The organism is Rhodovarius crocodyli, from assembly GCF_004005855.1.
GTDB classification, from domain to species: Bacteria; Pseudomonadota; Alphaproteobacteria; order Acetobacterales; family Acetobacteraceae; genus Rhodovarius; species Rhodovarius crocodyli.
On record NZ_SACL01000009.1, the window covers coordinates 1 to 111,009 of the forward strand.

Consider the following 111,009-nt stretch of genomic DNA (forward strand, 5'->3'; position numbering starts at 1 on the left):
ACCGCGGACATGGTGCGCCAGGCCCGAACGGCAGGCGTGCCCGTGCGTGAGATCGGAGTCGCCCATGACCCAGAGTAACGCCGCCGCCGAGCGCAGCGCGCATGTCGTGCGGGAGCGGGAGCGCGGCGAGGACGAGCCAGACCCGCACGGCCCCGACGGCAGCCACCCCATCGTCCAGCTTCCAGACGGACGCTGGATGTGCCGCGCCGTGTGGAGGCTGATGCAGAAGATCGAAGGAGGCGCCGATGGGTGATGCGCTGCTGACGCTGGCCGACATGCTGGCCCGGCTGCATTGTGGCCGCACATGGCTCCTGGGCCACCTCAAGGACCACCCGCACTATGCGGGCGGACCTACCCATAGGCGTGCTGGGCGCCGTATCGTGGCCTCAGAGGCCGATTTTGCACGGCTGGTGGAGAGCCTGGAATGCCCCTTAAGGTCGTCGCGCGGGCCGGCACCGCCACCCTCTATGTCCGTGGCACTGTCCGAGGACAGAGCGTTTTCGAAAGCACGGGCACTTCTGACCCCGAAAAAGCCGAAGCCTACCGGTCGAAACGGGAAGCGGAACTCTGGGACCGTAGTGTCTATGGCGCCAAGGCCGTAGTCGGGTTCGCGCACGCCGTTGCTTCCTACCTGGAAGAACGCGAGCGCCGCCCCGCCGACAAGGCTCTCATATCCAAGCTGCTGGATCACTACGGGACGATCCAGCTCGGCAAGATCACCCAGGAGACGCTGCCCGCCGCCTATCGTGCGTGCCTGAAGAAGGGCACCGAGGCAGCGCCGGCAACGAAGCTCCGCAACGTGCTGGTCCCGCTGCGGGCCATCCTTGAGCATGCCGCCATCATGGGCTGGTGCGCGCGCCCGGCGTTCAAGGCGCCCGAGGTGCCCAAGCAGGTCACGCCCTACCTACGCCCGGCCGAAGCCACGGCCCTGGTCCAGGCCGCCGCACCGCACCTGCGGCCGCTGCTGGTGTTCCTGATCGGCACCGGGGTTCGGCTGTCCGAGGCTCTGGAACTGGATTGGAGCAAGGTGGACCTGCGAGGGGGAAGGGCGACTGTATGGCAGAAGCAGCAGGACGAGCGCGATGTGGAATTGCCCCCCGCCGTGCTGGCCGCGCTCTCCGCGCTCCCGCTGCGCAAGGGGCCGGTGTTCAGGCCGCCGGCGCGGGCCGGTCGCAAGATCGACAGCTACAGGGACAACGATAGGGAAGGGGGCGGCCAGATCAAGAGCGGATGGGCCGGCGCGCGGAAGCGGGCAGGGCTGTCGCCAGAGATCACGCCGCACGATTGCCGCCACACCTGGGCGACGTGGCATTACTGCATCCACAAGGATCTTCAGCGGCTGCGGGATGAGGGCGGCTGGGGCTCGGTGAAGATGGTGGAGCGGTATGCCAAGCGGATGCCGGACGCCTACCGGGAGGAAGCCACAGCGTGGCTGGACGGCCGTGCAAAATCCGTGCAGTCTGCGAAGCGCCAGAGGCGAAAGGCGCAGAATGCTTGACGTTGCGGCCGATTGTCCGCGCCCTTGGTAAGGGAGAGGTCGAGAGTTCAATCCTCTCTGGCAGCACCATCCGATCTCATTGATCGAGCAGGGTTTTCCGCAAAATCAGGTACTTGCCGCGTCTCTTGTGCTACAAAGAGGTGCTACAGCGTGGCCCTGAGCATGATCCGCCCGACCAAACATCCCCGCACCGGCATCTATCATGTGCGCAAAGCCGTACCTGCGGCGCTCCGCGGCGTCGTTGGGAAGCGCGAGTGGATCGAGAACCTCGGGACCAAGGACCCTGACGAGGCAAAGCGGCTCGCGCCTGCTGCTGTGACCCGGATCGAGGCGATGCATCGTGTCGCGCTGTCGGCAATCGGAACGCCCCGCCGCCTCACTCAGAAAGAACTGATGGCCTATGCTGGGGAATGGTATCGGGAGTTCATGGGCGCCTGGGAAGATGACCCCGGCGACGTGGAGGGCTGGGAGCGCTGGCAGGATATCCTGAGCGACAACCTAGACGAGGAGGATGACGGATCGCGGTCCTACCTCTATCGCCAGCCCGACATGGATGAGGCCGCCTCGTATCTGCGAGGGCGGGGCGTATCCCCAGACCGAGAGACAATCCGGACATTCTCCAGGGTCCTGAATTCGGTGAAGCACCGGGCGGCCCGCAAACTGGCCGAACGAGCGGGCGGTGACTACTCGCCTGATCCCAATCTCATCACCTTCCCGGCATTACGCTCCACCCCGCCTGCGGAGCCGACAACCCCGACGCTCACATGGGCAGCGCTGCTAGCTCTATGGGCAGCGGAAAGGCGTCCTGCTGCGGCCACCCAAAAGAAATACGGCGCGGTATCCCGTACCATCGTCCGTGTTCTGGGCTTCGATGACGTGCGGCGAGTTAGCCCGCAGGACGTAGTGACGTTCAAGCAGGCTCGATTGGCCGAGGGTACCTCTGTCAAAACCCTGAGTGACGACATCTTGGCGGCGGGCGCAGTGTCCGCTTGGGCAGTCAAGAACCGCATCCTGACAGACAACCCATTCAAGGGCCTTGCCCCGGCCCAGGTGAAGCGCGGCGAGGCATCCCGCCAGGGATACTCGGATGAGGAGGCGAGGCGTATCCTTGCGGCCTCGCGGGTAGAGACGAACCCGTTGCTGCGGTGGACGCCGTGGCTCATGGCCTTCACGGGAGCGCGGATTAGCGAGCTCGTGGAAATGAAGCGCGGGCACGTGAAGCAGGAGGCTGGCGTGGCCATCCTGGACATCCGACCCACAAAGGACCGCGAAGGGAAGAATGCGACCTTTCAGCGCATGTTACCCCTGCATCCGGCGGTGCTCTCCGAGGGCTTCCTCAGCTACGTCGCTGGACTTCCAAGCGACCCGAACGGCCCACTGTTCCCCTCCCTCCAGGTGAAGCGCGGAACGCTGGCCGCGAAGGCAGCAACCGACATCGGCCGGTGGATACGCAAGACGGTTGGCATCACAGATGCGGCGAAGGCGCCGAACCATTCGTGGCGGCACCGGATGGAGGACGAACTCCGCAAGGTCCGAGCCCTGCCAGAGGTGCAGGACGCCATCACCGGAAGGCACAACCCGAGGAACGCCGGGGCGGGCTATGGCAGGGGGTTTAGGGGAATGCCTGACGAGGTGCTTAAGGACCTCGCGAGGGTGCCTTCGCCGCTCCCTCCCAAATAAGTTGCGCCATCGAACAGACACCGCACCTCAGATGCAGCTCACTGCACTTATCCCCTTCATTCATCCCTAAGGGAGATGTGCGTGTGAAGCCTCCTGCACCTCGCGCTTGTCGTTCCTGTCCATCTCCGACCCTATCTCGCACCCTTCCAGGGGTGCGAGGCGGGACCTGGGAGGGAGGCGCAGCAGAGTGCGTTGGAGTTGCGGTAGCGGAGAAGGCTGAACCCTCTGGGATGGCCGATGTCGATTAGGACCCCCTACTGAAGGCCCGAACCGCAGTGCTCGGCTTCGCTGAAGTGGTTGCCCGATCAGGGTGGCCCTTCCCTAAAGAACCTCTGTGATGTCGCCCTTCAGAACAGGTGCAGTTCACTGCACTTATCCCCCTTATCCAATCATTCCTGAGGAGATGGGTGGGGGAAGCCCTGCCTAAACGAGCCTCTATGTGAACCCAGAGACCACCGATACCCATAACTGGAAACGGTTTCCTACCGGCCCGCCGGTACCAACACGTGATCCTGACCCTTCGGGCTTTGCCATACCCGAACCGGCGCTTTCGTCCGCCACCCTGGAGGCCAGCCGGGGTATCCATTGGCGACTTGCCCCGCACAGCCAGGCCGCCAGAGCATTCACCTTAGATGTGGAGCGTCTTGCGCTTGCGTCCGAGGAGCGCGGACGAGCACGCGGTGCCTTGGATGCTGAAGCGTTCCGCGTTGCTCTCGCTGCCATTGTGGGCTCCGCCCTTGAGGCATGGAGCCGAAACCCTCCATGGCCCGTCTCGCACTCGCTCAGTGCCTCTGCATTCACCTTGCTCCCCGTGGGTGCGCGTACTGCCCGTGCGGCATTCCAGGCCCTCGTGGCGGCCAACCTTCTCCACCTCGCGCCTGGCATTCGTGCCCAGCGGAGGAACGGCGCTTGGTCTGGCATGGTGTCGCGGTGGTGGCCCACGCTGCAACTAATCCGGCTCGCCGTCCGTCATGGCCTCACCCCTGCCACCCTCCTCTCAGGCGATGCATTCCGCTCCTCCGAACCCGTAAGCGCCCCCGCTACGGCCGCCCGGTCGGACATCGAATGCAAGCCGGTCGGATGGCGCGACGGGAACAATCGGACCTGGCGAGAGGAACCCTTCACCCTGCTATCTGCCGACACGCTGGAAGCCGCCCGCGCTTCGGTTCGTGAGCTTCAATCCAGGGTCGCGCAGTCCACTATCACCGGCTGCCCGCCCCCCACCTTCCACCGCATCCTCTACGGCTGCGAGGCGGGGCACGGACGGTACTACGTGCATGCCCCCGGCGGTGTGTCCTATCAGCAGATGCCGAAGGCTCAGCGGCTCGCCCGGATAGCCATCAATGGCGAGGCGGTGGCGGAGGTGGATGTTCGCGCCTCTCAGCTATCCATCATGCATGGGCTTCTCGGCATCCCGTTGCCTGATGGCGACCCCTACGCCGTTACCGGCATCCCTCGGATGGCCGTGAAGGCATTCATCACAGAGACCCTAGGTGTCGGGCAGGCAAAACAGCGGTGGAGTGCGGCCACTGCCGCGCGTGCAAAGGCGGAGTGTTGGCCGCCCATCCATATCGTCAGCGCAGCGGTACGCCTCCGCTACCCGTTCCTTCGTTCTCCCGCACTGGTGGTGTCTCCTAGCTTCCTACCCCATGTCCCCCCTGAGGTGGCCCTTTGCCACTACCTTTGCGGCATTGAGGCGGAGGCCATGACCACCGCCATGCGTCTCCTATGGCGGGACCATAAAGCCCTCGCCCTGCCTATCCACGACAGCCTGATGGTGCCGTGCTGGGCCGTCGATGCCGCGCAGGACGCCATAGATACTGCCTTCCTGACGTTCGCAAACGTCTCCCCCACCATCACCGCAGACCTCCCGCCCGCATTCGCAGCGGCGGCCTAAGGTCAGCGCCACAAACTCTCAAAACGACACCCTCCAGGCCGCCTCTAGGTCGCCCTCCCATCAGCGGACGGTGGCCCCTTTGGCATGCCCATAAGGACAACCCCATGACCCTCAGTTCTCCCGATGCGGCCAAGCCGCCGATGCCGGATAATGCCCCGCCGTCATCATCCCTCGTCACGCCCGCCGGACCCATCTCTGTTTGGATTGGTGGCGCATGCCAGCCCAATCCCGGTTGCGGTGCGTGGGCCGCTGTGACCCGCGATCCCGATGGCGATGTCACCGAGCTTTCAGGCCATCATATTCAGACCACGAACAACCGGATGGAGCTCTACGCCGCAATCCGTGCGCTGGAAGCACTCTCGCAACTGAGCGATGTCACGGTCCATAGCGACAGCGAATACGTCTCCACTGGTGCTCGGCTGTGGCTGCGTAAGTGGAAGGCATGCCGGTGGCGGAACGCCAAAGGCAAAGCGGTCCTCAATCGCGACCTGTGGCAGCGCCTTTCGTTCGCCATCGACCAGCACATTGTGACGTGGTGCCACGCTCCTCGCGGCGAGCATGATCCGATGGGTGAGCGAGTGTCCCGCCTGGTGTTCAAGGGGGTGCGGCGAGCGGATGCCATCAGGCGCCAGCGATCTTACCTCCTTCAGGATGAGGTGGAGTTTTGAGCGGTTCCATCTTTGAACGGGAGCGCCTGCGCCCCGCCACGACCCCTACCCAAGTCGTCGCGGTCTCCCCACACGGGTGCCTCGTGAGGTGTGGGACCAGCTGGGCAATGCCGTGCAGGGTCAAGCCAAGGAGGAATAGGTTCCTCTACTCTAGAGAACGACGGTTGGAGCGCTGCGCCTAGCAACTCCTCAAGGCTTCCTAACGAGGGCTTTTAGGAGGAGTGGGTGGCAGGGGACCGAGTGACGAAGTGTCTTGAGGAACCCAGAGGCCGTCGCTACCCGTAACTGGAAACGGTCTTTGACCCCCTTCCGCCTGCCCGCGCCCTGCCTAGCTGGAACACCGCATGCCTCCGAGATTTTGGCGAAAAAATCTGAGAGGGCACCCCCGGGACGGCCGATCCCACTTTCCCCCCGTGGGGGTGGCCTCGCGCCCCCGCGTTAGCCTTGATCGGGCGCGGGTGCGGGCGGGTTAGCTTTGATCGCGAGCATGCCCGGGCGGGTTAGCGTGGCACCTCCAGATAATGCGACCCGGGGCAGGCAGGCCATAGTGGTGCAGTCCCGGTAGGGTGTCGGGTTCCCCCCCCCGCTGCCACCGCGCCGTTGGGCCGCTCGGGGCAATGGCGCTGAGTGGGTGTCGGTGCAGCCGACTGCACCCTCCCGCTGCCTTCGGTTCGGTGATGCGGGCCGGGAACTTAAGGCGATGATGCCGCCCTACCATGGGGGGGTGTATTCCGGGCGGCCTAACCGCTCCTGCCCGCACGCCTGCCAACAAGATCACTAGGGCTTGGTCTTGTGATCCGGTTCCTGCATGGCTGCCATGTGGATCACACACGTTGCCATTTGGTTTTTGATCAGATCATGATCGGGCATCCACCCTTGTGATCGGGAACCCCCATGCTCATCGGATACGCCAGGACATCCACCGCCGATCAGGAAGCCGGGCTTGAGGCCCAGCAGCGCGACCTGACCACGGCCGGGTGCGAGCGCATCTTCGCGGAACGCATCTCATCCCTGGCCGCCGAACGCCCCCAGCTATCGGAAGCCCTGCGGTTCGTCCGCTCCGGTGACACGCTGGTGGTCGCCAAGCCTGACCGCCTGGCCCGCAGCACGGCCAACCTTCTCGCCATTGTGGACGAGCTACAGGGGCGGGGCGTGTCGCTGCTGGTGTTGTCCATGGGCGGCCAGCCCCTCGATACGCGCGGCGCCACCGGCAAGCTGATGCTGACCGTTCTCGGGGCCGTTGCCGAGTTTGAACGGGAACTGATGCTGGAACGCCAGCGCGAGGGGATCGCGAAGGCGAAGGATGAGGGGAAGTATCGTGGCAGGGCGCCCACGGCCCGTGCAAAGGGCGTGGAGGTGCTGCGGCTGCATGGGCAGGGGGTGGCCGGGGCTGAGATCGCCCGCCGCCTAAGCATCGGTGTAGCGTCGGTGTTCCGCATCCTGCGCGAGGCCCGTGAGGGAACCGCAGAGGCGGGCAGCGAAGCCCCATCCACGGCCCGCCAGGAGTCCACTGGAGGCGCCCGTAAGCGGGGTGGTAGGGTAGCCGCCTGATGGCCACTAATCGCCCCCAGCGGACTCCTGCGGGCCGTACTGGCATGGTGCCGTTGTGGCCTGTCAGGACCGTCACCAAGGCACTCTCACCCGGGCATCCGGACCCACCAGCCGGGAGGCTATGGCCACCCTTCTGGCGCCCCTGCCGCGCCCGTTGCGAGGGCTTCTCCTGCCCGTGCTGCTGCCTTGCTGGCTCCTCGCGTCGGTCGTGGCGGCCTTGGTCGGGGGCTTCCTCTTGAAGCCGCTGGAGACCACCGCCGGGCTGGCCGCATGGGGGGCCTTTGCGTGGCTGTTGCTGGCGTTCTTGGGGGGGGTGAGCGCCGCCCGATGTTTTCCTGATGGCATATTGTTTTCGCTTTAGGCCCCGCATCGCAGCAACGATGGTCCCGATATAGGAACCGTCTGTCCTCGGTCGAGCCGCAAATCACTGGAAATCAAGCGTGCTTTCGATAACGGAATAGTCCCGATTATAGGACTGATTTTGCTTGTATTTTCAGGGTTTCGAAGCGTTCAAATCGCCGTGTAGTCCTCCTTTCGGGAAACATAACGTCCCCCTGAAAGGTGCCACATGTCTTTGCCGAACAATCCCCCAACGGTCCCTTACTTCCCCGGCCTGGAGCTCGCCATCACGCTCGGTGCGATTACCCTTAGGGCCGGTCGTGTTGACCTGTATCTGCGCCGTCGGTCGCCACATGACCCTCGCTGGTCCTTCCTCCGGGAGCCTAACGATATCGAGCTGTTCGCCTTCGGGCTGGCCCTCACGGTTTCCTGGGGGCCTCGGCGGTCCGGGGAAGCGCAGTGAACGGAGTGGTGAATGGTTCCCCTATCAGCGTGCGGACGCGGCGCCAGGTGCGAAGCGCGGTCGAGTTGCTGGCCCTCGCGGCTAGCTATCCCCTGTTCGCTAGAGAGGCTGAGCTCCAGCACCCGGGAGACACCCTTAGCGAACTAGCGGGGCGCCATGGGCTGTCCTGGGCGGAACTCCTGGCGGCCTCCGCTGTCAAGAAGCCGCGCGTCAGGGTGAAAGCGATGGTTGCTCCGGTGTGAGCAAGGCCCCCGACAAGTCGCCGAAGGTGCAGTCGGCTGCACCCGCAGGGCTGACCGTCACGGACCCTCGCACCCGTTGCTGGGTGCAGGGCCTTTGGCGCATCGTCACGCTAGCCTACACCGACCCTCGATATGAGAGCTATGCGGGGCCGCCCGTGGCCACGGCGTGGATGCACTTAAGGCGGCTAGCGGCGGACCGGAAGGTGAGTGTTGAGGAACTGGTGGCGGCGTGTAAGCCGAAGCGAGCGCGGCGGCTAAGCGAGGCGTGGCGGCAGGGACCTAAGTGACCGGCGTACCATACTCGATCCCGTCGATCTCCCAGGTGTTCACTATGTAATCGAGAAAGGCTTCTGCGCCCTCGCGCTTTAGACGTGACCGGAGCGAGGCAATGACAGCGTCCTTTGTGATCGGTGCCCCATCTGCTGTGCGCGGCACCTCTGTGATCGCGGACATGGAGATCATCGCAATAGCGGGCAATGGCGGTTCATTGTCGTTAGTCATGCTCAACCTCACTAATGCCTTCACCAGGTATTGCTGACGCTATGGTGCCAGCAACAGCCCCACACAGGTCGCTCCGGGCCGCCGCAAGGGTGCCGCTGCGGTTCCCGTGGGCAGGCACCTACACCCGCAGGACTGACTTCCGCCAATTCAACCAGACGCCCCAAGAACTATGGGGTCTGCCTCAATATTAAAGTATCCGCACCACATAGCATGAACTGGCATGATGGATGCATGCAAGGGCAGCGGATGAGTTCTGATATGTGGCCCATCATCCACGGCCAATGACTTTTCCTGCATTATTGCAATTCCGACAAATGGTTTCCCGACCGTCATAGGTAGTCGATCCCCCATTCAGTTTCCTACGCGTCCCACTTGATCGTGCCTCGCCACAAACCTTGGGCTTCCTCGCTGGAGCACTGCGTGCTTGCTGGCGTTGCTTATCTCTCTGAGAAATTGAAAATTGGTCTCGACCCTGCTCAGATGGCCTAGATACTCCGCAACCGAGATAGCCTCGCGATAGCTGCTGGTATTTGGATCGAATACGCTAGGTCGCTGTCCATTTAAGTGGTGGTGCCAAACATACTCCGCTGTATGAACGAGAAGCATCGAAGCACAGCGGCCTTTCCATACGCAGCTGTAGTCAGCAAGAAAGCTTCGGACTGCCGGGTCAACTTCTTCACGGAAGAATTTCTCCGCTTTGCTACTAGGAAGCTTCATTAATGACACCACCCGCCGCGCAGCCCGCTCCCGTCATAGGCCCGTGCCAGGCCCTCCCGGATCAGCACATGGGCCACGTCGCGCCCCTGCCTGTCCGTCACCGGCGCGAGAAAGCGCCCGTAGCGGTCCCGTCCATGGGCTGATAGCCGGACCCCACCGGCCACAAGCTGGCCTAGACGGGCCTTTGCACGACGCGCTAACGCCTCTTCCCGTTGGCACTGGCCGTGCATCTCCGGGGCATCCAGGCCCATCACCCGCACCCGTTCCGAACCCATGCGTAATGTGTCGCCATCCACTACCGTGACACGCTCCGCTGCGGCCGGGGTGACCAAGGGGGGGGAGCCCGGGTAATCAAGGCCCTTAATACTGTTGCAGCAGCATACAGCGCGGTTGGAGCGTGCGCTCATACCGTTGCATCAGCGGTTGGGGGGGGCAGCGATCTACGCATATTATAGGCGAACCTCCTGATGCCGATACAATCTAGTATACGAAAGCCAGATCTGAACTTCAGAAAAATCGTGGATTGCACTGCAATCCACTAGTTCTCATCAATATCGATTTCGTCCTCAGAGCGAAGAGTACTGTCTCCCATTGTGAGGGCAAACTGCTGTAGAAATGTGTTCTCATGGTCCATCAGTGCCGCCTCTCGTGCGGCTACAAATGCATCGACGTCTCGGGAGCGAAGGGCGGCGAGAGCAGCATCATCTATCCCATGTGACAGCAGCGCTGCCTTGTTACCGGCACGGCCCGCAAGGAGGTCGCGAACAGCACTGCCGTGCGTTCTTGGAAGAAGAATCCGGTTAGCCGGGCTGCGAGCAGAGCGCGTTCCCGCAGGACGGAACACGTAGGGTAGGTCACGGCGATCCGGGTCCGACATCAGCTCGGAGCCATTAATCGCATCATCCGTGATGGGATCGACCAGGGGCGTGCGAGCCATTTGCACAAGGAGCATTGCGCGAATGCGGGCGGATCGGCGATCAAAGGTTTTAGGAAATGGTCGGAGTGGCCGGTCAATAAAGAACGCCTCAAAAGAGGCGGTTGAAGGGCCGTGACCTTCAGATCGGGCATACATTTCCATATTAGCTACTGCACCCTCGACTTCTGACGAATTCGCTGACGCAAACCAACCTTCAAATGATGTTGCCCAAAACCATCTTCTCAGATTCTTATCTATATCATCCGGCAAATTCTGAGGTGTGTGATTGTTTTGCCGGAAAAATATCCCGAGCAGAAGGAGTTGAAGTGCATAAGGGAGAAGGCGGCCAGTACTGAAGCCGATTGATTCATTGAGAAATACGCAGGCCTGTTGAAGTGAGCGCGACACTGATTCGACGGATTCTTTTAGTTTTTCGCGTGTGACTCGCTCTCGTAGGTTGTCAAAGTTTGGCTTGACGAAGTTCCGTCCTGCCGCATGAAGCAAGCTCTGCAATACGATAGTTCGGCTCACATCGCCGAAGCCGTATGGCTCAAGATCGCCCAAGATGCGGTCTAACGCCTCTTCGAGATTGAAGTCTTCATGATATGTCAGTGCAACTGCCATTTGGTCGGCCGTCATAGCGCGACCGCTGCGATTGATACGCGAAAAGATGCCTACAGCATCGTCGACGCTGCCGTCGCGCATGATCGTAAGAGCGATCCGGTAATCGCGAATGGCACGTTGGACACCATCAGCGCGGTCAAGCAAAAGCACCTTCTCTGGCGAGGAAAGGTTGCTCGCGTCCACCAAGCGGGCAAAACGGATGAATTCGGACGTCTTCAAGACGATACGAAAAGGGAGTATTGTCGGGTTTTCGAAATCGTCAGGAAACCGCATTTGCCGCGTCTCCTGAGCAATAAGATCGTATCCTAGCCACCAGTGCTGCTCTGCCGGCGTCGCGCTCCTCGGATCGGCGCTTTCTAATCGAAGCACACCATACAACGTGGCTAGACGTTGATGGCCATCGAGTACGAGGGATACGCTGTGGCCCCGCTTCGGTGCTGGCAGCGGACCAATTTTTGGCATCAGCCGGACATCAGTGTCCTTCGGCTCCCAGAAGAGCAGGGAGCCGATTGGGTATCCACTGAGAACGCTCTCGAAGAGCTCTCGCATCATCTGCGGCGTCCATACGTATGGACGCTGGAAACGCGGAATTTGGACCCGACCTTCGTCAACGTCCTTCAACAGGATATCGAGCGAAATGATATCAGGCCGCGCACTAGCCGCAGGCGCCTGGCCGCGAGGAGTCACCATGCGCTACAGATGCCGCAGTATATTTGTAAGCAACGTATTGATCTCCCGGCTAACGTCCTGAGGAAGTCGGGGTGCGTCGCTGGGTTCGCACCGGTAACGTGTTTCAGTGTAGACTGTTGCGAGGCGCTCCCCAAGACCGCCGACCAGGGCGCCCCAATCAACTGGTGCGACAGACCCGTAAAGATCCCGCAGAAGCCGTGGTCGCTCAGGGTCACTCACAAACTCAGAATGTGTTGGACGCGGGCCATTTTTGACTTTGGCTCGAAACCCGGTCTTGATCGGGAAAAAAAGTTGCTGATCGTGCAGCATTCTAAAGAATGCATCGGAAAAAGAGGAGAGCCCATCGGCTGCGAGCCGCTTCCTGAAATAACTTTCGGGGATGTAGTTCTCAATCGTTCGTCCTCGGAGGACGTGGACGAAGGCAACATGGCTTTCGGCGGCCGTGGCAATGTTTGCGTTCGGTGCGTGCCCCTCGTGGTCAGCGTCACTGTCCAGGACCGCCGCACTACGATGTTTAGCCAGCGAGATCGGTTGACCGGGCCGTGCCCAGACGCCAGCCGAAATAGCCTCTGCCGATTTTACTATTTGGCCTTTTCCTCCAGCGTGGTGAAAGACGAATCGTCCGGCCCTATAAGCCTTGATTATCTCATCTCTTCCTAAAAATCGTGCCATCCACAATATGAAACCGCCATCAGTTTGTTGATCTTCGACGATCAATTTGAATGGCTGCATTATCGTGGCCAAGCCAGCTATCGGATTAATTCTAATGGAACCGTCAGATTGTTCTTCGCCTTGATAAGGCCCATTGGCGTCGAAAATAAGGGTGGTGGCGTCGCTTGTTGTTCCTTTTGATTGAAATTTTACCATTCCAGTCAAGATGCCCCACGTTGTCGCCCTACTAGGCGGGGAGTTGGTGATCCACGCGCTCTGCCTTAAGCGAGAGAGGCTAGATATTTCAAGAATAATGCGACTTTCGGGCAGCAGCATTAGTTCAACGATAATATCCAATATTGGAAACCATCGTTGTTCGTTTATTATATTGCCATGTATTGATATTTGCAATGAATCCTCTGTCCATCAATTAATCAATGTTGGTGTGATTTTTTGGAGGCTGCCGATCTCAAATGTATAATGTCATCAAGGGCTTCGTCAAATACTCCAATTGGCCAACTTGTAGTATTTCCTAGATGGTCAAGATCAATGGATCGTATCGGGTCCTCGGAATCTTCTGCTGACGAACGATGTCCGATAGAGTAAATTCTAACTAAATCAGGAGATAATATTCCTTCGGCTACCCGTCTTCTTAGCCGCGTTATAATTTGTTCGCTGTGAGTCTCGATGATGTAAGGCGCGTCGGGAGCTTCCACTGCTCGCGAAATTAATAAATCCATCACCGCGCCGTGTGCGCCAGGGTGAAGGTGAAGTTCGGGCTGCTCGACGATGAGGATTGGGCTTGATAGTACTTTTTGCCTGTGAGCTAATGCTTGTACGACTATAGGCAGGACCTGAGCAAATCCGGCTCCAGTCTCTTGTAGGTCAACGTCTAGGTTGCGACTCGCATCGTGAACTAGCAGGCGCGGAACGCCACCATCTGTGCGAAGCACGGTCGCGCTTCCGCCTAAAGAGGCGGAGAACCAATCGCTGACTGCCTTCCCAAGGAGACCTTCTCTCCTGAGCGCATCGTCTCCAAGCACCTCTAGCGCCCCTTCGCCGCGCGGTCCCAAATGCCTAACTCCCTGCCTTGGGGTACGACCGAAATTGCCAGTCTCGGACCGAAAAGGACCTAGATAGGAGGGCTTTCCAAATGCGCTTATGAATTGTTCGCGAGCTACTTGAAGGATGCGAGAAATATCATCGTGTTCTGGTATTGAAAAAGGCAACAAGCCGTGCCAAATTATGCTTTCTGTATTAAATTTTTTATCCCCAAATATTATATCATAGCTGCCTTTTGGATTTCCTATGTCCTCCGGAGATGTGAGTGAGATTAGGATTTTTTCTCCGGTACTTCTGAGGAGCTCAAATCTCTCTATTCCTAGAGAATAATTTTCCACAATATGCCGCATAGTGGTGGTGAAAGATAGTATTTCACCATCTTTATTAATTCCTTCTGCTCCAATATTGAAGCTTTGGGCAGATCTTAGGTGAACGAGATCCTCATATCGATTTCCATGATTTATTCCTCCGGCAGCCAAGTCTACAGGATTATATTCATTACTTGTGAGTGCGCCTCCCAGAAGAACCGGCAAGCGTGTCAAAACGCTTTTCCCGCCGCCGTTTCGACCGATAATCACAGTCATGGGTTTCAACTCAAATCGCACCTCATCCTTGAAGGCGCGATAACGCGAAAATGAGATGGCTATAGGTTTCACCAGGCTATGCTAATCCGGATCTGATCTTTACCAAAGACGGAAATCGTGAGTCAGCTGCTGGATCGACGCATTTAGTGCGGTTTGCGTGCTCTACGGTTCCTAACGCCGGAGCCAGTTTCTCCCTCAGGTCAGTACATGGCACCCACTGTTGGCGTGCATTATCCCCTGGACAGCCTCAGCGCGGCGGCGGAAGGAACACGACCATCCTGGCAGGCCTGCACCCGAAGCCGAAACCGTAGCTAGGCGCTACAAAGGAGTGCTACAAACACCCCATCGCAATCGCCCGGAGATCGGCCTTTTACCTAGGTTTCAGCGGCAACTGTCAGAGTTCAATCCTCTCTGGCAGCACCATCTCCCTTCCCCGAAAAATCAGCCGCTTACCCCTGGTTCGTCTGGATCATCTCGCGCACGCGCGGATAGATCATCTGGGCGAAGCGCCGGCCGCTGAACACGCCGTAATGGCCCACACCGGTCTGCAGATGGTGGTGGCGCATCGTCACCGGCACGCTGCGGCACAGGTCCAGCGCGGCCATGGTCTGGCCGATTCCGCAGATGTCGTCGCGCTCGCCCTCCACCGTCATGATGGCAGTGCGGCGGATGGCCTCTGGCCGGACCGGACGGCCGCGCCAGTTCAGCGTGCCGCGGGCCAGCGCATGGTCCTGGAACACGGTCTGCACCGTCTCCAGGAAGAACTCGGCCGGCAGGTCCATCACCGCCAGATACTCGTCGTAGAAGCGCCGATGCTGGTCCGCGCGGGCCGCGTCGCCATCGAACAATGACCAGAACTGCTCGTGATGCGCCTTCACGTGCCGGCCAAGATTCATGGTCATGAAGGCAGAGAGCTGCACGGCGCCCGGATAGACCTTCCGGCCGCCGCCGCGATAGCGGAACGGCACCTCGGAAATCAGGTTGTTGCGGAACCAGCCGATGTCCTTGCCCTCGGCCAGGCGGTTCACCTCGGTGGGGTTCTGCCGGGCATCGATGGGGCCTGCCATCAGCGTCAGGCTGCGCGGCGAACAGCGGTCACGGTCCTCGGCCATGATCGCCACCGCCGCCAGCGCGGCCACCACCGGCTGGCACACCGCCAGCATGTGGGCGCCCGGGCCGATGGCGCGCTGGAAGTTCATGATGTGCTCGACATACTCGTCCAGCCCGAACTTCCCGGCCGACAGCGGCACGTCGCGCGCGTTGTGCCAGTCCGTGATGTAGACGTCGTGATCCTGCAGCAGCACCTGCACCGTGCCGCGCAGAAGCGTGGCGAAATGCCCCGACATCGGCGCCACCACCAGCACCTTGGGCAGCGGATGGGCGATGTCCTTGCGGAAGCGCAGCAGCGTGGCGAAGGGGGTGGAGGTGACGACCTCCTCCTCAATCTCCAGCACCCGGTTCCCGGCGCGCACGGGCGTGATGCCATAGGCCGGGCGGGCATTGCTCAGCCCTGCATGGCCGAACACCTCCAACGCGGCCCGGAGCGCCCGCAGCCCGCCGAACAGCGGGTGCGGATAGCCCCAGGGCTCCAGCAGCCGGCCGAAGGCACGGGCCTGCATCCGCCAGGGGGAAAGCAGGTCCTGCCCCGTCTGCAACACCGGATAGATCATTAGGCAACGCCCCGAAAACCTGCCCCATGTTGCCAGCGACGAGGCGTTTCGCAAAAGCGAATTGATTGTTAGCCTGGGTCCGCAGGAAATGGGGTGCCGCATGTCTGGATCGAAAACCCGGAAGAAGCCCGCCGCGCCGCCGGCACCGGCGGCACCGGCACAGCCGCCCGCTGCCCCTCGGGCGGTGCTGAACATCAGCACCCGCAACTATTCCTCCTGGTCCATGCGGGGCTGGCTGCTGGCCCGGCTCGCCGGGCTCGACTTCAGCGTCCATATCGTTTCGCCCGAGGATCCGCAGGCGAGGGCGGAGCTGCTGAACAACTCCTCCTCCATCCTGCTGCCCTGCCTGGAGCATGAGGGCGCGCGGGTCTGGGATACGCTCGGCATCGCCGAGTACCTGAACGAGCAGTTCCCCGAGGCGCGGCTGTTTCCGGGCGACCGCGTGGCGCGCGCCCGTTGCCGGTCCATCTGCGGCGAGATGCACGCGGGCTTCCAGGCGCTGCGGGCCTCTCTGCCCATGAACCTGCGGGCGCATGTGCCCAATTTTCCCGTCTGGTCCGCCGCGCGGGCCGATATCGCCCGCATCCAGAACCTGTGGCGCGACTGCCTGGCCCAATGGGGCGGCCCCTGGCTGTTCGGGGCGGAAAAGACCGTCGCCGATGCGATGTTCGCCCCCGTCGTCACCCGCTTCCGCAGCTATGACGTGAAGCTGGACGAGGTGTGCGAGGCCTATGCCCGCACCGTCGAGTCCTGGCCCGACTTCCAGGAATGGGTGCAGGCCGCGCGCGCGGAGCCCGAGGCCCGCATCACCGAGCTGGAGTTCGACGCCGAGTTCTGAGCGCCAACCGCCGCCCGCCCCGCGCGTTATCTTCCTGCCCGCAGGACAGGAGATTGCGATGATCCATGCCCGCCGCCAGATGATGCGCCTCGCCCTGCTGGGGTTGGCGGCGCCCGCCGTTGCGCGCGCCCAGCAGCACCCGCCCATCGACGAACTGCACGGCACCCTGACCAAGCGCAGCTTCCAGATGCTGGAGACGAGCGTGGTGCGCCACCTCGACAAGGTGCTGGCGCTGCGCGTCTCGGCAGCTCCTTCCTCGCCCGACAGCGGCTTCTTCTGCGGGGTGGAGAACGGGCTGTTCCTGGCCTATCTGGCGCCGCGCCCGCGCACCCAGGTGAGCGCCACCGGCGGATTTGCCGAGAAGGACGGCATGGTCGAGATCAACGGCGTGTTCCGCGCGACCAATGCCGGCATGAACCAGGGCATCCTGGCCTATGCGCTGGAGCCGGTGCCCGAGGCGGAACGCCCGCCCCAAGGCACCGAGTTCCGCCGCGTCGAGCTGAGCTAGACCTTGCCCAGCGCGCGGTCGACATACATGTCGGCCAGGGGCGCGTATTCGCCCCACATCCGGCGCAGCGCCGCCGCCGGGTCGGGGTCGCTGTCGGCGCGCAGGTCGACATAGGGAAAGCTCTCCCGGTCCACCACCATCAGGGCTGCCGATACCAGCTCCCTGATCTCGCCTCCTGCCGCGGTGCCCGCGTCCAGCGCCGCCAGCAGGCGTTCCGGCAGGGGCGCGCCGGGCTCCGCCTCGAAGGCCGCGACCATCGCCGCCGGCACCTGGTCATTCTTCAGGATATTGCCGACCGCCACGCTGTTCGGCCCCTGCGCGGCGCCGAGGATGGAGGTGATGCCCGCACCCGAGAAATGCGCGCTGGACCCGTCGCGCCCGAGGGCGGCCAATTGCCGGATGCCATGATGCGGCGTGCTGGCAACCAGGGCCGCGATCGCCTCGGCCGGCGTGCAGCCATCTTCCATCAGCATCAGGCCGCGCGGCCCGAGGCGCGGGTCGGTCAGGTTCTGCGTCAGCACCACGCCCACGCCCGCCCGGGCGAACAGGCAGCGGCTGCCGACCGCCGGTGAGGAGGTGGTGATCACGCCCCCCATCATCCCGGTCCGGGCGCAACGCCCCGCGAGCGAATAGGTCATTCGGCGTAGCCGGGGTTCACGCGGTCCAGCAGGCGCAGCATCGCCGGCCAGGCGCGGATGCCGGTTTCCTTGGGCTTGCGCTGGCTGCTGTATTGGCTCGCGGTATGGATCTGCACCTCACGCGCGGGGGTGATGATCTTCCCGCCGGAGGCCATCACGTCCATCTGCACGCGGGCCGCCTGTTCCAGGTAATAATACAGGTAGAAGGCGCCCGGCACGGTATAGCCGCCGGTCAGCAGCCCATGGTTGCGCAGCACCAGCGCGTTGTGATTGCCGAGATCGGCCACCAGCCGCTCACGCTCCGCCAGGTTCAGCGCGATGCCTTCGTAATCGTGGTAGCCGATGTGGTCCGCGAACTCGAGCGCGAACTGGTTGATCGGCAGCAGCCCTTCCGCGAGGCAGGACAGCGCAACACCCGCGCGGGTGTGGGTGTGGATCACGCAGTTCACGTCCGGCCGCGCGGCATGGATCGCGCTGTGGATCACGAAGCCCGCCGCGTTCACCGGCTTGCCGGATTCAAGCGACTTGCCCTCATGGTCGATCTTCACCAGCGAGGACGCCGTGATCTCGGAATACACCGCGCCGAACGGGTTGATCAGGAACTCGTTCGGGCTGCCCGGCACGCGCACCGTGGCGTGGCCGAAGATGGTGTCGTCCATCCCGAAATGGGCGATCAGGCGATAGCAGGCCGCGAGGTCCACCCGCGCCTGCCATTCGGTGTCGCAGACATAGGCCGGGGGGGCGCGATCCTGCACTTCGGTGTTGTGGCCGGAAGACGGCTTGTCGAGCATCGGGGTTCTCCTCAACCGGGGTTGCGCAGGTTTTCGCGCAGCGTGCGCCCGGCATATTCGCGGCGGAACACGCCGCGCTTTTGCAGTTCGGGCACGACCATGCGGCCGAAATCCTCATAGGTCAGCGGGAAGACGGCGGGCGGCAGCACGAAGCCGTCGCAGGCGCCGGAGCGGAACCAGTCCTCCATGATGTCGGCGATCATGGCGGGGGTGCCCGCGATCAGCCCGCGCGGCTTGCGGGCGGCCTGGGCGTAGCTGATGCCCTCGGCCTTCATGCGCTGGGCCATGCGGTCGCGTGAACCCTGCACGCCGGCGCTGCCGGCACCCTGGTCGGCGGCCTCGGGGCTTTCGACATCGGAGAGATCCACGCCCAATAGTGCCGAGTTCGAGGCGAGAACGAGTTCCGGGTCCACGATGGATTCCAGGAACTCCTTCTTCTCGATGGCGATGGATTCCGTCTCACCCACCACCACAGACAGCGAGGGCAGGATCACGCATTCCTCGGGCGCGCGGCCATGGGCGCGCAGGCGCTTCACCATGTCCTCGCGGAACTCCAGGCAGGCTTCCTTGGTCGCGGGGGAGCAGAACACCATCTCGGCCCATTTCGCCGCGAAATCCCGCCCGCGCGGCGAGGAGCCGGCCTGCAGGATCACCGGGCGCCCCTGCGGGCTGCGCGGCATGGACATCGGCCCGCGCGTGGAGACATAGGGCCCCTTGTAGTCGGCGTAGCGGATCTTCGAGGTATCGGCGTAGACCCCGCTTTCGCGGTCCAGCACCAGCGCGTCCTCATCCCAGCAATCCCACAGGGCGGCGCAGGCGGCCAGCACGTCCTCCGCCCGCTCATAGCGCATGTTCTTGTCGGGCATCGCGTCGAAGCCGTGGTTGCGCGCCTCGGCATTATGGCTGCCGGTGACCACGTTCCAGGCGACGCGCCCCTTGCTGAGGTGATCCAGCGAGGCAAGCCCGCGCGCCAGGTAATACGGGTTATGGAAGGTGGTCGCGAGCGTGGCGCCGAGGCCGAGGCGTGAAGTGACGCGCGCCATGATCGGCAGCACCGTCATGGGGTCGAGCAGGGAGACCTGCCCGCCGCGGCCCACATAATCGGCGAAGGTGTTGCGGTACACGTCGGGGATGCCGAGCCCGTCGGCGAAGAAGCCGGCGTCGAAGCGCGCGTCTTCCAGCAGCTTGGCCATGTATTCGAAGCGCGCGGGCTCGAACAGGTCATCCAGCGTGGCCGAAGGGTGGCGCCAGCCGCTGGCGAAGCTCGCGGTCGGGCCGGTCTTCAGATAGGCGACAAGGTGCATCTTGCTCATGGGGCGTATTCCTCAGCCATGGCGGATCAGTTTCTCGAGGCCGATCACCTTCTCGAGCACCAGCACGAGAACCAGTGCGACCAGTGTCAGCACCGTGGCCATGGCCGCCACGGTCGGGTCATCGAAATCGCGGATGTGTTCATAGGCCGCGATGGGAAGCGTCTTGGTGCGGGTGTCGGCCAGGAAGACGGCGATGGAGAAGTTATCCGTGGCCTCGACGAAGGCGAAGATGGCCCCCGCCAGCAGGCCGGCCTTCAACTGCGGCAGCGTGACATGCAGATAGGCGCGCAGCGGTGTCGCGCCCAGGTCGCGCGCCGCTTCCTCCGGCCGCCGGTCCAGCCCGGCGTAGCTGGCGTTCAGGGCGCGCAGCGAGAAGGGCAGGCAGAAGATCGACAGCGCGATCACCAGCCGCGTCAGCGCATCGCCGATGCCCAGCATGGTGAACAGCCCGAGGAAGGCGATGCCGGTGACGACACCGGGCACCACGACCGGCGCGGTCAGCGCCGCGCCCAGCCAAGCTTGCCCTTTTCCGCGCGCCATCAGATGCGCGGTCGGCAGGGCGACCAGCAGCGTGAAGGGCACGACGACCGCCGCGATCATCAGCGTGGCGCGCAGCGCCGGCTGGAACTGGTCGGAGGCGAAGAACTCCCGATACCAGCGCAGCGAATAGGCACGCACCGGCAGGCGGAACATGCTGGCGTCGTTGAAGCTGTAGAACACGACGAAGGCGACCGGGGCCAGTAGGAAGCCCATCACCAGCACCAGGTACAGCGCCCACAGGATGCGCCCGAGCGGACCGCGCCTCATGCCCCGATCCCCCCGGTCGCGAAGCGGCGCAGCAGCGCCTTCTGCAACGCCATCATCAGCATCAGCGCGCCGCAGGAACACACCAGGAAGCCCGCCGAGACGACCGCCGCGAAGGGGATGTCGAAGGCGACGAAGATCTGGTCGTAGATGTAGTTGGCCACCAGCCGCACGCGGCCCCCGCCCAGCATCAGCGGGAACAGGAAGGCGCTGAGCGCGAGTGCGAGCGACAGCGCCATGCCCTCCGCGATCGCGGGCAGCGACAGCGGCAGCGTGACCTTGGCGAAGGTGCGCACCGGGCCGCAGCCCAGGTCACGAGAGGCTTCCTCCAGCGCGCGCGGCACGTTGCGGATGCCGCCCACCACGGTCAGCACGAAGAAGGGCAGGATGAAATGCACCAGCGCGATGCCCACGCCCAATTGGCGATACAGGATGCGCAAGGGCGCCTCGATCAGCCCCATGTTCATCAGCATCGAGTTCAGCAACCCACGATTGCCCAGAATGACCATCCAGCCATAGGCGCGCGTCACGCTGCCCGACAGGAAGGTGGCGACCAGCACCGCGAGGAAGGCCACGCGCAGGAAGCGGCTCTCGGTCCGCGCGATGAAATAGGCGAGCGGGTAGCCGATGATGACCGTCGCCAGGGTGACGATGATCGAGAAGATGAAGGTGTCCGCGAACACCGGCAGCTGCCCGGCACCCGAGAAGAACTTCAGGTAGTTCTCGGCACTCGCGGGGCCCGCCACGCTGGCGGTACCGGGCACCTGCCGCAGCAGGCCGGTGGCGAAGAAGCTGCCATAGGCGCCGGCCAGCACGGCCAGCGCCAGCATCGCCGGCAGGGCGGTGAGGTTTCGCTTCATGCGGCCAGGACCACGGCCTCGTCGGGGTTCACCATCGCGACGCCGACCAGCGCGCCCGGGGCGGGCGGGCCGTCGCGGCGGGGCATGGCCACCTGCAGCGCGCCACCCGGGCAGGTGATCTCGCACAGGGCCTCGGCGCCGGTCATGGCGACGAAGGCGACCTCGCCGACGGCGCAGGCCGCGGGGTCCGCCGGGTCGACCAGGCGCAGCGCGCCGGGACGCAGGCCGAGCGCCGAGCCGGGCAGGGCGGGTGCCGCCACCGGAAAGCGGCCGATGCCCTCGGCAATGAAATGGGTGCCGTCGCCGTGTCCGGCCAGGATGTTCGTCATGCCGGTGAAGCCCGCGACGAAGCGCGTGGCGGGCCGGTCATACACGCCCGCCGGGCGGTCGAACTGGTGCAGGCGCCCCGCATTCATCACCGCCACCCAGTCGGACAGGATATAGGCTTCCTGCTGGTCATGGGTGACGACGACGGTGGTGATGCCCATGCGCTGCTGCAGCTTGCGCAGCTCCACCTGCATTTCCTCGCGCAGGTTGCGGTCGAGCGCCGAGAAGGGCTCATCCAGCAGCAGGATGCGCGGGCGCACCACCAGGCAGCGGGCCAGGGCCACGCGCTGCTGCTGGCCGCCCGAGAGCTGGCTGGGCATGCGTTCGGCCATGGCCGAAAGCTGCACGGCCGCGAGGGCATCGCGCACGCGCTCCGCGATCTCGCTTTTCAGCATGCCCTGGATCTTGAGGCCGTAGGCGACATTGGCCGCCACCGACATGTGCGGGAACAGCGCATAGCCCTGGAACACGGTGGCCGTCGGGCGGCGTTCCGGCGGCAGGGCGGAGATCTCCTGGCCCTCGACGCGGATCGTGCCGGAATCGGTGGCGACGAAGCCGCCGATGGAGCGCAGCAGCGTGGTCTTGCCGCAGCCCGACGGGCCGAGCAGCGTCAGCAGCGCACCGCGTTCCAGCCGGAAGCCGATATCCTGGATGGCGGCGTGGGCCCCGTAATGCTTCGTGAGGCCCGACACCTCAAGCCCGGCGACGGCATCGCCGCCGGGTTCGATACCATGGTTCAATTCGTGACCTCACGGTTGAAGCGCTCGTTCCAGGCCGCGATGTTGGCGTTGATCACGTCGTCATCGAAGCTCACGCGGTCCTGCGGGCGGGGCAGCACGGCGGCGATCTCGGGCAGGGTGGACGCCTGCGGGTGGACCGGGCCCATGCCCTGACCCTGGGCGATGAAATCCTGCATCTCCTTGGTCAGGCAGAAGTCGATGAACTTCGCGGCCGCTTCCTTCTTCGGCGTGTTCACCAGCATCAGCGCGTCATACATCATGGGCGAGGGCGGGGGGCTGATCATGCGGCCCGGCACGCCCGCATCCGACAGGCGCTTCAGGGCGGCCGGCGGCGCGACGAGGACCGAGAGCTCACCCTGCGCGAGGGCCTGGCGGGCGGTGGTGTCGGAGGAATACCAGGTCACGACATTGGGCTTCAGGCGCTTCAGCGCCTCGAAGCCGGGGTCGACATTGCTGATGCTGCCGCCGTTCAGCATGGCGGCCGTGATCAGCACCCGGCCCTGGTAGCTGTTCATCGTCGGCACGCCGAGCTTCTGCGCGAAGCGCGGCTGCCACAGATCCTGCCAGGACGTGATCGGTTCCCGCACCAGATCCGGGCGCCACACGATGCCCAGCTGGTAGAAATACACCCCGATCCAGTGGCTCGCGCGCGCGCCGGGCTCGATGGCCGCAGCACTCGGCAGGCTGGCCATGGGCAGGGGCAGGAACAGCTGGCTATCGGTCTTGGCGCGTTCCGCCACCGAGGAGGTGGTGAACCACACGTCGATGGTGGGGGCGGCGCGCATGCTCTGCAGCCGCACCAGGCCCTCGCCCGAGGTCGCCTGCGTCACGGCATTCACCTTGATGCCGGTCGCCTGCTCAAACCGCTGGCCGACCTGGCGCAGGGAGCCGGTCCAGGTGGTGCCCCACAGCTGGATCGTGATGTCGCGCACAGGGGCCTGCGCCAGCGCGGGCGCGGCAAGCATGGCCCCGGTGGCCCCCAACAGGCCACGGCGCCCCAAAAACATGTCAGCCACGAATCTCTCCTTCGGTGGTCGGTGAAACAGGGTTCGTGTGCGGTGTTTCCGTTTTTTCTTATCAGCGCCGGGTCGTTGCCCGGGCGGTAGCAAGGGTGTTGGCGTAGGCCTGGCGAAGGTGGCGGCGCGCCACCTCCTCGGCCTGCTGCCCGTCGCCGCGCGAAATGGCGGCGGCGATATGGGTGTGGTCGGCGAGCGCCGCCTCGGTCTCCTCGGCGGTCATCATCCGCATCAGCCGCGGGCTGGCGAAGAACATGCGATAGCTCTCGGCCAGGGCGGTCAGGCGCGGGGAGTGGGCGGCGGTGAGCACGGCGTCATGGAAGGCCGCGTTCAGTTCGCTGCGGACCTCGTACTCGCCGCGGTCGCGGCGGTTGCTTTCCTCGGCCAGCGCGCAGATGCGGGCGCGCTGGGCCTCGGTGGCGCGGCCGGCCGCCAGCCGCGCGGCGGCACCTTCCAGCGCCTCACGCGTCAGCACCAGCTCCTCAAGGTCGGCCAGCGGGTCCACCACGAGGTAGCCGTTGCCCTCGGCCGGGCGCAGCAGGCCGCCGGCGGCGAGCCGCGTCAGCGCCTCACGCACGGGCGTGCGGCTGACGCCCATGCGCGCCACGATCTGCGCTTCGGAGAGCTTGGTGCCGTGGGCCAGCTCGCCCTCGACGATGCGGTGGCGCAGCTGCTCGAACACCAGCTCACCCGCGTTGCGGGCAGGCGGCAGGCGCCAGTCGTCGTCGAGCGCCTCGGGGCTCATCAGGCGGCTTCCAGCCCGGCGACCGCGCGGGCGCGGGCGATGGCGCTCTCGCGGTCGAAGGTGGCGAACAGCGCCGCCTCCTGCGCATGCACCGGGGTTTCGGCGAACATCTGGTAGGCCTGGGCGCGGCCGGCATAGGGCGAGGCCGTCAGGTCGTTCAGCAGCGCCAGCGTGCGCAGCCGCGTCTCGGCGGAGTGGTTGCCCACGCGGAAATACTTCTCGATGTCGGGCGCCGTCTCCGGGCTTTCCAGCATGGCGCGGTCGGGCAGCATCACGGGGGTGCCGCCGGCGATGTCGCGCAGCAGGTTCACCATGGGCGAGTAGTTCATCGAGCAGTAGACGCGGCCCGCATTCTGGATCGCCTGGTTCGGCATGATGAAGCCGGCCTCGGTGGTCTCGCAGGCGGCCTCGGCGCCCAGCAGATAGGCGTCGATGGTGGCCTTGAAGACCATCAGCTGGCTGATGCGGCTGCGCACGGGCGGCAGCTTGATGGTGCCGGCCTGCTCGGCGGCCAGCAGGGCGGCGCCCACCAGCAGATCGGCCTTGGCCTGGCAGCGCGCGAGGTACGCCTGGGCGGACCAGCGGCTGAACTCGCTGCGCAGCAGGGCCGCGAGCTCGGGCTGGCGGCTGAACAGCACGTTTTCCCAGGGGATGAACACGTCATCCATCACGATCAGCGTGTCGAGCTCATCGAAGCGGGCGCCCAGCGGCTGGTCGAAGGCATCGAACTCCGCCCCGTGGCGCGACAGCGGCGCGCGGCACAGGTGGCGCACGCCCGGCGCGTTCAGCGGCAGGATGCAGGAGATGGCGTAGTCGCGGTTCTCCTCCACCCAGGCGCCGACCGTGGGCTTGATGAAGGCGATGTGGCCATAGGGCGCGCCGGTTTCGAACTTGGCGCCGCGGATCACGATGCCGGCGTCGGTTTCCTTCACGACACGGGTGTTCATGTCCAGGTCGTGCTGCTCGTACGGGTGCAGCGAGCGGTCGCCCTTGGGGTCCGTGTTGCCGGAGGTCAGGAACAGGTTCTCGCGCTGCAGCCGGTGCAGCCAGCTGGTCGCGGCCTGGGCATAGCGGGGGTCGTACTTGTCCAGCAGCGGCTTGCGGTTGGCCAGCACGAACAGCGGCGTGACGGTCTCGTCGCCGAAGCGGTCCATCGTCGGGCAGATGTCGCCCAGGATGGCGGCGGTGATCAGGCGCCGCTTGGACAGTTCCTCACGCGTGGTGGGGATCTGGTAGATGCGCGCGCCGCGCCCGCCCTCGGGCAGCTCGAAGGTCATGAGGTCCGCGTAGAGCGGGTCATGGTGCATGTCGTAGATGCGGGCCACCGCGTCCACCATGCCCTTGAGCGCGGGGTGGGTCGTGACGTCCTCGACCTTCTCGCCGGAGATCCAGACCTGGCGTCCGTCGCGCAGGCTCTGTCGGTAGTCGTCTCCGGTCAGCAAAGGCATCGAGGGGTGCTCCGTATTCGTCGACGTATACGTATACGGAGTCGTGCGGCATCGCAATATATTTGACACGAATCAAACTCGGCGGCGGAGCCGGTCCGCGCTGGCCTCCAGCAGCTGCGACAAGGCGGCGGCCGGACCGCGGCGCGCGCCCTGGACCACGAACTCCACGTCGCCGAGCTCCGGCAGGCCGGGGCCGTGCAGGGTGGCGAGCCCTTGCGGCACCAGGCTGGCGGCGTGGGGGGCGACCCCCAGCCCGGCCAGCGCCGCCGCATCCACGCCTGTCTGGCTGCCGCTGGTGCAGGCCAGGCGCCAGGCGCGGCCGGCGCGCTCCATCACCTCCAGCACGCGCAGGCGGGTGATGCTGGGCGGTGCGAGCAGGATCAGCGGCAGGGGCTCGGCGGGGTCGAAGCTGGTGCCGGGGCGGCCGATCCAGACCAGGGGCTCACGCCAGACCAGGCGCCCGCGCGGGTCACCCTCCGGCCGCTTGGCGAAGACGAGGTCGAGCGCGCCCTCGGCCAGGCGGTTATACAGTTCGCCGCTGACGCCGACCGTCAGTTCCAGTTCGACGCCCGGGTTGGCCTGGGTGAAGTCGCGCAGGATATCGGGCAGGCCCTGCAGCAGCACGTCCTCGGACGCGCCGAAGCGCAGCCGGCCGCGCAGCTTCGCCGCCGAGAAATGCCGGCGCGCGCGGGCCTCGATATCCAGCACGGAGCGCGCGAAGCCCAGCATGGCCTCGCCATCGGCGGTGAGTGCCACGCTATGGGTGTCGCGGATGAACAGCCGCCGGCCGCAGGCGGCCTCCAGCCGGCGGATATGGCCGCTGACGGTGGATTGCTGCAACGACAGGTGCCGCGCCGCGGCGGAGAAGCCGCCCCGGTCGGCCACGGACTGGAAGCTGCGGAGCAGGACGGGATCGAGCACGGTTATCATGAAAGACGATCACCATCAGCATGACAAGCGTGGTTCACAATGAGGGGTGTGCGGCGCAGTTTGCGCCCATGAAATTCCGCCTGCCCATCGACGCCTTCGTCGCCACGCTGCTCGCCACCGTGGCGCTCGCTTCCTTCTTCCCCGCGCGCGGGCTGGGCGAGGAGGTGCTGGGCCATGCCACCACCATCGCGATCGCCTTCCTGTTCTTCCTGTATGGCGCGCGGCTGGCGCCGCAGGCGGCGGTGCAGGGGCTGGCGCAGTGGCGGCTGCACCTGGCGGTGATGTCCGTCACCTTCGTCGTGTTCCCCGTGCTGGGGCTGGCCGCCGGGCTGCTGCCGGATGCGGTACTCTCGCCGTCGCTGAAGGCCGGCGTGTTGTTCCTGTGCCTGCTGCCCTCCACCGTGCAGTCCTCCATCGCCTTCACCTCCATCGCGCGCGGCCATGTGGCGGCGGCGGTGTGCAGCGCCTCGGCCAGCAACCTGCTGGGCATGGTGCTGACGCCACTCCTCGTGGCCGCGCTGATGTCGGGCGTGTCGGGCAGCGGCTTTTCCTTCGACGCGCTGCGCGGCATCGCGCTGCAGCTGTTCCTGCCCTTCGCGGCGGGGCAGGCCCTGCGCCCCTGGATCGGGGGGCTGATCGCCCGCAACAAGGCGATCCTGGGCCGCATGGACCGGCTCTCCATCCTGCTGGTCGTCTACGCGGCCTTCAGCGAGGGCGTGCGCGAGGGCATCTGGCACCAGCTGGCCCCGGTGCAGCTCGCCATGCTGGCGGTGCTGTGCATGGCGCTGCTGGCCGCCGCCCTGGGCATCAGCCTGCTGATCGCACGCCGCATGGGCCTGGCGCGGGAAGATGAGATCGTCCTGGTCTTCTGCGGCTCCAAGAAGTCGCTGGCGAGCGGCCTGCCCATGGCCAGCGTGCTGTTCGCCGGCGGCCAGGTGGGCCTGGTCGTGCTGCCGCTGATGCTGTTCCACCAGATCCAGCTGATGGTCTGCGCCTGGCTGGCGCGCCGTTATGCGGAAGGCCCGCAGCTGCACGCCATCGCCGCGGAGTAGTTGAAAACGGTTGTATCACCGCGCATATCGGCTCCCGCCTGTTGAGGACGAGGGAGCGGGTTGTGAGCGAAACCGTTGAACGTCATGAATTCGGGGCCGAGGTCGGCCGCCTGCTGGAACTGGTGGTGCATGCGCTCTACTCCGAGCGCGAGATCTTCCTGCGGGAGCTGGTGGCCAATGCCGCGGATGCCGTGGACCGCCGCCGCTTCGAGGCGCTGACCGACACCTCGCTCGCCGCCCCCGCCGAGGCCAGGCTGCGCATCACGCCCGACAAGGAAAAGGGCACGATCACCATCTCCGATGCCGGCATCGGCATGAGCAAGCAGGAGCTGGCGCAGCATCTGGGCACCATCGCGCGTTCCGGCACGCTGGCCTTCGCCAAGTCGCTGACCGAGGCGCCCGCGGACGACAAGCCCAGCCTGATCGGCCAGTTCGGCGTCGGCTTCTACTCCGCCTTCATGGTGGCGGACGAGGTGGACGTCACCTCCCGCCGCGCGGGTTCTGAGGAGGCCTGGAAATGGTCCTCGGACGGGAAGGGCGCCTACACCCTGGCCCCGGCCGAGCGCGCGGATGCCGGCACCGACATCGTGCTGTGGATGAAGGACGACGCCGAGGAGTTCCTGGACCCCTGGCGCCTGAAATCCATCATCCGCAAATGGGCCGACCACATCACCATCCCCATCGTGCTGGTGGAGAATGGCGAGGAGACCCCGGCGAACGAGGGCACCGCCCTGTGGCGCAAGCCCAAGTCGGAAGTCACGCCCGAGCAGTACACGGAATTCTACCGCCACGTGGCCCATGCCTTCGACGAGCCCTGGGCCACGCTGCACTGGCGCGCCGAGGGTGCCATGGAATTCTCGGCCCTGCTGTTCATCCCGGGCGAGAAGCCCTTCATGGCCGTCGAGGACACGCGCGAAAGTCGCGTGCGGCTGCATGTCCGCCGCATGTTCATCACCGACCAGGCCGAGATGCTGCCCAACTGGCTGCGCTTCGTGCAGGGCGTGGTGGATACCGAGGACCTGCCGCTCAACGTCTCGCGTGAGATGCTGCAATCCACCCCGGTGCTGGCCCGCATCCGCAAGGCCGTGACCAACCGGGTGATGAGCGAGCTGAAGTCCAAGGCCAAGGATGCCGAGGGCTATGCGAAGTTCTGGGAGAATTTCGGCGCGGCGCTGAAGGAAGGCGTCTATGACGACGCCGAGCAGCGCAGCGAGATCGCGCAGCTGCTGCGCTTCCGCTCCTCCTCGGTCGAGGGCTGGACGTCGCTCGCCGACTACGTCTCCCGCATGAAGGAGGGGCAGGAGGCGATCTACTTCCTGGCCGGCGACGATGCCGCGCGGCTCGCGAAATCGCCCCAGATCGAGGGCTTCCGCGCCCGCGGGGTGGAGGTGCTGCTGCTGGGCGAGCCGATCGACGCCTTCTGGCCCGAGCGGCTGGGCAATTTCGACGGCAAGCCGATCCGCAGCGTGACGCAGGGCGTGGCCGACCTCGCCAAGCTGGGCGAGGCGCCGGCCGAGGAAGGTGCCGATGTCGCCCAGTTGCTGGCCCGGCTGAAGGACGCGCTGAAGGAGGAGGTCTCCGAGGTGCGCGCGACGGACCGGCTGGTGGACAGCGCGGTGGTGCTCTCGGCGCCCGCCCATGGGCCGGACCTGCAGATGCAGCGCGTGATGCGCCGCGCCGGCCGCAGCATGGCGGGCGGGCTGCCGGTGCTGGAGATCAACCCGCGCCATGCGCTGATCCGCAAGCTGGCGGCTGAGGCCGGCACCGATACGGCGCTGGAGGACAAGGCCGGGCTGCTGCTCGACCTGGCGCTGGTGCAGGATGGCGAGCCCCCGCGCGACCCGGCGGGCTTCGCGCAGAAGGTGGCGGCGATGCTCGCCTAGGCGAGTTGCGGCCGGTAGGTCCCGAGGCACCATATACTGCCCTCGGGGTCCCGGCAGATGAATTCGCGGCTGCCATAGTCGCGGTCCACCAGCGGTTCCAGGATCTCGGCGCCGGCCGCCTCCGCGCTGCGGAAGGCGGCGTCGATGTCCTCGACCGCCAGATACAGCGACTTGCCCCCCTGGTTGCCGGGCTCACCCACCAGGCGGCCGTAGTCGTCCTTGCGCACCGCGCCCAGCATGATGACGGAGCCGCCGAGCGCCAGCTCCGCATGGGCGATCGCGCCGTCCTGCCGGTGTTCTGCCGTGACGACGAAGCCGAAAGCGGCCTTGAGGAAGGCCACGGCGGCGTCGGGGTCACGGCAGCGGAAGGTGGGGAAGATGCAGGGCGGCTGGGTCATGCGGCGTCTCCTTGCCGGGGCAACGTCCGGTGCAGCGGGTCGTTGCCATCGCATTGATCCGTGGGCGATCATACCGGCCAGGCAAGGATGGACGCCCACGCATGGAGAAGCAGGCCGAAGGCCGGGAAAAGCGGGTCGCGGTCATGGTGGACTGCGACAATGTTCCCCCCGCCATTCTGGAGGATGCGCTGCGCATCGCCGCCCAGTTCGGGCGGATCGCGCTGCGGCGGGCCTATGGCACCGCCCCCAGCCTGGTCCAGGGCTGGCAGCAGATGCTGATGCTCCATGCCTTCACGCCCTGTCTGCAATTCGCCTACGCGGCGGGCAAGAACACCTCGGACATCGCGCTGGCCCTGGACGCGCTCGAGGCGCTCTGCGACGGCAAGGCGGAGGTGTTCTGCCTCATCACCAGCGATTCCGATTTCGCCACCCTGGCCCGCAAGCTGCGTGAGCGCGACGGGCTGGTGTGCCTCATCGGCGAGGCCAAGGCGCCGCAGGCGCTGCGCAATGCCGGCGACGAGTTCTTCGAATGGGCCGCACCCAGGCCCGATGAGAGCGAGGCCGCGTCCTCGAAGGCAGTGGCCGGCCCCGCCGCGAAGCGCCGTCCGAAAGGCCTTCTCAACGCCGTGACCCTGCTGGCTGGCGACAGCGCCGAGGGTACGGTGACCCTGAGCGCCCTCGGGCAGTATCTCAAGCGCACCGACCCGGCCTTCTCCCCAAAGACCTACGGCCATTCGGGGCTGCTCGACATGGTGCGCAGCTATGACCGGATCGCTGTCCGGCGGGACAGCAACGGCGCCTGGCTGGTCGGCCTCGCCTAGCCGCCTCGGGCGACGCGCCCCTCCAGCGGGTATGCAGGGTCATTGTAGCCCGGCGTCGAGGGATGGCCCGCGGGCACCAGGCTGTCCACCAGCGCCTCGTCCTCCGCCGTGAAGGCGTAGTTCAGGGCGCCTACGTAATCCTCCCACTGTGCCTCGGTGCGGGGGCCGGCGATGGGGGCCGTGATCAGCTTGTTGTTCAGCACCCAGGCCACGGCGAACTGACCGGCCGTGACGCCCCGCGCCTCGGCATGGGCGCGCAGCTTCTGGGCGATCTCCAGGCTCTCGGGGCGCCATTCGGTCTCCATCATGCGGCGGTCGGCGCGGCCCGCGCGGCTTTCGGGGTCGGGGGCCGCCTGGCTGGCGTATTTGCCGGTCAGCACGCCGCGCGCGAGCGGCGAATAGGGCACCACCCCCAGCCCGAAATGCGCGCAGGCCGGCAGGTGCTCCACCTCCGGCATGCGGTTCAGCGCGTTGTAATAGGGCTGGCTGACGATCGGCCGGTCGATGCCGATCTCGTCGCAGAGGCGGCAGATCTCGGCCACGCGCCAGGCGCGGTAGTTGGACACGCCGAAATGCAGGATCTTGCCGTCGCGGATCAGCTGGGCGAGGGCCAGTACCGTCTCCTCCAGCGGCGTCGCGTGGTCTTCCTTGTGCAGGTAGAGGATGTCGATCTCGGTGCCGAGGCGCGTCAGGCAATCCTCGGTGGCCTGCAGCGTGTGGCGTCGGCTCAGCCCGCGGTCGTTCGGGCCCGGGCCCACCGGGTTCGCGATCTTGGTGGCCAGCACCCAGTGCCGGCGATGCGCCTTGATGGCGCGCCCGACCACGACCTCCGACTCGCCGCCGTTATAGGCGTTGGCGGTGTCGATGAAGTTGATGCCCTGGTCGCGGGCACGGTCGGTGATGCGGGCGGAAGTCGCCTCATCCGTCGCGCCGCCGAACATCATGGTGCCGAGGCACAGCGGCGACACCTTCAGGCCGCTGCGGCCGAGGGGGCGGTACTTCATGGTCGTCTCCCGGGGATTTCTCCCCGGAAGGCTATGCGGTGATGCCCCCTCGTGAAAGGGGGCAGCGCCTTACTTCGCGGCCTTGGCGCGCTCGATGGCGGCGGTGATCAGGGCCTTGGCCTCGTTCACGTCGCCCCAGCCCTTCACCTTCACCCACTTGCCGGGCTCAAGGTCCTTGTAGTGCTCGAAGAAGTGCTTGATCTGCGCGACGGTCGCTTCCGGCAGGTCCGTCAGCGTCTTCACGTTCAGGTACTTCTTGGTCAGCTTGTCGGACGGCACGGCGATGATCTTCTCGTCCTCGCCGCCGTCGTCCTCCATCTTCAGCACGCCGATCGGGCGGCAGTTGATGACCGCGCCCGGCATGATCGGGCGGCTGTTGGCCACCAGCACGTCGATCGGGTCGCCGTCCTCGGACAGCGTGTGCGGCACGAAGCCGTAGTTGCCCGGGTAGCGCATGGGCGTGTGCAGGAAGCGGTCGACGAACAGGACACCCGCGTCCTTGTCCATCTCATACTTGATCGGCTCCCCGCCGATCGAGACCTCGATGACGACATTCACGTCGTCCGGGGCCTTCTTGCCGGTGGGGATCGCGTCGATGTTCATGCCAGGCTCCCTGGGCTTGGGTTTGCCGGGCTTAACCACGAAGCGGGCGCGGATTCAATCCGCACCCGCCTGAATCCGCATCAATCCTTCTGGGGGCCGCCCTGCTGGACGCCCATGGTCAGGATGAGGGAGACGAGCTCCGCCTGCCGGCACAGGCCGGTCTTGGCGAACAGGGCGCGCAGCTGGGAGCGCACGGTGTGCACCGAAACGCCGCGCAGGGAGGCACAGTCGGCGGCCGCGAGGCCATCGGCCAGGTCGAGCGCCAGCGCCGCCTCGGCGGCCGTGAAGCCGAAGGCCTCACGCAGGAAGGCCTGGCTCGGCAGGCGCCGGCGGGAGGGGTCGAGGATGGTGACCATCGCGCCGATGCCCTCCATCGGCTGGAAGCACACCATATAGGGCGGCGGGCCCTCGCCGCGCATCAGCGGCATCTCGGCCGGGCGGCCATGGGCGGCGGCCAGCAGAGAGGTGGCATAGCGGCTGCGCTGCGTGGGCTCGGCCGGCACGATGCCGAAGCTGCCATGCGGCGTGAAGGCGGAGGGGTCGACGCGCAGCAGGCGGTGCATGGCGCGGTTCAGGAAGCGGGCGGAGCCATCCGGCCCATGCAGGGCGATGGCGAGGCTCTGGCCATCCAGCGCCGCGGCCAGCATGGCCATCTCGGCGTTGGGCTCGGCTGCGGGGGGCACCGGCATCGGTCGGCGCGACAGCAGCATCCCCAGCTCGGCGGGGGCGGTGATGTGGGGCGATTCGCTCGGCATGGTGGTTTCTCCTCGGCTGATGAGGAGGTTTTGCCGCACCGAGCGTCAGTGCCTTGTCAGGCGAGCGTTAAACGCCCCGTTAGACGGGGCGTTTTTTCGCGTTAATCGGCACCGCCTTCGCCGGCCGCGTCGCTGTTCAGCGTGATGTACTTGGGCAGGCCGATCTGACGGATCAGGTCGAACTGGGTATCCAGGAAGTCGGAATGGCCTTCCTCATCCGACAGGATGCGGAACAGCAAGTCGCGGCTGACGAAATCACGCACCTGCTCGCAATAGGCGATGCCCTCACGAAGATCAGCGATCGCCTTCTCTTCGATCTTCTGGTCGCATTCCAGCACTTCCTGGACGCTCTGGCCGATCAGGATGTGGTTCAGGCGCTGCACATTGGGCAGGCCGCCGAGGAAGAGGATGCGCTTGATGAGGTCGTCAGCGTGCTTCATCTCTTCGATGGATTCGCTGTACTCATGCTTGGCCAGCTTCGTCACGCCCCAGTCATCCAACATGCGGGCGTGAAGGAAATATTGATTGATGGCCGTCAACTCATTCGTGAGTTGAGTATTGAGATGTTCGATGACCTTGGGGTCGCCCTTCATCGCTCGCGCTCCTGTCTCTGTGCGCGATGTCATGGGCTATTGCGCGCTCTCAAGTCAAGCGCGCGGTTTTTCCTGCTCAGGACTGCGAATGATGTTGAGAATGGTTTGCGTGCAGCAGCCGCATTGGGCGGAGCAGCCGCATTGCGTGTAGACCTCTCCGGGGCGCGCGGCCCCGGCGGCCAGGGCGGCGCGGATCGCCGCCTCGCTCAGCGCGTTGCAGGAGCAGACGATCATCGCCAGCCGGCCCTCTGCATCAGGCGCAGGGCCTCGGGCACTTGGCTTGCCAGCGCACGCGGGTCCACCGGGTCCTGCTTGAAGCTGCCGAGCCCCGCGAGGAACGGGTGCACCGGCGCGCCGGTCACGGCCGGGAACTCCATGTTGCCCATGGCGAACTGGCCCTGGGCCTCGGGGGTCGAGAGGAATTCCAGGAAGGCGCGGGCGGCTTCCTTGTTGGGGGCGGTCTTGACCAGACCCGCGCCCGACACGTTCACATGCGTGCCGCGATCGCCCTGGTTGGGGAACAGCACGCCGGTGCGCGCGGCCAGATCACGGTCCTCGGCGCGTTCGGAGATCGCCATCAGCCCCAGATAGTAGGAGTTGGAGACGGCGATGCGGCCCTGGCCGGCCAGAACGGCGCGGATCTGGTCGCGGTCGCCGCCGGCGGGCGGGCGGGCCAGGTTGGCGGCAACGCCCTTGGCCCAGTTCTCGGTGGCGGCGACACCGTCGGCCGCGATGATCGAGGCCGCGAGGTTCACGTTGTAGACGTGGTTGGAGCTGCGCGCGCAGATCATGTTGGCGAATTCGGGCTTCGCCATGTCCTCGTAGCGCGCCAGGCCCGCGGGCAGGCCGCGCGCCTTGTCGTACATCAGCACCCGGGCGCGGGTGGTGAAGCCGAACCAGTGGCCGTCAGGGTCGCGCAGATGCGCGGGGATGCGGCTTTCGAGTGTCGCGTTGCGGATCGGCTCGAAGATGCCGAGCTCGGTCGCGCGGACCAGCCGGGCGATGTCGACCGTGACGAGCACATCGGCGGGGCTGTTGGCGCCCTCGGCGCGCAGGCGCTCCATCAGCTGGTCGATATTGGCCTCGACCACGCGGACGCGGATGTTGGTCTGGCGGGTGAACGCCTCCCACAACGCCTTGTCGCTGTCGTAGTGGCGGGCGGAATACAGGTTGATCGTGCGTTCCTGCGCGATGGCAGGTGTTGCGAGCAGCGTGGGCAGAGCGAGAATCTGTCGGCGCAGCATGGCGGTTCCCCGGTGGAGACCGCCATGTAGCGGGAGTGCGAGGCATTCGCAAGTGGGTTGCGAATGCCTCGCATCCGAATGTCACGGTTGCAATGAAGCCAGATACTTCGCCCGCATGCCGGCACCCGTCATCAGGAAGGAATGGTCGTTCCCCGACAGGATGAACCGCGCGCCGAGAGCGATGTATTTCGGCGCCCAGGTCTCGTCATAGACGCCGCCCATGCCCAGCACCTTGCCGTGCTTGTGGCAGGCGGCCCCCACGCGGGCATAGGCCGCCTGCACATCCGGGTGGCCGATCTGGCCAGGGATGCCCATGGTGGCCGTGAGGTCGGAGGTGCCGAACATCAGCACATCGAGCCCCGGCACGGCCGCGATCTCCTCGGCGTTCTCCACCGCCTCGGGGGTCTCGATCATGGCGGCGATCAGGACCGTCTCATTCACTTCCTTCTGGGCGGCCGCGACGTCGGGCGCCTTCAGCCCGTACAGGAAGGGCGGGCCGCCCCAGCTGCGCATGCCCACGGGCGGAAAGCGGAAGGCCTTCACGATCTCACGCGCTTCCTCGGCGGTGTCGATATGCGGCACCACGACGCCGAGGGCGCCGTTGTCCAGCGCGCGCGTGCCCTCGAACAGCGCGTCCTTGCAGCAGCGCACGATGGGCGCGACACCCTGGCCGAGCGCGGCGATGGCGATGTTCGAAGCGTCATCGACCGACATGGCGCCGTGCTCCATGTCGATGAACAGCCAGTCGAAGCCGTTGGCGGCCGCGATCATGCCGGCCGAGGGGCCGCGCAGGTGGTGCACGCCGAAGCCGAGGGCGAGCTTGCCCGCGCGGATATTGGCCAGCGCGCGATTGGGGGTGATGGGCATGGTGGTTCCTCCTGCCCGCAGTCTTGCCGCAGCAGCGCCCAGGGGCAAGTCAGCCCGGGATCATCGCCAGCAGGGTTTCCAGCCGATCGGCCTCCTCGGCGGGCTTGTCGCGGCGGATGCGCGCGATGCGCGGAAAGCGCAGCGCGACGCCCGATTTGTGGCGCCCCGATTTCTGGGCGGCATCGAACTCCACCTCCAGCACCAGGCCGCGCTCCACCTCCCGCACCGGGCCGAAGCGGTTGGTGGTGTGGTCGCGGATCCATTTGTCCAGGAACAGCAGCTCCTGGTCCGTGTAGCCGGAATAGGCCTTGCCGATCGGCACCAGCTCCGGCGCGCCGTCCGGCCCGTCCCGCCACAGGCCGAAGGTGTAGTCGGAATAGAAGGAGCTGCGCTTGCCGTGGCCGCGCTGGGCATACATCAGCACCGCATCCACATTCTGGGTGCCGCGCTTCCACTTCCACCACGGCCCCTTGATGCGCCCGGCCGTATAGGGGCTGTCGAGGCGCTTCAGCATCAGCCCCTCCATGCTGGCCGCGCGCGCCCCCGCGCGCATCTCGGCCAGCTCCTCCCAGGCGGTGAAGGGGATCAGGGGCGAGAGGTCCATGCGGGCGGGCTGCTCGCGCGCCACCCAGGCTTCCAGCCGGGCGCGGCGCTCGGTGAAGGGCAGGGCGCGCAGATCTTCCGTGCCATCGAACAGCAGGTCATAGAGGCGCACGAAGGCCGGATAGTCCCGCTGCATCCTGGGGCCCGGCGCCTTGCGGTTCAGCCGCTGCTGCAGGTCGGAGAAAGGCGCCACCTGGCCATCGCGCATGACCAGCAGCTCACCATCCAGCACGGCGTGGAAGTCCATGGCGGCCAGGATCTCGGGGAAGCTGGCCGAGGCATCCTCGCCGCCGCGCGACCACAGCCGGGCACCGCCGGGGCCTGCCACCAGCTGCACGCGGATGCCGTCCCATTTCCATTCGGCTGCCCAATCGCCGGGATTGAGAGCAGACAGCGCCTCGTCTTCCAGCGGGTGGGCCAGCATCAGCGGGCGGAACACCGGGGTGGCGCCCGGGTCGGGGCGGGGGGCCTTTTCCTCCAGCCAGCGGAAGATCGGCAGATAGGGCGGTGCCACGCCGTGCCAGATCTCCTCGATCTCCTCCACCGGCTGGCCGGACCATTCCGCCAGCGCCACGCGGGCGAGCCGCGCCGAGGCACCGACCCGCAGGCCGCCCGTGATCAGCTTGATCAGCGCGAGGCGCGCGCTGGCTTCGAGCGTGTCCAGCCAGCCCGCTATCAGCTGCGGCAGCTCGTCCTTGGGCGTGCTCTCCAGCGCCTCCACCACCTCGGCCAGGTCGGGGGGCGGCATGTTCACGCCCGGCGGCACCGGCCAGATCAGCGCGATGGTCTCCGCCAGGTCGCCCACATAGTCGTAGCTGAGGGCGAACAGCGCGGGGTCGGTGCGAGCCATCGCCAGGTCCCGCACCAGGGCGGGCTTGGCGGCGCGCAGCTTCAGCTCGCCTGCCAGCGCCGCCAGGCCGATGCCCCGGTCAGGGTCGGGCGCGGTCGCGAACCATTGCCGCAGCAAGGCCAGCTTGCCGAGGCGGGAGGGGGTGAAGGCCAGACGCTCCAGCAGCTCGGCGAAGGCGGGAACACTCATGCCATCAAGATAGGGACGCTTCGGCCCGCGGCGAAGTATGCGCGGCGCGGCCGTGCTAGATTGGCTGCCATGGCCACCACCGCCCGCCTCGCCGAGATCGCAGCCCTGTTGGGTGAACCCGCCCGCGCCGCGATGATGCAGGCGCTGATGGACGGCCGTGCGCTGACGGCGGGTGAGCTGGCCGCCGCCGCCGGCATCACGCCCCAGACCGCCAGCGCCCATCTGGCCCGGCTGACCGAGGCCGGGCTGCTGGCCATGGAGCGCCAGGGGCGGCACCGCTATCACCGGCTGGCCGGGGCGGAGGTGGCGCAGCTGCTGGAATCCCTGATGGCGCTGGCCGCCGGGCCGCGCCCGGTGCGCACCGGTCCGCGCACCGGCCCGCGTGACGACCAGATGCGCCGGGCCCGCACCTGCTACGACCATCTGGCCGGGCGCATGGGCGTGGCGCTGGCCGATGCGCTGGTGGCGCGCGGGCATCTGGAACTGGACCATGACGCGGGCCGGCTGACGGAGGCCGGGGCCGCGCATCTGGCCGCCCTGGGCATTCAGCCCGCGGGCGGCGGGCGCCTGATGTGCCGCCCCTGCCTGGACTGGAGCGAGCGCCGCCCGCATCTGGCGGGCAGGCTGGGGGCCGCGCTGTGCCGGCACTGCCTGGACCAGGGCTGGCTGCGCCGCATTCCCGGCACCCGCGCCGTGGCCGCGACGCCCGAGGGCGCGCGCAGGATGCGTGACGCCTTCGGCCTGGATTGGGCATGATCCCGCCCGACTGGGAGGAAGAACCGTGATCGCCATCATCTTCGAGGTCCAACCCGCGCCCGGGCGCGAGAAGGATTATTTCGCCATCGCGGCCTCCCTGCGGGAGGAACTGGCGACCATCGACGGCTTCATCACCGTCGAGCGGTTCAGCAGCCTGACGACGCCCGGCAAATACCTCTCCCTCTCCTTCTTCCGCGACGAGGCGGCGGTGCAGGAATGGCGCAACCGCCAGGCCCATCGCATCGCGCAGGAGGCCGGGCGCGGCGGCATCTTCGCGGGCTACAGGCTGCGGGTGGCGCAGGTGCTGCGGGACTACGGCATGGATGACCGCGCCGAGGCGCCGCCCGACAGCCGGGCCGCGCATGTGAGCGGGCCTCATCCAGCTTGACCATATTCCACGGAACATTCTGAATGAATGTGCGAAACCACCCTTTCGCGCTGCGGTATCGTGACCATGTGGAACGCCAAGTCATCGCACGGGGGCCATCCTCATGGCACAACGCCACATGCATCTGGGTGCCTTCATGCGCCCGGTCACGATCCACACCGGTTCCTGGCGCTGGCCGGGCGCCTGGGCCGACGCCAACTTCAACTTCCCGCGCCTGAAGACCCTGGTGCAGCGGCTGGAGGCTGCGAAGTTCGACGCCTTCTTCATGGCCGACCACCTGGCGCTGCTGAACATGCCCATCGAGGCCCTGCGCCGCAGCCATACCGTCACGAGCTTCGACCCGCTGACGCTGCTGCCCGCCCTGGCCGCCGTGACGGAGCGCATCGGGCTGATCGCCACGGCGTCCACCACCTATAACGATGCCTATCACGTCGCCCGGAAATTCGCCTCGCTGGACCATATCTCGGGCGGGCGCGCGGGCTGGAACCTGGTGACGACCGCCAACCCCGACGCCGCGCTGAACTTCGGCCATGACGCCCATATGGCCCATGGCGAGCGCTACAAGCGCGCGAAGGAGTTCTACGATGTCGTGACCGGCCTGTGGGACAGCTTCGCCGACGACGCCTTCATCCGCGACCAGGAGAGCGGGATCTTCTGGGACCCCGCGCGCATGCATGTGCTGGACCACCAGGGCGAGGAGCTTTCGGTGCGCGGGCCGCTGAACGTGGCGCGCCCCGTGCAGGGCTGGCCCGTGATCGTGCAGGCGGGGGCCTCGGAGGCCGGGCGGCAGCTGGGCGCGGAGACGGCGGAGATGATCTTCGCCGCCGGCGGCCGCATCGAGGACAGCCGCGCCTTCTATGCCGATGTGAAGGGCAGGGCGGCGGCCCTTGGCCGCAACCCGGACCACATCAAGATCCTGCCCGGCGCCCTGGTGGTGGTGGGCGACACGCTGGGGGAAGCCCGCGCCAAGCGCGCGAAGCTGGACAGCCTGGTGCATTATGAGAGCGCGATCGGCTCCCTCAGCAGCGTGCTGGGGGTGGATGCCCGTGCCTTCGACCCCGACGCGCCGCTGCCCGAGATCCCCGAGACCGAGAACAGCAAGAGCGGGCGCGAGCGCGCGATCCGCCTGGCGGAGCGCGAGGGGCTGACGGTGCGCCAGCTGGCCCAGCGCCTGGGCGGCTATGCCGGCAACGCCTTTGTCGGCACCCCCGCCACCATCGCCGACGAGATGCAGGATTGGCTGGAGAGCCGGGCCTGCGACGGCTTCAACATCATGTTCCCGAACGTGCCCGACGGGCTGGATGAGTTCTGCGGGCGGGTCGTGCCGGAGCTGCAGGCGCGCGGCCTGTTCCGGCGCGAGTATGAGGGCACGACGCTGCGTGAGCACCTGGGCCTGCCCAGGCCGGAGAACCGCTTCTTCGCGTGAATCGAGGCGGTTGACCGGCGTGGAAGCGCTCCGTTACAGCCGAAGGACGATCATCAGCCTTCGCGAGCCGCATGGACCGCTTCCACGAATTCCTGGTGTTCCGCCGCACGGTGGAGACCTCCAACGTCACCCGCGCGGCGGAGCTGCTGCATGTCAGCCAGCCCGCCGTCTCCCGCACGCTGGCCAATCTGGAGGCGCGGCTGGGCGTGGCGCTGCTGCGCCGGGGCAAGCGCGGCATCACGGTGACCGAGGCCGGGCAGGCGCTGTATGGCCAGATCGTGGGCCTGCTGGACGGGCTGGATGAGATGGAGACGGGCGTGTCGGCGCGGCGCGGCCAGCTCTCGGGCAGTATCCGGCTGACCAGCAGCCCGATCATCTTCAACGAGCTGGTGGTGCCGCTGCTGGCGCGTTTCAGCGAGAGCCACCCGGAGGTGGCGGTCGAATGCCTGCTGGGCAGCGAGAACTACGACCTGCCGGCCGCCAATATCGACCTGGCGGTGCGCGGCGGCAGGCCCGGCGGGCAGGAGCTGGTGGCGCGCAAGATCGGGGTGGCGCCGATCGCGCTCTATGCCTCCGATGCCTATCTGGCGCGCCAGGGCGTGCCGCAGGCGCTGGAGGAGCTGGAAGGCCACAGGCTGGTGGGCAGCCTGTTCGAGCGCGACCGCGGCTTCTGGCAGCTGGAATCCGAGACGCGGGAGGGGGTGGCCCTCAGCCTGCCTGTCACGGTGCACCACCGCGCGGATGACCTGCTGGGCTCCATGGCATTGATGCAGGCGGGGCAGGGCATCGGCCTGGCACCCAAATACGGTGCCGCGAAACAGGGGCTGCGCCGGGTGCTGCCGGAATGGCGCGCGGAGGGCCCGCCGATCTTCGTGGTGTGGCCCGCCACGCGCCACATGCCCGCGCGTGTCAGGGCGCTGGCGGACCTGCTGATCGCGGAGCTGCCGCGCCTGGTGCGGGGCTAATCGAAGCCGTAGAGCCGGGCCGGATTGTCCACCAGCACGCGCCGGCGCAGCGCGTCGTCCGGCAGCCAGCCCGTCAACAGGTCGGTCAGCGCGGCGTCGGAGGGCGTCTCGGCCCCGTCGTGGTAGCCCACATGCGGCCAGTCCGTGCCCCAGACCACGCGGTCCGGGTTCGCGGCGATCAGGGCCTTGGCCATGGCATCCGCGCCGCGCAGCTCACCGCCCGTGGTCAGCCGGTCCGCACCCGAGAGCTTGCACCAGTATCGCCCGCCGCGCAGCTTGTCGCACAGCAGACGGAAGGCCGGATGATCCAGCGGCGTGCCCGCCGGCAGCCGCCCCATATGATCCACCACGATGTCGAGCGGCGTGGCCTCCAGCTCCGGCGCCAGCGCCTCCAGGCTCAGCGCGCTGAGCCAGGCCTGCAGATGCCAGCCGCGCTCGGCGATGCGATGGCCGAGCGCGCGCAGCGTCTCGAGCCCCGTTCCGTTCGCATAGGCGGCGCCGCCGCCATGGCCGGTCAGGTTGAGGCGGATGCCACGCACGCCGGCCGCGTGCAGGCGGTCGATCTCGGCATCCGTGGTATCCGGCCCCAGCACCGCCACGCCGCGCAGCCGGTCGGGATAGGCCTCCAGCGCATCGACCAGCGAGCTGTTGTCCGTGCCCAGCACCGAGGCCGTGACCACCACCCCGCGCGACAGGCCCAGGCAGTCCAGATGCGCGATGAAATCCTGCCTCGTCGCGGGCGGCGGGGTGTAGCTGCGATCCGCCGCCAGCGGGAAGCGATCATAGGGGCCGAAAGTGTGGGCGTGGCAGTCCGTGGCGCCCGGCGGCGGCTTGAAGGCCGAGGGACGCAGGGGCTGCGGGCCGGCGCAGGGGCGGGTCATCGGCCGACGAAATTGCCGGGGCGGCGCTCGGCGCTGGCCTTCACGCCTTCGCGGAAATCCTCGGTGTCGCGCAGCTTCAGCTGTTCGGCGCGCTCATGGTCCATCGCCTTGTGCACGCGCTCCGTCAGGCCGCGGCGCATGGTGGCGCGGGTGGCGGCAAGGCCCAGCGGCGCGCATTCCGCGATCTCGGCGGCGAGCGCGATGGCGGCGCTGCGCACTTCCTCCTGCGGCACCAGCTTCTGCGCGAGGCCCATGGCGACCGCTTCCTCGCCGGTGAAGCGGCGGCCGGTGTAGAACATCAGCTGCGCATTCGCCTTGCCCACCGCATCGGGCAGGGTCTCGGTCAGGCCGAAGCCCGGGTGGTAGCCGATGCGGGCGAAATTGGCCGAGAAGCGCGCCTCGGCGCAGGTCACGCGGAAATCGGCGGCCATCGCCACGCCCAGTCCGCCACCGATGGCCGCCCCATGCACCGCGGCCACGATGGGCTTGCCGGCCGCGAAGATGCGCAGGCCGTGGTCATAGATGCTGGGGCCGCGCGAAGGGCCGTTGGAGAAGTTGGCGCCGGCGCAGAAGGCCTTGCCCTTGGCGCCCAGCACCACCGCGCGCAGGCCGGCGTCGCGGTCGAATTCCTCCAGCGTGTCCGCGATGTCGCGGATCAGGTCGTAGTCGAAGAAGTTCAGCGGCGGACGGTTGATCTCGATGATGCCGACCATGCCCTCGCGGGAGATTTCGATGTCCATTGTGACGTTTCCCTAGGAAGTGCGGGTCAGGGGCCTCGCCCCCGACACCCCCGACCAGAGGGCTCTGCCCTCCGGACACCCGCCAAAGGCCGAAAGGCCTTTGGAAACCAATGATTGGCGTTCGACCTTGTAAGTTCGGGGCAAAGCCCCTGAGCCTCACGCCCTCCCGATCACGCCCTGCTTGTCGAGCGCCTCGATCTCGTCCTCGGACATCCCCAGCATGCCGGCCAGCACCTCGCCCGTATGCGCGCCCAGATCCGCCGAGGGCACCGCCCGCGCGCGCTCCGCGCCGTGAAAGATGATGGGGTTGTTGGAGACGACGACGCGGCCGAATTCCGGGTGGTCGATCCATTCCAGGATGCCGCGCTCATGCATGTGCGGGTCGTTGGCGACCTCCACCAGATCCCGCACCGGGGCGGAGGGCACCTTGTGCTTCCGCAGGATTTCCATCGCCTCGTCGCGGCCGAGCTTGCTGGACCAGTCGGTGATCAGCTGGTCGGTCTGTTCCAGGTTGCGGACGCGCGCGGCCTTGCTGTTGAAGTCCGGGTTGGTCAGCAGATCCTGCCGGCCCATGGCGTCCAGCAGCTTGTTCCAGTGGCCTTCCTTGATCGCGATGATCGAGATGTAGCCGTCCCTGGTGGGGTAGACGTTGTAGGGCGCCGTGGCCAATCCGCCATGGCGGTTGCCGGTGCGCGGCGGCACCTGGTTGTTCTCGTAGAGGAAGGAGAGGTTGGAGGCGAAGGCGGGGAATACCGTCTCCTGCATCGAGACCTCGACGAGGCGGCCGACACCGGTGAACTGGCGCTCATACAGCACCGTCATCACGCCGGCATACAGGTGGATGCCGCTGAGGAAATCCACCAGGGCGGGGCCGGCCTTGACCGGCGGGCCGTCGGGGAAGCCCGTGACGCTCATCAGCCCCGAGGCCGCCTGGACCGTCACGTCCATGGCCAGATTGTCGCGGTCCGGGCCCGACAGGCCGTAGCCTGAGCCGGAGGCGTAGACGAGGCGCGGGTTGATCTGGCGCAGCGCCTCATAGCCGATGCCCAGCTTGTCCATCACGCCGGGCGCGAAATTCTCCAGCAGCACATCGGCGTTCTTCACCAGGCCGCGCACGATTTCCTTGCCGGCCTCGGACTTGATGTCGAGCGCGATGCACTTCTTGTGCCCGTTCAGCATGGCGAAGGGCGCGGCGGCGACGGGGCTGATGACGCGGCGCTGGCGCACCGGCTCGCCGCCCAGCGGCTCGATCTTGATGACCGTCGCACCGGCCATGGCCATCAGATAGGTGGCGTAGGGGCCCTGATAGACCTGGCCGAAATCAATGACCGTCACGCCGTCCAGCGGTCGGTTCCTGCGCGTTTCCATCGTCCCTGGTCGTCCTGTTCTTGCGGGCAGGATGCGACAGGGGCCGGAGACGCGCCAGCATCTTTCATGGATGAGATATGTTTTTCACATCCATGAATTAATAGAGCTCGTTCAGATGCACCTCTCCCATCTCATGCGGGAAGAATTTCTCCAGGCCATGGCGCAGCATCTGCACGATGGCGTCCTTGTTCTCGGTCAGCCGCGTGACCGGGCCGCTGACGCCGATGGCGAGCAGCCGGCCATGCCTCCGCTCCGGGATCAGGATGCCGATGACGCCCGCGCCCTCGCGCACCGTGTGCTGCGAAATGACGTATCCGGCCTCACGGATCTTGCCGATGATGGCCATCAGGCTGGCCAGCTCGGCCCTTTCCGCGGCTGTCGTGGCCTCTGAATTGATGCGCCGCACAAGTTCCGCGATGTCCTCGTCGCTGCGCGCGCTCAGGATCAGCCAGCCCAGGCCGGAGCGTGCCAATGGCCGGATGCTGCCCGGCCTGATGTTGACGCCGACCGCACGCGGAGAAGGCACGGTGTGGATGTATTGCAGGTACAGGTCGCTTTGGGTGCCGACGCTGACCGTCTCTCCGGTATTGGCGACGACATAGTCGACGAAGGCCATGATATTGGAGCCGAACATCGAATTCTTGACCCATCCGCCGAGCCCGTGCACGCGCATGGTCGGCATGTAGGTGCGTGTGTAGCGGTCGTAGTCGAGGTAGCCGAGCTGAACCATGCTCTTCAGCACCGCGGCGCCGGAGGAAGGCGGATAGCCGAATTTCCCCGCGATCTCCTTCAGGGTCAGGGGGCGTTCCACCGCGTCGAAATACTCCAGCACCTCGAACACGCGGCGGGCTGTCTTGATGGTCTCTGTGCTCATGGGTGTGTTCATACATGTGAAAAAGATTCTACATGCAAGAAATATCTATGCAGCCTCCAGGCCGGGTGTAACCCTGGCGGCCGAGGAAACGCTGCAAGGAAAACGCCCCATGGGCGACAACGCTGTCATGGCGTCAGGCGACATGCTGTTCGCCGTTCAGGACCACGTCTGCACCATCACCTTCAACCGGCCGGACCGGATGAACGCGTGGACCACCACGATGGAGCAGGAACTGCGCGAGATGCTGGCGCGGGCTTCCGACGACCCGGAGGTGCGCGTCATCGTGCTGACCGGTGCCGGGCGCGGCTTCTGCGCCGGGGCGGACATGAGCCGCCTGACCAAATCGGCCAACGCCCGGCCCGAGGTGGTCGAGCGCGAGATCAAGGGCGACCTCGAACAGCGCTACAGCTACATCATGGCCGTGCCCAAGCCCGTGATCGCGGGCATCAACGGCGCGGTGGCGGGGGTGGGCCTGTGCCTGACCCTGTTCTGTGACCTGCGCTACATGGCCGCGGGTGCCAAGATGACGACCTCCTTCGCGCGGCGCGGGCTGATCGCGGAACACGGCAGCGCCTGGATGCTGCCGCGCCTGATCGGGCCGATGAACGCCGCCGACATCCTGCTCTCGGGCCGCACCGTGCTGGCCGAGGAGGCGGAGCGGATGGGTCTCGTGCGCGTGCTGCCCGCCGAGGATTTCCACGCCCAGATCCAGGCCCGCGCGGCGGAACTCGCGGCGCTGTGCTCGCCGCGCTCCCAGCGCGTCATCAAGCGCCAGCTGAACGCCGCCATCACTTCCGGCCTGGCGGAAGCCACGCGCCTGTCGGAGGACGAGGCGCTGCTGTGCCGCGGCACCGAGGACTACAAGGAAGGCGTCGCCCATTTCGTCGAGAAGCGCGCCCCGCGCTTCACCGGCCGTTGAGGAAGAGCGACATGAAAGCCACCAGACGCGCCCTGATGCTGGCACCCCTGGCCACGCCGGCTTTGGCGCAGCAGCCTTTCCCCAACCGCCCCCTGCGCATCATCGTGCCCTTCGGCCCGGGCGGGTCGGGCGACATCTCGGCCCGCCTCTGCGCGCAGTATATCGAGGCCCAGACCGGGCAGCCCTGCGCGGTGGAGAACCGGCCCGGCGCCAATGGCGTGATCGGCACCATGGCGATCAAGACCGCGCCCGCCGATGGCTACAGCCTGCTGCTCTGCACGACCAGCACCCATGCGGCCAACCCCAGCCTGATGCGCAACCTGCCCTATGACCCGGGCGCGGATTTCGACGTGGTGGGCATGTTCGGCTCCGCCGGCAGCTACTTCCTGGTGCGGCCCGAAACGCCCTGGCGCAGCATTCCGGAGCTGGTCACGGCCGCCAAGGCGCGGCCCGGCGGCTACAGCTTCGGCTATTTCAACACCGCCTCCCGCCTGCCGGCCGAGATCCTGAACAAGGTGGCCGACATCCAGCTGCTGGGCGTGCCGTACCGTGCCGTGGGCACGGCCATGACGGATCTGCTGGCCGGCCGCATCGACCTGGTGGTGCAGGAGACTTCAGCCGCCGACAGCTATCTGCGCAACAACCAGGTGCGCGCGCTGGCCATCACCCGCGCCCAGCGCTGGGACAAGCACCCGGACCTTCCCTCGGTCGCGGAGTTCTACCCCGATGTCGCGCTGCCCGGGCTGCTGGGCATCGCGGTGCCCAAGGGAACACCCGCGCCCGTGATGCAGCGGTTGAACGAGCTGTGCGTCGGCGCGCTGAACTCCAGCCCCATGCGGGAAAGGCTGGAGGAATTCGGCCACACCATCGGCCGCTGGAACCTGGAGGAATGCGCGACCTATGTGCGCGACCTCCGCGAACGCTTCGCCCGCTATGTGGCGATGGCCGGCATCGAACCGGAGTGAGGATCACCATGCATCGCCGCCATGCCCTGTCCCTGCCTTTCCTCGCGCTCGCCGCCCCTGTGGCCGCGCCCGCCCGTGCCGCCGAATGGCCCGAGCGCGCGATCCGTGTGGTGGTCCCCTATGCCCCGGGTGGCAATGCCGACATCGTGGGGCGTCTGCTGTGCCAGCACCTGTCGGATCGGCTCGGCCAGCAGGCGGTGGTGGAAAACCGCAGCGGCGCGGCCGGCAATCTGGGGGCGGCCGCCGTCGCGAAGGCGCGGCCCGACGGCTACACGCTGCTGGTCGCACCCAACGGGCCGCTCGCGCTCAATTCCCTGGTCATGGCGCGCATGCCCTATGACCCGGCGACCGAGCTGCTGCCGATCGGCATGATCTCCCGCGTGGCCATGTGCGTGGTCGTCTCGGCCCAGCTGCCCATCCGCAATGTGCAGGAGCTGATCGCCTATGACCGCGCGCATCCGGGCGAACTGACGGCGGGATCCGCGGGAACCGGTTCCTCGAACCACATCGCGCTCGAGATGTTCAACGCGAAGGCCGGCACCCGGCTGACGCATGTGCCCTATCGCGGCTCCGCCCCCGCCATCACGGACCTGCTGGGCGGGCGGCTGCCGGTCTACTTCGACCAGCTGACCACCGCCATCCCGCTGCTGCGGGAGGGGCAGGCGCGCATCCTGGCCGTGACCACCAAGGAACGCTCGCCGCTGTTGCCCGCCGTTCCGACGCTGGCCGAGTCCGGCCTCGATGACTACGAGATCTTCACCTACCTCGCGCTGGTCGCACCCACCGGCACGCCGGCCGAGGTGGTCGGGCGGCTTGCGCGGGAATTGTCCGCGGTGCTGGACCTGCCGGCCATGAAGGCCAAGATCGAGGAGATGGGCGGGGAGACCGCCGATGCCACGCTGCGCACGCCGGGCGGCTGTGCCGCCTTCCTGCGTGCGGACCGTGAGCGGGCGAACGCCATCGCCGCGCGGGCCGGCCTTCGGCCCGAGTAATTCGCGGCCGCGCGCCGCCCCCTTTTTCCATTCCCGATGAAAGCTGTGCATGAAAGCCATCATGCACAGCCCAGGCTTGTGCGCGGGCTGTCAGAATCCTGCTTGCCGTTTGTGACCATTTGGTCAACAGTTTGCCCAGAGGCCGGTGCGAGGCCTTCCGCATCGGGGCGGAAGGCAGCTGCATTGCGCCCGGCCGGAAGGGGCACGCGCATGTTTCGTCGTCAGTTGATGGGATCGGTTCCGGCCATCGGCGGTCTCGCCTCGGGCCTTGTCGCGCCGGCCGCGGTGCGCGCGCAGCAGGGGCGGGGCAACACGCTGGTCGTCGTCACGACGCCCGAGCCCACGGTGCTGACCAACGCCATCAACTCGGCCCCCTCGGTCGCCGAGCTCGGCACCAAGATCTATGACGGGCTGCTGGAATACGACATGGGCATGCAGCCCATCCCGTCGCTGGCGGAAAGCTGGGAGGTCTCGGCCGACGGCAAGTCCGTCACCTTCAAGCTGCGCCAGGGCGTGACCTGGCATGACGGCCAGCCCTTCACCAGTGCCGACGTCGCCTTCTCCCTGCTCGAGGTCATCAAGAAGTTCCACCCGCGCGGCCCGGGCAACCTCGGCCCGCTGGAGGCGGTGGACACGCCGGACGCGCACACCGCCATCCTGCGCCTGGCCCACCCCTATCCGCCGATGATGAAGGGGCTTTCCAGCATGGAATGCCCGATCGTCGCCAAGCACCTGTATGAAGGCACGGATATCCGCAACAACCCGGCGAACAACCGGCCTGTCGGCACCGGCCCGTTCAGGTTCGCCGAGTGGAACCGCGGTTCCTCCATCGTGCTGGAGAAGAACCCGAACTACTGGCGTCCGGGCCGGCCCCACCTGGACCGGCTGATCTTCCGTTTCATCAATGACCCCGCGACGCGCGCGGCCGCGCTGGAGAGCGGGGAGGTGGATGTCGCCTTCTTCGGCACCATCAACCCGGCCGAGATGCGCCGCCTCGCGGGGCTGCCCAGCATCGAGATCGCGCGCGGCGGCTATGAGGCGCTGGCGCCGGTGATGCTGCTGGAGCTGAACACCCGCAAGGCGCCGCTGGACGACAAGCGCGTGCGCCAGGCGCTGGCCTATGCCATCGACCGCAAGTTCATCGTGGACAACATCTGGTACGGCTTCGGCAAGCCGGCGGTGGGGCCGATCTCCTCGGTCTACGCGCCCTCGGGCCTCTATACCGACGATGTGCTGCGCTATGACGTGCCGGACCGCGTGGCGCGCGCCAATGCGCTGCTGGACCAGGCGGGGCTGCGCCGGGGTGCCGGCGGCATCCGCTTCGAGATCACGCAGGATGTCGGCCCCTATGGCGACGATTACCGCCGCATGGGTGAGTACATGCGCCAGGCCTACAACCGCATCGGCGTGCGGCTGAACCTGCGCACGGTGGACCAGGCGACCTATGTGCGCCGGGTCTATGGCGAGTACGACTTCGACATGACCTCGGGCTGGTATGTCGGCATGGGCGACCCCACGCTCGGCGTGCAGCGCCAGTATGTGACCAGCAACATCCGCCAGGGCATCCCGTTCAACAACGTGGCCCGCTATTCCGACCCGGAGAACGACCGCCTCTGGGCCGAGGCCGCGACCGAGACCGACCCCGCCAAGCGCGGGCAGATATTCCAGGCCATCCAGCGCAAGCTGGTGGAGGACAGCCCCATCATCTGGATCATGGAGATGGAGCTGGTCGCGCTGCAGAACAAGCGCGTGAAGAACCTGATCACCACGGCACTCGGCGTGCGCGGCGGTCTGTACGAAACCAAGCTGGAAGGCTGAACGCCGGATGGGCGGACGCGGCCGTTTTCTCGGGCGGCGGGCCTTGCAGGGCCTGCCGACCATCTTCCTGATCGTGACCTTCAACTTCTTCCTGCTGCACCTGGCCCCGGGCGACCCGGCCAGCGTGATGGCGGGTGAGGCGGGCGCCGCGACACCCGAATACATGGCGCAGCTGCGCGCCCAGTTCGGCCTGGATCAGCCCCTGCTGGTGCAGTACCTGCGCTATGTCTGGAACGTGGCCACGCTCGATTTCGGCTATTCCTTCCGATACCAGGAAAGCAACCTGTCGCTCATCATGGGGCGGATGGCCGCGACCCTGCTGCTGGCGGGTTCCTCCATCCTCATCTCGGTGGGGCTCGGCACGCTGCTGGGGCTGATCGCGGCCATGCGGCGCAACCGGATCGAGGCGGCGCTTATCCTGCTCGTTACCGTGCTGGCCTATGCCTCGCCCATCTTCTGGCTGGGGCTGATGTTCATCGTGGTGTTCGCCATCCAGTTGGGCTGGGTGCCGACCAGCGGCATGGTCACGGCGGGCGGGCCGGGGGCTGGCCTCGGGCATTGGCTGGATGTGGCGCATCACCTGGTGCTGCCGGCGGTCACGCTCTCCCTGTTCTACATGGCGCTCTACACCCGGCTGATGCGGGCCTCGGTGCTTGAGAACCTGCGCATGAACTACGTCACCACCGCGCGGGCCAAGGGTGTGGCGCCCAGGCGCCTCGTGCTGCGGCATGTGCTGCGCAACGCCGTGCTGCCCATCGTCACCATGGCGGGGGTGCAGGTGGGCGGCGCGCTGGGCGGCTCCGTGGTGGTGGAGGCCGTGTTCGGCTGGCCCGGCCTGGGCCAGCTCGCCTTCGAGGCGCTGTTCGCCCGTGACCTGAACCTGCTGCTCGGCATCCTCACCCTGAGTTCGGTGGTGGTGGTGCTGGCCAATCTTCTGGTGGATCTCGTGCATTCGATCATCGATCCGCGCGTGGCGCTGTCCTGATGCCGCCGGCCCTCAGGCGCTTCCTGCGCCAGCCCGCGGCGGTGGCGGGTGCGGTGCTGCTGCTGGCGGTCATCGGGCTGGCGGCAGGCGCCGACATCCTGTTCCCCGAGGACCCGTTCGAGATGGTGGGCCGGCCCTATCTGCCGCCCATGACGGACGGCTTCCTGCTGGGCACCGACACGCTGGGGCGCGACCTTGCGGCGGGCATCGTGCATGGCGCGCGGGTGTCGCTGCTCATCGGCACCCTGGCGGCGCTGGTGGTGACCGCCATCGGCCTGATCGTGGGCGGCATCGCGGGCTATGTCGGCGGGCGCGTCGACACCGCGCTGATGCGCTTCACGGAGCTGTTCCAGACCATCCCCTCCTTCCTGTTCGCCATCGTGCTGGTGGCCATCATGGAGCCCTCGCTGGAGGCGCTGCTGATCGCGATCGTCACCGTCTCCTGGGCGCCTCTCGCACGGCTGGTGCGGGCGGAGGTCGCGGGGCTGCGCAGCCGCGACTACGTGCAGTCCGCCATCGCCACCGGCATGGGCGATATCGAGGTGCTGGTGCGCCAGATCCTGCCCAACGCGCTGCCCGCCATCCTGGTCGCGGCCTCGGTCATGGTCGCCACCGCCATCCTGTTCGAGGGCGGCCTGTCCTTCCTGGGCCTGGGCGACCCGAATGTCATGAGCTGGGGCCTGATGATCGGCGCCGGGCGCGCGGCCATCCGCACCGCCTGGTGGATGTGCGGCATCCCGGGCATCGCCATCCTGCTGACGGTGCTGTCCATCAACCTGGTGGGCGATGGCTTGAACGAGGCGCTGAACCCCCGTGCCGGAGGCCGTTCATGAGCGCCCCCGAAGTGTTGCGCGTCACCGGGCTGCGCACCGAATTCCGCACCCCGCGCGGCGTGATCGCGGCAGTGGCCGACATGGACCTGGTGGTGCATGCCGGAGAGACGGTGGCGGTGGTGGGCGAGAGCGGCTCGGGCAAGAGCGCCTTCGCCTATTCCATCATGCGGCTGATCGACGCGCCGGGCCGGGTGGCCGCCGGCCGGGTCGAGGTCGGCGGGCAGGATGTCATGGCGCTCGACGAGCCCGCGATGCGCGAGGTGCGCGGGCGCGACATGGCGATGGTGTTCCAGGAACCCTCGACCAGCCTCAATCCGCTGATGCCGGTGGGCGCGCAGATCGCGGAATCCATCACACTGCACGAGGCAGGGGTGAGCCGTGCCGAGGCCCGTGCCCGCACGCTCGATCTGCTGCGGCTGGTGGGCATTCCGGCGCCGGAGCGCCGCATCGACGAGTTTCCGCACCAGCTCTCGGGCGGCATGCGCCAGCGCGTGGTCATCGCCATGGCCCTGGCCTGCCGGCCCTCGCTGCTGCTGGCGGACGAACCCACCACCGCGCTGGATGTGACGGTGCAGGCCCAGGTGCTGGACCTGATCGACCGCCTGAAGGAGGAGCTGGGCATGGGCGTCGTGCTCATCACCCATGACCTGGGGCTGGTGGCGGAGCACGCGCAGCGCGTGGCCGTCGTCTATGCCGGCCGCAAGGTGGAGGAAGGGCCCGCCCAGCAGGTGCTGACCGACCCCGCGCATCCCTACACCGCGGCCCTGCTGGCCTGCCGGCCAGACCCCTGGCAGGCATCCGACGCGCCGCTGACCGAGATCACGGGGGTGGTGCCGCAGCTGTGGGCCATGCCGCCGGGCTGCGCCTTCGCGCCCCGCTGTGCCCGGGCGGAACCCGCCTGCACCGAGGCGCGGCCCGGGCTGGAGGCGCTGGAGGCCGGTCGCCTCGTCGCCTGCCATGTCGCCCGCCGCGAAAGGCTTCCGGCATGAACGCGCTGCTGAGCGTGCGCGGGTTGGTGAAGCGCCACCACACATCCTCGGGCACCGTGCATGCGGTGGACGGGGTGGATTTCGAGATCGCCCCCGGCGAGGTGCTGGGGCTGGTGGGCGAAAGCGGCTGCGGCAAGTCCACGCTGGGCCGGGCGCTGAACGGGCTGGACCCCGCGCAGGCGGGTTCCATCACCTTCGGCGGCGCGGAGCTGGTGGGGCTCGGCCGCCGCGCCTGGCGCCCGCACCGGCGCGAGATGCAGATGGTGTTCCAGGACCCTTTCGGCTCCCTGAACCCGCGCAGCACGGTGGGCACGATATTGCAGGACCCGCTGCGGGTGCATGGCGTGGGCACACGCGCGGAACGCCGCGCCACCGCCGCCGCCCTGCTGGAGCGCGTGGGCCTGCGCGCCGCCGATGTGGACCGCTATCCGCATGAGTTCAGCGGCGGCCAGCGCCAGCGCATCAGCATCGCGCGCGCCATCGCGCTGCGCCCGAAGCTCGTCATCTGCGACGAGGCGGTCTCGGCGCTCGATGTCTCGATCCAGGCGCAGATCGTGAACCTGCTGCGTTCCCTGCAGCGGGAATACGGGCTGTCCTACCTGTTCATCTCCCATGACCTGGCGGTGGTGGGGTATCTCTCGGACCGGATCGCGGTGATGTATCTGGGCCGGATCGTGGAGATCGGGACCAAGGCGTCGCTGCTGGCCGGCCCCAGGCACCCCTATACCCGCGTGCTGTTCTCCGCCCTGCCGGGGCGGGGCGGCGGCAAGGCGCAACGCCAGTCCCTGACCGGCGAGCCGCCGAGCCCGTTGAACCCGCCCGCCGGCTGCCGTTTCCACCCGCGCTGCCCCCTGGCCGTCGAGCGTTGCCGCACCGAGGTGCCGGCGATGCGCGAGCTGGCCGACGGCCACGCCGCCGCCTGCCACCTGGCCGATTGAGCAACCATGCCCGACAGCACTGAACATTTCGGCTCCACCAGCGTCGGCCGGTCCGTCCGCCGTCGAGAGGACCAGCGCCTGCTGCGCGGCCAGGGGCGCTATGTGGCCGACCTCGTCGTGCCCGATGCGCTGGAGGCCGCCTTCCTGCGCTCGCCGCATGCGCATGCACGCATCCTGGCCATCGACACCACGGCCGCGCGCGCCATGCCGGGGGTGGTGGCCATCCTGACGGGTGCCGACCAGCGCGCCGACAAGGTCGGCAGCCTGCCCTGCGGCTGGGTGGTGCGCGACCGCCACGGCAACGCGAATGCGGAGCCGCCGCATTATCCGCTGGCGGTCGACAAGGCGCGCCATGTGGGTGAGCCGGTGGCCGTCGTCCTCGCCGGAACGAAGGCCGAGGCCCGCGATGCCGCCGAGGCCATCCTGGTGGAGTACGAGGTGCTGGACGCCGCGAGCGACCTGGCCACGGCCCTTTCGCCCGAGGCCCCGCGCGTGTGGGACCATCTGCCGGGCAACCTGTGCTGCGACTGGGAAACCGGCGATGCGGCGGCGGTGGAGGCGGCCTTCGCCCGTGCCGCCCATCGCGTGCGGCTGGAACTGGTGAACAACCGCCTGGTGCCCGCCCCCATGGAGCCGCGCGCCGCGGTGGCCGTGCCCGATACCGCCATGGGCACCATGACGCTGTGGACCACCAGCCAGAACCCGCACACGGTGCGCGGCACGCTGTGCGGCATCCTGGACATTCCCGAGACCGACCTGCGCGTCATCTCCCCCGATGTGGGCGGCGGCTTCGGCACCAAGATTTTCCTCTACCCGGAGGAGACGACGCTGACCTGGGCCGCGCGGCGCATCGGCCGCGCCATCCGCTGGATCAGCGACCGCACGGAGGCCTTCCTGACCGATGTGCAGGGCAGGGACCATCTGACCGAGGCGGAGCTGGCGCTGGATGAGGACGGCATCTTCATCGGGCTGCGGGTCGTGACGCTCGCCAATGTCGGCGCCTATCTGACCGGCGGTGCGACGGCCATCCCGACCTACTACTACGCGCCGCTGCTGCCGGGCGTGTACCGGACCCCCGCGATCTGGGCCAATGTGAAGATCACCTTCACCAACACGGTCAGCGTCGATGCCTATCGCGGCGCCGGCCGGCCCGAGGCCAGCTATGTGCTGGAACGCCTGGTGGATGAGGCCGCGAAGGTCACGGGCATCGACCGCGTGATGCTGCGCCGGCGCAACTTCATCCAGGCCGACCAGTTCCCCTACGCCACGCCGCTCGGCCTCGAATATGATTCCGGCGACCATGAGGCCACGCTGCGCCTCGCGATGCAGGCCGCCGGGATGGAGGGATTCGAGGCCCGGCGCGAGGCTGCGCGCGCGCGCGGCCGGCTGCGCGGCCTCGGCGTCTCCACCTATGTCGAGATCGCGGGCGGCACGCCCTCCAAGGTGGTGGGGCAGCTGGGCGGGCGCGGCGGTCGCTCGGAATCCGCCCAGCTGCGGGTGCACCCGAGCGGCGCCGTGACGGTGTTCAGCGGTGCCCACAGCCATGGCCAGGGCCATGAGACGACCTTCGCCCAGATCGTGGCCGACAGGCTCGGCGTGCCGTTCGAGAAAGTGCGGCTGGTGCAGGGCGATACCGACCAGGTGCCCTTCGGGCGCGGCACGGCAGCCTCGCGCTCCCTGGTGGTCGCGGGGTCTGCCATCGTGGCCGCGATGGAGAAGATCATCCTGAAGGGCAGGCGGATCGCGGCGCACCGGCTGGAGGCCGCGCTGGATGACGTCGTGTTCGAGCCCGGCCTGTTCCGCGTCGCGGGCACGGACCGCTCCATCACCTTCGCCCAGATCGCCCGCGCGGCCTACACGCCGCACGACTACCCGATCGAGGAGATCGAGCCCGGCCTGGACGAGACCGCCTTCTACGATCCCAAGAACTGGACCTTCCCCGGCGGCTGCCACATCTGCGAGCTGGAGGTGGACCCCGACACGGGCGAGGTGTTCCTGGAGAAGATCGTGGCGGTGGACGACCTCGGCGCCATCATCAACCCGATGATCGTGCATGGGCAGATCCATGGCGGGCTGGCCCAGGGCGCGGGCCAGGCGCTGTACGAGGATTGCCGCTTCGACCAGGCAGGCCAGATGCTGACCGCGAGCTTCCAGGACTACGCGCTGCCGCGTGCCTCGGACCTGCCGAGCTACACCGTGCTGACCCACGGCACCCCCTGCGAGCACAACCCGCTGAAGGCCAAGGGCTGTGCCGAGGTGGGCTCGGTCGGCCTGCCGCCCGCCATCGTGAATGCGCTGCTGGATGCGCTGGCCGAATGCGGCGTGCGTGACATCGCCATGCCCGCTACGCCGCTGTCGATCTGGCAGGCCATCCAGGCGGCGCGGAGCAATTCTGCCAGCGCATAGGTTCCGCTGGGCCAGTCATGATTCGCATGGCAATAAGGGCCGCATGCCCGGGACTGCCGACCTGACCGCCGAGATCGCCCCGCGCCGCCCGCGCGTGCCGGCGGCCGAGCGCGAGCGGATGATCCTGGACGCTGCCGTCACCTTCTTCGCCGAGCAGGGCCCCGAGGGCCAGACGCGCCTGCTGGCGCGCGCCATCGGCATTCCCCATTCGGTGCTGTACCGGCACTTCCCCAGCAAGGAGGACCTCTTCGCCGCGGTGTGCGAGGAGATGTTCCGCCGCCGCTGGCAGCCGGAATGGGAAGCGTTGCCGCGCGCGCCCGGTGTGTCGCTGGAGGAGCGGCTGCTGCGGTTCTATCGCCAGGCGGGGCAGGTGATCCTCGCGCCGGAATTCCTGCGGCTGGCGCTGTTCGTGGGTCTGGCGGACCACCCGTCGGGCGCGGTTCTGCGGGCGCTGATGCGGCAGCATGTGGTGGCCCCGCTGGCGGCGGCGCTCGGCACGGGCCCGGCCGCCGAGGAAGCCGCCTGGAACCTGCATGGGCGCGTGTTCTACGCCGGCATGCGCATGGCCGTCTGGCGCGGCGGGGCGCCGCGTGACCCGGCCCAGGCAGTCGAGGCCGCGATCCGTGGCCATGTCGCCGGCGCGCTGGCCGCGTTGCCCGCATGAGCGCGCCGAGGCGCCTGCCGCCCGCCGAGCGCGAGGCGCATATCGTGGAAGGCGCCATCGCCTATTTCTCGCGCCACGGCATGGACGCGCAGATGCGCGAGCTGGCGGCGCATCTCGGCATCTCCCACCCGCTGCTCTACCGCTATTTCCCGACCAAGGAGGCGCTGATCGAGCGCGTCTACGAGGAGTTCTACGCCACGCGCTGGCGCGGCAGCTGGGACGCGGTGCTGCGCGACGAAAGCCTGCCCCTGGCCGAGCGCCTGGCGCGCTTCTACGACGATTATCTGGTCGCGCTGGATGACGGGCCCTGGCTGCGCATCTTCGCTTTCGCGGGGCTGCGGGGCGAGGAAGCCAGCCGCCGCTACATGGCCTCTGTCAGGCAGCGGATCGTGGCACCGATCGCGGCCGCGCTCGACCGGGAACGCGGGCGCGCGGCGCCACCGGGCTGGAGCGACGAGCTCGCCTGGTCGCTGCATGGCGAACTCTGCTTCGGCTCCATCGCGCGGCACCTGTATGGGCTGGACCGCGCCTGCCCGACGGGCTCCGGGATCCGCGAGCATATCGGGCATTGGTTGCGGGGCGCCGCCTCAGCCCCGCGCGAGTGAGAAGGCCTCCGAGGCGATCACCTCCTCCTCATCGGTCGGGATGACCAGCGCGCCCACCGTGCTGCCGGGCGCGGCGAAGGAGGGCGCGTTGCGCGCATTGGCCTCGGCGTCGATCCTGAGGCCGAGCCAGGCCAGCCGCTCGCAGATGCCCGCGCGCACCACGGGCTGATGCTCCCCGATGCCGGCGGTGAAGACGATGGCGTCGAGCCCGCCCAGCGTGGCCGCCAGCCGCGCCACCTCTCCGGCGGTGCGGAAGGTGAACAGCTCGATGGCCTCGCGCGCCTCGGGCCGGTCGCTTTCCAGCAGGACGCGGCTGTCCGCGCTGATGCCCGAGACACCGAGAAGCCCGCTGCGGTTGTACAGGGTGCGCTCCAGCTCCTTCACGCTCATGCCGGCGGCCAGCAGGTGCAGCAGCACGCCAGGGTCCAGCGCGCCGCAGCGCGTGGCCATCGGGATGCCGTCCAGCGTGGAGAAACCCATGCTGCTGTCCCGGCTGACGCCGCCGGCCAGCGCGCACAGGCTGGCGCCGCTGCCCAGATGCGCGATCACGACCCGCCCGGCGGCCAGCCCCGGCGCGCGCCGTGCCAGCTCGGCGGCCACGTATTTGTAGGACAGGCCATGGAAGCCGTAGCGCTTCACGCCCTGCTCATGCAGCGCGCGCGGAATGGCGAAGCGGCGCACGACCTCCGCATTGCCGCGATGGAAGGCGGTGTCGAAGGACGCGAATTGCGGCATGCCGGGCCGCAGCGCGTGCAGCGCGCGGATCAGGCTCAGCGCCTTGGGCTGGTGCAGCGGCGCCAGGGCGGTCAGTTTATCTATCGCCTCCAGCACCGCGTCGTCGATGCGGGCGGGGCCCGCGAAGACATCGCCGCCATGCACCACCCGGTGGCCGATGGCCACCACGCTCTCGGGGTCGAAATGGCCGCTGAGATGGGCGAAGGTCTCGGCCAGCGCCGCCTGCATGTCGGCCGCGGCCTCGGGCGCCAGCTCGATGTCGATGCTGCCCGGCCCTTCCTGCATCGTCAGCCGGGGCGGGTGGCTGCGCTGGTCGATCACGCCGCGCGCGACGCGGCGCGGCCCGCCCGGCGTCATCTCGAACAGGCCGATCTTCACGGTGGATGAGCCGGCGTTGAAGGTGACGAGCAGCTCCTCGCTCATGGTGCGGCCACCAGCCGGGCCAGCGCCGCGGAGGCGATGCGCGCCGTCAGCGGGTCCGCGCGGCTGGTCAGCACGATGGGGATGCGCGCGCCCAGCACGATGCCCGCCGCCGTCGCCCCGCCCAGATAGATCAGCTGCTTGGCCAGCATGTTCCCGGCCTCCAGATCGGGCACCAGCAGGATGTCGGCCTGGCCCGCGACGGGTGAGGCGATGCCCTTGGTGCGCGCGGCTTCCAGGCTGATCGCGTTGTCGAAGGCGAGCGGCCCGTCGACCTTGGCACCCGTGATCTGCCCGCGCTGCGCCATGGTCGAAAGGGCCGCGGCATCCAGCGTCGCCTGCATCTTGGAACTCACGGTCTCCACCGCCGCCAGCACCGCCACCAGCGGCTCCGGCCGGCCGAGCCGGCACAGCAGGTCGATCGCGTTCTGGCAGATGTCGCGCTTCTGCTCCAGGTTCGGCTGGATGTTCACGGCGGCGTCCGTAACGACCAGCGGCTTCGGATAGGTCGGCACATCCATCACATAGGCATGGCTGAGCCGGCGCGCGGTGCGCAGCCCGCCGTCCTTGGCCAGCACGGCCTCCAGCAGCTCATCGGTATGCAGGCTGCCCTTCACCAGCGTCGCCACCTCTCCGGCGGCGGCCAGCGCCACGGCGCGCTCGGCGGCGGCATGGCTGTGGGGCACGTCCTCGATGCGGATGCCCTCCAGCGAGACCCGGGCTTCCTCGGCGGCCGCGCGGATGCGGGCCACGGGCCCCACCAGCACGGGCTCCAGCAGCCCTGCCTCGCGTACCTCCACCGCGCCCAGGATGGCGGCGGCGGAGCATGGATGCACGATGGCCGCCGGCGCCGGGGGCAGGGCGGCCGCCTGCTTCAGCAGCGCGTCGTAATGGCCGTGGCGGCGCAGCAGCACGTCGGGCAGGGGGGCACGCGGCCATTCCATCGGCCGGTCGGGGGCGATCACGGTGGCGACACCGGACAGCACCGTCTCGCCGCGCTGGTTGGTGCAGGTGGTGTCCAGCAGCACGATCTTCTTCTCGGGCCGCTTCTCGCGCACGGTCACGGTGGCTGTCACGGTGTCGCCGGGGGCCACGGGCTTCAGGAACTTCAGCTCCTGCCCCAGATAGATGGTGCCCGGGCCGGGCATGGCCGTACCCAGCACCGCCGAGATCAGCGCGCCGGTCCACATGCCATGCGCCACCACATGGCCGAAGCGGCTCGCGGCGGCGAACCCCGCATCGACATGGGCCGGGTTCACGTCGCCGGAGACGGCGGCGAACAGCTCGATATCGTCGCGGCCCACGCTGCGCACGAGCGAGGCGGCGTCCCCCGGCTGCAGGTCGTCGAAGGGGCGGTTGCGCAGGAACTGGTCGTGCATCATGGCCTCAGCGCTGAAAGACATAGGTGCCCGGCGCGTCCTCGGCCGGGGCGTGGATGGTGCCGGGCACGCCCATGGGCGGCGGCGCCACAAGCTCCGGCGAGGAGCGGGCGGCGAGCCATCCGGCCCATTCCTCCCACCAGGAGCCCTGCTTCGGGATGGCGGCCTGGCTCCAGGCGTCGGCGTCCAGGCATTTGCCGTGCTGGGGCTTGGTGGCCACGCGGAAACGCCGTCCGGCGCGGCCGGGCTCGCTGACGATGCCCGCGTTATGGCCGCCGCTGGTCAGCACGAAGGTCACGTCCGTGTCGGTCAGGAAGTGCAGCTTGTAGACCGAGCGCCAGGGCGCGACGTGGTCGCGCTCCGTGCCCACCGCGAACAGCGGCAGGCGGATGTTCTGCAGCGCGGCGGGCCGGCCGTTCACCAGGAAGCGCCCGGCCGCCAGCTCATTGTCCAGGTACAGGCGCTGCAGATACTCGGCATGCATCCGATAGGGCATGCGCGTGGAATCCGCGTTCCAGGCCATCAGGTCGATCATGGGCGTGCGCTCGCCCATCAGATAGTCATGCACCAGCCGCGACCAGACCAGGTCGTTGGAGCGCAGCAGCTGGAAGGCGCCGGCCATCTGCCCGGAGGAGAGATAGCCCCGGTTCCACATCATGCTGTCCAGGAAGTGCAGCTGGCTGTGGTCGATGAACAGCGCGAGCTCGCCGGGCTCCGAGAAATCCGTCTGCGCGGCGAACAGGGTCAGCGAGGCCAGCCGGTCGTCATCGGCCTGCGCCATGGCCGCGGCCGCGATCGAGAGCAGCGTGCCGCCCAGGCAATAGCCGGTGCCATGCACCTTGCGCCCCGGCATGATAGCGCCGATGGCCTCCAGCGCGGCCATCACCCCCATCTCCCGGTAGTCGTCCATCGTCAGCTCGCGGTCCGCGGCCGAGGGATTGCGCCAGGAGATGCAGAAGACCGTGTGCCCGCGAGAGACGAGGTAGCGCACCAGCGAGTTACCGGGCGACAGGTCCAGGATGTAGTACTTCATGATCCAGGCGGGCACGATCAGCACCGGTTCCGCCAGCACCTGCCCGGTCGCCGGGGCGTATTGCAGCAGCTCGATCAGGTGGTTGCGGAACACGACCTTGCCGGGTGTGACGGCCACCTGCCGGCCGGGGGTGAAATCCTCCACCCCCACGGGCGGCTGGTTGTGCGCCTGGCGCGAGACATCCTCCATCCAGTTGCGCGCGCCCTGCAGCAGGTTGGCGCCGCCCGAATGGAAGGTGCGCTCCAGGATTTGCGGGTTGGCGAAGGGGATGTTGGAGGGCGAGAAGATGTCCAGCCACTGGCGCGCCGCGAAGGCCACGACATCCTGGTGGTGCGGGGTCATGCCCGGCACGTCATGGGTCGCGTTGTGCCACCATTGCTGGTTCAGCAGGAAGGCCTGGGTCAGGAAGGCGAAGGGCTGGCGGCGCCAGGCCTCGTCGCGGAAGCGGTTGTCGCCGGGCAGGGGCTCGATGCAGGGCGGCGCCTCGGGCGACATGGCGGAGGAAGCGAGCCAGGCGAGCAGCCGCCCCCATTTCCGCATGCCCTTGTCCGCCAGCTCCATCCGCTTGCCGGGGGCGGAGGCGAGATGGATGCTCCAGTCCATCATCGACAGCGCCAGTGAGGCCGGCGACAGCCCGCCCGTGAGGCGCGCGGTCAAGGCCTCGCGCATGCGGTCGATGGCGTGGAAGGCCTCGCTGTCATAGCCTTCCCGGAGCGGGTCAGGGCCGCCCCACGCTGCGTCGTTCGTCAATGCATCGTCCTCGATAGCCGTGCCCTTTTAGGGGCAGGGCATGTCAACCGTTGTTGAGCTGCATCAAGATGCGGCGCTCACGTTCAGGCGACGGTGTGGAAGCCGTTGTCCGCGAAGACGACGGAGCCCGAGAGCGGTGCGGCGGCCGGGCTCGCCAGGAAGGCGGCGATGCCGCCGACATCCTCGATGCCGACCAGGCGGCCGGCCGGCGTGCGCTCGCGCACCTTGTCCAGCAGCGCGTCGAAGCGGTCGATGCCGGAGGCGGCACGCGTCCTGATGGGGCCGGCCGAGATCGCATAGGCGCGCAGGCCGCGTGCCGCGCCGTCGGCCGCGATGGTGCGCACGCTGGCCTCCAGCGCCGCCTTCACCGGGCCCATCAGGTTGTAGTTCTCCACCACGCGGTCCGCGCCGTAGAAGCTGACCGTCATCAGCGAGCCGCCCTGCGTCATCAGCGGCGCCGCCAGCCGCGCCATGCGGATGAAGGAGTGGCAGGACACGTCCATGGCCAGCGCGAAGCCCTCGGCGGAGCAGTCGAGCAGGCTGGCGTGCAGGTCCTCACGCGGGGCGAAGGCGATGGAATGCAGCAGGAAGTCGAGCCGGCCCCAGTCCTGCGCCAGCGTGTCGAACACGGCCTCAAGCTGGCCCGGGATGCGCACGTCGCAGGGCAGCAGATGGGCCGCGCCCAGTGTGTCAGCCACCGGCTGGACGAAGGGCTTCGCCTTCTCGTTCAGATAGGTCAGCGCCAGCTCCGCGCCCGCCCGGCGGAAGGCGGCGGCGCAGCCGGCGGCGATGCTGGCGTCATTGGCGATGCCGACCACCAGGCCGCGCTTGCCGGCCAGGTCGACGATCGGGGACATGCTCATTCGGGATCTCCGCTGCGGGCGGCCCCAGGGCAATGGGGGCTGGCCCAAACGTGACGTCTTCCCCGGGCGGGGATGCGGTTCGCTGGGGATGGGGGCGGGGTGCCCCGCTGATCATATGCCGAATCTAGTAGTTCGATAGCGGAATGGTCAACGTCTGTTGACTCATGTCAATGCAATCGTCATTGAATCGACGGAGTAACGACACGCCAACCACAACCCGTTCCCACAGGAGCCTGCGATGACGGAGAAGAAGACCGTGGCCGCACCGCCGGGCGTCGGCGTCGCGACCGATATGCTGAAGTCGATGTCCGAGGCGCCCGCCGCCCTCTACACGCAGTTCTACCAGCAGAGCCTGGGCACCTGGGCGCGCGCGCTGCAGAGCCAGGCCGATTTCGCGGCGAAGCTCGCCGCGTGCTCCGGCCCGGCCGAGGTGCTGTGCTGCCAGTTCGACTACCTGCGCAGCGCCTCCAGCGCCTGCACCGAGGAAGCGGGGCGCGCCTTCCGCACCTTCCAGTCGGCGGTCTCGCCCGATACCGGCGCCGCGCGCTGAAGGGACTTCCAGGGTGACATCACTGCGCAGGCGCGGCGCCATGCTGGCGGCCGTGGGCATCGCTGCGGGCGGCGGCTATGCCGGGTGGCGGTGGCTGTCTCCGCCGGGCCTGCCGCCGGGCATCGCCAGCGGCAATGGCCGGATCGAGGCGGTGGAGATCGACATCTCCACCAAGATCGCGGGCCGCATCCGCGAGATACTGGTGAATGAGGGCGAGTTCGTGCAGGCGGGCCAGCTGCTGGCGCGCATGGACACGGGGCCGCTCGCCGCGCAGCGGCGTGAGGCCGAGGCCCAGATGCGCCGCGCCCAGATCGCGATCGGCACGGCCGAGAGCCTGGTGACGCAGCGCCAGGCCGAGCGCACGGCCGCCGCCGCCGTGGTGGAGCAGCGCGAGGCCGAACGCACGGCCGCCCATGCGCGGCTGGCGCGCACGGAGCAGCTGGCGCGCACCAGCAACGCCCCGTTGCAGCTGCTGGACGACGACCGCGCCCGCTCCCTCGGCTCCGATGCCGCGCTGGGTGCCGCTCGCGCCAATCTCGCGGCCTCCGATGCCGCGATCGGCACGGCGCGCTCCCAGGTGGTCGACGCGCAATCGGCGGTCGAGGCCGCGCGCGCCACCATCGAGCGCATCGATGTCGACATCGCGGACAGCGACCTGAAGGCCCCGCGCGACGGGCGCGTGCAGTACCGCGTGGCCCAGCCCGGTGAGGTGCTGGCCGCCGGCGGCCGGGTGCTGAACATGGTGGACCTGGCCGATGTCACCATGAACTTCTTCCTGCCCGCCGAGCAGGCCGGGCGGCTAGCCTATGGCGCGGAGGTGCGCCTGGTGCTGGATGCCGCGCCGCAATTCATCATCCCGGCCACCGTCTCCTTCGTGGCGGATGTGGCGCAGTTCACGCCCCGCAGCGTGGAGACGGCGCAGGAACGCCAGAAGCTGATGTTCCGCATCAAGGCGCGCATCGCGCCCGAGCTGCTGCGCCGCTACATCACCCAGGTGAAGGCAGGCGTGCCGGGTGTCGCCTATGTGCGGCTGGCCCCCGATGCGGAATGGCCCGCGACCATGACCGGAACGCTGGTGCGGTGACCACCGCACCCGATGCCGGGCCCGTTGCGCGCCTGTCGGGTGTCGCGCTCAGCTATGGCGCGACCAGGGCGCTGGACGGCGTGACGCTGGACATCCCCGCGGGCCGGATGGTGGGGCTGATCGGGCCCGACGGGGTGGGCAAGTCCAGCCTGCTCGCGCTGGTCTCCGGCGCCCAGGCCATCAGGGGCGGGCGCGTCGAGGTGCTGGGCGGGGACATGGCCGATGCGGCGCATCGCCGGCTGAGCTGCCCGCGCATCGCCTATATGCCGCAGGGGCTGGGCAAGAACCTGTATCCCACCCTGTCGGTGTTCGAGAATGTGGACTTCTTCGGCCGCCTGTTCGGGCAGGGGCAGGAGGAACGCGGGCGCCGCATCGCGGATCTGTTGCGCGGCACCGGCCTCTCGGCTTTCGCGGACCGGCCGGCGGGCAAGCTCTCGGGCGGCATGAAGCAGAAGCTCGGCCTGTGCTGCGCGCTGATCCATGACCCGGACCTGCTGATCCTGGACGAGCCGACGACCGGGGTGGACCCGCTCTCGCGCCGGCAGTTCTGGCAGTTGATCGACCGCATCCGCCAGAGCCGCCCGGGCATGAGCGTGATCGTCGCCACCGCCTACATGGAGGAGGCGGCGGGCTTCGACTGGCTGGTCGCCATGGATTCCGGCCGGGTGCTCGCGACCGGCACCCCCGCCGAGCTGCTGGCGCGCACCGGCGCGCCCACGCTGGATGCCGCCTTTATCGCCCTGCTGCCCGAGCAGCGGCGGCAGGGGCACAGCGCCCTCGTGATTCCGCCGCGCCCGGCCGGGGCCGAGGAGGCGGTGGCCATCGAGGCCGAGGGCCTGTCGATGCGCTTCGGCGGCTTCACCGCGGTCGACGACGTCAGCTTCCGCATCGCGCGCGGGGAGATATTCGGCTTCCTCGGCTCCAACGGCTGCGGCAAGACCACGACCATGAAGATGCTGACCGGCCTGCTCGCGCCCAGCGAGGGCAGGGCGCGCCTGTTCGGCCAGGAGGTGGACCCGAACGACATGGAGGTGCGCCGGCGCGTCGGCTACATGTCGCAGGCCTTCTCGCTCTATTCCGAGCTCACGGTCCGCCAGAACCTGGACCTGCATGCGCGGCTGTTCCGCATGGAGGCCGCCCGCATTCCCGCCCGCATCGCGGAAATGGCCCGCCGCTTCGACCTGACCGAGGATCTGGACAGCCTGCCCGATGCCCTGCCGCTGGGGCTGCGGCAGCGCCTGTCGCTGGCGGTCGCGATGATCCATGCGCCGGAGCTGCTGATCCTGGACGAACCCACCTCGGGCGTGGATCCGCTGGCGCGCGATGCCTTCTGGCGCATCCTGGGGGAGCTGTCGCGCCAGGATGGGGTGACCATCTTCGTCTCGACCCATTTCATGAACGAGGCCGAGCTGTGCGACCGCATCTCGCTGATGCATGCGGGCCGCGTGCTGGTCAGCGACACCCCGGCCGGGATCAGGCAGCGGCGCGGGGCCGCGAGCCTGGAGGAAGCCTTCATCGGCTATCTGGAGGAAGCCTCGGGCCAGGAGGCGCCGCCCGAACCCGCGGCCGCGGCGCAGCCGGCGGCCCCGCCCGCCCAACGCGCCTTCAGCCCGCAGCGCATGATGGCCTATGCCCGGCGTGAGGCGCTGGAGCTGCGGCGCGACCCCATCCGCGCGGCGCTGGCCATGCTGGGCAGCGTGCTGCTGATGCTGGTCATCGGCTACGGCATCAACCTCGATGTCGAGAACCTGACCTACGCGGTGCTGGACCGGGACGACACCACGGTCAGCCGCGACTATGCGCTGCAGATCTCGGGCTCGCGCTATTTCTCCGAACGCCCGCCCGTGACCGACTATGCCGATCTGGACCGGCGGATGCGCAACGGGGAACTCAGCCTGGTGGTCGAGATACCACCCGGCTTCGGGCGCGACGTGGCGCGCGGGCGCCAGGTGCAGATCGGCGCCTGGATCGACGGCGCCATGCCCTCCCGCGCCGAGACCGTGCGCGGCTATGTGCAGGGGATGCACGCCGCCTGGCTGACCCAGAAGGCGCGGGAGGTGCTGGGCACCGCCGCCGCCTCCTTCCAGATCGAGACGCGCTATCGCTACAACCCCGATATCCAGAGCCTCGTGGCCATGGTGCCCGCCGTGATGCCGCTGCTGCTGATGATGATCCCGGCCATGCTGGCCGTGCTGAGCGTGGTGCGGGAGAAGGAGCTGGGCTCCATCATCAATTTCTACACCACCCCCGTGACGCGGCTTGAGTTCCTGCTGGGCAAGCAGGCGCCCTATATCCTGCTGGCGCTGCTGAACTTCCTGATGCTGACGGGCTTCGCGCTGTTCGTCTTCCGCGTGCCCATGTCCGGCAGCTTCTGGGCGCTGAGTGCGGCGGCGCTGCTCTATGTCGTCTGCTCCACCGCGATGGGGCTGCTGATCTCGAGCTTCATGCGCAGCCAGATCGCGGCCATCTTCGGCACGGCCCTCATCACCCTTATCCCCGCCGTGCAGTATTCGGGCATGACCGATCCCGTTTCCTCGCTGGAAGGGGCGGGGGCGGTCATCGGCAGCGTCTATCCGACGACGCATTTCATCACCATCGCGCGCGGCACCTTCTCCAAGGCGCTGGGCTTCGCGGAGCTGGGTGACGCCTTCCTGGCGCTCGCACTCGCCATCCCCGTGCTGCTCGGCCTGGCGGTCGTGCTGCTGCGCAAGCAGGCGCCCTGAGCATGCGCATCGCCAATGTCCTGCAACTGGGCATCAAGGAACTGCGCGGCCTGCTGCGCGACCCGATGCTGCTGCTGCTGATCGTCTATGCCTTCACGCTGTCGGTCTACACCGCATCGCGCGCGATGCCCGAGACATTGAGCCGGGCCGCCATCGCGATCGTGGACGAGGACCGCTCCCCGGTATCCGGCCGCATCGCGCTGGCCTTCTACCCACCCTATTTCGTGGTGCCCCGGTTGATCACCATGGCCGAGATGGACAGCCGGATGGATGCGGGGCTCGACACCTTCGCGCTCGACATCCCGCCCAACTTCCAGCGCGACCTGCTGGCCGGGCGCGCGCCCTCCATCCAGCTGAACGTCGATGCCACCCGCATGACCCAGGCCTTCTCGGGGGCGGGGCACATCCAGTCCATCGTCTCGGCCGAGATCACGGAGTTCCTGCGCCGCAGCGGCGCCGCCACCGCCACCCCGGTGGATCTGGTGCTGCGCGCCCGCTTCAACCCGCAGCTGGACAAGGCGTGGTTCGGCTCCATCCACAACGTGATCTCCTCGATCACGATGCTGTCCATCGTGCTGACCGGGGCGGCCTTGATCCGCGAGCGCGAGCACGGCACCATCGACCATCTGCTGGTCATGCCGGTCTCCCCGGTCGAGATCATGCTGAGCAAGATCTGGTCCATGGGGCTCGTGGTGCTGCTGGCCTCGGCGGTGTCGATCTATCTGGTGGTGCGCGGGCTGCTGGCGGTGCCCATCGAGGGCTCGGTGCCGCTGTTCCTGGCGGGCACGGCGCTGCAGCTGTTCGCCACCACTTGCATCGGCATCTTCCTGGCCACCGCCGCGGGCTCCATGCCGCAATTCGGCCTGCTGATGATCCTGGTGCTGCTGCCGCTGCAGGTGCTGTCGGGCGGCATGACCCCGCGTGAGAGCATGCCCGAGGCGATCCAGGCCATCATGCTGCTGGCGCCCAACACGCATTTCGTCATCCTGGCCCAGGCCATCCTGTTCCGTGGCGCGGGGCTGGATGTGGTCTGGCCGCAGTTCCTGGCCCTGCTGGGCATCGGCGCGGCACTTTTCCTGTTCTCCCTGGGGCGGTTCCGTCGCTTCCTGAAGTGAGGCGGCATTGCGCCGCGCGTGAATTCCGCCATTTTCCTGTCATGGAGGAAGGTGGCATGTCTCCCCAGCTGGAAGAACCGATCGCCAGGCGGACAACCAAGAGCCGGATCCTAGAGGCCGCGATGCTGCGCTTCGCGCAGTATTCCTATGAGGAGACGCGGCTGCGCGACATCGCGGCCGATGTGGGCATCGACGTGGCCCTGGTCCATCGCAGCTTCGGCTCCAAGGAACGCCTGTTCGAGGAAGTGGTCTCCGTCGCCTTCCAGGCCCGCCAGGTGCTGTCGGGCGAGGTGGCCGATCTGCCCGAGCGCCTGACCGAGCGGCTGCTGGAACCCAGCCTGGACCGCGCGCTGCGCGTGGTGGACCCGCTGGACATCATCGTGCGCAACCTGTTGAGCCGGGAGGCGATCCCGATCCTGCGGAATGCCCTGTTCAGGGACGTGGTCGACCCCCTCGACGCGAAGCTCGCCGCCCCCTCCGCGCAGCGTGCCGCGCTGCTCGCGGCCTGCCTTGCCGGCATCGGCATCCTGCGCCACGTCGTCCGCGCGGAGCCGCTGCAGGAGGAACATGACGATGCGATCAGGCCCCTGCTGCGGGGCCTGATCGAGGGCATCCTCAACGGGCCGGCCTAGAAGGCCAGCAGGTTCTCCCGCAGCGTCTGCCCGGCATAGCTGGTGCGGGCCAGGCCGCGCTTCTGCAGGATGGGCATCAGCTTGGTCGTGATCTCGGTCAGGTAGCCGTAGTCGCCGACATGGCCGCGGAAGTGGAAGCCGTCAGCACCACCCTCCACCGCCGCCTGCTCGATGGCATCCGCCACCTGCTCGGGCGTGCCCCAGATCGGATAGGTCTCGCGCATGCCCTCATGCTTGGCGATCTCGCGCAGGGTCATGTCCTTCTTGGACTGGGTGTATTTCAGCAGCTTGCCCTGGATGCCCTGCACCTTCAGGTCGGGCGGCAGCGGCTTGTCGAGGTCGAAATCCGCGAGATCCAGGTCCAGCATGGCCGAGACGTAGCTGAGGCCGAATTCCGGGTTGGAATCCTCATAGTGCTGCGCCCATTTCGCCTCGGCCTGGGAAGGCGTGTCGCCGATCACGGGCTTGATCGAAAAGAATATCTTGCAGCTGGCAGGGTCGCGCCCGGCGGCGGCCAGCTGTTCGCGCAGCTGGGTGCTGTAGGTGCGCATGTCCGCGATGCTGTTCTTGTGCGCGATCACCATGTCCGCGTTGTTCACCGCGAAGGCCTGGCCGCGGCCGGAGGTGCCGGCCATGACGATGACCGGATGGCCCTGGGGCGTCGCCGGAAAGGTCATGGGCCCGCGTGAGCGGAAATACTTCCCCTCGAAGTTCAGCGTCTTCACCTTCGCGGGGTCGGCATAGACGCCGCTTTTCCGGTCCTGGATCACGGCATCCGGCGCCCAGCTGTCCCACAGCCGCCGGGTCAGCTCCAGGTATTCGTCGGCGATGTTGTAGCGCTCGTCATGCTCGGGCAGCGCGTCCATGCCGAAATTCTGCGCGGCCGTCTTGCTGAAGGAGGTGACGACATTCCACGCCGCGCGGCCGCCCGTGATGTGGTCCAGCGTGCCCATCATCCGCGCCAGCAGGAAGGGCGGGTAGAAGCTGGTGGACAGCGTGGCGCCGAGGCCGATGTGGCGCGTGGCGCCCCCCATCATGGCCAGGATCGGCGCGGGGTCCATGTAGCATTGCTGGCCGTACTTCACGTAGTGGTCGGCGCTGCCGCCATAGGTGGTGGGGATGCCCGCGATATCGGCCATCAGCACCATGTCCATGCAGGCGCGCTCGCACATCCGGGCGATGTCCATGTAGAGCTCGCCCCGGCGCCAGTCGTACAGCTCGGCGCTATCGGTGTCCCACACCTCGGCGCTCGGGCCGCCGAACCAGGCGAAATGCAGCATCTTGGTCATTATTTCATGCCGTCCTTGAAGCGGTAATAGAGGCCGACCAGCGGCAGGAACCAGGGCGGGCCGAAATGGCCGGGCACCGGGGGCCAGGGCAGGTCCTCGAAGGGGTTGGCGACCGTCTCGCCGCTCATGATCGCGGCCATGCGGCCGCCCATCTCGACCGACATCTGCACACCGTGCCCGCTGTAGCCGAGGGCGTAGAACAGCCCGTCGCGCTCGCCCGCGCGGGGCAAGCGGTCGCGGTTCACGTCCACGATGCCGCCCCAGCAATAGTCGATGCGGATGTCCTTCAACTGGGGGAAGAACTCGCGCAGGCGCGCTTCCAGCATGCGGCCGCTTTTCGCGTCCGAACCTTCGCCCGGCAGGGCGAAGCGGGTGCGGCCGCCGAACAGCAGCCGGTTGTCGGGCGTGATGCGGAAGTAGTTGCCGACATTGGCCGTGGTCACGACATTGCGCCGGCCCGGCAGGAAGCCCGCGACCTGTTCGTCCGAAAGGGGCTCGGTCGCCACGATGAAGGTGCCGATCGGGATGATGCGGCGGCGGAAGAACAGCGGCGACTGCATGCTGGCGCCGGAGGCCAGCAGCACCTGGCCTGCCTCCAGCACGCCCTTGTCGGTCTCGACGCGATAGCGCGTGCCGCCCAGGCGCCGCAGCTTCGTCATGCGCGTGTTCTCGAAGACGCGCACGCCGCGCCGGGCGGCGGCCTCGGCCAGGCCCAGGCCGAACTCGCCCATGTGCATCTGGGCGGATTTCGGCATCACCATGCCGCCATGGAAGCTGCCGGAATGCACCTCGGCGCCGAGTTCCGCGGGCGGGATCATCACCGCCTCCGGGTCCGCGTGGCGATGCAGTTGCTCGAAGCTCTGCTGCATCGCCTCGTAATGGCTGGGCTTCACCGCCAGCTTCAGCTTGCCGCTGCGGCGGAAGTGGCAGGCGATGCCTTCCTCCGCCACCAGCCGTTCCACCCCGTCCACCGCCGCGTCGAAGGCGCGGTACAGCGCCGTCGCGCGCTGCAGCCCGTAGCGTTCCACCACCACGGAAAAGGACGGCGAGAAGCCGTTGTTGCAATGCCCGCCATTGCGGCCGGAGCCGGCATTGATCACCTGCCCGGCCTCGATGACGGCCACACGCGCGCCGCGTTTCGCCAAGGCCAGCGCGGCCGACAGACCGCAGAAGCCGCCGCCGATGACGGCCACATCCACGCGGCCCTCCGGCGGCGCGACCGATGCACCCGCGAAGGCGGGTGCCGTGTCGTGCCAGTAGGAGACGAACTTCATGACCGCCTCAGCGCCGCCGCACGTTCCAGAAGGTCGGGAAGCCCGTATTCACCCCCGTGATGTCGTTGCGGATCACCGAGGGCTGGAAGAACTGGCCGAGCGGGATGTAGGGCACATCCTGCATCGCCTGGCGCTGCACATCCTCGCAGATCGCGCGCTGGCTGGCGGTGTCGGGCGCGCCGAGCCATGCGGTGCGCAGCTCCTCCAGCCGGGGGCTGGTGGGCCAGCCCGCCTGGGAGCCGGGGGCGGTGCCGTTCGCCTGCAGCTGGTTGTTGCTGACCGGGCCCAGATGGTCCGCACCCGACTGCGCGCTGACGAAGCAGCTCCAGCCGCCCTGGTCCACCGGCTCCTGCTTCTCGCGCCGGGCCATGATGGTGCCCCATTCGGTCGAGACGTAATCCACGTTGAGCCCCAGGCGCGTGAACAGGTCCGCCGCCACGTCGCACATGCTCTTCACGTAATAGACGTTGGAGCCGACGAGGAAGGTCACCTTCTCCCCGTTATAGCCCGCCTCGCGGATCGCGCGCTTCGCGGCCTCGATGTCGCGCGGGCCGGTCAGGGCCTGCATGCCGGCGTCGCTGGCCATCGGCGTGTCCGGGCAGAAGAAGCCGTAGGGCGTCTTGTACATCGAAGGATCTGAGCTGAGCGCCTGCATGAAATAGGGCTGGTCGATCGCGCCCAGCACCGCGCGGCGGATGGCGGGGTTGTTGAAGGGGGGCTGCAGGTGGTTCGGCCGGATGAACAGCAGGATGCCGGTCTTGTCCGTGATCTCGGTGCGCAGGTGGCGGCTGCGGCCGATCAGGGGCGCCAGGTCGGGGTTCAGCGTCTCCCACCAATCCTGCTCGCCGCTGATCATGGCCGATGCGGCGGTGGCGGGGTCGGGGATGGTGGTCCAGACCACGCGCTCGAAATGCACGACCTTGGGGTCGGCGGTCCAACCCGTGCCCTCGCTGGTCGGGCGGGGCACATAGCCCTCGAACTTCTGGTACACGTTGCGGGCACCCGCCACGCGCTCATTCGCGACATAGCGGAACGGGCCGCTGCCGATGATCTCGGTGATGGCGCGATAGGCGTCGGTCTGGGCCAGGCGCTCGGGCATCATCGCGCACATCGGGCCGGTGATGGGAGAGATCGCCTCCAGCAGATGCGGGAAGGGCGCGTGCAGGCGGAACTGGATGGTCTTGTCGTCGGGCGCGCTGAGCTCCGCCGTGGCGCGCATCAGCATGGCGCCGAAGGCGTGGCGCGTGCCCCAGCGGCGCAGGCTGGCGACGCAGTCCCGCGCCAGCACCGGCTGCCCGTCATGCCAGCGCAGGCCCTCGCGCAGGGTGATCTTCCACAGCCTGCCGTCCTGCTCGATGCTGTGGCCGGCGGCCATCTGCGGCACGGGCTTGAAGTCCGAACCGGTGCCGTAGAGCGAATCATAGACCATCTGCGCGTGGTTGCGCGGCGCCCAGGCGGCGACCAGATGCGGGTCCAGCGTGGTCAGGTCGCTGGCGGGAATGAAGCGCAGCGTGGATTGCCCTTGCGCGCGCACGGCGGCAGGGGCGGCCATCGCGGCCGCGGCGGAGGTCTGCAACAACGCGCGTCTATGCATCGGGGAAACTCCGAGCAAGAGGTGAGCCGTGTGCCGGCGCTTCTGCGCCTTTCTTGGTTCAGTCAGTCAGTCGGTAAATCAGTCAGTCGAGCAGGCCGGGCAGGGCGCGCGGCCGGGAAGGGGCGGGGGGTGCTGCTCGCAGCAGCGCCATCAGGGCATGGGCGGATTCACTGAGGTCGCGCGCGATCGCGGCCTCTGCCTCGGCCTCGTCGCGCCGGGCCAGTGCGTCCACCACCTGCCAATGGGTGGGGATGGAGGCCATGAGCGAGGCCCGGTCCGGCATCATCAGCTCCACATAGGGGCCGATGCGCAGCCAGAAGGGCTCGATGGCCGAGCACAGCATGGGCGAGTGGCTTGAGCGGTAGACCGCCGCGTGGAAGGCCCAGTTCGCCATGGCATAGCCCCGGCAGTCGGCCGCATCGGCCTCGGCCTCCAGCACGCGGCAGCGGGCGCGCACGTCCTCCAGCTCCTCTGGCGTGATCAGGCGTGCGGCCTTGCGGGCGGCGAGGCCCTCAAGGTGCACGCGGATCTCGAGCAGTTCCTGAAGCTCGGCCGGCGTCAGGGACGGCACATACAGCCGGCCCGAGACGGGGGAGGCCAGCAGCGCGCCTTCCGTCTCCAGCCGGGTCAGGGCCGCGCCCACGGGCTGTCGGCTGACGCCCAGCGCCTCCGCCAGGCCGCGCAGGGTGATGGCCTGGCCGGGGCGCAGGCGTCCGCTCATCAGTGCCTCACGCACCACGCGATAGGCCTGACGGTCCAGCGTCATGCGGTCCAGAACCGGCATGGCGGGAAGGTCGGCGGCGGAGGCGGGCACGCGCTTCATGACGGAAAGCCTAGCCTCGGAATTTTGGCATGTCACGTGTGACATTTGGAATTTGTCATGCCAAAATGCAGGCATGCTTCGCGCCGCCTCCGACAGTCCCCTCCCCGATAGCCCGCTCCCCGGCAGCCCGCTCAATGACCCGCTGATTTTCGCCCCGCCACCTCTCGTCCGGCCTGATGCGCTGGCTGAGGCGCTGCTGGCCGGTTGGGGGCTGCGCGGCAGCCTGACGCCGCTGGGCGGGGAGCGCGACCGCAATTTCCGCCTGACGCCCGACCAGGGCGAGGCCCTGCTGGTCAAGGTCTCCCACCCCGATGAGGAAGCGGCCGTCACCGATTTCCAGACCCGGCTGCTGCTGCATCTGGAGGCCGCGACCGACCTGCCGCTGCCGCGCGTGGTGCGCAGTCTGGCGGGCGGGACCGAATGCCGGCACCGGCTGGATGACGGGCGCGACAGCCTGCTGCGCGTGCTGACCTTCGTGCCCGGCGGCCCGCGTGAGGACCGCACCGCCGATGCCTTCGGCTTCGGCATGCGCGCGGCGAAGCTCAACGCGGCGCTGGCCGGCTTCGCCCACCCCGCCGACGGGCGCCGCCTGTTGTGGGATATCCGGGAGGCACCGGAACTGCGCCACCTGCTGGACAAGGTGGCGGACCCCGCGCTGCGCGCGCTCGCCGCCGCGGCCCTCGATGCCTTCCAGGACAAGGCCGCGCCGCTGCTGGCCGCGCTCCCGGGCCAGGTGATCCATAATGACCTGAACCCGCATAATGTGCTGGCCGATGAGCAGGGGCGTTTCGCCGGCATCATCGACTTCGGCGACGCCGTGCGCGCGCCCATCCTGCAGGAGGTCGCGACCGCCTGTTCCTACCTCGTCATGCCCGGGCCGCAGCCGATGAAGGCGGTCGAGGAGTTCGTGGCGGGCTATGCCTCCGTGCATTCCCTTCCGGCCGCGCATGTCGCGCTGCTGCCGGTCATGATGGCGACCCGCATGGCGCTGACCGTGCTGATCACCCATTGGCGCGCGGGCATGCAGCCCGAGAACGCGACCTATATCCTGCGCAACATGCCCGGTGCCCGCGCCGGGCTGCAGACCCTCGCTGAACTGGGATGAACACCATGTCCGACACCGCCGCCCCGCCGAAGGGCATGGCCATGATCAATGCCTTCGACCCCAACGCCGTATCAGGGCTGAATGAGCGTGAGCGCGAGATGGTGGCGCGCCGCCGCCGCCTGCTCGGCCCCGCCTACCGGCTGTTCTACGAGCACCCGGTGCATCTGGTGCGCGGCGAGGGCGCCTGGCTGTTCGATGCCGAGGGCAACCGCTTCCTGGACTGCTACAACAACGTGGCCTCGATGGGCCATGCGCACCCGCGCGTGGTGGAGGCGATCGCGAAGCAGTCCGCCCGGATCAACACCCACACCCGCTACCTGCACGACACGGTGCTGGACTATGCCGAGGCGCTGCTCGCGACCTTCCCGGCCTCGCTCGGCCACGCCATGTTCACCTGCACCGGGTCCGAGGCGAATGACCTGGCCCTGCGCATCGCCCGCGCGCATACGGGCGGCGAGGGCATCGTCGTCACCTCGCTGTCCTATCACGGCGTGACCTCGGCGCTGGCGGAGCTCTCGCCCTCTCTGGGTGAGGGCGTGCCGCTCGGCCGCCATGTCGAGACGGTGGCGCCGCCCGATGCCTATCGCGGCGGGGCGGACATGCCCGCGCGCTTCGCGGCCGACATCACGGCGGCCTTCGCCCGGCTGCGCCGCCACGGCATCCGCCCCTGCGCGCTGCTGGTCGATACCATGTTCACCTCGGACGGCGTCTTCGCGGACCCGCCGGGCTTCCTGGCCCAGGCGGCCGAGGCGGCGCGCGCGGCCGGCGCCCTGTTCATCGCCGATGAGGTGCAGCCGGGCTTCGGCCGCACCGGCGCAATGTGGGGCTTCCAGCGCCATGGCGTCGAGCCCGACATGGTGACGATGGGCAAGCCCATGGGCAACGGCCACCCGGTGGCGGGGCTGGTGATCAAGCCGGAACTGCTGGAACGCTTCGGCGGCCAGGCGCGCTACTTCAACACCTTCGGCGGCAACCCCGTCTCGGCGGCGGCGGGCCTCGCGGTGCTGCAGGTGCTGGCCGAGGAAGGGCTGGCCGAGAACGCGGCCAAGGTCGGCGCGCATCTGCGGGCCGGGCTGAACACGCTGGCCGCGCGGCATGAGGCGATCGGCGACGTGCGCGGCGCGGGCCTGTCGGTCGGGCTGGAACTGGTCACGGACCGCGCGACGAAGGAGCCCGCCACGGCCCTGACCGGGCGGGTGGTGAATGCGCTGCGCGAGAAGCGCGTGCTGATCAGCGCCTCGGGCCCCGCCGCCAACATCCTGAAGATCCGCCCGCCGCTGTGCCTTTCCGCGGAGCAGGCGGACATGTTCATCGAGGCGCTGGACCAGGTGCTGGCCGGCTGAGCCGGCCGAAGGCGGCCATGCCCAGCAGCATGGCCGCGACGAACAGCAGCGCCTTCCAGCCCGCGAAGGCGAAGGAGGCGAGGGCAGGGCCGGGACAGAAGCCGGCCAGCCCCCAGCCGATGCCGAACAGCGCCGCGCCGCCCAGCAGCCGCGCATCCAGCCCCTGCTTCGTGGGCGGCGAAAAGGCCGGGGCACAGAGCGGTGCCGCGCGGCGTTTTGCCAGGGCGAAGCCCAGCGCCGCCACCGGGATGGCCCCCCCCATGACGAAGGCGAGGCTCGGGTCCCACTCGCCCGCGATATCGAGGAAGGCCAGGACCTTCGCCGGATTGGCCATGCCGGAGACGATGAGCCCGAGCCCGAACAGGGCGCCGGCCGCCAGTGCCGGCAGGATGGTGGGCATGCTCAGCCTCCGGTCAGGTGGCGGGTGATGAAGACGGTGATCGCCGCCGTGGCCATGAAGACCAGCGTGGCCGCGATGGAGCGCGGCGAGAGGCGGGCGATGCCGCACACCCCATGGCCGCTGGTGCAGCCCGAGCCCAGCCGTGTGCCGAACCCCACCAGCAGCCCGGCCAGCACCAGCGTGACGGGGCCTGCCGCGATCTCGGTGCCCGGCATGCCGATGAACGCCACATAGCCCAGCGGCGCGCCGATCAGCCCGGCCAGGAAGGCGAGCCGCCAGGCGCGCTCACTACCGCCCGACGACAGGCCACCCGACGACAGGCCGCCCAGGATGCCGCTGATGCCCGCGATGCGGCCGAGCGACAGCCACAGCAGCGCCGCCGCCGCGCCGATCATCCCGCCGCCGAGCAGCGAGGCCAGGGGAGTGAAATGCGTGCTCATCACAACAGGTCCAGCGGCACCTTGAGGTAGCGTTTCCCGTCCGGCCCGGCGGGGGGCAGCTTGCCCGCCTTCATGTTGACCTGGATGGAGGGGATGATGAGGCGCGGCATGGAGAGGGTGGCGTCGCGCTTCTCGCGCATCGTCACGAACTCGTCCTCCGTCACGCCGTCGCGGATATGGATGTTGTTCGCGCGCTCCTCGGCCACTGTCGTCTCCCAGGCGATGGCCCGGCCGTTGGGGCCGTAGTCGTGGCACATGAACAGCCGCGTCTCGGGCGGCAGGGCCAGGACGCGGTGGATGGAGCGGAACAGCACCCGCGCGTCGCCGCCCGGGAAATCCGCGCGCGCCGTGCCGCCGTCGGGCATGAACAGCGTGTCGCCGACGAAGGCCGCATCGCCCACCACATGCGTCATGCAGGCGGGGGTATGGCCCGGCGTCAGCAGCGCGGTGGCCCGCATGGTGCCGATCATGTAGTGGTCCCCGTCCTGGAACAGGCGGTCGAACTCGCTGCCGTCGCGGCGCCATTCGGTGCCCTCGTTGAACACCTTCCCGAAGGTGTCCTGCACGACGGTGATGTTGGCGCCGATGCCGATCTGCCCGCCCAGCGCCTGCTGGATATAGGGCGCGGCGGAGAGGTGATCGGCATGCACATGCGTCTCGATCAGCCATTCGAGCGTGAGGCCGCGGGCGCGGATATGGGCGATGATCGCATCCGCCGAGGCATGGCCGATCCGCCCGGCCGCGTAGTCGAGGTCGAGCACGCTGTCGACCACGGCGCAGGCGGAGGAGGCAGGGTCCTTCACCACATAGCTGATGGTGTTGGTGTCCGGGTCGAAGAAGGGCGTGACGTCGGGGTGGGACATGACCGTTTCTCCTGTTGGGCCGTTCAGGCCGATCGCCAGATGATATAGGCCGCGACGGCAAAGACGATGCCCGCGAAAATGCGGTTGAGCGCGTGGCGGCCGCCGGCCAGGCGCAGGGCCAGCCGCATGCCGATCCAGCCGCCCAGCACGCCGCCCGCGATGAACTCACCCGCCACCGCCCAATCCACATAGCCCGAGGCCGCGTAGTTCAGCGCGGTGGTCAGCCCGAAGGCGCCCACCGCGAACAGGGAGGTGCCGACGGCCTGGATCATGGGCATGCCGGTGGCCAGGATCAGCCCCGGCACGATCAGGAAGCCGCCGCCGATGCCGAAGAAGCCCGAGAGCAGCCCCACGCAGAGGCCGATGCCGCCCGTGCGCGCGGCCATGCGCGGCGACATCGCGGCCCGCGCATCGGCCCCGCCCTTGGGCCGGGGTCGCAGCATGGCCAGGCCGATCACGACCATCATGCCCGCGAAGAACAGGATCAGCCGCTCTCCGTCCACTGCCTTGCCGAGCGTGGAACCCCCGAACGCGCCCAGCACGCCCGCCAGCGAGAAGACGGCCGCGACCGACCAGCGCACATTGCCCGTGCGGGCATGCCCCGCGAGGTTCACGAAGGCATTGGCCGAGACCGCGAGCGCCCCGGTGCCGAGCGCCACATGCGGCGAGAGGCCCACCGCGTAGAGCAGCAGCGGCGTCGCGATGATGGAGCCCCCGCCGCCGATCAGCCCCAGCACGAAACCGACGAGGCCGCCGGAGGAGAGGGAGAGAAGGACGTCCATCAGCGGGCGTCCTTGCCGGGGTGGAGGAGGGGGTTCATGACCTATTAAATTAGAGTATCCTTATATATAAAGTCGCGCTTTCGCGACCGTCAAGCCCGCGGCAGCGCGCCATCAAGGGGCTGCCGCCGCGCCGGCTCGGTGCAGGGTTCGGGAAGCCAGGATCAGGCGCCTTCGCTGCCCGGCCGGTAGACCAGCAGGTCGATCTCCACCAGGGCGTCCCGTGCCAGCCCGGTGACGCCCACGCAGGTGCGCGCGGGCAGCCGATCGGCCGGGAAGCACGCGGCATAGGTCGCGTTCATCGCTTCATAGTCTCGCTGAAAATGCGTGAGGTAGATGCGCGCCTGGGCGACATCGGCCAGGCTGCAGTCCAGCCCCTCCAACACCCGGGTCAGGTTGGCCATCACCTGGCGGGTCTGGGCTTCCACCCCCTCGGGCAGGGGCAGGGTATTGTCCAGCGGGTCGGTCGGCATTTGCCCGGTCACGAACACCCAGGGGCCGATCGAGACCGCGTGGCTGAAGGGCGCCACGCGCTGGGGACCATCGCTGAGCGTGTGGAACAGCATGGGCGGCATCAGGATCATGCGGGGCCCTCCGCTCAGCCGTTCCAGGAGCGGGCCTGGGCGGCCACCGCATCGCGGTCGAACTCGTTGATCCGGTCAATGAAGCTGCCGTCGAAGGCCGCGTTCAGGTCGTGGTCCGCCGGCAGTTCGTTGGCGGCCACCATCTGCTGTTTCAGGCGCGCCCATTGGGAGGGCAGGCTCTCCCCGTATTTCGTCACGCCCTCCAGCGCATAGCTGCTGAAGCGGGACAGGAAGACGCGCTTGGCCTCGGCCATCACCTGCGCCGGGTCGCCGCCCTGCGGGCGCGTCTGCGGATAGAGCTGCCAGTGGATGCGGATGGCGGCCTCCGGGTTGGTCAGCCCGAAATGCACCGATTTCGCGATGGCGCGGCACATCTTCACAACCAGGGCAGGGTTCTCGCGCAGCAGCGCCTCACGTGTGATGATGGCATTGCCGAACAGGTCACCGAAGAAGCTGGGGCGCAGCTCAGTGAATTCCATGCCCCGGTTCTCCAGCGCCGCGACCGCGGTGTCCCAGGAGATCCAGCCCGCGATGTCCCCGCGTCGCAGCGCCAGCAGCGCCGGCGCGCCGGTGCCGGTCGCGACCTGGCGGATGTCCTTCTCGATATCCAGCCCCGCCTCCTGGAAGGCGGCGGTCGCATAGGGCTGCGGGCCCAGCACCGGGATGCCCAGCGTCTTGCCCTTCAGCTGCGCGATGCTGGTGACGCCGCCTGCCTTGGGCACCACGATGCGGTTGATGGGCTGGCGGGCGTGCATGTAGACGGCCTTGATCGCCATGCCCTGGTTGCGCGCCATCAGGATCTGGTCGCCGGAAATCGAGATGAAGTCGATGTTGTTGTTGGTGATCAGCTGAAGCCCGGCCGTGTTGCCCGCGATGCCGAACACCTCGACGTCCAGCCCTTCCTCACGCCAATAGCCCAATGCGCGGGGCAGGGAGGAATGGGCCGCGTGGCCGGTGGAGATGTCCGTCGTGGTCGGGCCGAAGCTGCTCTTGGCGAGCGCCTGTCCGAGGGCCGGCGCCGCGAGGCCGCCCGCCGCGAGGGCGGCACCGGCGGCGAGGAGGGATCGACGTTGGGTCATGGGCTGCTCCGTTCTTCCTTCGGCGCCCAGAACAGCAGGCGCCGCCGGAGCGCCTGAATGGTGCCGTAGGCGAGGACGCCGATACCGCCGAGCACCAGGAGAAGAGCGAAGACCTGCGGGATGTTGAGCCGCGCATTGGCCTGCACGATGAGGTAGCCGAGCCCCGCCGAGGCCCCCACGAACTCGCCCACGATGGCCCCCGTCAGGGCGAAGACCGCGGCGATCGACAGCCCCGAGAAGACATGCGGCAGCGCCCCCGGCAGCTTGGCCGAGACGAGGCACCGCAGGGGGGCCGCGCCGAGCGCCAGCAGCACGTCCAGCCGCCCGCGATCGGTGTCGCGCAGCCCGGCGATGGTTGTGACCAGCATGGGAAAGAAGGAGATGATCGCGGCCACCGCGATCTTGGAACCGGGCCCGAAGCCGAACCATACCACCAGCAGCGGCGCCAGGGCGATCTTGGGCATGGTCTGGATCGCGACCAGGCAGGGATAGACGGTACGCTCCAGCAGCCTGATCTCGGCGATGAGGGTGCCGACGACGAGCCCCGCCGCCACCGCGATGGCGAAGCCCGCCGCAGCCTCGGCCAGCGTCACCAGCCCGTGCTGCAGGAACAGCCCGCTGCGCAGCCCCGCGACCAGCGAAGCCGCGATGGCCGAGGGCGCGGGCAGCACGAAGGCGCTGACCACGCCGCTCCAGGCTACGGCCTGCCACAGCGCGACCAGCACCAGGAAGACCAGCGGCGTCAGCACCAGTTCCGGCCGGCGGCGCAGCCAGAGCGGCGCACCGCGCGGCCTGGGTTCTGGGATCGCGATCCGGAGGGCCGCGTCGGTCAATGCGCTATGCTCGGCAGGGCCGTGGCGTCCTCGCCGTCCAGCAGGCGGCGGATGCGCACGACCGTGCTGGAGAAGATGGGCGAGGCGATGATGTCGAGGTCGCGCGGGCGGGGCAGCTCGATGCGGATATCCTCCACGATGCGGCCCGGGCGGCTGGACATCACCAGCACGCGGTCGCTGAGGAAGACCGCCTCCGCGATGGAGTGGGTGATGAGGAAGACGGTCTTGTTCGAGCGCGCGGCGATGCGGCCCAGCTCCACATTCATGGTGTCGCGCGTCATGGCATCCAGCGCGCCGAAGGGCTCGTCCATCAGCAGCAAAGCGGGGTCATGGATCAGCGCGCGGGCGATGGCCACGCGCTGTCGCATACCGCCCGACAGCTCATTGGGCAGCTTCCGCTCGAAGCCCTCCAGGCCCACCATCGCCAGCAGTTCCTTGGCGCGGGGGCGCATCGCCTTGCGGTCCAGGCCCAGTACCTCGACCGGCAGCATCACGTTGGCTTCCGCGCTGCGCCAGGGCATCAGGTTAGCGTCCTGGAATACCACGCCCACATCCTTGCTGGGGCCGCGCATCGCCTGGCCGCGCAGGCTGACGCTGCCGGCATAGTCGCGGATCAGCCCGGCCAGGATGCGCAGCACCGTGGTCTTGCCGCAGCCCGAGGGGCCGACCAGCGAGACGAACTCGCCCGGCCGGATGTCGAGGTTCACGCGCGACAGCGCCTGCACCTGCTCCCCCCGGGCGGTGGGGTAGATTTTCGTCAGGTCCCGGACGGCGATGAGCGGCGTGGCCATCAGGGTGCGGCGTTGCCGACGACGCGGTCCAGGATCCAGAGATCATGGTCGTGCACCAGCTTATCCTGCGGCGTGAAGCAGCCCGGGCGGTTGAGGGCGGATTCCGCGCCGCGCTGCTGGCGCTCGGCCGCGATCACGTCCTCGTCGCGCACCTTGTCGGCGTACTTCAGGTACAGTTCCAGCGTCTGCTGGAAGTCGGGCAGCGCGGCGGTGGATTCCGGCACCATGGTGGTGGTGAACAGCCGGCAGGCGCCCGGGCCCTCGGGGATGATCTCGGTGCAGCTCACCATGTCGATGGCGAAGCCGATCATCGCGTTGGTGTGCACATAGGGGAAGAAGGTGCCGATCTTCAGCTCGGGCGGGAGGTCCAGCTCGGGGAACTTCGCCTCGCCCTCCGGCGTGCCGCGGCTGCCGTTGAAATAGGTCCAGTGCATCAGGTAGTTGCCGAGATAGATCTTGGGATCGTGGAAATCCCGCTTCGACACGCGCTTCTTGTTCAGCGTGGTCTGGTGCACGAAGGGCACGTGATACCCGTCGGACCAGTTCTCCGCGTAGAACTTCCAGTTGGCCTTCACCGGGAATTCGCGTCGCGCGACGCAGACCATCTCCTCGGTCTTCCAGGGGGCCACGCGGTCCGACAGGTCACCCAGATAGGTGGCCAACTCCGGCGCGTTGGGATCGAAGTTGATCCACATGAGGCCGCACCACAGTTCCAGCCGGATCGGCGTCAGCCCATGGTCGGCCTTCTGGAAATGCTCGCTCTCCTCGAACAGCGGCGTGCCGATGAGGTCGCCTTCCAGCGAGAAGGCCCAGGCGTGATACGGGCATTTCAGCACGTTGCAGCTGCCCTCGCCCTCCATGATGATGGAGCCGCGATGCGTGCAGGAGTTGATGAAGGCGCGCACCACCATGTCCTTGCCGCGCACGATGATCAGCGGCACGTCGCAGAAGGTCATGGTCAGGTAGCTGCCGGCATCCGGCACCCGGCTGTGGTGGCCGATGCAGTTCCAGTATTTCTTGAAGATCGCGTCCTTCTCGCGCTCGTAGAAGCGCTGGGAGGTGTAGCACCAGGGCGGCAGCGTCTCGGCGGAGTGATAGGGCCGGCGCACGCCGTCATAGTGGCGCGGGTCCAGTATATCCGCCGGTTCCTTGATCTCTCGCATCATCATCGCTTGTCTCTCCCTTGGCCGGTCAATGGCCTGGCGTGCCGCGGCGCGGCTCCGCCCAGAACAACAGGCGCTGGCGCAGGGCGGCCACGCCGAAATGCAGCAGCAGGCCGAGGGCGGCCAGCATCGCCAGGATCGAGAAGGTGCGCGCCGTCTCCAGGTTCTCGTTCGCATAGAGGATCAGCGTGCCGAGCCCGGCCTTGGCCCCCACGAACTCCCCCACGATGCTGCCCAGCAGAACGAACACGACGGCGACATTCACGCCCGAGAAGATGAAGGGCAGGGCGCCCGGCAGCCGCACCATGCGGAATACCTGCCCGCGGCTCGCGCCCAGCGCGTGCATCACGTCCAGCCGCCCGGGGTCGCAGGCGCGCAGGCCGAGGATGGTGCTGACCAGGACGGGGAAGAAGGCGATGACCGCGGCCAGCACGATCTTGGAGCCCATGCCGTAGCCGAACCAGACGATGACGAGCGGCGCCAACGCGATCTTGGGCATCGCCTCGAAGGCGATCAGGAAGGGGTTCAGCGTGCGCTCGACCAGGGGCGAGATCGAGATCAGCGCCCCGATCCCCACGCCCATCGCCACCGCGATGACGAAGCCCGCCAGCGACTGCGCCAGCGTGACGCCCAGATGCAACGGATAGACCCCGCTGGAAAAACCGAGGACGAGCTGTTCGCCGATCTCGCTCGGCGCCGGCATGATCAAGGGGTCGAGCCCGCCCCAGAGCGCGCCCGCCTCCCACGCCGCCAGCAGCAGCACCACGAAGATCAGGGGCGGCGCCGCCTCACGCCACATCGAGACTGGCCTTGCCCGCGGGCTCCGGCCGGCGCGCGTTGGCGCCCGCGAATTTGCGCCAGGCGATCACGCCGGTGTCGCTCTTGGACAGGCGTTCGGGCCCCGGCACCACCGCCTCGACCAGCACCTTATCCTGGTCGGAGAAGATGCGGTCATGCGCCCAGCCGCGCCACACCGCGTAGTGCAGGCGGTCGTACATCTCACGCATGCGGCCAAGCCTGCGGAAATTGTTGATGTTGAAGCAGCGGGTGGTGTTCTCGTCGATCGGCACCGCCCATTGGATCAGCGCGTACTCGCCGCTGAGCCGGCCCACGATGATGAGGCCGGGCAGCCACAGCTCCGACTGGTTCTGGATGCCGTAGACCTTGTGCGCCTTGGATTCCTGGAAGCCCGAGACGTTGCCGCGCCCGGTGGGCTTCATGAAGCGCCACCACTCATTGTTCGGGAAACGCCCGAGGCCGGGGAACTCCGCGCTGGTCATGCCGCCCGACCGCTTGAAGGACATGCCCTTGCCGGAGGGCAGGGGCTTCGGCTCGATCGTCAGGGCGAAAGGCAGGACGGGCTGGAAGATCAGCTCCGGCGAGGAGCGATGCACATACTGCGCGTGGTGATCGTTGCCCCAATTGTCCACCAGCCAGCGCCAGTTGCACTTGTAGTCGGTGTACATCGGGATGGTGAAGAACTCGTCCTGCCGGCCGATATAGGGCGGGATGTCCTCCTCCAGCACGGAGGGCTCCATCTCCCCGGGCCAGAGCCAGATCAGCCCGGCGAATTCGCGGATCGGGTAATGCCTGATCGTCACCTTGCGGGTGATCGGCGCGTCGGGTCCGTCCATGATGGCGGCCACCAGCCGGCCGTTCGAGCCGTCGAAGGTCCATCCGTGATAGGGGCAGCTGATGGTGCCGGTGCCCTTGTAGGAGCATTCGCCGAGCGAGAGCTTCACGCCGCGGTGCGGGCAGCGGTCGTCCAGCGCATAGAGCTTGCCGTCGTCGCGATAGACCACGATGTCGCGACCCGCCAGACGCACGGCCTTGGGCTTCTTCTTCACCTCGGCGGCGCGCAGGATCGGGTACCAGTAATTCTCGAAGCCGAGCTTCGGAATGCCATGCCCCCGATAGGGGATCTCGGCTGGATCGTCGTCGCGGTCGGTCTGCGCCATGGCGATTTCCCTTCGGCTGGAAGCTATTCTCGCAGGGGGCGGCGCGTGGCCGCGACGGGAAATGCCGCCCGGCGGGCGGCAATTGCGGCCTGGCCGCATCGCCATTGGACAAGGCGGGGGCAAGGTGATGAAATCCGCCCCGGGGACGCCGGACGATTCACACGGTCATGCAGACAATCGAGGTGTCGCATGGCTTTTCCATCATGGCTCAGCGCGCTGCCGGCGATGTCGGGGCCGCGCTACCTGGCCATCACCGAGTGCCTGGCCGCCGCCGTCCAGGCCGGTGAGCTGCGGCCCGGCGACCGGCTGCCGCCGCATCGCGACTTGGCCGGAACCCTCTCGCTCAATGTCAGTACCGTCACGCGCGCCTATCACGAGATGCAGAAGCGCGGCCTGGTCCAGGGGGAGACGGGGCGCGGCACCTTCATCGCGCCTCCCCATGGGCATGACGGGCCCTTCACCCTGTCCCACGGCACGCCGGCCGGGAATTTCGTCGATCTGTCCCATAACTTCCCGCCCACGGCGCCGGTGCACGGCCTGCCCGCGATCAGCGCCGCGATGGAATTCTCGGAACGCGAACTGGCGGGGCTGCTCTCGGGGCAGGCGGATGTGGGGCAGGCCTGGCACCGGGATGCCGGGGCGCAGTGGCTGCGCGGCTTCGGCATCGAGGCCACGCCGGAGGACGTGATCCTGACCGGCGGCGGCCAGCATGGGCTGATGCTGGCCATCGCCGCGCAGACCAGGCCCGGCGAGCCGGTGCTGACGGAGGAGCTGGGCTATTACGGGCTGAAATCCACCGCCGCCATGCTGGGGCGCCCCCTGGTGCCCGTGCGCATGGATGCCGAAGGGCTGATGCCCGATTATCTGGAGCTGGCCTGCCGGCGCAGCGGCGCGCGCACGCTGGTCTGCACGCCCACCCTGCACAACCCCACCACCGCCACCATGTCGCTCGTCCGCCGGCAGGAGGTGCTGGAGGTCTGCCAACGCCTCGGCGTGACCATCATCGAGGACGACGTCTACGGCTTCCTCATCGAGCCCTCTCTGCCGAGCTTCGCGGCGCTGGCCCCCGGGCGCACGATCCATGTCACCAGCATCTCCAAGATCGTGGGGCCTGGCTGGCGGCTGGGCTACCTCAAGGCGCCGCGCCCGATGCAGGAGGCTTTGGGCATCGCGCTGCGCGCCACCACGCTCATGGCCTCCAGCCTCGCCGGTGAGGGGATCAGCCGCCTGATCGCGAGCGGCGCGCTGAGCGGTATCAGTGCCCGCGTGCGGCAGGAGATCGCGTGGCGGCAGCGCGTGGCGGCCGGCATCTTCAACGGGCTGCGGGTCAGGCAGCATCCGGCGGCGTTTCACCTGTGGATGCGCCTGCCGGTGGGCTGGACGGCGGAGGAGTTCACGCGCCGGGCCGCGCAACGCGGCGTGGGCGTGGCGCCGAGCCCGTTGTTCGAGATGGGACGCGCCGCAGAGGACCAGGCCGTGCGCATCTGCGTCAACGCCGCACCCTCGGTCGAAAGGCTGAGCGAGGCGCTGGGCATCCTGCGGGACCTGGCGCGCCTGCCCAGGCTGGCCTGAGGGGGGCGGGCGGGGATCTGCCCCGCGGCATGCGCCAATCGTCCAAGCCCGCCCCGCGCCGCGCCGCCATAGTCGGCGCGGGCGGGCTGACCGGCGCGCCTCTGAAACAGGAGCTGGACGACAACCATGAACCGCATGCTGCCGATACTTCCCCTGGTCGCGGGCCTCGCTCTCGCCGCCTGCGACACGCCGGCTCCGGTGCCCGGCCCCACCGCCGTGAACCCCCAGCAGTTGCATACGCTCGTCGACGAGACGGGGGCCGTGGTGGGCATGGTGCCGCTTTCCGCCGTGCTGAACACCCCGCCGGGCACCGCGCTCTTCGCCAACATCAACGGCGCCAACCGGCTCGTTACCCTCGGCCCGCGCATGAACATGGGCGTGTCGGGCGGCGAGGCCGTGGTGACCGGCAATTCCGACGGCCGCCTGGTGGTCGAGCGCGTGACGCCCGCTACCGGTGACCTCGCCCCGCGCGGCATTCCGGTGGTGACGAGCACGGAACCCGGAACGGGCCGGCCCATCATCACCTATGTGCAGCCGGGCCAGCAGGCGCCGGCCGGCGTGATCGCCGGGCCGCGCGGCAACCGCCGCCAGGCGCCGACCGCGCCTGGCCAGCTGGCGCCCGGCACTGCCGCCGTGGTGGAGCCCGCGCGCTGAGCGCCGAGCGCGCTCACCGTGAGACACGCCCGCCATCCGTGACCGCTTCCTAGTCTGCGCGCCCAGGGCAGTTGCCGGGGGGCGCATGGAAGCAGGTCAGTATTCGCACGGGGGCGGGCGGGCCTATGCGGCGCCCGTTCCCTCGGGTCCGTTTCTGTCCGCCTGGCGCATGAGCCGGGTCGAGGCCTTCGTGGCCATGCACATGGACCGGCTGATTACCGTGCCGGAAATGGCCGCCGCGGCCGGGCTTGGGCGCTGCCAGTTCGCCCGGCTTCTGAAGGCCAGGCTGGGCTGCACGCCGCATGGCTGGCTGACCCGCCGGCGCATCGCCCACGCCCGGTGGCTGATCCTGAACAGCGACGCCTCGCTGGCCGATATCGCCCTGGCCTGCGGCCTCAGCGATCAATCCCACCTGACGCGCCTGTTCCGGCGGGTGATGGGCCAGACGCCCGGGCGGTGGCGGCGCGCGATGCGCGCAGCGCCTCCATCAGCATAGCAAGGCCGGCGTAGAGCGCAGCCAGCAGGCCCAGCAGCCGGATCTGTCCGGCGGCCAGGCCGGGGGCAGCCCCCATCTGCGCGATGCGCACGAAGGCATCGATGGCGGATGTGCTGGGCAGGGCCTGCGCGACCGGCCGCAGCCATCCCGGTATGGCCTCCGGTGGCCAGGCAAAACCGGCGAGGAAGAAGACCGGCAGGCCCATCGCGGCGGTGGCGAGCTGCACCGTCAGGGGCCGCCGCAGCACCGCCGCGGCCAGCAGGCCAAGCGCTGCCACCGCCAGCACGAAGGGCAGCCCAACCAGCGCCATCGCGCACAGCCCGCCCAGGCGCGGAATGCCGTAGAGCCACGTCAGCCCCACCAGGTAGAAGGGAAGCATCACCGCCTGCACCGCCACCCCTGCCAGCAGGCGCCCCAGCACCAGCGCCACAGGCCCGGCGGCGGGGGCGGGCGCCATGCAGGCCAGCAGACCCATCCCGATCAGCAGCGTCTGCTGCAGGATCAGCACCAACGCGCCCGGCAGCACATAAGTGGCGTAGCCGCCCTGCGGGTTGAACAGCGAGACGGTGGTGAGCGGCATCGGGTCCGTCGCCGCGACGGCAAGGGCTGGGTCTACGCCGATGGCGATCAGCCGCCCGGCTTCCACCTCGGCACCCAGGGTGCGGGCGACGGCACCCACCCCGGCCGCGATGCGCGAGTAGATCAGGAAGTATCCCGCATCGGCATAGAGGGCGACCGGGGCGGCGCGGCCATGCAGCAGGTCGCGTTCGAAATGCGGCGGCAGCACCAGGATGCCGTGCACGCGCCGCTCCCACACCGCGCGCTGGGCGGCGGGCAGGTCGGGGGCGGACAGTGCGATCGCCACCTCCTGCGTTGCGTCCAGCCGGCGCAGGAAGTCCCGGCTGGCGGTGGAACCGTCCAGATCCACCACGGCCAGCGGCACGTCGCGCAGCGCCTCGTTCACATAGGGCTGGGGGTACAGCACGGCATAGATCAGCGGCGCCAGCACCATCACCGAGAAGACCGGCCGCAGGCGGAAGATGCGGGCCAGCTCGTGCCGGGCCACGGCCAGCACCGCCCTCATGCGCGGCGTGCCTCCAGCCGCAGCGCCACCAGCAGGGCCAGCCCCGCGACGAAGGCCGCCAGCACCAGCACCGGATGCCAGGAGAATTCGGGCGGCGTGCCGCGCAGCGTCTGGTCGATGCGGGCCTGCAGGTACCATGTGCCGGGCAGCAGCGCGCCCCAGCCTTGGGCAAAGCCGTTCATCGCCAGGCGCGGAAAGCCGATGCCCATGAAGCCGAAGGCGGGGGCCGTGATCAGCGTGCCGATGCTGACGGCGCTGCCCATCGGCGTCAGCACCAGCGCCAGCAGCGCGCCCATCAACTGGCAGGCGAGCAGGAACAGCACCCCCGCCAGCAGCAGCAGCCCGCGGTCGCCGCGCAGCGGCAGGCCGAGCCAGCCGAACAGCCCCGCATCCCCCAGCCCCAGCACGATCAGGAACAGCAGCGTATAGGGCAGCAGCTTGCCCAGCATGCCGGCCCACAGCCCGCCGCCCAGCCGGCGCAGGATGCGCAGCCGGTAGGGGGTCTCGACATCCAACCCCACGGCATAGGCGCTGCCCACCACCGCCACGATCTGCAGCAGCGCCGGCATCAGCGCGGCCAGCAGGAAATGCGCGTAGTTCAGCGCCGGGTTGAACAGCGGGTGCAGTTGCACGGGCACCGGCTGGAGGGATGCCTGGGCGGCCTCCAGCGGCTGGCCCTGGGCGCCGCGCAGCGACAGGCGGATGCCGCCCGCCACGGCCGGCACCGCGGCGCTGATGCCGCGCAGCGCGAGCCCGCCAGTGGTCATCATCTGGTTGTTGACGAAGACCACCACCTCCGGCCGCCGCCCGGCACTGACGTCGCGCTCCAGGTGGCGGGGCAGCAGCAGCAGCGCGTCGGCGCGCCCGGAAAGGATCATCGCCCGCCCCTCCGCGAGATCACCCGCGCGCAGGGCCACGGCGCTGTCGGGCGTTGCGTCCACCAGGCGGATGATGCCGCGCGACAGCTCCGACCCATCCAGGTCCAGCACCGCGACGGGCAGGCGCGTGGCCAGCCCCGCGCTGAACACGGCGGCCAGCAGCGCCATCAGGCACAGCGGGGCGGCGGTGCACAGCACCAGCAGCAGCGGGCGGCGGCGCAGCCGGTCCAGCTCCCGCCGGAACACCAGCCAGGGCCCGGCGGAGAGGCCGGGTGCGGCGCGCATCTCAGCGGTTCCAGGCGGCAATGACGCTCATGCCCGGGCGCAGGCCGGTGGCGGCTTCCACCGGCACGGCCCGCACCTCGAAGGTGCGCAGGTCGAAATCCCCGGTGGCGCGGGTGGCGCGCCAGGTGGCGTATTGCCCCTGGACGTTGATCATCGTGACGCGGACGGCGATCCGCACGGCCGAGAGCGCAGGCACCGTCACCTCGAAGCGGTCGCCGATGGCGAGGCCCGCCAGCAGGTCTTCCCGCAGGTTGAAGGTCAGCCACAGGCGGCGCATGTCGATCAGGGAGAACAGCGGCGCGCCCGCGCTGAAATTCTCTCCCAGCTCCGCCACGCGGGTCGTCACCAGCCCCTGTATGGGTGAGCGGACGGCCAGTTCCGCCACATCCACTTCGCGTTGGTGCAGGGCCGCGCGGGCCTGCTCGACCTGGGCGGAGGCCAAGGCCCGTTCCTCCTCGCTGGCACCGGTGCTGGCCAGGCGCAGCGCCGCATCGGCTGCGTCACGCCGGCGCTGCGCGGTCTCCAGGTTGCGGATCGCCTCGTCTACCCGGGCCTGGGGTGTGTTGCCGGTGCGCAGAAGCTGCGCCTGGCGGGAATAGGCCTCCTGGTTCAGCACCACGTCGCTCTGGGCGGATGCGAGCTCGGCCCGGCGCATGGCGATGGTCTCGGGGCGGGTGCTGCGGATGCGCGCGTCCTCCGCGATGGCCACCCCCAGCGCCGCCCGGGCGGCCAGAAGTGCCGCGCCCAGCTGGGGGCTTTCCAGCTCGGCCAGCAGCGCGCCCTGTTCGATCTCCTCGCCCACTCCGGCCGCCAGCCGCGCGATGCGCCCTGCCACCCGAGGACTGATGTCCACCCGGTCGGCCGAGACCTCGCCCTGCACGGTCAGCGGCGGGGGGAGGGTGGCGGCATAGAGCAGCACCCCCAGCGCGCCCAGCATGCCGAGCAGCAGCACGCCTCTCAGAAGGCGCCGCGCGGTCTGCCTCATGCCATCGTCTCCCGGTTGCGGCGGAAGGGTAGGCGCCGCGCCGCACGCGGCATCGTGAGTTCCGGTAAGAACCCCCGTCGCTCACGGTGAGTCACCCGCCGGGGCGGCACTGCCTTGCTTGACTTGCCGCGCCCGCGCGAAACAAATGGCCGGACCGGGTTTCCAGGACGCGAGCATGACCCCGACGGCTTCACCGCCCCCCGAGGCCATCAGGCAGCAGATGGCGCGTATCGAGGCCAGCCCCGAATTCGCAGGCTCCGCCCGCCTGCTGGCCTTCCTGCGCTTCATCGTGGAGGAAACGCTGGCCGGTGCCGCCACCGCCCTGAAGGAGGTGGTGATCGGCAATGCGCTGTATGGGCGCGAACCGCCTTATGATTCGCGCATCGATTCCACCGTGCGGGTGGAGGCCCGGCGCCTGCGCCGCAAGCTGCTGGACTACCAGAGCGGCAGCGGGCGAACGGACCCGGTGGTGATCTCCCTTCCGGTGGGCGGCTATGTGCCGAGCTTCGCGCCGCGTGGCGAGCGGCACCCCGAGCCTGCCGCGCGCGACAACATCTTCCGCCCGGGAGAGGGCGCGGTGGTGGCTGTCATCCCCCTGCGTGCCATTTCGCCCGACCCGGCGCTGGAGGGCTTCGCGGATGGGCTGACCGATGAGCTGATCTACACCCTGGGCCAGTCGGAAGGGCTGTGGCTGCCCTCGCGCAGCAGCACCTTTCAATACAAGGGCCATGACCGCCCCGCGGCCGAGCTGGCGCGGGCGCTGAATGCCGATGCCGTGCTGCAGGGGGCGGTGCGGCTGGACGGCGGCCTGCTGCGCGTAACCATCGAGTTGAGCGACACGGAGGGGATGATCGTCTGGTCCGACCGCTTCGACGCGCCGGCCGGCCAGCCCCGCCAGTTCCAGGAGAAGATCGCCCGCACCCTGCTCAGCCGGGTGCGCTTCGATTCCTCCCGCATGCGGGAGATGCGCATCGCCCCGGGCCCGCAAGCCCTGCGCGCCCACGCCAAGGTCTATCGCGCGCGGCTGCTGCTGGACCAGCAGACCCCCGACAGCGTGGCCAAGGCGATGGCTCTGTTCCGCCAGGTGGCCGAGGCAGCCCCGGATTATGCGCGCGGCCATACCGGGATCGCCGACTGCCATTGCGACCTGTTCCGCCTTGGCCTGATGGGCCGGGAGGAGGCCATGCGGGGCGCGGGCGCCGCTGCCGAGGCGGCGCTCGCGATCGACCCCGGCTCCGTCGAGGCGCATGCCGCGCGCGCCACCATCCTGGCCTGGATGGCGCGTGATCCCCCGGCCGCCGAGGCCGCCTTCGAGGAGGCATTGCGCCTCGCGCCCAACGCGCGCGCCTGCCGGCACTACGGCGTGCTCCTGGCCCTGTTCGGTGAGGAGGAGCACGCGGAGCTGCTGTTCCGCGAGGCACGGGAGATCGAACCCTTCTCCGCCTCCCAGGACATTGCGGAGGCGATAGCGCATTACCATGCCCGCCGCTTCGCCCAGCTGCGCCCGGGCCCGCTGCCGCCGGAGGCACTGGCCCATGTGGTGCTGGGCCAGGTGTTCGCGGGCGACGCGGCGGGGGCCACTGCCCAGCTGCCGGAAGCCGAGCGCCTGTGTGCCCGCCACCCGGAGCTGCTGTTCCTGGGGCCTGAGGTCGAGGCCTGGCTCGGTGCGCCGGCGCGTGCACGCCGGCTCGGGGCCGCGGCCCTGGCGCGCGGCACCTGCTATGCCCGGGCCACCCTGGCGGCGGCTCTGGGGGAGGCGGAGCGGGCACTGGATGCGCTGGATGCGGCGCTGGAGGCAGGCGAGCTGTCGACGGCCTGGATCCGCACCGATGCGCGCTTCGACGCGTTGCGCGGCCTGCCGCGATTCCAGTCCCTGCTGGAGCGCCTGCGGCCGCGGCGGTGACACCGTGAGGCTTGCGCGATCTCACGCCTCCGGCATCGGGCGCACCAGTAGGATGCGAGGCCGAGGATGGGTTGTCCGGAGGAGCCATGGCCCCCGTGAGGAGCACCGGCGCGCGCCGCGGGCATGAGGCCTCGCTGCGGGGCACGCTGCTGCTGCTGCGGGAATTCCACACGGCCTGGAACGAGCGCCGCTGGCAGGATTACGCGGCCCTGCTGGACCCGCGCCTGAAGGCCCACCCGACGGGAGAGGACAGGCCCGAAGGCAAGCTGCGCCATCTGGAGCGCATGCGTGCCTTCTGCCGGACTTTCCCCGATGCGCGGCGCCACATCGACCCCTGCCTGGACATGCTGGTCAGCCATGACGGCCTGCGCAGCGCCTCGGTGCTCAACCTCTCCGGCCAGGCACCCGACGGGCGGCCGCTGCGGGCGACCGGTGTCTTCATCCTCCATTGGCAGGCGGGTTGCATCATCTCCCTGCGGGAATTCCTGCAGCAGGCATGACGGAAGGCGGGTCGCGCGCCGCGCGCCTTGGGAGTATCGAGAAGGCTCCCCGAGCAGGACACCGGCATGGAACCCATGGCATGAGCACGCCCCTGCGCCTGGCGGCGCTGCTCGCCCTATCCGTGGTTCTGGCGGCGGGGCTGGAACTGCTGCACCTGCCGGCCGCGCTGCTGCTCGGGCCGCTGATCGCCTCCGCCGCCATGTCGGCGGCCAATCAGCGGGTGAACATTCCGGTGCCCGCCTTCGCGCTCGGCCAATCGGCCATCGGCTGCATGATAGCGCGCAGCATTCCGCCCGACATCCTGATGGAGGTGGCGCGCGACTGGACCGTGTTCGTCCCCGGCATCCTGGCCGTGATCGTGGTGGGCTTCGCGCTCGGCTGGCTGCTGGCGCGCTGGAAGGTGCTGCCGGGCACCACCGCGATCTGGGGATCCTCGCCCGGCGCCGCGACGCCCATGATCCTGATGGCCGAGAGCTATGGCGCCGATGCCCGGCTGGTGGCCTTCATGCAGTATCTGCGGCTGGTGCTGGTGGCGCTGTCGGCCACGGTGGTGGCCCGGCTGTGGGTCGGCCCCTCCGATGCGGTGGCGGCCGCGGTCGTCTGGTTCCCGCCGCTGCGCTGGGGGGATTTCGCGATGACCCTGGCGCTGGTGGTTGTGGGGGCAGAGCTCGGCCGGCGTGTCAGGCTGCCGGCGGGCGGGCTGCTGCTGCCGCTCGGCATCGCGGTGCTGGCGCAGAACGTCTTCGGCCTGCATCAGGAGCTGCCGCCCTGGTTCCTGGCGGCTGCCTATGCCGTCGCCGGCTGGCAGATCGGCTCGCGCTTCGACCGGCCCATCCTGCGCCATGCGGCGCGTGCCTTCCCCGGCCTGTTCGCCGGGGTCATGGCGATGATCGTGCTCTGCGCGGGTGTGGCCTGGCTGATGGTGGTGCTGGCCGGCGTCGATCCGCTGACCGCCTATCTGGCCACCAGTCCGGGTGGGGCGGACACGGTGGCCATCATCGCCGCCGGCAGCGGAGTCGACATGGCCTTCGTCATGGCCATGCAGACGGCACGCATGGTCGTGGTGATCCTGACCGGCCCCTGGATTGCCCGCATGGTGGCCAATGCCCAGGTGCGGCAGAAGGCCAGGAGGGCGGCGCGGTAGCACCCTCGCGCAGGCCCGGCCGGCTGTATGAACGGGAGCTTGGCCCGGCATGCGACGTCCATGCCTCTCCACCTTCCGTCCTGTGCCTCAATGACCCTCAGGCGGTGCCGCAGGCGGCTTGAGATCGTGATGCCCGAATGGGCCTGACCGGGGGCGGGTTACCCCTGCCGGCGCCAGCTGCCGGCGGGGCTGCGCATCTGATCGACCTGCTGCGGGAGCTCCGCCCGCTCGGCTGATCAGCGCAGGGTGGCGAGATAGGCAAGGACCGCGGCGCGCTGGGCCGGGTTGCTCAGCGCGACCATCATGCTCGTGCCCGGCACCAGCTGGCGCGGAGCCTGCAGGAAGCGGTCGAGCGTCGCCTCATCCCAGGTGAGGCCGGAACCGCGCAGCGCTTCGGTGATGCGCGCGCCTTCCAGCCGCCCGGCCTGGCGGCCGGTGACCCCGGCAAGGCTCGGCCCGATGCGGTTGATGCCGGTTTCGGTGGCGTGGCAGCTCGCGCAGCGCTGCTGGAACAGCCGCCGCCCTTCCGCCGCCGCTTCCTGGGCCGAGGCCCCCGTGGCGCAGCCGAGCGCCAGCAACGCCGCCAGCGCGGCCTTCTTCATCGACATGGGTGTTGATCTCCGGAAGAACGGGCCCGGCGGGCTACCCGCCGGGCCGGGGCATCAGCCCGCCAGCTGGTTGCGGATCGGCAGGGTACGGATGCGCTTGCCGATGGCCGCGAAGATGGCGTTGGTCAGGGCAGGGGCCACGACCGGCACGCCGGGTTCGCCCACGCCGCCCATCGGCTCGTCCCAGCTGCCGGCCGGGATGATGTGCGCATGGATCTCACGCGGGGCGGTATCCATGCGGGCCAGCTCATAGGTGTCGAAATTCACCTGCTCGGTCGCGCCGTCGGCGAAGCTGATCTCACCCAGCATCGCCAGGCCGATGCCCTGCACGACGGCCCCTTCCAGCTGCGAGCGGACACGTTCGGGGTTCACCACCGGCCCGCAGTCAATCGCGATGTCCACCCGCGGGATGGACAGGTTGCCGCGCGCGTCCACACTCACCTCCACCGCGGCGGCGGTGTAGCTGGCGAAGGAGCGCAGGGCCGCGATGCCCAGGCCGCTGCGCGCGGGCATCGCCCGGCCCCAGCGCGCCTCGGCGGCCACCTTCTCGATCACGCCGCGCAGCCGTGCGGTGTCATGCGTGTAGAGGGCCGGGTCCTCGCCGTAGTTCCAGCGGTCGGCCAGCGTGCCGGGGTCGATACGCCGGTCCGGGCCGATCAGTTCCAGCAGGTAGTCCTTGGGGTCGCGGCCTGCTGCATGCGCCATTTCCGCGATGAAGGACTGCACGGCGAAGGCGTGCGGAATGTTGGCCACCGAACGGAACCAGCCGATGCGCGTGTGCGCCTTCGCCGCCGGGTTTTCCACCCGGTAGTTCGGGATGGCCAGCGGCAGGCCGGTCGCGCTCATCGCCAGTTCGAACGGGCCCTGATGCTCGGATGTCGGCACGAAGGTGGAGGTGATGCTGGGCCCCACCGTGCGATGCCGCAGCGCCTGTGGCTTGCCGTCCGCGCCCAGCGCCGCCTCCAGCCGGTCCAGCGAGACCATGTGCAGGTAGCCGTTGCGCAGATCGTCCTCGCGCGTCCAGGTCACTTTTACCGGGCGGCCATCCATGGCGCGGGACAGGATGGCGGCTTCCACCACGAAATCGGGCTTGGACTTGCGCCCGAAGCCGCCGCCGAGCAGCGTGACGTTCACCGTCACCTTGTCCAGCGGCAGACCCAGGCGGTCCGCGACATTCTTCCTGGTGGCCTCGGGCGCCTGGACGCTGGCCCAGACCTCGGCGGCATCGGCCGTGACCCGGGCTGTCGCGACCGGGGGTTCCATCGGTGCCTGGGAGAGGTGGGGCACATAGTACTCGGCCTCGACCCTGCGTGTGGCGGCGGCCAGGACGGCGGGGGCGTCACCGTCATCGCGCACCACCTGGCCGGGGCTGCGGGCCGCGGCCTCCAGCTCGGCGCGATAGGCCGTGGAGTTGTAGGCGCCATGAGGGCCGGCGTCCCATTCCACCACCAGGGCCTCGCGCCCCTTCAGGGCGGCCCAGGTGTTCTCCGCGACGATGGCGATGCCGCCCAGCGGCTGGAAGGGGGCGTGCTGTGCCGGCGCCTCGATGGGCACGACCCGCAGCACGCCGGGGATGGCGGCAGCAGCGGCGGCGTCGAAACGCCTGACCTTGCCGCCCAGCACGGGTGGGCGGGCGATGACGGCATGGAGCATGCCGTCCATCCGGGTATCGATGCCGTAGCCGGCGCGCCCGGTGGTGATGGCGCGGTTGTCGACCAACCCCGCCTCGCCCTTGCCGAGATAGCGGAAAGCGGCAGGGTCCTTCAGGCGCAGCGTCGCGCGATCGGGGACGGGCAGGGCGGACGCCGCCTCCGCCAGGTCACCGAAGCCCAGGCTGCGGCCGGATGCGCGATGGACCACCGTGTGGTTGGTGGCAGCGACCTCGGCCACCGGCACGCGCCACCGCTCGGCGGCGGCGGTTTCCAGCATCTGCCGGACAGCGGCACCGACGCGGCGCATGGACAGGAAGCCCTGGCGGGTGGAACGCGATCCGTCGGTGTCCTGATTGCCGAAGCGCGCCTCATCGCCCGGTGCCTGGCCGACGGCGACGCGCGCCCAATCGGCCTCCATTTCCTCGGCGACGATCAGCGGCATGCCGGTGCGCACGCCCTGGCCCATTTCGGAGCGGTGGCAGAGGATGGTCACCGTGCCGTCGCGCGCCAGCGCCACGAACAGGTTCGGGGCATCGCGCAGGCCGCCCGGCATGGCGGCGCCGCCGAAGGCGCGCTGCTGGGCCGAGGCGCCGCCCGCCGCCAGCACCAGGCTGCCCGCGCCCAGGCCCATCAGCAGGGCGCGGCGCGACAGGTTCATCACGCCGCCGCGCGGCGAGGGGAGGATGGCATTCATCGGGCAGCCTCCTGCAGGCGCGCGGCCTGGTGAATGGCGGCCCGGATGCGCGTGTAGGTGCCGCAGCGGCAGATGTTGCCCGTCATCTGGTCGTCGATCTGGTCATCGGTGGGGTTGGGCATGTCCTTCAGCAGGGCCGCGGCCTGCATCATCTGCCCGGTCTGGCAGTAGCCGCACTGGGCCACGTTCAGCTCCCGCCAGGCGACCTGCACCGGATGATTGCCGTCGGGTGAAAGGCCCTCGATGGTGGTGACGCTGCTGCCCTCGGCGGCGGCCACCGGTGTCTGGCACGACCGCACGGCGGCGCCGTCCAGGTGCACGGTACAGGCACCGCAGAGCGCCTGGCCGCAACCGAACTTCGTGCCCGTCAGGCCCTGGATGTCCCGCAGGTACCAGAGCAACGGCATGTCTGGGTCGCCCGAGAACTCATGCTCGGTCCCGTTGACCGTCAGCTTGACCATGGTGATGCCCCCTGTCGCATGGCTGGCGCCGGCCCCCGGCAGGGCGCGGCGCAGAGCCGTTGGATATTGCCTTGGAGGCAACAATGTGAACGTGCCGCCGGCAGAACGGCATGTTGAACGGAATTCAACAATCCGCCTCGCCGATCAGTGGGCGCGACCAGGCGGGCGGCGTTACAGAATGGGAACGACAAATGCCCGGAGACGATCAACGGGGCCTGCAACCGCATGCTGAAGGGGGATGTGAAGTATCGCTTCGTGATCGACGGCGCCTCCCTCGGGGCGGCCTGATGCCGGATTGATGCACCCAGTTGATCGGCTCATCCCCGATAGGCCGGCTAGTCGCAGCGGTACGGCTTGATCCCTGCAGCAAACCATCGTGGCGGCCGACGCGGCCCCTACCGGCTGCTGGTCGGGCTGCCGGTGACAGCCGATCTGCATGAGAATAATGAAACGTCGTTGTGTTTTGTTTCGAACTCTGGAAGCCTGAGGTTTCCGGAGGAAACAAGGTCATGAGTCACAACAGCCGCAACGTCCTGATCACGGCCGCAACCCTGGCGCCCGCCGCGGCCGCCTTGCTGGAACAGGCAGGCTATCGTGTCATCTGCACTGCCAACTACCCGCCGGAAGCTGAACTGATCGAGGCCGTGCGGCAATATCGCCCCGTCGCCATCCTGCACCGCCACGGCAGCATCACCCCGGCGGTGATGGACGCGGCGCTGCCCGAACTGCGTGTCCTGGCGCGGCACGGCGCGGGGCTGGACGGTATCGACCTGGAGGCGGCCCGGCAGCGTGGGCTGACCGTCACCCGCGCGGCCGGCGCCAACTCGCGCTCGGTGGCCGAGCACACCATGGCGATGATGCTGCCGCTGCTGAAGGACCTGCCCTCGGTCATTGAGGGCATGCGCGAGGGCCGGTGGGAAAAGACCTCGCGCTTCACGCCGGATATCGAGGGCAAGCGCATCGGCATCGTGGGCTATGGCGCCATCGGCTCCAAGGTGGCGCGCTATGCCGAGGCCTTCGGCATGCGGGTCTTTGCCTATGACCCGCATCTGCCGGCTGGCGCGCTGCCGGGCCCCGGCACCCGGCTGGACAGCCTGGCGGAGCTGCTGCGGGAGGCGGAGGTGCTGTCCGTGCATTGCCCGCTCTCGGCAGAGACGCTCGGCATGATCGATGCGGCGGGGCTTGCGCTGATGCCCGCCGGCGGCATCCTGGTGGTCACGGCGCGCGGCGGCATCGTGGATGAGGATGCGCTGCTGGCGGCGCTCGATTCCGGGCACCTGGCCTGGGCCGGGCTGGATGTCTTCGCCAAGGAGCCGCTCGGCCCCGATCACCCGTTCCGCCACCATCCGCGCGTGATCCCGACGCCGCATCTGGCGGCCAATACGCCCAATGGCGCGCTCGGCATGTCCACCGGCGCGGCCGAGAGCATCGTGGCCGTGCTGGACGGGCGCGCCCCCGCGCTGGCCGGCGCCGTGGTCACGGCCGGCGGCAGCCCGATCACCGCCTGAGGAGGAAACAGCCTTGATAAAGATCACCCGCCGCGCCGCCATGCTCGGCACCCTGGCCACGCCTGCCCTCGCGCAGGAAAGCTGGCCCGCCCGCACCGTGCGCGTCATCGTGCCTTGGGCCCCGGGCGGCACCGCCGACATCGTGGCGCGGCTGATCTTCACCAGCCTGTCCAACAGGCTGGGCAAGCCCTTCGTGGTCGAGAACCGCTCGGGCGCCGGCGGCACGGTGGGCGCGGCGGCGGTGGCCCAGGCGGCGCCCGACGGCTACACCATCCTGCATGACGGCACCGGCATCTCGATCACGCCCGCGCTGTTCCCCCAGCTGACCTATGACCCGCGCCGTGACTTCCTGCCGGTATTCCGGCCCATCACCGTGCCGCAGCTGGTCCTGGTGAACCCGTCGCTGCCGGCGCGCGACATCGCCTCCTTCATCGCCCTGGCGAAGAACACGCCCAACCGGCTGGACGCGGCCTCGGCCGGCAGCGGGTCGTTGCAGCACCTGGTGATGGAGCTGTTCGCCCAGCGTGCCGGCGTGCAGTTCAACCATGTGCCCTATCGCGGCGGCGCGCCGGCGGTGAACGACCTGATCTCGGGCCAGGTGCAGGTGTTCTTCGGCAATGTGAACGTCTCGGCGCCCTTCGTGCGCGACGGCGCGCTGCGGGCGCTGGCCCATACCGGCAGCGGGCGGCTTACCTCGCTGCCCGATGTGCCGCCGCTGTCGGAGACGCTGCCCGGTTTCGAGACCTCGGAATGGAACGGCGTGTTCCTGCCGAAGGGCACGCCCGCGCCGATCGTGACCGCGCTGAACCGCGCGCTGAATGAGGCGATCCAGGACCCCGAGGTGGCCGCCCGGCTGCGCGCCGGCGACCTGCAGGCCACGCCCAACACGCCCGAGGAATTCGCCGCCTTCTTCGAGGCGCAGAGCAGCCTGTGGCAGGGCTTCGTGCGTGAACACAACATCAGGCTGGGTTGAACCGGATGAGCACCGCGAAGGGCCCGCACCTGGCGGTCCGCGAGGAATGGCTGGCGCTGCGCCGGGAACCGATCCTGGAACCCGGAATGCCCATCATCGATTGCCACCACCACCTGTGGGACCGGCCGGGGTCGCGCTACCTGCTCGATGACCTGCTGGCCGATACGGGCACTGGGCATAACATCGTCGCCACCGTCTATGTCCAGGCGCGCGGCATGCTGCGGGCCGAGGGGCCGGTGGAGGAACGCTCCCTCGGCGAGACGGAATTCGCCAATGGGGTCGCGGCCTGCAGCGCCAGCGGCATCTATGGCCCGACGCGGGTGAATGCCGGGATCGTGGCCATGGTGGACCTGATGCTGGGCGAGGCCGCCGCGCCGTTGCTGGACCGCCACCTGCGCGTGGCGGGGGACAGGCTGCGCGGCATCCGCAACACCACCGCCTGGCATCCGTCGAAGGAGATCGTCTCCAACCCGATCCCACCCCCGCCGGGCATGCTGGCTTCGGCCGCCTTCCTGAAGGGGGCCGCGCAGTTGGCCCCGCGCGGGCTGTCGCTGGATATCTGGGCCTATCACACCCAGCTTGAGGACGTGCTGGCCCTGGCGCGCGCGTTGCCGGAACTGCAGATCATCCTGAACCATGCGGGCGGTCCCTTGGGGGCCGGCCCCTATGCCGGCAAGCGGGCCGAGGTGATGGCCGAATGGCGCGCGGGCATGGAGAAGCTGGCGGCCCTGCCCAATATCGCGGTGAAGCTCGGCGGGATGGGCATGGCGGTGAACGGCTTCGGCTTTGAGGACGGCGATGTGCCGCCCGGCTCCGAGCAGATCGCCGCGGCCTTCGCCCCCTATATGCTGGCCTGCATCGAGATGTTCGGCGCCGCGCGCTGCATGTTCGAGAGCAATTTCCCGGTGGACAAGGGCAGCTACGGCTATGCCGTGCTGTGGAACGGCTTCAAGCGCCTGACCGAGGGGCTGCCGGACGAGGACCGCCTCAACCTGTTCGCCGGCACCGCCGCACGGGTCTATCGCCTGCCGGCCGGTGTTGCGTTAATCGGAACGTCATGAGCGCGTCCATTCGCCGCAAGCCGAATCTCGAAGGTGTCGCCGCCGCGGGCCGCGCCCTGACCATCCTCTCTGCCTTCCGCAAGGGTGACGACACGGTCAGCCTGTCGGAGCTGGCCGAGCGCACCGGCATCGTCAAAAGCACGATCATGCGCCTGGCCCTGACGCTGGAGGGGCACGGCTTCCTGATCGGGCAGCCGAACGGGTCCTACCGGCTGGGGGCGGAGCTGCTGCGGCTGGGCTCTCTGTACCAGGACAGCTTCCGGCTGGACGTCCTGCTCATGCCCAGGCTTGAGATGCTGGCCCAGCGCACCGGCGAGAGCGCCTCCTTCTTCATCGAGGAGGGCGGCATGCGGCGTTGCCTGTTCCGGGTGGACTCCCCCCAGGCGCTGCGGGTGCATGTTCGCCAGGGCGACAGCCTGCCGCTCGACAACTCGGCCATCGCGCGGGTGCTGAAGCAGTTCGGCCCGCAGGGCGTGCCCGGCCAGGAGAGGACGATCCCCATCTATTCCGCCGGCGCCACGGACCCGCATCTGGCGGGGCTCGCCGTGCCGGTCTTCGGGCCGGGCGAGCGCTTCCGCGGCTCCCTGAGCATCACCGGGCCGCTGACGCGCCTGACGCAGCAGGCCGCCCAGGCGGCGTCGGGGCTGCTGGTGGCCACGGCGGTCGAGCTGTCCACCGCGCTGGGTGGCAAGGTGCCGGCCGCCATGGCCGATGCCGTGAAAAACGAAACGACGTTGCGTTAGGCGTCTGCCCGGCCTAGGCTGACCCCAACGAATTTGGGAAACGCCGACCATGGATCTCACCCGCCGGGCCCTGGGTCCCTTGCTGCTCTCTCCCGTCCTCGCCAGCGCGCAGCCAGCCTGGCCCAGCCGCGCCGTGCGCGTCATCGTGCCCTGGGCGCCGGGCGGCGGGGTGGACATCGTGGCGCGGCTGATCTCGACGCGGCTTTCCGAGACGCTGGGCCAGCCCTTCACGGTGGAGAACCGGACCGGCGGGGGCGGCATCGTGGGCTTCCAGGAGGCGGCGCGCGCGGCCCCTGACGGCGCGACGCTGCTGGCCATCGACAACAGCTACACCATGCTGCCGCACACCACCGCCAACCTGCCCTGGGACGTGGCCCATGCCTTCCGCCCGGTGGCGCTGGCGGCCTCAGGCCCCTTCATGCTGGTGGTGAAGGCCGATTCCCGCTTCCGCACCCTGCGTGACCTGATCGACGCCGCGAAGCAGGGCAATGAGGCCGTGAGCTTCGGCACCGGCGGCAGCGGCAGCTCCCCGCACTTCATGACGGAGGCCTTCCAGCAGGCGGCCGGCGTGAAGATGCTGCATGTGCCCTTCCGCGGCGGCGCCCAGGCCATGCTGGCCGTGGTGGCGGGGCAGGTGGATTGCTCGATGGCCACCATCTCGGCCGCCGGGTCCAGCATCGCGGGCGGGCAGCTGCGGGCGCTGGCCATCGGCGCGCAGGCGCGATCCCCGCTGATGCCCGCCGTGCCGACCTTTATCGAGGCCGGGCTGGCGGGCGTGGTCGGCGGCATCTGGGCGGGCTTCGCCTTTCCGGCCGGCACGCCCGAACCCATCCTGGCGAAGCTGGAGGGTGCCGTGCAGGCCATCCTGCGGGAGGAGGGCACGCTGCGCCGCCTGGCGGAGCAGGGGCTTGAGCCCGGCGGGCAGGGGCGCGAGGATTTCGCCAATCTCATCGCGCAGGATACGCAGCGCTGGGGCCGGGTGGCCGCGGCAGCGCATTTCGAGCGCCAGTAAGGAACCGCGCGCATGGCATCCCAACCCGCAGCATCAGGCGACCTTTCACGCTGGCAGGCCAATGCGCCGCCGGTGCGCTACCCCGACCCTGACGTGATCGTGCTGGACCCGCGGTTCCAGGCGCTGATCACGCCGCTGGCCGCCATCGAGCGCATCGCCACGGGCTTCCGCTTCACTGAGGGGCCGGTCTATTTCGGCGACACCCGCAGCCTGCTGTTCACCGACATCCCGAACGACGCGCTGCTGCGCTGGGACGAGGTGACGGGGCAGGTGGCGCCCCTGCGCCAGCCCTGCGGCAACATCGACGGCAATACCCGCGACCGGCAGGGAAGGCTGATCAGTGCCGAGCTCGGCAGCCGCACCCTGACGCGCACGGAATACGACGGCACGGTCACGGTGCTGGCCTCTCACTTCGAGGGCACGCGGCTGACGGGCGCGAATGACGTGGTGGTGAAGTCCGACGGCAGCATCTGGTTCAGCGACAATGGCGCGGGCATCCGCGGCCATTACCTGGGCGACAAGGCGCCGAAGGAGCTGCCTTACCGCGTGTATCGCCTGGACCCCGAAACCCGCGCGCTGACCATCGCGATCGACGACATGGAGCGGCCGAACGGGCTGTGCTTCTCGCCTGACGAATCGCTGCTTTACGTCGTGGACACGCCCTCAGGCGATCGGCTGACGCGGGTGTACGACATGGTGGAGGGCATGCCGCGCAACGGCCGGCTGTTCTTCGACGGCGCGGGCCATGCGGACGGCATCCGCTGCGACACGGAAGGCAATGTCTGGGCCGGATTCTCGGGCGGGCCCGGCCAGGACGGCGTGGCCTGCTTCGCGCCCGACGGCACGCTGATCGGGCGCATCCTGCTGCCGGAACGCTGCGCCAACCTGTGCTTCGGCGGGCGCAAGCGCAACCGGCTGTTCATGACCGCGAGCCAGTCGGTCTATGCGCTGTATGTGGAGGCGCAGGGGGCGGTGGGCGGCTAGGTCGAGCCCTGCGGCCCCGATATCTTTTGCGGGCAGCTGAGGTGAGTCGTTGAACCCGGAATTAATGCGGGGCGTGCGCCAACGTGCAGTCGGACCTGAGCCGATCTGATCAGGTGAGTCACCCCCGCTCCTGCGCGATAGGACCAGCTATGTCGAACCCTCTTTGGTCGCTTGGGGAAGATGTCGCCAGACCCATGGCCTGGTCTCCTGGTCTCGCTCCTGCCAGGTCGTTATCTCAGCCAGGCGCTTTCGTGTCTGCGCCAACTCGTCCAACCCTTCCAATAACGCTTCCCGGCGTAACGGCGGGATATCGAAGGGGTATGACGTCCCTCCGGGTGAGATCACCATTCGGTTGATCAGATCGACCGTGAATGGAGCGCCTTGCACCGCCTGTCGCGCCAGTTCTTCCACCGTCCTGGCAGACAACGTGACGGGTAGCATGCCGTTCTGATAGCAATTGCCCTGAAATATGTCGCCGAATCCCTCGGCGATCACGCAGCGCAGCCCTACTCCCCTCAGCGCCCAGACCGCACCCTCCCGCGATGAGCCACAACCAAAGTTCGCACCGGCGATCAGGATGGGCGCGCCCCGGAACGCCGGGCGATTGAGGATGAAATCCGGGTTCTCGGCGCCATCCGCGCCATAGCGCAGTGGCTCGAACGCGAACTGCCCCATCGTCTCCCTGGCCGTACCGGTCAAGCGATGGATGGGGATGATCACGTCGGTGTCGATATTGGGCTGCATCAGCGGAGCGGCCGCGCCGGTCACGGTGGTGAAGGGTGTCATGCGCCCAGCCTCCGCACGTCAGTGAGGGTACCGGTCACCGCCGCGGCCGCCGCCATGGCGGGGCCCATCAGATGGGTGCGCGCACCCGGCCCCTGCCGGCCGACGAAATTGCGGTTGGAGGTGGATGCACAGCGCGCCCCCTCCGGCACGCGCTCTCCATTGGCCGCGACGCACAGGCTGCACCCCGGTTCGCGCCACTCGAAACCGGCGCCGAGGAACACAGCATCCAGCCCCTCGGCCTCCGCCTGGCGCTTGACTGCCTCGGAGCCCGGCACGATCCAGGCACGGACACCCGGTGCCACCTTGCGGCCGCGCGCAACGGCCGCTGCCTCGCGCAGGTCCCCGATGCGGGAATTGGTGCAGGAGCCGATGAAGACCCAGTCGACCGGGGTGCCGGCGATGGGCCGGCCGGCGTCGAGCCCCATATAGTCCAGCGCCTTGCCCCAGGCCGCGCGCCGGTCGGCATCGGGCGCCTGCTCGGGGGCGGGAATGGCGGCGTCGATGGCGATGGTGTGCTCTGGGCTGGTGCCCCAGCTGACGGTGGGCGCCACAGCAGATGCGTCTATCACCACCTCCCGGTCGAACACCGCATCCTCGTCGCTGACCAGGTCGCGCCATGCGGCGACGGCCCGCTCGAACATCTCGCCCTGGGGCGCATAGGGACGGCCGGCAATATAGGCGAAGGTCGTCTCGTCTGGCGCCACGAAGCCCATCTTGGCGCCCAGCTCGATGGCCATGTTGCAGATGGTCATCCGGCCTTCGACCGGTAGAGCGCGGATCGCTTCGCCCGCAAATTCCACCGCGTGGCCGGTGCCGCCATCGGCGCCGATCCTGCCCACCAGATGCAGTACCAGGTCCTTGGGCGACACGCCCGGGCCCGGCCGCCCCTCGAAACGCACCCGCATGGCGCGCGGCTTGCGCTGGCGCAGCACCTGGGTGGCCAGCACATGCACCAGTTCCGTGGAGCCAATGCCGAAGGCGAGCGCGCCGAGGCCGCCATTGGTGCAGGTGTGGCTGTCGCCGCAGACCAGGGTGGTGCCCGGCAGGGTGATGCCCATCTCCGGCCCCATCACATGCACGATGCCCTGGCCGATCTGGCCCAGGTCAAAGAAGTCGATGCCGTTGCGTGCCGCGCCGTCGCGCAGGCCGGACCACAGTTTCTCGCCGGGGCCATAGCTGTCGCCGCGCCGGCCGGGCGCGGTGGACACGGCATGGTCCGGCGTGGCGAAGGCGAGTTTCGGGGCGGCGGCGGCCAAGCCCCGAGAGCGCATCTCCTCCATGGCGCGCCAGCCAGACAGATCGTGCAGCAGCACCCGGTCGACATGCAGCAGCCACCAGCCATCGCCGAGATCGGCGATCACATGCGGGTCCCACAGCTTGTCCAGCAGCGTGGCCATTACTTCGCATCCTCGGGATCGCGGAAGCGGGTGCGCAGCGCGTCCCACTCATCGGCACCCCAGCGGCGGAAGCGTTCCCGCACCGAGGGCGCGCCGGCCGAGGAAGGCGGCTGGTCTGTCTCCCGCACCACGCGAAGGGTCTCGTCGCACACCTGCATGATCGCGCTCAGCAGCAGGCTGGGCATGATGGTCAGGCGGTAGCCCATGGCTTCCGCGTCGGCCAGGGACATATCCGGCGTTTTGCCGCCGCGCACCATGTTCAGCAGGCAGGGGCCGCGCACCTGGCGGGGGATGGCGGCCACCTCCTCCATGCTGCGGGCGGCCTCGACGAAGGCCATGTCGGCGCCGGCCTCCAGCGCCAGGTTGGCCCGCGCGATGGCTTCCTCCATGCCCATCACCGCGCCGGCATCGGTGCGGGCGATGATGAGAAAATCCGGGTCCCGTCGCGCGGCGACAGCGGCGCGGATCTTGGCCACGTACTCCTCGCGCGGGATGATCTCCTTGTCGTCCAGGTGCCCGCATTTCTTCGGGAAGCCCTGGTCCTCCAGGTGCAGGCCGGCGATGCCGGCGCGCTCATATTCCTGCACCGTGCGGGTCACGTTCAGCTCATTGCCGTAACCGGTATCGGCATCCGCGATCACCGGCACATCGACCGAGCGCGCGATCAGCGCGCCGTTGGCGGCCATCTCGCTCATCGTCAGCAGCCCGTAATCAGGGTAGCCGAGCGAGGCGGAGGTGCCGGCCCCGGTCATGTAGACGGCCGGAAACCCAGCCTGGGCCGCCAGCTTGGCGGTGATGCCGTCATACACGCCGGGCGCGCGCACCATGGTGGGTGCGGCCAGCAGCGCGCGCAGCTTGGATGTCTGGGTCACGAGACGCTCTCCGTGGGTCGCAGATAGGCATGGTCGGGCGAGGCGCCGCCGACCGGGCGGCCGGCCACCGCGCCGCCATCGACGGACAGGATGGTGCCGGTGATGAAGCGGGCCTCGTCACTGGCGAGGTAGCGGACCGCATGGCCCACATCCCAGCCATTGCCCTCGGTGGTCAGCAGCGAACGGGCGCGACGCAGCGCGCGCTTCTCGGCAGACATGCCGTTGGCGGAGACCATGGGCGTGTAGACCATGCCGGGGGCTACGCAGTTCACGCGGATCCCCTCCGGCCCGTGGTGCGCCGCCATGGCGCGGGTCATGCCCACCACCGCGCCCTTGGAGGCAGGGTAGAGCAGGCTGGGGTGCCCGCCCATCAGCCCGGCCACGGAGGCGATGTTCACGATCGCCCCGCGCCCCAGCTCGCGCATCGGCGGGATGGCATGGCGGGCCATCAGCATCATGGCCGTGACATTCACGCGCATCGCCTGGTCCCAGCCTTCGAGGTCCAGATCCACGGCACTTCCCGGCGGACCGCCCACGCCCACATTGTTCACCAGGATATCGACGCGCCCCCAGCGCGACAGCGTGGCCGCCACGACGTCACGGCACGAGGCATCCCGGGTGACATCGCATTCCAGCACCGCGGCCTGGCCGCCCTCGGCCTCGATCATGCGGCGCGTGGCCTCGGCCCAATCCGCCTGGCTGTCGATCAGGCCGACGCGCGCCCCGGCGCGGGCCAGCAGGATGGCGGCGGCGCGGCCATTGCCGATGCCGGGCCCGCGCGAGCCCGCGCCGGTCACGAGCGCGACACGGCCGGCCAGGCTGGCCTCGGCCGCTTTCGGTTCGGTGTCCATCGCCTCAATCCGCCGTCACATTGGCCGCGCGGGCGGCCTCGCCCCACTGCGCCAGCTCGCTGCGGACGAAATCCGCGAACTGCTCGGTCGAGAGCGGGCGCGGCTCGCTGCCGCCGGCGCGCACGGTGTTCAGCACCATCTCCAGCCGCCCGGCAGCCTGCATCTGGGCGTTGATCGCCTCCACGACAGCAGGCGGGGTGGCCGCGGGGGCGAATAGCGCGCTCCAGGTCACGACCTGGAAGCCGGGGAAACCCTGCTCCGCCACGGTGGGCACCTCGGGCATGCCGGCGAAGCGCTCCAGGCTGGATACCGCCAGCGGACGGACATGCCCGTCGCGGATCTGCGGCGTCAGCAGCGTGCCGGCGTCGATCATCAGCTGCACCTCACCCGACAGCAGCGCGGTGAGCGCGGCGGGAGAGCCGCGATAGGGAATGTGCAGCAGCTCCATGCCCGTGCGGGCTGCCAGCATCTCCATCGCCAGATGCGCGGTGATGCCCGTGCCGCCGGAACCGAAGGAGACCCGGCCGGGCCGCGCCTTGGCATAGGCCACCAGCTCCGGCAGGTTCGTGACCGGCAGGGCCTTGTTGGCCACCAGGTACAGCCGGCTGGCCGCCCCCAGCGCCACCGGCGCGAAGTCCCGCATCGTGTCATAGGGCAGGCGGCGGTAGATGGCGGGGTTGATCGTCATCTGGCCGCTGGTGCCGAACAGCAGGGTGTGGCCATCGGCCTCGGCGGTCTTCACCGCCTCAGCGCCGATGATGCCGTTGGCGCCGGAGCGGTTGTCCACCACCACCGGTTGGCCCCAGGCCTGTTGCAGGGCGGCGGCATAGGCGCGCGCGGTCACGTCCACCGTCTGTCCGGGCGGATAGCCCACGACGATGCGCACGGCGCGCTGCGGAAAGGCGGGCTGGGCGCGCAGCGCGGGCGCGGCCAGCAGGGAACAGGCGATCAGGGCGCGGCGCTGCATCACAGTGCCTCCTCAAGCGTATGGGGCGCCATGACGGAGGCCGGCACATAGGCCGTGCCCTGCATCAGGCGGCGGGCGGTGCGGCGGAAGGCCAGCCGCTCGAAGGCGACGTTGTCCGGGGCGATGCCGGGGGCGGCGCGCACCACCACCTCCATCACGCCGAGCGGATGGCCGATGCGCAGCGTGTCCGCGTTGCGGTGGCGTGTGGCGGCATGCACCGTGGTGCCCGGGATGCGGGACATGGCGGCGGTGCACATGCTGCCGGTGCCGGCCATGCTCTCATGGCACTTGTTGTAGAAAATCAGCCGGGCCTGGAGGTCCATCGCCTCGGCCGCCACGGGGCGGGACTGGCTGTCGGTGTAGGGCGCGGGCGGGGCGACCAGCACCATCAGCGGCAAGGCGGGCGATTGTGCCTCCGCCTCCCGCCAGTCGGTCGCCAGGCCGATCATCGCAGCCGCCTTGCCGCGCAGTTCGCGCAGCGTGGCGATCAGCGCCGCATCGGCATCGATGGTGGTGGGAAGCTCGCTGCCGGTCAGGCCCAGATCGGCAGCCGCCACGAAGACGCAGGGGTTGGCCACGTCGCCGATGCTGGCGCGGATGCGCCGCCCGTCCTCCAGCGCGATCTCGTCCCGCACTTGGCCCGTCGGCAGGGGGCGCCCGGTCTTGGCACCGGTGGTGGCGCGGTAGTCGAGCAGGATCTCGGCCCCCGTGCCGGGCGCGCCGGGGATCGCCAGATCGCCCTCCACCACCGCGCGCCCGTCGCGCACCGGCACATGCGCGATCAGAATCTTGCCGGTGTTGGTGTTGAAGATGCGGACCTGGGTGATGCCGTCCCGCGCCTCGACCATGCCTTCATCAATCGCGAAGGGGCCGACGCCGGCGGAGATGTTGCCGCAATTGCTGGTGAAGACGACGAGCCCGCGCCCGGGCGGGACAATGCCATAGGTATAGTCGATATCGGCATCCGGCCGGGCGGAGGGCGACACGATCGCCAGCTTGGCCGTCACCAGCCGCGAACCGCCGAGCCCATCGATCTGCAGCAGGTCCTCGCTGCCCACCAGCGCCTTCAGCAGCGCGTCACGGGCGGCGCCCGGCGGCGGCAGATCCTGGCCGCGGAAGTACAGCCCCTTGCTGGTGCCGCCGCGCATCAGGGTGCAGCGCACGGCGTGCTGCGGGTGTTGTCCCGGCATGATCGTTTCCTCGCTCTTCTACCGGGACCATAGACCTGTTATGATGAGTCACGCAACCTATCATGACAGGTTTTGAGCCAACGATGGATCCCGAGCTGGAAAAGCGCGACCTGCCCCTCTATCGCACGGTGCTGGACACCCTGCGGGAGGACATGCACGAAGGCCGCCTGCCGGTGGGCGCCGTCCTGCCCAGCGAGAAAGAGTTGGGGACGCGTTTTGGCGTGTCCCGCATCACGGTGCGGCGGGCGATGGACACTCTGGCGCAGGAAGGGTTGATTCACCGCAGCGCAGGCCGCGCCGCCCGGGTGGCGGAGCCGCGCCTGGTGCAGTCCGTCACGGCGCTGGAGGATGCGTCGGTGGCGCTGCACCTGGTGCGCGGCACGCGGGTGGAGCTGCTGGGCTTCGAATGGCAGCTGGCGGACGGCATGGTGGCCCGCGCGCTGCAGATCGAGGAAGGTGAGCAGGTCTTGTGCGTGACGCGCCTGCGCCGCCATGAGGAAGCACCGGTCTTCCATACCGTGAACTATGTGCCGGCGCCGATCGGCGCGCTGCTGAACCGCCGCGCCTTGGAATCCACGGCCTTTCAGGAAGTGCTGGCGGCGGCGGGCTTCGTGACCGTCAGTACGGAACGCCAGATGGGAGCCGCCCCATGCCCAAAGTCGGTGGCCGCGCGGCTCGGCCTGCGGACCGGTGCGCCCACTTTCCGCATGGAGCGCCTGACGCGCGATGTCACCGGCCGGCCGCTGCACCTGCTGATCGGCCATTGGCGCTGGGACCGCTTCGCGATGCGGCTCGTCTCGCGCTCCGGGGCGGGGATCAACGAGGTCACGCTCAGCGAGTTCGTCACGGAAACCGAGTAGCGGTCACCGCCGGAGAGGCGGACCAGCTGCGCCACTCCATGGTGACGCTCAAGTTCACGGGCTGCATCTCCGGTTCGTGAGAAGCTGATCAGCGGAATGGTGGTGCGGCGCGCCTGCGCTGCCCGTGGCTCGCAGGCCGAGTTGAAGCAGCGGATCAGGGATGTGTGCCAGACGGGGGGGGGGCGATACGGCTACCGCCGG

Annotated in this window: 106 protein-coding genes; 46 read left to right on the forward strand and 60 right to left on the reverse strand. The window is 68.6% G+C overall.

Annotated elements, in window-relative coordinates; all coding sequences use genetic code 11:
- Nucleotides 1-64: 64 nt before the first annotated feature.
- The 6 genes from EOD42_RS20375 to EOD42_RS20400 all read left to right on the forward strand — a co-directional run bounded on the left by EOD42_RS20375 (nt 65) and on the right by EOD42_RS20400 (nt 7,294).
- On the forward strand, nt 65-253 hold the full coding sequence (locus tag EOD42_RS20375) for a hypothetical protein (protein ID WP_127789431.1): 189 nt from the start codon (nt 65-67) through the stop codon (nt 251-253).
- A gap of 171 nt (nt 254-424) precedes the next feature.
- A complete protein-coding gene (locus EOD42_RS20380; RefSeq protein ID WP_127789432.1) occupies nt 425-1,498 on the forward strand; it encodes a tyrosine-type recombinase/integrase in 1,074 nt (357 codons plus the stop codon).
- A gap of 162 nt (nt 1,499-1,660) precedes the next feature.
- The gene (locus tag EOD42_RS20385; RefSeq protein WP_127789433.1) at nt 1,661-3,178 is read left to right on the forward strand and encodes a DUF6538 domain-containing protein; all 1,518 of its coding nucleotides are present in this window, start codon (nt 1,661-1,663) and stop codon (nt 3,176-3,178) included.
- Nucleotides 3,179-4,097: 919 nt separating this feature from the next.
- Nucleotides 4,098-5,075: a hypothetical protein gene (locus tag EOD42_RS20390; protein ID WP_127789434.1), complete on the forward strand. Its 978-nt coding sequence runs from the start codon at nt 4,098-4,100 to the stop codon at nt 5,073-5,075.
- 104 nt (nt 5,076-5,179) lie between these two features.
- Nucleotides 5,180-5,743: a ribonuclease H family protein gene (locus tag EOD42_RS20395; protein ID WP_127789435.1), complete on the forward strand. Its 564-nt coding sequence runs from the start codon at nt 5,180-5,182 to the stop codon at nt 5,741-5,743.
- Between the two features lie 894 nt (nt 5,744-6,637).
- A complete protein-coding gene (locus tag EOD42_RS20400; protein WP_127789436.1) occupies nt 6,638-7,294 on the forward strand; it encodes a recombinase family protein in 657 nt (218 codons plus the stop codon).
- Nucleotides 7,295-8,617: 1,323 nt separating this feature from the next.
- Here the strand turns inward: EOD42_RS20400 and EOD42_RS20410 are convergent.
- The 6 genes from EOD42_RS20410 to EOD42_RS20435 all read right to left on the reverse strand — a co-directional run bounded on the left by EOD42_RS20410 (nt 8,618) and on the right by EOD42_RS20435 (nt 15,753).
- Nucleotides 8,618-8,839, reverse strand: coding sequence for a hypothetical protein (locus tag EOD42_RS20410; protein WP_127789437.1), 222 nt, complete (start codon nt 8,837-8,839; stop codon nt 8,618-8,620).
- A gap of 716 nt (nt 8,840-9,555) precedes the next feature.
- Nucleotides 9,556-9,963, reverse strand: a complete 408-nt coding sequence (locus tag EOD42_RS26675) for a thermonuclease family protein (protein ID WP_127789438.1) — start codon at nt 9,961-9,963, stop codon at nt 9,556-9,558.
- A gap of 131 nt (nt 9,964-10,094) precedes the next feature.
- The gene (locus EOD42_RS20420) at nt 10,095-11,717 is read right to left on the reverse strand and encodes a DUF262 domain-containing protein (protein WP_164868040.1); all 1,623 of its coding nucleotides are present in this window, start codon (nt 11,715-11,717) and stop codon (nt 10,095-10,097) included.
- Between the two features lie 72 nt (nt 11,718-11,789).
- Complete coding sequence (locus EOD42_RS20425; protein ID WP_127789440.1) at nt 11,790-12,773, reverse strand: hypothetical protein; 984 nt, start codon at nt 12,771-12,773, stop codon at nt 11,790-11,792.
- Nucleotides 12,774-12,871: 98 nt separating this feature from the next.
- Nucleotides 12,872-14,155 (reverse strand): AAA family ATPase, encoded by a 1,284-nt coding sequence (locus EOD42_RS20430; RefSeq protein ID WP_127789441.1) that lies wholly within the window; start codon nt 14,153-14,155, stop codon nt 12,872-12,874.
- A gap of 377 nt (nt 14,156-14,532) precedes the next feature.
- Nucleotides 14,533-15,753: a polyhydroxyalkanoate depolymerase gene (locus EOD42_RS20435; protein WP_127789442.1), complete on the reverse strand. Its 1,221-nt coding sequence runs from the start codon at nt 15,751-15,753 to the stop codon at nt 14,533-14,535.
- Nucleotides 15,754-15,853: 100 nt separating this feature from the next.
- Here EOD42_RS20435 and EOD42_RS20440 point away from each other — a divergent pair, with 100 nt between their 5' ends.
- Both EOD42_RS20440 and EOD42_RS20445 read left to right on the forward strand, forming a co-directional pair.
- The gene (locus tag EOD42_RS20440) at nt 15,854-16,591 is read left to right on the forward strand and encodes a glutathione S-transferase (RefSeq protein WP_127789443.1); all 738 of its coding nucleotides are present in this window, start codon (nt 15,854-15,856) and stop codon (nt 16,589-16,591) included.
- A gap of 58 nt (nt 16,592-16,649) precedes the next feature.
- Nucleotides 16,650-17,099 carry a hypothetical protein gene (locus tag EOD42_RS20445; protein ID WP_127789444.1) on the forward strand — a complete coding sequence of 150 codons (450 nt, stop codon included), beginning with the start codon at nt 16,650-16,652 and terminating at the stop codon, nt 17,097-17,099.
- On the opposite strand, the gene EOD42_RS20450 is transcribed toward EOD42_RS20445, so the two are convergent.
- The 10 genes from EOD42_RS20450 to EOD42_RS20495 form a co-directional block, all read right to left on the reverse strand.
- The gene (locus EOD42_RS20450; protein WP_127789445.1) at nt 17,096-17,737 is read right to left on the reverse strand and encodes a DUF1028 domain-containing protein; all 642 of its coding nucleotides are present in this window, start codon (nt 17,735-17,737) and stop codon (nt 17,096-17,098) included. The two genes, EOD42_RS20445 and EOD42_RS20450, sit on opposite strands and share 4 nt — an antisense overlap.
- Nucleotides 17,734-18,528 (reverse strand): class II aldolase/adducin family protein, encoded by a 795-nt coding sequence (locus tag EOD42_RS20455; protein WP_127789446.1) that lies wholly within the window; start codon nt 18,526-18,528, stop codon nt 17,734-17,736. The genes EOD42_RS20450 and EOD42_RS20455 overlap by 4 nt, the downstream gene beginning before the upstream one ends.
- 11 nt (nt 18,529-18,539) lie before the next feature.
- Complete coding sequence (locus EOD42_RS20460; protein WP_127789447.1) at nt 18,540-19,841, reverse strand: NtaA/DmoA family FMN-dependent monooxygenase; 1,302 nt, start codon at nt 19,839-19,841, stop codon at nt 18,540-18,542.
- 12 nt (nt 19,842-19,853) lie between these two features.
- Complete coding sequence (locus tag EOD42_RS20465) at nt 19,854-20,648, reverse strand: ABC transporter permease (protein ID WP_127789448.1); 795 nt, start codon at nt 20,646-20,648, stop codon at nt 19,854-19,856.
- Nucleotides 20,645-21,505, reverse strand: a complete 861-nt coding sequence (locus EOD42_RS20470; protein WP_127789449.1) for an ABC transporter permease — start codon at nt 21,503-21,505, stop codon at nt 20,645-20,647. Before EOD42_RS20470 ends, EOD42_RS20465 begins: the two co-directional genes overlap by 4 nt.
- Nucleotides 21,502-22,572, reverse strand: coding sequence for an ABC transporter ATP-binding protein (locus EOD42_RS20475; protein ID WP_240655234.1), 1,071 nt, complete (start codon nt 22,570-22,572; stop codon nt 21,502-21,504). Before EOD42_RS20475 ends, EOD42_RS20470 begins: the two co-directional genes overlap by 4 nt.
- The gene (locus tag EOD42_RS20480) at nt 22,569-23,579 is read right to left on the reverse strand and encodes an extracellular solute-binding protein (protein ID WP_240655242.1); all 1,011 of its coding nucleotides are present in this window, start codon (nt 23,577-23,579) and stop codon (nt 22,569-22,571) included. Before EOD42_RS20480 ends, EOD42_RS20475 begins: the two co-directional genes overlap by 4 nt.
- A gap of 70 nt (nt 23,580-23,649) precedes the next feature.
- A complete protein-coding gene (locus EOD42_RS20485; protein ID WP_127789451.1) occupies nt 23,650-24,333 on the reverse strand; it encodes a GntR family transcriptional regulator in 684 nt (227 codons plus the stop codon).
- Nucleotides 24,333-25,781, reverse strand: coding sequence for a 4-hydroxyphenylacetate 3-hydroxylase family protein (locus EOD42_RS20490; RefSeq protein WP_127789452.1), 1,449 nt, complete (start codon nt 25,779-25,781; stop codon nt 24,333-24,335). Before EOD42_RS20490 ends, EOD42_RS20485 begins: the two co-directional genes overlap by 1 nt.
- Nucleotides 25,782-25,853: 72 nt before the next feature.
- A complete protein-coding gene (locus tag EOD42_RS20495; protein WP_206020417.1) occupies nt 25,854-26,711 on the reverse strand; it encodes a LysR family transcriptional regulator in 858 nt (285 codons plus the stop codon).
- A gap of 68 nt (nt 26,712-26,779) precedes the next feature.
- Between EOD42_RS20495 and EOD42_RS20500 the strand changes: the two genes are divergently transcribed.
- Nucleotides 26,780-27,763 carry a bile acid:sodium symporter family protein gene (locus EOD42_RS20500; RefSeq protein WP_206020418.1) on the forward strand — a complete coding sequence of 328 codons (984 nt, stop codon included), beginning with the start codon at nt 26,780-26,782 and terminating at the stop codon, nt 27,761-27,763.
- Between the two features lie 62 nt (nt 27,764-27,825).
- Nucleotides 27,826-29,646: a molecular chaperone HtpG gene (htpG, locus tag EOD42_RS20505; RefSeq protein ID WP_127789455.1), complete on the forward strand. Its 1,821-nt coding sequence runs from the start codon at nt 27,826-27,828 to the stop codon at nt 29,644-29,646.
- Here the strand turns inward: htpG and EOD42_RS20510 are convergent.
- Nucleotides 29,643-30,044 (reverse strand): VOC family protein, encoded by a 402-nt coding sequence (locus EOD42_RS20510; protein WP_127789456.1) that lies wholly within the window; start codon nt 30,042-30,044, stop codon nt 29,643-29,645. The genes htpG and EOD42_RS20510 overlap by 4 nt on opposite strands.
- 101 nt (nt 30,045-30,145) lie before the next feature.
- On the opposite strand from EOD42_RS20510, the gene EOD42_RS20515 reads away from it, so the two are divergent.
- Nucleotides 30,146-30,865 (forward strand): NYN domain-containing protein, encoded by a 720-nt coding sequence (locus tag EOD42_RS20515; RefSeq protein ID WP_127789457.1) that lies wholly within the window; start codon nt 30,146-30,148, stop codon nt 30,863-30,865.
- Here EOD42_RS20515 and EOD42_RS20520 read toward each other — a convergent pair.
- From EOD42_RS20520 to EOD42_RS20555, 8 genes are all read right to left on the reverse strand, one after another.
- The gene (locus EOD42_RS20520; RefSeq protein ID WP_127789458.1) at nt 30,862-31,869 is read right to left on the reverse strand and encodes an aldo/keto reductase; all 1,008 of its coding nucleotides are present in this window, start codon (nt 31,867-31,869) and stop codon (nt 30,862-30,864) included. The two genes, EOD42_RS20515 and EOD42_RS20520, sit on opposite strands and share 4 nt — an antisense overlap.
- 69 nt (nt 31,870-31,938) lie before the next feature.
- Entirely contained in the window at nt 31,939-32,472 is a 534-nt protein-coding gene (ppa, locus tag EOD42_RS20525) for an inorganic diphosphatase (RefSeq protein ID WP_127789459.1), read from the reverse strand.
- An 80-nt stretch (nt 32,473-32,552) separates the two neighbouring features.
- Nucleotides 32,553-33,227, reverse strand: coding sequence for a helix-turn-helix transcriptional regulator (locus EOD42_RS20530; RefSeq protein WP_127789460.1), 675 nt, complete (start codon nt 33,225-33,227; stop codon nt 32,553-32,555).
- 101 nt (nt 33,228-33,328) lie between these two features.
- Nucleotides 33,329-33,820 carry a bacterioferritin gene (gene bfr / locus EOD42_RS20535; protein WP_127789461.1) on the reverse strand — a complete coding sequence of 164 codons (492 nt, stop codon included), beginning with the start codon at nt 33,818-33,820 and terminating at the stop codon, nt 33,329-33,331.
- A gap of 54 nt (nt 33,821-33,874) precedes the next feature.
- The gene (locus tag EOD42_RS20540) at nt 33,875-34,054 is read right to left on the reverse strand and encodes a (2Fe-2S)-binding protein (protein WP_127789462.1); all 180 of its coding nucleotides are present in this window, start codon (nt 34,052-34,054) and stop codon (nt 33,875-33,877) included.
- Complete coding sequence (locus EOD42_RS20545) at nt 34,051-35,064, reverse strand: Fe(3+) ABC transporter substrate-binding protein (protein WP_127789463.1); 1,014 nt, start codon at nt 35,062-35,064, stop codon at nt 34,051-34,053. Before EOD42_RS20545 ends, EOD42_RS20540 begins: the two co-directional genes overlap by 4 nt.
- Nucleotides 35,065-35,145: 81 nt before the next feature.
- A complete protein-coding gene (locus EOD42_RS20550; RefSeq protein WP_164868041.1) occupies nt 35,146-35,931 on the reverse strand; it encodes an HpcH/HpaI aldolase family protein in 786 nt (261 codons plus the stop codon).
- A 49-nt stretch (nt 35,932-35,980) separates the two neighbouring features.
- Nucleotides 35,981-37,573 carry a cisplatin damage response ATP-dependent DNA ligase gene (locus tag EOD42_RS20555; protein WP_127789464.1) on the reverse strand — a complete coding sequence of 531 codons (1,593 nt, stop codon included), beginning with the start codon at nt 37,571-37,573 and terminating at the stop codon, nt 35,981-35,983.
- Nucleotides 37,574-37,642: 69 nt separating this feature from the next.
- Here EOD42_RS20555 and EOD42_RS20560 point away from each other — a divergent pair, with 69 nt between their 5' ends.
- The 4 genes from EOD42_RS20560 (at nt 37,643) to EOD42_RS20575 (ending at nt 41,108) form a co-directional block, all read left to right on the forward strand.
- Nucleotides 37,643-38,329, forward strand: a complete 687-nt coding sequence (locus EOD42_RS20560; RefSeq protein ID WP_127789465.1) for an ArsR/SmtB family transcription factor — start codon at nt 37,643-37,645, stop codon at nt 38,327-38,329.
- Nucleotides 38,330-38,354: 25 nt separating this feature from the next.
- Nucleotides 38,355-38,717, forward strand: coding sequence for an antibiotic biosynthesis monooxygenase family protein (locus tag EOD42_RS20565; RefSeq protein WP_127789466.1), 363 nt, complete (start codon nt 38,355-38,357; stop codon nt 38,715-38,717).
- A gap of 103 nt (nt 38,718-38,820) precedes the next feature.
- On the forward strand, nt 38,821-40,143 hold the full coding sequence (locus EOD42_RS20570) for an LLM class flavin-dependent oxidoreductase (RefSeq protein ID WP_127789467.1): 1,323 nt from the start codon (nt 38,821-38,823) through the stop codon (nt 40,141-40,143).
- A gap of 71 nt (nt 40,144-40,214) precedes the next feature.
- Complete coding sequence (locus EOD42_RS20575; protein WP_127789468.1) at nt 40,215-41,108, forward strand: LysR family transcriptional regulator; 894 nt, start codon at nt 40,215-40,217, stop codon at nt 41,106-41,108.
- On the opposite strand, the gene EOD42_RS20580 is transcribed toward EOD42_RS20575, so the two are convergent.
- The 4 genes from EOD42_RS20580 to EOD42_RS20595 form a co-directional block, all read right to left on the reverse strand.
- Nucleotides 41,105-41,989 (reverse strand): amidohydrolase family protein, encoded by an 885-nt coding sequence (locus EOD42_RS20580; protein WP_127789469.1) that lies wholly within the window; start codon nt 41,987-41,989, stop codon nt 41,105-41,107. The genes EOD42_RS20575 and EOD42_RS20580 overlap by 4 nt on opposite strands.
- Nucleotides 41,986-42,729, reverse strand: a complete 744-nt coding sequence (locus EOD42_RS20585; RefSeq protein WP_127789470.1) for an enoyl-CoA hydratase/isomerase family protein — start codon at nt 42,727-42,729, stop codon at nt 41,986-41,988. The genes EOD42_RS20580 and EOD42_RS20585 overlap by 4 nt, the downstream gene beginning before the upstream one ends.
- A 156-nt stretch (nt 42,730-42,885) precedes the next feature.
- On the reverse strand, nt 42,886-44,097 hold the full coding sequence (locus EOD42_RS20590; protein ID WP_127789471.1) for a CaiB/BaiF CoA transferase family protein: 1,212 nt from the start codon (nt 44,095-44,097) through the stop codon (nt 42,886-42,888).
- Nucleotides 44,098-44,194: 97 nt separating this feature from the next.
- Nucleotides 44,195-44,971: an IclR family transcriptional regulator gene (locus EOD42_RS20595; protein WP_127789472.1), complete on the reverse strand. Its 777-nt coding sequence runs from the start codon at nt 44,969-44,971 to the stop codon at nt 44,195-44,197.
- A gap of 109 nt (nt 44,972-45,080) precedes the next feature.
- Between EOD42_RS20595 and EOD42_RS20600 the strand changes: the two genes are divergently transcribed.
- From EOD42_RS20600 to EOD42_RS20650, 11 genes are all read left to right on the forward strand, one after another.
- Nucleotides 45,081-45,890: an enoyl-CoA hydratase-related protein gene (locus tag EOD42_RS20600; protein WP_240655235.1), complete on the forward strand. Its 810-nt coding sequence runs from the start codon at nt 45,081-45,083 to the stop codon at nt 45,888-45,890.
- Nucleotides 45,891-45,901: 11 nt separating this feature from the next.
- The gene (locus tag EOD42_RS20605) at nt 45,902-46,855 is read left to right on the forward strand and encodes a Bug family tripartite tricarboxylate transporter substrate binding protein (RefSeq protein ID WP_127789473.1); all 954 of its coding nucleotides are present in this window, start codon (nt 45,902-45,904) and stop codon (nt 46,853-46,855) included.
- 8 nt (nt 46,856-46,863) lie between these two features.
- Complete coding sequence (locus EOD42_RS20610) at nt 46,864-47,847, forward strand: Bug family tripartite tricarboxylate transporter substrate binding protein (protein ID WP_164868042.1); 984 nt, start codon at nt 46,864-46,866, stop codon at nt 47,845-47,847.
- A gap of 228 nt (nt 47,848-48,075) precedes the next feature.
- On the forward strand, nt 48,076-49,665 hold the full coding sequence (locus tag EOD42_RS20615) for an ABC transporter substrate-binding protein (RefSeq protein ID WP_164868043.1): 1,590 nt from the start codon (nt 48,076-48,078) through the stop codon (nt 49,663-49,665).
- Between the two features lie 7 nt (nt 49,666-49,672).
- Nucleotides 49,673-50,650 carry an ABC transporter permease gene (locus EOD42_RS20620; protein WP_127789476.1) on the forward strand — a complete coding sequence of 326 codons (978 nt, stop codon included), beginning with the start codon at nt 49,673-49,675 and terminating at the stop codon, nt 50,648-50,650.
- On the forward strand, nt 50,650-51,483 hold the full coding sequence (locus EOD42_RS20625; protein ID WP_127789477.1) for an ABC transporter permease: 834 nt from the start codon (nt 50,650-50,652) through the stop codon (nt 51,481-51,483). The genes EOD42_RS20620 and EOD42_RS20625 overlap by 1 nt, the downstream gene beginning before the upstream one ends.
- Complete coding sequence (locus EOD42_RS20630) at nt 51,480-52,472, forward strand: ABC transporter ATP-binding protein (protein ID WP_127789478.1); 993 nt, start codon at nt 51,480-51,482, stop codon at nt 52,470-52,472. Before EOD42_RS20625 ends, EOD42_RS20630 begins: the two co-directional genes overlap by 4 nt.
- The gene (locus tag EOD42_RS20635) at nt 52,469-53,410 is read left to right on the forward strand and encodes an ABC transporter ATP-binding protein (protein ID WP_127789479.1); all 942 of its coding nucleotides are present in this window, start codon (nt 52,469-52,471) and stop codon (nt 53,408-53,410) included. Before EOD42_RS20630 ends, EOD42_RS20635 begins: the two co-directional genes overlap by 4 nt.
- A gap of 6 nt (nt 53,411-53,416) precedes the next feature.
- Nucleotides 53,417-55,816 (forward strand): xanthine dehydrogenase family protein molybdopterin-binding subunit, encoded by a 2,400-nt coding sequence (locus tag EOD42_RS20640; protein WP_127789480.1) that lies wholly within the window; start codon nt 53,417-53,419, stop codon nt 55,814-55,816.
- Between the two features lie 43 nt (nt 55,817-55,859).
- A complete protein-coding gene (locus EOD42_RS20645; RefSeq protein ID WP_164868044.1) occupies nt 55,860-56,480 on the forward strand; it encodes a TetR/AcrR family transcriptional regulator in 621 nt (206 codons plus the stop codon).
- Nucleotides 56,477-57,085, forward strand: coding sequence for a TetR/AcrR family transcriptional regulator (locus EOD42_RS20650; protein WP_127789482.1), 609 nt, complete (start codon nt 56,477-56,479; stop codon nt 57,083-57,085). Before EOD42_RS20645 ends, EOD42_RS20650 begins: the two co-directional genes overlap by 4 nt.
- Here EOD42_RS20650 and EOD42_RS20655 read toward each other — a convergent pair.
- The 4 genes from EOD42_RS20655 to fabI form a co-directional block, all read right to left on the reverse strand.
- Nucleotides 57,068-58,243, reverse strand: a complete 1,176-nt coding sequence (locus tag EOD42_RS20655; RefSeq protein WP_127789483.1) for an acetate/propionate family kinase — start codon at nt 58,241-58,243, stop codon at nt 57,068-57,070. The two genes, EOD42_RS20650 and EOD42_RS20655, sit on opposite strands and share 18 nt — an antisense overlap.
- Entirely contained in the window at nt 58,240-59,643 is a 1,404-nt protein-coding gene (locus tag EOD42_RS20660) for a bifunctional enoyl-CoA hydratase/phosphate acetyltransferase (RefSeq protein ID WP_206020419.1), read from the reverse strand. Before EOD42_RS20660 ends, EOD42_RS20655 begins: the two co-directional genes overlap by 4 nt.
- Nucleotides 59,627-61,402, reverse strand: coding sequence for a PHA/PHB synthase family protein (locus EOD42_RS20665; RefSeq protein ID WP_240655237.1), 1,776 nt, complete (start codon nt 61,400-61,402; stop codon nt 59,627-59,629). The genes EOD42_RS20660 and EOD42_RS20665 overlap by 17 nt, the downstream gene beginning before the upstream one ends.
- A gap of 83 nt (nt 61,403-61,485) precedes the next feature.
- Complete coding sequence (fabI, locus tag EOD42_RS20670; protein ID WP_456308116.1) at nt 61,486-62,265, reverse strand: enoyl-ACP reductase FabI; 780 nt, start codon at nt 62,263-62,265, stop codon at nt 61,486-61,488.
- 238 nt (nt 62,266-62,503) lie between these two features.
- On the opposite strand from fabI, the gene EOD42_RS20675 reads away from it, so the two are divergent.
- From EOD42_RS20675 to EOD42_RS20695, 5 genes are read left to right on the forward strand one after another with little or no spacing between them, the layout of a single operon-like run.
- Nucleotides 62,504-62,815, forward strand: a complete 312-nt coding sequence (locus tag EOD42_RS20675) for a hypothetical protein (RefSeq protein WP_127789484.1) — start codon at nt 62,504-62,506, stop codon at nt 62,813-62,815.
- A gap of 13 nt (nt 62,816-62,828) precedes the next feature.
- A complete protein-coding gene (locus tag EOD42_RS20680; RefSeq protein ID WP_127789485.1) occupies nt 62,829-63,899 on the forward strand; it encodes an HlyD family secretion protein in 1,071 nt (356 codons plus the stop codon).
- Nucleotides 63,863-66,622 carry a ribosome-associated ATPase/putative transporter RbbA gene (gene rbbA / locus EOD42_RS20685; protein WP_127789486.1) on the forward strand — a complete coding sequence of 920 codons (2,760 nt, stop codon included), beginning with the start codon at nt 63,863-63,865 and terminating at the stop codon, nt 66,620-66,622. The genes EOD42_RS20680 and rbbA overlap by 37 nt, the downstream gene beginning before the upstream one ends.
- Nucleotides 66,623-66,624: 2 nt before the next feature.
- Nucleotides 66,625-67,737, forward strand: a complete 1,113-nt coding sequence (locus EOD42_RS20690; protein WP_127789487.1) for an ABC transporter permease — start codon at nt 66,625-66,627, stop codon at nt 67,735-67,737.
- Between the two features lie 56 nt (nt 67,738-67,793).
- The gene (locus tag EOD42_RS20695; protein WP_164868045.1) at nt 67,794-68,369 is read left to right on the forward strand and encodes a TetR/AcrR family transcriptional regulator; all 576 of its coding nucleotides are present in this window, start codon (nt 67,794-67,796) and stop codon (nt 68,367-68,369) included.
- Here the strand turns inward: EOD42_RS20695 and EOD42_RS20700 are convergent.
- The 4 genes from EOD42_RS20700 to EOD42_RS20715 all read right to left on the reverse strand — a co-directional run bounded on the left by EOD42_RS20700 (nt 68,366) and on the right by EOD42_RS20715 (nt 73,349).
- Nucleotides 68,366-69,658: an NtaA/DmoA family FMN-dependent monooxygenase gene (locus EOD42_RS20700; RefSeq protein WP_127789489.1), complete on the reverse strand. Its 1,293-nt coding sequence runs from the start codon at nt 69,656-69,658 to the stop codon at nt 68,366-68,368. The genes EOD42_RS20695 and EOD42_RS20700 overlap by 4 nt on opposite strands.
- A complete protein-coding gene (locus tag EOD42_RS20705) occupies nt 69,658-70,932 on the reverse strand; it encodes an NAD(P)/FAD-dependent oxidoreductase (RefSeq protein WP_127789490.1) in 1,275 nt (424 codons plus the stop codon). Before EOD42_RS20705 ends, EOD42_RS20700 begins: the two co-directional genes overlap by 1 nt.
- Before the next feature lie 7 nt (nt 70,933-70,939).
- Nucleotides 70,940-72,526, reverse strand: coding sequence for an ABC transporter substrate-binding protein (locus tag EOD42_RS20710; protein ID WP_127789491.1), 1,587 nt, complete (start codon nt 72,524-72,526; stop codon nt 70,940-70,942).
- An 82-nt stretch (nt 72,527-72,608) separates the two neighbouring features.
- Complete coding sequence (locus EOD42_RS20715) at nt 72,609-73,349, reverse strand: GntR family transcriptional regulator (RefSeq protein WP_164868046.1); 741 nt, start codon at nt 73,347-73,349, stop codon at nt 72,609-72,611.
- Nucleotides 73,350-73,422: 73 nt separating this feature from the next.
- Here EOD42_RS20715 and EOD42_RS20720 point away from each other — a divergent pair, with 73 nt between their 5' ends.
- Nucleotides 73,423-74,454 (forward strand): phosphotransferase, encoded by a 1,032-nt coding sequence (locus EOD42_RS20720; RefSeq protein WP_164868047.1) that lies wholly within the window; start codon nt 73,423-73,425, stop codon nt 74,452-74,454.
- Between the two features lie 5 nt (nt 74,455-74,459).
- Nucleotides 74,460-75,797: an aspartate aminotransferase family protein gene (locus tag EOD42_RS20725; protein ID WP_408902175.1), complete on the forward strand. Its 1,338-nt coding sequence runs from the start codon at nt 74,460-74,462 to the stop codon at nt 75,795-75,797.
- On the opposite strand, the gene EOD42_RS20730 is transcribed toward EOD42_RS20725, so the two are convergent.
- The 11 genes from EOD42_RS20730 to EOD42_RS20780 all read right to left on the reverse strand — a co-directional run bounded on the left by EOD42_RS20730 (nt 75,763) and on the right by EOD42_RS20780 (nt 84,687).
- Nucleotides 75,763-76,197 carry a DUF6691 family protein gene (locus EOD42_RS20730; RefSeq protein WP_127789494.1) on the reverse strand — a complete coding sequence of 145 codons (435 nt, stop codon included), beginning with the start codon at nt 76,195-76,197 and terminating at the stop codon, nt 75,763-75,765. The two genes, EOD42_RS20725 and EOD42_RS20730, sit on opposite strands and share 35 nt — an antisense overlap.
- 2 nt (nt 76,198-76,199) lie before the next feature.
- On the reverse strand, nt 76,200-76,637 hold the full coding sequence (locus EOD42_RS20735; RefSeq protein WP_127789495.1) for a YeeE/YedE family protein: 438 nt from the start codon (nt 76,635-76,637) through the stop codon (nt 76,200-76,202).
- Complete coding sequence (locus EOD42_RS20740) at nt 76,637-77,500, reverse strand: MBL fold metallo-hydrolase (RefSeq protein ID WP_127789496.1); 864 nt, start codon at nt 77,498-77,500, stop codon at nt 76,637-76,639. The genes EOD42_RS20735 and EOD42_RS20740 overlap by 1 nt, the downstream gene beginning before the upstream one ends.
- A 23-nt stretch (nt 77,501-77,523) precedes the next feature.
- A complete protein-coding gene (locus tag EOD42_RS20745; protein WP_127789497.1) occupies nt 77,524-78,282 on the reverse strand; it encodes a sulfite exporter TauE/SafE family protein in 759 nt (252 codons plus the stop codon).
- Nucleotides 78,283-78,443: 161 nt separating this feature from the next.
- Nucleotides 78,444-78,863 (reverse strand): RidA family protein, encoded by a 420-nt coding sequence (locus EOD42_RS20750; protein WP_206020420.1) that lies wholly within the window; start codon nt 78,861-78,863, stop codon nt 78,444-78,446.
- A gap of 14 nt (nt 78,864-78,877) precedes the next feature.
- The gene (locus tag EOD42_RS20755; RefSeq protein WP_127789498.1) at nt 78,878-79,942 is read right to left on the reverse strand and encodes an ABC transporter substrate-binding protein; all 1,065 of its coding nucleotides are present in this window, start codon (nt 79,940-79,942) and stop codon (nt 78,878-78,880) included.
- Nucleotides 79,939-80,775, reverse strand: a complete 837-nt coding sequence (locus EOD42_RS20760) for an ABC transporter permease (protein ID WP_127789499.1) — start codon at nt 80,773-80,775, stop codon at nt 79,939-79,941. Before EOD42_RS20760 ends, EOD42_RS20755 begins: the two co-directional genes overlap by 4 nt.
- Nucleotides 80,772-81,566 carry an ABC transporter ATP-binding protein gene (locus EOD42_RS20765; RefSeq protein WP_127789500.1) on the reverse strand — a complete coding sequence of 265 codons (795 nt, stop codon included), beginning with the start codon at nt 81,564-81,566 and terminating at the stop codon, nt 80,772-80,774. The genes EOD42_RS20760 and EOD42_RS20765 overlap by 4 nt, the downstream gene beginning before the upstream one ends.
- The gene (locus EOD42_RS20770) at nt 81,566-82,735 is read right to left on the reverse strand and encodes an aromatic ring-hydroxylating oxygenase subunit alpha (protein WP_127789501.1); all 1,170 of its coding nucleotides are present in this window, start codon (nt 82,733-82,735) and stop codon (nt 81,566-81,568) included. Before EOD42_RS20770 ends, EOD42_RS20765 begins: the two co-directional genes overlap by 1 nt.
- 22 nt (nt 82,736-82,757) lie before the next feature.
- The gene (locus tag EOD42_RS20775) at nt 82,758-83,528 is read right to left on the reverse strand and encodes an ABC transporter permease (protein ID WP_127789502.1); all 771 of its coding nucleotides are present in this window, start codon (nt 83,526-83,528) and stop codon (nt 82,758-82,760) included.
- Nucleotides 83,518-84,687, reverse strand: coding sequence for an aromatic ring-hydroxylating oxygenase subunit alpha (locus EOD42_RS20780; protein WP_164868048.1), 1,170 nt, complete (start codon nt 84,685-84,687; stop codon nt 83,518-83,520). The genes EOD42_RS20775 and EOD42_RS20780 overlap by 11 nt, the downstream gene beginning before the upstream one ends.
- Before the next feature lie 189 nt (nt 84,688-84,876).
- Here EOD42_RS20780 and EOD42_RS20785 point away from each other — a divergent pair, with 189 nt between their 5' ends.
- The 3 genes from EOD42_RS20785 (at nt 84,877) to EOD42_RS20795 (ending at nt 87,409) form a co-directional block, all read left to right on the forward strand.
- Nucleotides 84,877-86,259, forward strand: a complete 1,383-nt coding sequence (locus tag EOD42_RS20785; RefSeq protein ID WP_164868049.1) for an aminotransferase-like domain-containing protein — start codon at nt 84,877-84,879, stop codon at nt 86,257-86,259.
- A gap of 126 nt (nt 86,260-86,385) precedes the next feature.
- Nucleotides 86,386-86,913 carry a hypothetical protein gene (locus EOD42_RS20790; protein WP_127789505.1) on the forward strand — a complete coding sequence of 176 codons (528 nt, stop codon included), beginning with the start codon at nt 86,386-86,388 and terminating at the stop codon, nt 86,911-86,913.
- Nucleotides 86,914-87,082: 169 nt separating this feature from the next.
- Complete coding sequence (locus tag EOD42_RS20795) at nt 87,083-87,409, forward strand: helix-turn-helix domain-containing protein (RefSeq protein WP_164868050.1); 327 nt, start codon at nt 87,083-87,085, stop codon at nt 87,407-87,409.
- Here the strand turns inward: EOD42_RS20795 and EOD42_RS20800 are convergent.
- Genes EOD42_RS20800 through EOD42_RS20810 form a run of 3 tightly spaced genes read right to left on the reverse strand, consistent with a single transcriptional unit; the run spans nt 87,309 to nt 90,641 of the window.
- Nucleotides 87,309-88,493: an ABC transporter permease gene (locus tag EOD42_RS20800; protein ID WP_127789507.1), complete on the reverse strand. Its 1,185-nt coding sequence runs from the start codon at nt 88,491-88,493 to the stop codon at nt 87,309-87,311. The two genes, EOD42_RS20795 and EOD42_RS20800, sit on opposite strands and share 101 nt — an antisense overlap.
- Entirely contained in the window at nt 88,490-89,656 is a 1,167-nt protein-coding gene (locus tag EOD42_RS20805) for an ABC transporter permease (protein ID WP_127789508.1), read from the reverse strand. Before EOD42_RS20805 ends, EOD42_RS20800 begins: the two co-directional genes overlap by 4 nt.
- Before the next feature lies 1 nt (nt 89,657).
- Nucleotides 89,658-90,641 carry an HlyD family secretion protein gene (locus tag EOD42_RS20810; protein WP_127789509.1) on the reverse strand — a complete coding sequence of 328 codons (984 nt, stop codon included), beginning with the start codon at nt 90,639-90,641 and terminating at the stop codon, nt 89,658-89,660.
- Between the two features lie 175 nt (nt 90,642-90,816).
- Between EOD42_RS20810 and EOD42_RS20815 the strand changes: the two genes are divergently transcribed.
- From EOD42_RS20815 to EOD42_RS20825, 3 genes are all read left to right on the forward strand, one after another.
- Entirely contained in the window at nt 90,817-92,544 is a 1,728-nt protein-coding gene (locus tag EOD42_RS20815) for a TPR end-of-group domain-containing protein (RefSeq protein ID WP_127789510.1), read from the forward strand.
- A gap of 95 nt (nt 92,545-92,639) precedes the next feature.
- Nucleotides 92,640-93,044: an ester cyclase gene (locus tag EOD42_RS20820; RefSeq protein WP_164868051.1), complete on the forward strand. Its 405-nt coding sequence runs from the start codon at nt 92,640-92,642 to the stop codon at nt 93,042-93,044.
- Nucleotides 93,045-93,124: 80 nt separating this feature from the next.
- Nucleotides 93,125-94,189 carry an AbrB family transcriptional regulator gene (locus EOD42_RS20825; protein WP_127789512.1) on the forward strand — a complete coding sequence of 355 codons (1,065 nt, stop codon included), beginning with the start codon at nt 93,125-93,127 and terminating at the stop codon, nt 94,187-94,189.
- 236 nt (nt 94,190-94,425) lie between these two features.
- Here the strand turns inward: EOD42_RS20825 and EOD42_RS20830 are convergent, their stop codons facing one another.
- Genes EOD42_RS20830 through EOD42_RS20840 form a run of 3 tightly spaced genes read right to left on the reverse strand, consistent with a single transcriptional unit; the run spans nt 94,426 to nt 97,604 of the window.
- On the reverse strand, nt 94,426-94,797 hold the full coding sequence (locus EOD42_RS20830) for a c-type cytochrome (protein WP_164868052.1): 372 nt from the start codon (nt 94,795-94,797) through the stop codon (nt 94,426-94,428).
- Between the two features lie 54 nt (nt 94,798-94,851).
- The gene (locus EOD42_RS20835; RefSeq protein ID WP_127789513.1) at nt 94,852-97,143 is read right to left on the reverse strand and encodes a xanthine dehydrogenase family protein molybdopterin-binding subunit; all 2,292 of its coding nucleotides are present in this window, start codon (nt 97,141-97,143) and stop codon (nt 94,852-94,854) included.
- A complete protein-coding gene (locus EOD42_RS20840) occupies nt 97,140-97,604 on the reverse strand; it encodes a (2Fe-2S)-binding protein (RefSeq protein ID WP_127789514.1) in 465 nt (154 codons plus the stop codon). Before EOD42_RS20840 ends, EOD42_RS20835 begins: the two co-directional genes overlap by 4 nt.
- A 509-nt stretch (nt 97,605-98,113) precedes the next feature.
- Here EOD42_RS20840 and EOD42_RS20845 point away from each other — a divergent pair.
- Genes EOD42_RS20845 through EOD42_RS20870 form a run of 6 tightly spaced genes read left to right on the forward strand, consistent with a single transcriptional unit; the run spans nt 98,114 to nt 103,885 of the window.
- On the forward strand, nt 98,114-99,112 hold the full coding sequence (locus EOD42_RS20845; RefSeq protein ID WP_127789515.1) for a hydroxyacid dehydrogenase: 999 nt from the start codon (nt 98,114-98,116) through the stop codon (nt 99,110-99,112).
- Nucleotides 99,113-99,125: 13 nt separating this feature from the next.
- Nucleotides 99,126-100,085, forward strand: coding sequence for a Bug family tripartite tricarboxylate transporter substrate binding protein (locus EOD42_RS20850; protein ID WP_164868053.1), 960 nt, complete (start codon nt 99,126-99,128; stop codon nt 100,083-100,085).
- Nucleotides 100,086-100,090: 5 nt separating this feature from the next.
- Entirely contained in the window at nt 100,091-101,146 is a 1,056-nt protein-coding gene (locus tag EOD42_RS20855; protein ID WP_127789517.1) for an amidohydrolase family protein, read from the forward strand.
- Complete coding sequence (locus EOD42_RS20860) at nt 101,143-101,889, forward strand: IclR family transcriptional regulator (RefSeq protein ID WP_127789518.1); 747 nt, start codon at nt 101,143-101,145, stop codon at nt 101,887-101,889. The genes EOD42_RS20855 and EOD42_RS20860 overlap by 4 nt, the downstream gene beginning before the upstream one ends.
- A 49-nt stretch (nt 101,890-101,938) precedes the next feature.
- Nucleotides 101,939-102,901, forward strand: coding sequence for a Bug family tripartite tricarboxylate transporter substrate binding protein (locus tag EOD42_RS20865; RefSeq protein WP_127789519.1), 963 nt, complete (start codon nt 101,939-101,941; stop codon nt 102,899-102,901).
- Nucleotides 102,902-102,913: 12 nt separating this feature from the next.
- Complete coding sequence (locus EOD42_RS20870; RefSeq protein WP_127789520.1) at nt 102,914-103,885, forward strand: SMP-30/gluconolactonase/LRE family protein; 972 nt, start codon at nt 102,914-102,916, stop codon at nt 103,883-103,885.
- 147 nt (nt 103,886-104,032) lie between these two features.
- Here the strand turns inward: EOD42_RS20870 and leuD are convergent, their stop codons facing one another.
- The 6 genes from leuD to EOD42_RS20900 are packed head-to-tail and all read right to left on the reverse strand — an operon-like array spanning nt 104,033 to nt 109,948.
- Nucleotides 104,033-104,671 carry a 3-isopropylmalate dehydratase small subunit gene (gene leuD, locus EOD42_RS20875; RefSeq protein ID WP_127789521.1) on the reverse strand — a complete coding sequence of 213 codons (639 nt, stop codon included), beginning with the start codon at nt 104,669-104,671 and terminating at the stop codon, nt 104,033-104,035.
- Nucleotides 104,668-106,068 (reverse strand): 3-isopropylmalate dehydratase large subunit, encoded by a 1,401-nt coding sequence (leuC, locus tag EOD42_RS20880; protein ID WP_127789522.1) that lies wholly within the window; start codon nt 106,066-106,068, stop codon nt 104,668-104,670. The genes leuD and leuC overlap by 4 nt, the downstream gene beginning before the upstream one ends.
- The gene (locus EOD42_RS20885) at nt 106,068-106,940 is read right to left on the reverse strand and encodes an isocitrate lyase/PEP mutase family protein (RefSeq protein ID WP_127789523.1); all 873 of its coding nucleotides are present in this window, start codon (nt 106,938-106,940) and stop codon (nt 106,068-106,070) included. Before EOD42_RS20885 ends, leuC begins: the two co-directional genes overlap by 1 nt.
- On the reverse strand, nt 106,937-107,791 hold the full coding sequence (locus EOD42_RS20890) for an SDR family NAD(P)-dependent oxidoreductase (protein WP_127789524.1): 855 nt from the start codon (nt 107,789-107,791) through the stop codon (nt 106,937-106,939). The genes EOD42_RS20885 and EOD42_RS20890 overlap by 4 nt, the downstream gene beginning before the upstream one ends.
- Nucleotides 107,792-107,795: 4 nt before the next feature.
- Nucleotides 107,796-108,758 (reverse strand): Bug family tripartite tricarboxylate transporter substrate binding protein, encoded by a 963-nt coding sequence (locus tag EOD42_RS20895; RefSeq protein ID WP_127789525.1) that lies wholly within the window; start codon nt 108,756-108,758, stop codon nt 107,796-107,798.
- A complete protein-coding gene (locus EOD42_RS20900; RefSeq protein ID WP_127789526.1) occupies nt 108,758-109,948 on the reverse strand; it encodes a 2-methylaconitate cis-trans isomerase PrpF family protein in 1,191 nt (396 codons plus the stop codon). The genes EOD42_RS20895 and EOD42_RS20900 overlap by 1 nt, the downstream gene beginning before the upstream one ends.
- A gap of 83 nt (nt 109,949-110,031) precedes the next feature.
- Here EOD42_RS20900 and EOD42_RS20905 point away from each other — a divergent pair, with 83 nt between their 5' ends.
- Nucleotides 110,032-110,808 (forward strand): GntR family transcriptional regulator, encoded by a 777-nt coding sequence (locus tag EOD42_RS20905; RefSeq protein WP_164868054.1) that lies wholly within the window; start codon nt 110,032-110,034, stop codon nt 110,806-110,808.
- Nucleotides 110,809-111,009: the final 201 nt, after the last annotated feature.

What these genes read in the sequence shown, in the direction of transcription:
- EOD42_RS20375 (WP_127789431.1), top strand. Translation starts at nt 65, where the DNA reads ATGACCCAGAGTAACGCCGCCGCCGAGCGCAGCGCGCATGTCGTGCGG.
- EOD42_RS20380 (WP_127789432.1), top strand. Translation starts at nt 425, where the DNA reads ATGCCCCTTAAGGTCGTCGCGCGGGCCGGCACCGCCACCCTCTATGTC.
- EOD42_RS20385 (WP_127789433.1), top strand. Translation starts at nt 1,661, where the DNA reads ATGATCCGCCCGACCAAACATCCCCGCACCGGCATCTATCATGTGCGC.
- EOD42_RS20390 (WP_127789434.1), top strand. Translation starts at nt 4,098, where the DNA reads ATGGTGTCGCGGTGGTGGCCCACGCTGCAACTAATCCGGCTCGCCGTC.
- EOD42_RS20395 (WP_127789435.1), top strand. Translation starts at nt 5,180, where the DNA reads ATGACCCTCAGTTCTCCCGATGCGGCCAAGCCGCCGATGCCGGATAAT.
- EOD42_RS20400 (WP_127789436.1), top strand. Translation starts at nt 6,638, where the DNA reads ATGCTCATCGGATACGCCAGGACATCCACCGCCGATCAGGAAGCCGGG.
- EOD42_RS20410 (WP_127789437.1), bottom strand. Translation starts at nt 8,839, where the DNA reads ATGACTAACGACAATGAACCGCCATTGCCCGCTATTGCGATGATCTCC.
- EOD42_RS26675 (WP_127789438.1), bottom strand. Translation starts at nt 9,963, where the DNA reads ATGAGCGCACGCTCCAACCGCGCTGTATGCTGCTGCAACAGTATTAAG.
- EOD42_RS20425 (WP_127789440.1), bottom strand. Translation starts at nt 12,773, where the DNA reads ATGCTGCTGCCCGAAAGTCGCATTATTCTTGAAATATCTAGCCTCTCT.
- EOD42_RS20435 (WP_127789442.1), bottom strand. Translation starts at nt 15,753, where the DNA reads ATGATCTATCCGGTGTTGCAGACGGGGCAGGACCTGCTTTCCCCCTGG.
- EOD42_RS20440 (WP_127789443.1), top strand. Translation starts at nt 15,854, where the DNA reads ATGTCTGGATCGAAAACCCGGAAGAAGCCCGCCGCGCCGCCGGCACCG.
- EOD42_RS20445 (WP_127789444.1), top strand. Translation starts at nt 16,650, where the DNA reads ATGATCCATGCCCGCCGCCAGATGATGCGCCTCGCCCTGCTGGGGTTG.
- EOD42_RS20450 (WP_127789445.1), bottom strand. Translation starts at nt 17,737, where the DNA reads ATGACCTATTCGCTCGCGGGGCGTTGCGCCCGGACCGGGATGATGGGG.
- EOD42_RS20455 (WP_127789446.1), bottom strand. Translation starts at nt 18,528, where the DNA reads ATGCTCGACAAGCCGTCTTCCGGCCACAACACCGAAGTGCAGGATCGC.
- EOD42_RS20460 (WP_127789447.1), bottom strand. Translation starts at nt 19,841, where the DNA reads ATGAGCAAGATGCACCTTGTCGCCTATCTGAAGACCGGCCCGACCGCG.
- EOD42_RS20465 (WP_127789448.1), bottom strand. Translation starts at nt 20,648, where the DNA reads ATGAGGCGCGGTCCGCTCGGGCGCATCCTGTGGGCGCTGTACCTGGTG.
- EOD42_RS20470 (WP_127789449.1), bottom strand. Translation starts at nt 21,505, where the DNA reads ATGAAGCGAAACCTCACCGCCCTGCCGGCGATGCTGGCGCTGGCCGTG.
- EOD42_RS20480 (WP_240655242.1), bottom strand. Translation starts at nt 23,579, where the DNA reads ATGTTTTTGGGGCGCCGTGGCCTGTTGGGGGCCACCGGGGCCATGCTT.
- EOD42_RS20485 (WP_127789451.1), bottom strand. Translation starts at nt 24,333, where the DNA reads ATGAGCCCCGAGGCGCTCGACGACGACTGGCGCCTGCCGCCTGCCCGC.
- EOD42_RS20490 (WP_127789452.1), bottom strand. Translation starts at nt 25,781, where the DNA reads ATGCCTTTGCTGACCGGAGACGACTACCGACAGAGCCTGCGCGACGGA.
- EOD42_RS20495 (WP_206020417.1), bottom strand. Translation starts at nt 26,711, where the DNA reads ATGATAACCGTGCTCGATCCCGTCCTGCTCCGCAGCTTCCAGTCCGTG.
- EOD42_RS20500 (WP_206020418.1), top strand. Translation starts at nt 26,780, where the DNA reads ATGAAATTCCGCCTGCCCATCGACGCCTTCGTCGCCACGCTGCTCGCC.
- EOD42_RS20510 (WP_127789456.1), bottom strand. Translation starts at nt 30,044, where the DNA reads ATGACCCAGCCGCCCTGCATCTTCCCCACCTTCCGCTGCCGTGACCCC.
- EOD42_RS20515 (WP_127789457.1), top strand. Translation starts at nt 30,146, where the DNA reads ATGGAGAAGCAGGCCGAAGGCCGGGAAAAGCGGGTCGCGGTCATGGTG.
- EOD42_RS20520 (WP_127789458.1), bottom strand. Translation starts at nt 31,869, where the DNA reads ATGAAGTACCGCCCCCTCGGCCGCAGCGGCCTGAAGGTGTCGCCGCTG.
- ppa (WP_127789459.1), bottom strand. Translation starts at nt 32,472, where the DNA reads ATGAACATCGACGCGATCCCCACCGGCAAGAAGGCCCCGGACGACGTG.
- EOD42_RS20530 (WP_127789460.1), bottom strand. Translation starts at nt 33,227, where the DNA reads ATGCCGAGCGAATCGCCCCACATCACCGCCCCCGCCGAGCTGGGGATG.
- bfr (WP_127789461.1), bottom strand. Translation starts at nt 33,820, where the DNA reads ATGAAGGGCGACCCCAAGGTCATCGAACATCTCAATACTCAACTCACG.
- EOD42_RS20540 (WP_127789462.1), bottom strand. Translation starts at nt 34,054, where the DNA reads ATGATCGTCTGCTCCTGCAACGCGCTGAGCGAGGCGGCGATCCGCGCC.
- EOD42_RS20545 (WP_127789463.1), bottom strand. Translation starts at nt 35,064, where the DNA reads ATGCTGCGCCGACAGATTCTCGCTCTGCCCACGCTGCTCGCAACACCT.
- EOD42_RS20550 (WP_164868041.1), bottom strand. Translation starts at nt 35,931, where the DNA reads ATGCCCATCACCCCCAATCGCGCGCTGGCCAATATCCGCGCGGGCAAG.
- EOD42_RS20555 (WP_127789464.1), bottom strand. Translation starts at nt 37,573, where the DNA reads ATGAGTGTTCCCGCCTTCGCCGAGCTGCTGGAGCGTCTGGCCTTCACC.
- EOD42_RS20560 (WP_127789465.1), top strand. Translation starts at nt 37,643, where the DNA reads ATGGCCACCACCGCCCGCCTCGCCGAGATCGCAGCCCTGTTGGGTGAA.
- EOD42_RS20570 (WP_127789467.1), top strand. Translation starts at nt 38,821, where the DNA reads ATGGCACAACGCCACATGCATCTGGGTGCCTTCATGCGCCCGGTCACG.
- EOD42_RS20575 (WP_127789468.1), top strand. Translation starts at nt 40,215, where the DNA reads ATGGACCGCTTCCACGAATTCCTGGTGTTCCGCCGCACGGTGGAGACC.
- EOD42_RS20580 (WP_127789469.1), bottom strand. Translation starts at nt 41,989, where the DNA reads ATGACCCGCCCCTGCGCCGGCCCGCAGCCCCTGCGTCCCTCGGCCTTC.
- EOD42_RS20585 (WP_127789470.1), bottom strand. Translation starts at nt 42,729, where the DNA reads ATGGACATCGAAATCTCCCGCGAGGGCATGGTCGGCATCATCGAGATC.
- EOD42_RS20590 (WP_127789471.1), bottom strand. Translation starts at nt 44,097, where the DNA reads ATGGAAACGCGCAGGAACCGACCGCTGGACGGCGTGACGGTCATTGAT.
- EOD42_RS20595 (WP_127789472.1), bottom strand. Translation starts at nt 44,971, where the DNA reads ATGAGCACAGAGACCATCAAGACAGCCCGCCGCGTGTTCGAGGTGCTG.
- EOD42_RS20600 (WP_240655235.1), top strand. Translation starts at nt 45,081, where the DNA reads ATGGGCGACAACGCTGTCATGGCGTCAGGCGACATGCTGTTCGCCGTT.
- EOD42_RS20605 (WP_127789473.1), top strand. Translation starts at nt 45,902, where the DNA reads ATGAAAGCCACCAGACGCGCCCTGATGCTGGCACCCCTGGCCACGCCG.
- EOD42_RS20610 (WP_164868042.1), top strand. Translation starts at nt 46,864, where the DNA reads ATGCATCGCCGCCATGCCCTGTCCCTGCCTTTCCTCGCGCTCGCCGCC.
- EOD42_RS20615 (WP_164868043.1), top strand. Translation starts at nt 48,076, where the DNA reads ATGGGATCGGTTCCGGCCATCGGCGGTCTCGCCTCGGGCCTTGTCGCG.
- EOD42_RS20620 (WP_127789476.1), top strand. Translation starts at nt 49,673, where the DNA reads ATGGGCGGACGCGGCCGTTTTCTCGGGCGGCGGGCCTTGCAGGGCCTG.
- EOD42_RS20625 (WP_127789477.1), top strand. Translation starts at nt 50,650, where the DNA reads ATGCCGCCGGCCCTCAGGCGCTTCCTGCGCCAGCCCGCGGCGGTGGCG.
- EOD42_RS20630 (WP_127789478.1), top strand. Translation starts at nt 51,480, where the DNA reads ATGAGCGCCCCCGAAGTGTTGCGCGTCACCGGGCTGCGCACCGAATTC.
- EOD42_RS20635 (WP_127789479.1), top strand. Translation starts at nt 52,469, where the DNA reads ATGAACGCGCTGCTGAGCGTGCGCGGGTTGGTGAAGCGCCACCACACA.
- EOD42_RS20640 (WP_127789480.1), top strand. Translation starts at nt 53,417, where the DNA reads ATGCCCGACAGCACTGAACATTTCGGCTCCACCAGCGTCGGCCGGTCC.
- EOD42_RS20645 (WP_164868044.1), top strand. Translation starts at nt 55,860, where the DNA reads ATGCCCGGGACTGCCGACCTGACCGCCGAGATCGCCCCGCGCCGCCCG.
- EOD42_RS20650 (WP_127789482.1), top strand. Translation starts at nt 56,477, where the DNA reads ATGAGCGCGCCGAGGCGCCTGCCGCCCGCCGAGCGCGAGGCGCATATC.
- EOD42_RS20655 (WP_127789483.1), bottom strand. Translation starts at nt 58,243, where the DNA reads ATGAGCGAGGAGCTGCTCGTCACCTTCAACGCCGGCTCATCCACCGTG.
- EOD42_RS20660 (WP_206020419.1), bottom strand. Translation starts at nt 59,643, where the DNA reads ATGTCTTTCAGCGCTGAGGCCATGATGCACGACCAGTTCCTGCGCAAC.
- fabI (WP_456308116.1), bottom strand. Translation starts at nt 62,265, where the DNA reads ATGAGCATGTCCCCGATCGTCGACCTGGCCGGCAAGCGCGGCCTGGTG.
- EOD42_RS20675 (WP_127789484.1), top strand. Translation starts at nt 62,504, where the DNA reads ATGACGGAGAAGAAGACCGTGGCCGCACCGCCGGGCGTCGGCGTCGCG.
- rbbA (WP_127789486.1), top strand. Translation starts at nt 63,863, where the DNA reads ATGGCCCGCGACCATGACCGGAACGCTGGTGCGGTGACCACCGCACCC.
- EOD42_RS20690 (WP_127789487.1), top strand. Translation starts at nt 66,625, where the DNA reads ATGCGCATCGCCAATGTCCTGCAACTGGGCATCAAGGAACTGCGCGGC.
- EOD42_RS20695 (WP_164868045.1), top strand. Translation starts at nt 67,794, where the DNA reads ATGTCTCCCCAGCTGGAAGAACCGATCGCCAGGCGGACAACCAAGAGC.
- EOD42_RS20700 (WP_127789489.1), bottom strand. Translation starts at nt 69,658, where the DNA reads ATGACCAAGATGCTGCATTTCGCCTGGTTCGGCGGCCCGAGCGCCGAG.
- EOD42_RS20705 (WP_127789490.1), bottom strand. Translation starts at nt 70,932, where the DNA reads ATGAAGTTCGTCTCCTACTGGCACGACACGGCACCCGCCTTCGCGGGT.
- EOD42_RS20710 (WP_127789491.1), bottom strand. Translation starts at nt 72,526, where the DNA reads ATGCATAGACGCGCGTTGTTGCAGACCTCCGCCGCGGCCGCGATGGCC.
- EOD42_RS20715 (WP_164868046.1), bottom strand. Translation starts at nt 73,349, where the DNA reads ATGAAGCGCGTGCCCGCCTCCGCCGCCGACCTTCCCGCCATGCCGGTT.
- EOD42_RS20720 (WP_164868047.1), top strand. Translation starts at nt 73,423, where the DNA reads ATGCTTCGCGCCGCCTCCGACAGTCCCCTCCCCGATAGCCCGCTCCCC.
- EOD42_RS20725 (WP_408902175.1), top strand. Translation starts at nt 74,460, where the DNA reads ATGTCCGACACCGCCGCCCCGCCGAAGGGCATGGCCATGATCAATGCC.
- EOD42_RS20730 (WP_127789494.1), bottom strand. Translation starts at nt 76,197, where the DNA reads ATGCCCACCATCCTGCCGGCACTGGCGGCCGGCGCCCTGTTCGGGCTC.
- EOD42_RS20735 (WP_127789495.1), bottom strand. Translation starts at nt 76,637, where the DNA reads ATGAGCACGCATTTCACTCCCCTGGCCTCGCTGCTCGGCGGCGGGATG.
- EOD42_RS20740 (WP_127789496.1), bottom strand. Translation starts at nt 77,500, where the DNA reads ATGTCCCACCCCGACGTCACGCCCTTCTTCGACCCGGACACCAACACC.
- EOD42_RS20745 (WP_127789497.1), bottom strand. Translation starts at nt 78,282, where the DNA reads ATGGACGTCCTTCTCTCCCTCTCCTCCGGCGGCCTCGTCGGTTTCGTG.
- EOD42_RS20750 (WP_206020420.1), bottom strand. Translation starts at nt 78,863, where the DNA reads ATGATCCTGATGCCGCCCATGCTGTTCCACACGCTCAGCGATGGTCCC.
- EOD42_RS20755 (WP_127789498.1), bottom strand. Translation starts at nt 79,942, where the DNA reads ATGACCCAACGTCGATCCCTCCTCGCCGCCGGTGCCGCCCTCGCGGCG.
- EOD42_RS20765 (WP_127789500.1), bottom strand. Translation starts at nt 81,566, where the DNA reads ATGGCCACGCCGCTCATCGCCGTCCGGGACCTGACGAAAATCTACCCC.
- EOD42_RS20770 (WP_127789501.1), bottom strand. Translation starts at nt 82,735, where the DNA reads ATGATGATGCGAGAGATCAAGGAACCGGCGGATATACTGGACCCGCGC.
- EOD42_RS20775 (WP_127789502.1), bottom strand. Translation starts at nt 83,528, where the DNA reads ATGTGGCGTGAGGCGGCGCCGCCCCTGATCTTCGTGGTGCTGCTGCTG.
- EOD42_RS20780 (WP_164868048.1), bottom strand. Translation starts at nt 84,687, where the DNA reads ATGGCGCAGACCGACCGCGACGACGATCCAGCCGAGATCCCCTATCGG.
- EOD42_RS20785 (WP_164868049.1), top strand. Translation starts at nt 84,877, where the DNA reads ATGGCTTTTCCATCATGGCTCAGCGCGCTGCCGGCGATGTCGGGGCCG.
- EOD42_RS20790 (WP_127789505.1), top strand. Translation starts at nt 86,386, where the DNA reads ATGAACCGCATGCTGCCGATACTTCCCCTGGTCGCGGGCCTCGCTCTC.
- EOD42_RS20795 (WP_164868050.1), top strand. Translation starts at nt 87,083, where the DNA reads ATGAGCCGGGTCGAGGCCTTCGTGGCCATGCACATGGACCGGCTGATT.
- EOD42_RS20800 (WP_127789507.1), bottom strand. Translation starts at nt 88,493, where the DNA reads ATGAGGGCGGTGCTGGCCGTGGCCCGGCACGAGCTGGCCCGCATCTTC.
- EOD42_RS20805 (WP_127789508.1), bottom strand. Translation starts at nt 89,656, where the DNA reads ATGCGCGCCGCACCCGGCCTCTCCGCCGGGCCCTGGCTGGTGTTCCGG.
- EOD42_RS20810 (WP_127789509.1), bottom strand. Translation starts at nt 90,641, where the DNA reads ATGAGGCAGACCGCGCGGCGCCTTCTGAGAGGCGTGCTGCTGCTCGGC.
- EOD42_RS20815 (WP_127789510.1), top strand. Translation starts at nt 90,817, where the DNA reads ATGACCCCGACGGCTTCACCGCCCCCCGAGGCCATCAGGCAGCAGATG.
- EOD42_RS20825 (WP_127789512.1), top strand. Translation starts at nt 93,125, where the DNA reads ATGAGCACGCCCCTGCGCCTGGCGGCGCTGCTCGCCCTATCCGTGGTT.
- EOD42_RS20830 (WP_164868052.1), bottom strand. Translation starts at nt 94,797, where the DNA reads ATGTCGATGAAGAAGGCCGCGCTGGCGGCGTTGCTGGCGCTCGGCTGC.
- EOD42_RS20835 (WP_127789513.1), bottom strand. Translation starts at nt 97,143, where the DNA reads ATGAATGCCATCCTCCCCTCGCCGCGCGGCGGCGTGATGAACCTGTCG.
- EOD42_RS20840 (WP_127789514.1), bottom strand. Translation starts at nt 97,604, where the DNA reads ATGGTCAAGCTGACGGTCAACGGGACCGAGCATGAGTTCTCGGGCGAC.
- EOD42_RS20845 (WP_127789515.1), top strand. Translation starts at nt 98,114, where the DNA reads ATGAGTCACAACAGCCGCAACGTCCTGATCACGGCCGCAACCCTGGCG.
- EOD42_RS20855 (WP_127789517.1), top strand. Translation starts at nt 100,091, where the DNA reads ATGAGCACCGCGAAGGGCCCGCACCTGGCGGTCCGCGAGGAATGGCTG.
- EOD42_RS20860 (WP_127789518.1), top strand. Translation starts at nt 101,143, where the DNA reads ATGAGCGCGTCCATTCGCCGCAAGCCGAATCTCGAAGGTGTCGCCGCC.
- EOD42_RS20865 (WP_127789519.1), top strand. Translation starts at nt 101,939, where the DNA reads ATGGATCTCACCCGCCGGGCCCTGGGTCCCTTGCTGCTCTCTCCCGTC.
- EOD42_RS20870 (WP_127789520.1), top strand. Translation starts at nt 102,914, where the DNA reads ATGGCATCCCAACCCGCAGCATCAGGCGACCTTTCACGCTGGCAGGCC.
- leuD (WP_127789521.1), bottom strand. Translation starts at nt 104,671, where the DNA reads ATGACACCCTTCACCACCGTGACCGGCGCGGCCGCTCCGCTGATGCAG.
- leuC (WP_127789522.1), bottom strand. Translation starts at nt 106,068, where the DNA reads ATGGCCACGCTGCTGGACAAGCTGTGGGACCCGCATGTGATCGCCGAT.
- EOD42_RS20890 (WP_127789524.1), bottom strand. Translation starts at nt 107,791, where the DNA reads ATGGACACCGAACCGAAAGCGGCCGAGGCCAGCCTGGCCGGCCGTGTC.
- EOD42_RS20895 (WP_127789525.1), bottom strand. Translation starts at nt 108,758, where the DNA reads ATGCAGCGCCGCGCCCTGATCGCCTGTTCCCTGCTGGCCGCGCCCGCG.
- EOD42_RS20900 (WP_127789526.1), bottom strand. Translation starts at nt 109,948, where the DNA reads ATGCCGGGACAACACCCGCAGCACGCCGTGCGCTGCACCCTGATGCGC.
- EOD42_RS20905 (WP_164868054.1), top strand. Translation starts at nt 110,032, where the DNA reads ATGGATCCCGAGCTGGAAAAGCGCGACCTGCCCCTCTATCGCACGGTG.